The sequence below is a fragment of the Kribbella sp. NPDC003505 genome (genome assembly GCF_040610875.1).
GTDB lineage: Bacteria > Actinomycetota > Actinomycetes > Propionibacteriales > Kribbellaceae > Kribbella.
In genome coordinates, this window is the sequence record NZ_JBEXNA010000014.1 from 159,746 (window position 1) to 272,659 (window position 112,914).

108 protein-coding genes and 1 tRNA gene (2 of these 109 only partly in view) are annotated in these 112,914 nt (G+C 69.4%); 34 read left to right on the forward strand and 75 right to left on the reverse strand.

The features are described from left to right. The 10 genes in view from ABZX12_RS36690 to ABZX12_RS36735 are tightly spaced (at most 28 nt apart) and all read right to left on the reverse strand, a layout consistent with a single transcriptional unit that may run on beyond the window. Window positions 1–224, reverse strand: the 5' portion of a protein-coding gene (locus tag ABZX12_RS36690) for a DUF5605 domain-containing protein (RefSeq protein ID WP_355700057.1). Its footprint begins 946 nt before the window's first position; the window shows 224 of its 1,170 coding nt (coding positions 1–224); its start codon is at window positions 222–224; the stop codon falls past the left edge of the window. Beyond that, the gene (locus tag ABZX12_RS36695) at window positions 221–1,618 is read right to left on the reverse strand and encodes a DUF5060 domain-containing protein (RefSeq protein ID WP_355700058.1); all 1,398 of its coding nucleotides are present in this window, start codon (window positions 1,616–1,618) and stop codon (window positions 221–223) included. Before ABZX12_RS36695 ends, ABZX12_RS36690 begins: the two co-directional genes overlap by 4 nt. After that, on the reverse strand, window positions 1,615–2,682 hold the full coding sequence (locus tag ABZX12_RS36700; RefSeq protein WP_355700059.1) for a sialidase family protein: 1,068 nt from the start codon (window positions 2,680–2,682) through the stop codon (window positions 1,615–1,617). Before ABZX12_RS36700 ends, ABZX12_RS36695 begins: the two co-directional genes overlap by 4 nt. Then, window positions 2,679–4,181 (reverse strand): extracellular solute-binding protein, encoded by a 1,503-nt coding sequence (locus tag ABZX12_RS36705; protein WP_355700060.1) that lies wholly within the window; start codon window positions 4,179–4,181, stop codon window positions 2,679–2,681. Before ABZX12_RS36705 ends, ABZX12_RS36700 begins: the two co-directional genes overlap by 4 nt. A 13-nt stretch (window positions 4,182–4,194) precedes the next feature. After that, window positions 4,195–5,202 carry an oligopeptide/dipeptide ABC transporter ATP-binding protein gene (locus ABZX12_RS36710; RefSeq protein ID WP_355700061.1) on the reverse strand — a complete coding sequence of 336 codons (1,008 nt, stop codon included), beginning with the start codon at window positions 5,200–5,202 and terminating at the stop codon, window positions 4,195–4,197. Further along, the gene (locus ABZX12_RS36715; RefSeq protein ID WP_355700189.1) at window positions 5,199–6,179 is read right to left on the reverse strand and encodes an ABC transporter ATP-binding protein; all 981 of its coding nucleotides are present in this window, start codon (window positions 6,177–6,179) and stop codon (window positions 5,199–5,201) included. Before ABZX12_RS36715 ends, ABZX12_RS36710 begins: the two co-directional genes overlap by 4 nt. A 28-nt stretch (window positions 6,180–6,207) precedes the next feature. Further along, window positions 6,208–7,350 (reverse strand): ABC transporter permease, encoded by a 1,143-nt coding sequence (locus ABZX12_RS36720; protein ID WP_355700062.1) that lies wholly within the window; start codon window positions 7,348–7,350, stop codon window positions 6,208–6,210. Window positions 7,351–7,356: 6 nt separating this feature from the next. Then, complete coding sequence (locus ABZX12_RS36725; protein ID WP_355700063.1) at window positions 7,357–8,355, reverse strand: ABC transporter permease; 999 nt, start codon at window positions 8,353–8,355, stop codon at window positions 7,357–7,359. Continuing rightward, a complete protein-coding gene (locus ABZX12_RS36730) occupies window positions 8,355–10,346 on the reverse strand; it encodes an ABC transporter substrate-binding protein (RefSeq protein ID WP_355700064.1) in 1,992 nt (663 codons plus the stop codon). Before ABZX12_RS36730 ends, ABZX12_RS36725 begins: the two co-directional genes overlap by 1 nt. Before the next feature lie 10 nt (window positions 10,347–10,356). Next, the gene (locus ABZX12_RS36735) at window positions 10,357–12,750 is read right to left on the reverse strand and encodes an Ig-like domain-containing protein (protein WP_355700065.1); all 2,394 of its coding nucleotides are present in this window, start codon (window positions 12,748–12,750) and stop codon (window positions 10,357–10,359) included. Window positions 12,751–12,975: 225 nt separating this feature from the next. Here ABZX12_RS36735 and ABZX12_RS36740 point away from each other — a divergent pair, with 225 nt between their 5' ends. After that, complete coding sequence (locus ABZX12_RS36740) at window positions 12,976–14,754, forward strand: beta-L-arabinofuranosidase domain-containing protein (RefSeq protein ID WP_355700066.1); 1,779 nt, start codon at window positions 12,976–12,978, stop codon at window positions 14,752–14,754. Then, window positions 14,751–17,648 carry a glycoside hydrolase family 2 TIM barrel-domain containing protein gene (locus ABZX12_RS36745; protein ID WP_355700067.1) on the forward strand — a complete coding sequence of 966 codons (2,898 nt, stop codon included), beginning with the start codon at window positions 14,751–14,753 and terminating at the stop codon, window positions 17,646–17,648. The genes ABZX12_RS36740 and ABZX12_RS36745 overlap by 4 nt, the downstream gene beginning before the upstream one ends. Here ABZX12_RS36745 and ABZX12_RS36750 read toward each other — a convergent pair. From ABZX12_RS36750 to ABZX12_RS36770, 5 genes are all read right to left on the reverse strand, one after another. Continuing rightward, a complete protein-coding gene (locus tag ABZX12_RS36750) occupies window positions 17,632–19,737 on the reverse strand; it encodes a DUF6351 family protein (protein WP_355700068.1) in 2,106 nt (701 codons plus the stop codon). The genes ABZX12_RS36745 and ABZX12_RS36750 overlap by 17 nt on opposite strands. Before the next feature lie 94 nt (window positions 19,738–19,831). Beyond that, window positions 19,832–21,391 carry an FAD-dependent oxidoreductase gene (locus tag ABZX12_RS36755; RefSeq protein ID WP_355700069.1) on the reverse strand — a complete coding sequence of 520 codons (1,560 nt, stop codon included), beginning with the start codon at window positions 21,389–21,391 and terminating at the stop codon, window positions 19,832–19,834. A 4-nt stretch (window positions 21,392–21,395) separates the two neighbouring features. Beyond that, a complete protein-coding gene (locus tag ABZX12_RS36760; RefSeq protein ID WP_355700070.1) occupies window positions 21,396–22,430 on the reverse strand; it encodes a LacI family DNA-binding transcriptional regulator in 1,035 nt (344 codons plus the stop codon). Between the two features lie 123 nt (window positions 22,431–22,553). After that, entirely contained in the window at window positions 22,554–23,282 is a 729-nt protein-coding gene (locus ABZX12_RS36765; protein WP_355700071.1) for a Type 1 glutamine amidotransferase-like domain-containing protein, read from the reverse strand. Beyond that, window positions 23,279–24,304 (reverse strand): methyltransferase domain-containing protein, encoded by a 1,026-nt coding sequence (locus ABZX12_RS36770; RefSeq protein WP_355700072.1) that lies wholly within the window; start codon window positions 24,302–24,304, stop codon window positions 23,279–23,281. Before ABZX12_RS36770 ends, ABZX12_RS36765 begins: the two co-directional genes overlap by 4 nt. A gap of 233 nt (window positions 24,305–24,537) precedes the next feature. On the opposite strand from ABZX12_RS36770, the gene ABZX12_RS36775 reads away from it, so the two are divergent. Continuing rightward, window positions 24,538–25,524 (forward strand): alpha/beta hydrolase family protein, encoded by a 987-nt coding sequence (locus ABZX12_RS36775; protein WP_355700073.1) that lies wholly within the window; start codon window positions 24,538–24,540, stop codon window positions 25,522–25,524. Here ABZX12_RS36775 and ABZX12_RS36780 read toward each other — a convergent pair. The 13 genes from ABZX12_RS36780 to ABZX12_RS36840 form a co-directional block, all read right to left on the reverse strand. Continuing rightward, window positions 25,515–25,946 (reverse strand): DUF2550 domain-containing protein, encoded by a 432-nt coding sequence (locus ABZX12_RS36780; protein WP_355700074.1) that lies wholly within the window; start codon window positions 25,944–25,946, stop codon window positions 25,515–25,517. The genes ABZX12_RS36775 and ABZX12_RS36780 overlap by 10 nt on opposite strands. Window positions 25,947–26,035: 89 nt before the next feature. Further along, window positions 26,036–26,443 (reverse strand): F0F1 ATP synthase subunit epsilon, encoded by a 408-nt coding sequence (locus tag ABZX12_RS36785; protein ID WP_355700075.1) that lies wholly within the window; start codon window positions 26,441–26,443, stop codon window positions 26,036–26,038. Window position 26,444: 1 nt separating this feature from the next. Then, window positions 26,445–27,899, reverse strand: coding sequence for a F0F1 ATP synthase subunit beta (atpD, locus tag ABZX12_RS36790; protein ID WP_355700076.1), 1,455 nt, complete (start codon window positions 27,897–27,899; stop codon window positions 26,445–26,447). 5 nt (window positions 27,900–27,904) lie between these two features. After that, complete coding sequence (locus ABZX12_RS36795) at window positions 27,905–28,816, reverse strand: F0F1 ATP synthase subunit gamma (RefSeq protein WP_355700077.1); 912 nt, start codon at window positions 28,814–28,816, stop codon at window positions 27,905–27,907. 3 nt (window positions 28,817–28,819) lie between these two features. Beyond that, on the reverse strand, window positions 28,820–30,457 hold the full coding sequence (gene atpA / locus ABZX12_RS36800) for a F0F1 ATP synthase subunit alpha (RefSeq protein WP_355700078.1): 1,638 nt from the start codon (window positions 30,455–30,457) through the stop codon (window positions 28,820–28,822). A gap of 90 nt (window positions 30,458–30,547) precedes the next feature. Next, window positions 30,548–31,345, reverse strand: coding sequence for a F0F1 ATP synthase subunit delta (locus tag ABZX12_RS36805; protein WP_355700079.1), 798 nt, complete (start codon window positions 31,343–31,345; stop codon window positions 30,548–30,550). After that, entirely contained in the window at window positions 31,345–31,917 is a 573-nt protein-coding gene (locus tag ABZX12_RS36810; protein ID WP_355700080.1) for a F0F1 ATP synthase subunit B, read from the reverse strand. Before ABZX12_RS36810 ends, ABZX12_RS36805 begins: the two co-directional genes overlap by 1 nt. Window positions 31,918–31,951: 34 nt before the next feature. After that, complete coding sequence (gene atpE, locus ABZX12_RS36815; protein ID WP_130448646.1) at window positions 31,952–32,176, reverse strand: ATP synthase F0 subunit C; 225 nt, start codon at window positions 32,174–32,176, stop codon at window positions 31,952–31,954. An 85-nt stretch (window positions 32,177–32,261) separates the two neighbouring features. Beyond that, a complete protein-coding gene (gene atpB / locus ABZX12_RS36820) occupies window positions 32,262–33,044 on the reverse strand; it encodes a F0F1 ATP synthase subunit A (protein WP_355700081.1) in 783 nt (260 codons plus the stop codon). An 82-nt stretch (window positions 33,045–33,126) separates the two neighbouring features. Beyond that, window positions 33,127–33,339, reverse strand: a complete 213-nt coding sequence (locus tag ABZX12_RS36825) for a hypothetical protein (protein WP_355485660.1) — start codon at window positions 33,337–33,339, stop codon at window positions 33,127–33,129. A 90-nt stretch (window positions 33,340–33,429) separates the two neighbouring features. Then, complete coding sequence (locus ABZX12_RS36830; RefSeq protein WP_355485659.1) at window positions 33,430–33,894, reverse strand: hypothetical protein; 465 nt, start codon at window positions 33,892–33,894, stop codon at window positions 33,430–33,432. Between the two features lie 204 nt (window positions 33,895–34,098). Beyond that, window positions 34,099–35,217 carry an MraY family glycosyltransferase gene (locus ABZX12_RS36835; RefSeq protein WP_355700082.1) on the reverse strand — a complete coding sequence of 373 codons (1,119 nt, stop codon included), beginning with the start codon at window positions 35,215–35,217 and terminating at the stop codon, window positions 34,099–34,101. Beyond that, complete coding sequence (locus tag ABZX12_RS36840) at window positions 35,217–36,122, reverse strand: L-threonylcarbamoyladenylate synthase (protein ID WP_355700083.1); 906 nt, start codon at window positions 36,120–36,122, stop codon at window positions 35,217–35,219. The genes ABZX12_RS36835 and ABZX12_RS36840 overlap by 1 nt, the downstream gene beginning before the upstream one ends. Before the next feature lie 108 nt (window positions 36,123–36,230). Here ABZX12_RS36840 and ABZX12_RS36845 point away from each other — a divergent pair, with 108 nt between their 5' ends. The 3 genes from ABZX12_RS36845 to ABZX12_RS36855 all read left to right on the forward strand — a co-directional run bounded on the left by ABZX12_RS36845 (window position 36,231) and on the right by ABZX12_RS36855 (window position 39,141). Further along, window positions 36,231–37,256 carry an adenosine deaminase gene (locus ABZX12_RS36845; RefSeq protein ID WP_355700084.1) on the forward strand — a complete coding sequence of 342 codons (1,026 nt, stop codon included), beginning with the start codon at window positions 36,231–36,233 and terminating at the stop codon, window positions 37,254–37,256. 236 nt (window positions 37,257–37,492) lie between these two features. Then, window positions 37,493–38,260, forward strand: coding sequence for a hypothetical protein (locus ABZX12_RS36850; protein WP_355700085.1), 768 nt, complete (start codon window positions 37,493–37,495; stop codon window positions 38,258–38,260). Beyond that, window positions 38,257–39,141 carry an endonuclease/exonuclease/phosphatase family protein gene (locus tag ABZX12_RS36855; RefSeq protein ID WP_355700086.1) on the forward strand — a complete coding sequence of 295 codons (885 nt, stop codon included), beginning with the start codon at window positions 38,257–38,259 and terminating at the stop codon, window positions 39,139–39,141. Before ABZX12_RS36850 ends, ABZX12_RS36855 begins: the two co-directional genes overlap by 4 nt. Before the next feature lie 108 nt (window positions 39,142–39,249). Here ABZX12_RS36855 and prmC read toward each other — a convergent pair whose 3' ends face one another. From prmC to ABZX12_RS36920, 13 genes are all read right to left on the reverse strand, one after another. Next, window positions 39,250–40,077: a peptide chain release factor N(5)-glutamine methyltransferase gene (gene prmC / locus ABZX12_RS36860; RefSeq protein WP_355700087.1), complete on the reverse strand. Its 828-nt coding sequence runs from the start codon at window positions 40,075–40,077 to the stop codon at window positions 39,250–39,252. After that, window positions 40,074–41,150: a peptide chain release factor 1 gene (prfA, locus tag ABZX12_RS36865; RefSeq protein WP_355700088.1), complete on the reverse strand. Its 1,077-nt coding sequence runs from the start codon at window positions 41,148–41,150 to the stop codon at window positions 40,074–40,076. Before prfA ends, prmC begins: the two co-directional genes overlap by 4 nt. 90 nt (window positions 41,151–41,240) lie before the next feature. Further along, window positions 41,241–41,447 carry a 50S ribosomal protein L31 gene (gene rpmE / locus ABZX12_RS36870; protein ID WP_131291225.1) on the reverse strand — a complete coding sequence of 69 codons (207 nt, stop codon included), beginning with the start codon at window positions 41,445–41,447 and terminating at the stop codon, window positions 41,241–41,243. 271 nt (window positions 41,448–41,718) lie between these two features. Then, window positions 41,719–43,854, reverse strand: a complete 2,136-nt coding sequence (gene rho, locus ABZX12_RS36875) for a transcription termination factor Rho (protein ID WP_355700089.1) — start codon at window positions 43,852–43,854, stop codon at window positions 41,719–41,721. Window positions 43,855–44,176: 322 nt separating this feature from the next. Further along, a complete protein-coding gene (gene thrB, locus ABZX12_RS36880) occupies window positions 44,177–45,136 on the reverse strand; it encodes a homoserine kinase (RefSeq protein WP_355700090.1) in 960 nt (319 codons plus the stop codon). A 16-nt stretch (window positions 45,137–45,152) separates the two neighbouring features. Then, entirely contained in the window at window positions 45,153–46,217 is a 1,065-nt protein-coding gene (thrC, locus tag ABZX12_RS36885; protein ID WP_355700091.1) for a threonine synthase, read from the reverse strand. Between the two features lie 3 nt (window positions 46,218–46,220). Then, entirely contained in the window at window positions 46,221–47,516 is a 1,296-nt protein-coding gene (locus ABZX12_RS36890) for a homoserine dehydrogenase (protein WP_355700092.1), read from the reverse strand. Beyond that, entirely contained in the window at window positions 47,513–48,919 is a 1,407-nt protein-coding gene (gene lysA / locus ABZX12_RS36895; RefSeq protein ID WP_355700093.1) for a diaminopimelate decarboxylase, read from the reverse strand. The genes ABZX12_RS36890 and lysA overlap by 4 nt, the downstream gene beginning before the upstream one ends. Then, complete coding sequence (gene argS, locus ABZX12_RS36900; RefSeq protein WP_355700094.1) at window positions 48,916–50,574, reverse strand: arginine--tRNA ligase; 1,659 nt, start codon at window positions 50,572–50,574, stop codon at window positions 48,916–48,918. Before argS ends, lysA begins: the two co-directional genes overlap by 4 nt. Window positions 50,575–50,637: 63 nt before the next feature. Next, a complete protein-coding gene (locus ABZX12_RS36905; protein ID WP_355700095.1) occupies window positions 50,638–51,051 on the reverse strand; it encodes a type II toxin-antitoxin system VapC family toxin in 414 nt (137 codons plus the stop codon). Next, the gene (locus ABZX12_RS36910) at window positions 51,051–51,293 is read right to left on the reverse strand and encodes a plasmid stabilization protein (protein WP_355700096.1); all 243 of its coding nucleotides are present in this window, start codon (window positions 51,291–51,293) and stop codon (window positions 51,051–51,053) included. The genes ABZX12_RS36905 and ABZX12_RS36910 overlap by 1 nt, the downstream gene beginning before the upstream one ends. A gap of 45 nt (window positions 51,294–51,338) precedes the next feature. Next, window positions 51,339–51,866: a hypothetical protein gene (locus ABZX12_RS36915; protein ID WP_355700097.1), complete on the reverse strand. Its 528-nt coding sequence runs from the start codon at window positions 51,864–51,866 to the stop codon at window positions 51,339–51,341. 46 nt (window positions 51,867–51,912) lie between these two features. Continuing rightward, window positions 51,913–52,098, reverse strand: coding sequence for a PspC domain-containing protein (locus ABZX12_RS36920; protein WP_355700098.1), 186 nt, complete (start codon window positions 52,096–52,098; stop codon window positions 51,913–51,915). A gap of 190 nt (window positions 52,099–52,288) precedes the next feature. On the opposite strand from ABZX12_RS36920, the gene ABZX12_RS36925 reads away from it, so the two are divergent. Next, window positions 52,289–52,360: transfer RNA gene (locus ABZX12_RS36925), tRNA-Arg, on the forward strand. Between the two features lie 182 nt (window positions 52,361–52,542). Beyond that, a complete protein-coding gene (locus ABZX12_RS36930; protein ID WP_355700099.1) occupies window positions 52,543–54,042 on the forward strand; it encodes a serine hydrolase domain-containing protein in 1,500 nt (499 codons plus the stop codon). Between the two features lie 32 nt (window positions 54,043–54,074). Here the strand turns inward: ABZX12_RS36930 and ABZX12_RS36935 are convergent, their stop codons facing one another. The 6 genes from ABZX12_RS36935 to ABZX12_RS36960 all read right to left on the reverse strand — a co-directional run bounded on the left by ABZX12_RS36935 (window position 54,075) and on the right by ABZX12_RS36960 (window position 59,255). Next, entirely contained in the window at window positions 54,075–54,776 is a 702-nt protein-coding gene (locus ABZX12_RS36935) for a winged helix-turn-helix transcriptional regulator (protein ID WP_355700100.1), read from the reverse strand. A gap of 9 nt (window positions 54,777–54,785) precedes the next feature. Continuing rightward, window positions 54,786–55,475: an alpha/beta fold hydrolase gene (locus tag ABZX12_RS36940; RefSeq protein ID WP_355700101.1), complete on the reverse strand. Its 690-nt coding sequence runs from the start codon at window positions 55,473–55,475 to the stop codon at window positions 54,786–54,788. Window positions 55,476–55,547: 72 nt separating this feature from the next. Next, on the reverse strand, window positions 55,548–56,459 hold the full coding sequence (locus tag ABZX12_RS36945) for an SDR family NAD(P)-dependent oxidoreductase (protein WP_355700102.1): 912 nt from the start codon (window positions 56,457–56,459) through the stop codon (window positions 55,548–55,550). An 8-nt stretch (window positions 56,460–56,467) separates the two neighbouring features. Next, window positions 56,468–56,905, reverse strand: coding sequence for an SRPBCC family protein (locus tag ABZX12_RS36950; protein ID WP_355700103.1), 438 nt, complete (start codon window positions 56,903–56,905; stop codon window positions 56,468–56,470). Beyond that, window positions 56,902–58,374 carry an SDR family oxidoreductase gene (locus tag ABZX12_RS36955; protein WP_355700104.1) on the reverse strand — a complete coding sequence of 491 codons (1,473 nt, stop codon included), beginning with the start codon at window positions 58,372–58,374 and terminating at the stop codon, window positions 56,902–56,904. Before ABZX12_RS36955 ends, ABZX12_RS36950 begins: the two co-directional genes overlap by 4 nt. Further along, window positions 58,371–59,255 (reverse strand): B12-binding domain-containing protein, encoded by an 885-nt coding sequence (locus ABZX12_RS36960; protein ID WP_355700105.1) that lies wholly within the window; start codon window positions 59,253–59,255, stop codon window positions 58,371–58,373. The genes ABZX12_RS36955 and ABZX12_RS36960 overlap by 4 nt, the downstream gene beginning before the upstream one ends. Window positions 59,256–59,349: 94 nt before the next feature. Here ABZX12_RS36960 and ABZX12_RS36965 point away from each other — a divergent pair, with 94 nt between their 5' ends. From ABZX12_RS36965 to ABZX12_RS36975, 3 genes are read left to right on the forward strand one after another with little or no spacing between them, the layout of a single operon-like run. Beyond that, complete coding sequence (locus ABZX12_RS36965; protein WP_355700106.1) at window positions 59,350–60,597, forward strand: FAD-dependent oxidoreductase; 1,248 nt, start codon at window positions 59,350–59,352, stop codon at window positions 60,595–60,597. After that, complete coding sequence (locus tag ABZX12_RS36970) at window positions 60,594–61,328, forward strand: DUF1365 domain-containing protein (protein ID WP_355700107.1); 735 nt, start codon at window positions 60,594–60,596, stop codon at window positions 61,326–61,328. The genes ABZX12_RS36965 and ABZX12_RS36970 overlap by 4 nt, the downstream gene beginning before the upstream one ends. Continuing rightward, entirely contained in the window at window positions 61,325–62,632 is a 1,308-nt protein-coding gene (locus ABZX12_RS36975) for a cyclopropane-fatty-acyl-phospholipid synthase family protein (RefSeq protein WP_355700108.1), read from the forward strand. Before ABZX12_RS36970 ends, ABZX12_RS36975 begins: the two co-directional genes overlap by 4 nt. 25 nt (window positions 62,633–62,657) lie before the next feature. On the opposite strand, the gene ABZX12_RS36980 is transcribed toward ABZX12_RS36975, so the two are convergent. The 6 genes from ABZX12_RS36980 to ABZX12_RS37005 are packed head-to-tail and all read right to left on the reverse strand — an operon-like array spanning window position 62,658 to window position 68,120. After that, window positions 62,658–63,041 (reverse strand): VOC family protein, encoded by a 384-nt coding sequence (locus ABZX12_RS36980; RefSeq protein WP_355700109.1) that lies wholly within the window; start codon window positions 63,039–63,041, stop codon window positions 62,658–62,660. Beyond that, window positions 63,038–63,670 (reverse strand): maleylpyruvate isomerase family mycothiol-dependent enzyme, encoded by a 633-nt coding sequence (locus ABZX12_RS36985; RefSeq protein ID WP_355700110.1) that lies wholly within the window; start codon window positions 63,668–63,670, stop codon window positions 63,038–63,040. The genes ABZX12_RS36980 and ABZX12_RS36985 overlap by 4 nt, the downstream gene beginning before the upstream one ends. Window positions 63,671–63,706: 36 nt before the next feature. Beyond that, window positions 63,707–64,435 (reverse strand): hypothetical protein, encoded by a 729-nt coding sequence (locus ABZX12_RS36990; RefSeq protein ID WP_355700111.1) that lies wholly within the window; start codon window positions 64,433–64,435, stop codon window positions 63,707–63,709. Beyond that, complete coding sequence (locus ABZX12_RS36995) at window positions 64,419–66,566, reverse strand: hypothetical protein (RefSeq protein WP_355700112.1); 2,148 nt, start codon at window positions 66,564–66,566, stop codon at window positions 64,419–64,421. Before ABZX12_RS36995 ends, ABZX12_RS36990 begins: the two co-directional genes overlap by 17 nt. Before the next feature lie 46 nt (window positions 66,567–66,612). Then, complete coding sequence (locus ABZX12_RS37000) at window positions 66,613–67,794, reverse strand: RNA polymerase sigma factor (RefSeq protein WP_355700113.1); 1,182 nt, start codon at window positions 67,792–67,794, stop codon at window positions 66,613–66,615. Next, window positions 67,791–68,120, reverse strand: coding sequence for a YciI family protein (locus tag ABZX12_RS37005; protein ID WP_355700114.1), 330 nt, complete (start codon window positions 68,118–68,120; stop codon window positions 67,791–67,793). The genes ABZX12_RS37000 and ABZX12_RS37005 overlap by 4 nt, the downstream gene beginning before the upstream one ends. Window positions 68,121–68,181: 61 nt before the next feature. Between ABZX12_RS37005 and ABZX12_RS37010 the strand changes: the two genes are divergently transcribed. From ABZX12_RS37010 to cobF, 5 genes are all read left to right on the forward strand, one after another. Continuing rightward, the gene (locus ABZX12_RS37010; protein WP_355700115.1) at window positions 68,182–68,559 is read left to right on the forward strand and encodes a VOC family protein; all 378 of its coding nucleotides are present in this window, start codon (window positions 68,182–68,184) and stop codon (window positions 68,557–68,559) included. A gap of 71 nt (window positions 68,560–68,630) precedes the next feature. Beyond that, window positions 68,631–70,127 carry a glucose-6-phosphate dehydrogenase gene (zwf, locus tag ABZX12_RS37015; protein WP_355700116.1) on the forward strand — a complete coding sequence of 499 codons (1,497 nt, stop codon included), beginning with the start codon at window positions 68,631–68,633 and terminating at the stop codon, window positions 70,125–70,127. Between the two features lie 139 nt (window positions 70,128–70,266). Then, complete coding sequence (locus ABZX12_RS37020; RefSeq protein ID WP_355700117.1) at window positions 70,267–70,986, forward strand: PT domain-containing protein; 720 nt, start codon at window positions 70,267–70,269, stop codon at window positions 70,984–70,986. Beyond that, window positions 70,983–71,957 (forward strand): hypothetical protein, encoded by a 975-nt coding sequence (locus ABZX12_RS37025; protein WP_355700118.1) that lies wholly within the window; start codon window positions 70,983–70,985, stop codon window positions 71,955–71,957. Before ABZX12_RS37020 ends, ABZX12_RS37025 begins: the two co-directional genes overlap by 4 nt. Window positions 71,958–71,982: 25 nt before the next feature. Further along, window positions 71,983–72,750 carry a precorrin-6A synthase (deacetylating) gene (gene cobF / locus ABZX12_RS37030; protein ID WP_355700119.1) on the forward strand — a complete coding sequence of 256 codons (768 nt, stop codon included), beginning with the start codon at window positions 71,983–71,985 and terminating at the stop codon, window positions 72,748–72,750. Window positions 72,751–72,772: 22 nt separating this feature from the next. Here cobF and ABZX12_RS37035 read toward each other — a convergent pair whose 3' ends face one another. Further along, a complete protein-coding gene (locus ABZX12_RS37035) occupies window positions 72,773–73,894 on the reverse strand; it encodes an epoxide hydrolase family protein (protein ID WP_355700120.1) in 1,122 nt (373 codons plus the stop codon). Window positions 73,895–74,058: 164 nt separating this feature from the next. Here ABZX12_RS37035 and ABZX12_RS37040 point away from each other — a divergent pair, with 164 nt between their 5' ends. Continuing rightward, the gene (locus ABZX12_RS37040) at window positions 74,059–75,618 is read left to right on the forward strand and encodes a carboxylesterase family protein (protein ID WP_355700121.1); all 1,560 of its coding nucleotides are present in this window, start codon (window positions 74,059–74,061) and stop codon (window positions 75,616–75,618) included. Here the strand turns inward: ABZX12_RS37040 and ABZX12_RS37045 are convergent. The 3 genes from ABZX12_RS37045 to ABZX12_RS37055 all read right to left on the reverse strand — a co-directional run bounded on the left by ABZX12_RS37045 (window position 75,560) and on the right by ABZX12_RS37055 (window position 78,330). Continuing rightward, the gene (locus tag ABZX12_RS37045) at window positions 75,560–76,192 is read right to left on the reverse strand and encodes a TMEM175 family protein (protein WP_355700122.1); all 633 of its coding nucleotides are present in this window, start codon (window positions 76,190–76,192) and stop codon (window positions 75,560–75,562) included. The genes ABZX12_RS37040 and ABZX12_RS37045 overlap by 59 nt on opposite strands. Beyond that, complete coding sequence (locus tag ABZX12_RS37050) at window positions 76,170–77,624, reverse strand: MFS transporter (protein ID WP_355700123.1); 1,455 nt, start codon at window positions 77,622–77,624, stop codon at window positions 76,170–76,172. Before ABZX12_RS37050 ends, ABZX12_RS37045 begins: the two co-directional genes overlap by 23 nt. A 76-nt stretch (window positions 77,625–77,700) precedes the next feature. Continuing rightward, window positions 77,701–78,330, reverse strand: coding sequence for a MarR family winged helix-turn-helix transcriptional regulator (locus ABZX12_RS37055; protein WP_355700124.1), 630 nt, complete (start codon window positions 78,328–78,330; stop codon window positions 77,701–77,703). On the opposite strand from ABZX12_RS37055, the gene ABZX12_RS37060 reads away from it, so the two are divergent. The 7 genes from ABZX12_RS37060 to ABZX12_RS37090 all read left to right on the forward strand — a co-directional run bounded on the left by ABZX12_RS37060 (window position 78,329) and on the right by ABZX12_RS37090 (window position 85,361). Continuing rightward, window positions 78,329–79,495, forward strand: a complete 1,167-nt coding sequence (locus ABZX12_RS37060; RefSeq protein WP_355700125.1) for an MFS transporter — start codon at window positions 78,329–78,331, stop codon at window positions 79,493–79,495. The two genes, ABZX12_RS37055 and ABZX12_RS37060, sit on opposite strands and share 2 nt — an antisense overlap. A gap of 10 nt (window positions 79,496–79,505) precedes the next feature. Further along, window positions 79,506–80,594: a precorrin-3B synthase gene (locus ABZX12_RS37065; protein WP_355700126.1), complete on the forward strand. Its 1,089-nt coding sequence runs from the start codon at window positions 79,506–79,508 to the stop codon at window positions 80,592–80,594. Next, window positions 80,591–81,220, forward strand: a complete 630-nt coding sequence (locus ABZX12_RS37070; protein ID WP_355700127.1) for a precorrin-8X methylmutase — start codon at window positions 80,591–80,593, stop codon at window positions 81,218–81,220. Before ABZX12_RS37065 ends, ABZX12_RS37070 begins: the two co-directional genes overlap by 4 nt. Then, entirely contained in the window at window positions 81,217–82,743 is a 1,527-nt protein-coding gene (gene cobJ / locus ABZX12_RS37075; protein WP_355700128.1) for a precorrin-3B C(17)-methyltransferase, read from the forward strand. Before ABZX12_RS37070 ends, cobJ begins: the two co-directional genes overlap by 4 nt. Before the next feature lie 79 nt (window positions 82,744–82,822). Then, window positions 82,823–83,518 carry a hypothetical protein gene (locus ABZX12_RS37080; RefSeq protein WP_355700129.1) on the forward strand — a complete coding sequence of 232 codons (696 nt, stop codon included), beginning with the start codon at window positions 82,823–82,825 and terminating at the stop codon, window positions 83,516–83,518. 71 nt (window positions 83,519–83,589) lie between these two features. Continuing rightward, on the forward strand, window positions 83,590–84,216 hold the full coding sequence (locus ABZX12_RS37085) for a hypothetical protein (protein WP_355700130.1): 627 nt from the start codon (window positions 83,590–83,592) through the stop codon (window positions 84,214–84,216). A gap of 92 nt (window positions 84,217–84,308) precedes the next feature. Next, entirely contained in the window at window positions 84,309–85,361 is a 1,053-nt protein-coding gene (locus ABZX12_RS37090) for an FAD-dependent oxidoreductase (RefSeq protein ID WP_355700131.1), read from the forward strand. Here ABZX12_RS37090 and ABZX12_RS37095 read toward each other — a convergent pair. The 3 genes from ABZX12_RS37095 to ABZX12_RS37105 all read right to left on the reverse strand — a co-directional run bounded on the left by ABZX12_RS37095 (window position 85,342) and on the right by ABZX12_RS37105 (window position 88,137). Then, on the reverse strand, window positions 85,342–86,544 hold the full coding sequence (locus ABZX12_RS37095) for an MFS transporter (RefSeq protein ID WP_355700132.1): 1,203 nt from the start codon (window positions 86,542–86,544) through the stop codon (window positions 85,342–85,344). The genes ABZX12_RS37090 and ABZX12_RS37095 overlap by 20 nt on opposite strands. A 63-nt stretch (window positions 86,545–86,607) precedes the next feature. Then, window positions 86,608–87,663: a DUF5937 family protein gene (locus tag ABZX12_RS37100; RefSeq protein WP_355700133.1), complete on the reverse strand. Its 1,056-nt coding sequence runs from the start codon at window positions 87,661–87,663 to the stop codon at window positions 86,608–86,610. Next, a complete protein-coding gene (locus ABZX12_RS37105; protein WP_355700134.1) occupies window positions 87,664–88,137 on the reverse strand; it encodes a GyrI-like domain-containing protein in 474 nt (157 codons plus the stop codon). Between the two features lie 99 nt (window positions 88,138–88,236). Between ABZX12_RS37105 and ABZX12_RS37110 the strand changes: the two genes are divergently transcribed. Then, window positions 88,237–89,535 (forward strand): glycoside hydrolase domain-containing protein, encoded by a 1,299-nt coding sequence (locus ABZX12_RS37110; protein ID WP_355700135.1) that lies wholly within the window; start codon window positions 88,237–88,239, stop codon window positions 89,533–89,535. 4 nt (window positions 89,536–89,539) lie between these two features. Here ABZX12_RS37110 and ABZX12_RS37115 read toward each other — a convergent pair whose 3' ends face one another. Further along, window positions 89,540–89,923 carry a cupin domain-containing protein gene (locus tag ABZX12_RS37115; RefSeq protein ID WP_355700136.1) on the reverse strand — a complete coding sequence of 128 codons (384 nt, stop codon included), beginning with the start codon at window positions 89,921–89,923 and terminating at the stop codon, window positions 89,540–89,542. A 50-nt stretch (window positions 89,924–89,973) separates the two neighbouring features. Between ABZX12_RS37115 and ABZX12_RS37120 the strand changes: the two genes are divergently transcribed. Continuing rightward, the gene (locus ABZX12_RS37120; protein WP_355700137.1) at window positions 89,974–90,438 is read left to right on the forward strand and encodes a MarR family transcriptional regulator; all 465 of its coding nucleotides are present in this window, start codon (window positions 89,974–89,976) and stop codon (window positions 90,436–90,438) included. A gap of 19 nt (window positions 90,439–90,457) precedes the next feature. On the opposite strand, the gene ABZX12_RS37125 is transcribed toward ABZX12_RS37120, so the two are convergent. From ABZX12_RS37125 to ABZX12_RS37135, 3 genes are all read right to left on the reverse strand, one after another. Beyond that, on the reverse strand, window positions 90,458–91,726 hold the full coding sequence (locus tag ABZX12_RS37125; RefSeq protein WP_355700138.1) for a serine hydrolase domain-containing protein: 1,269 nt from the start codon (window positions 91,724–91,726) through the stop codon (window positions 90,458–90,460). 99 nt (window positions 91,727–91,825) lie between these two features. Continuing rightward, window positions 91,826–94,645 (reverse strand): DEAD/DEAH box helicase, encoded by a 2,820-nt coding sequence (locus ABZX12_RS37130; protein ID WP_355700139.1) that lies wholly within the window; start codon window positions 94,643–94,645, stop codon window positions 91,826–91,828. A gap of 10 nt (window positions 94,646–94,655) precedes the next feature. Then, window positions 94,656–95,546: an alpha/beta hydrolase gene (locus tag ABZX12_RS37135; protein WP_355700140.1), complete on the reverse strand. Its 891-nt coding sequence runs from the start codon at window positions 95,544–95,546 to the stop codon at window positions 94,656–94,658. Between the two features lie 67 nt (window positions 95,547–95,613). Between ABZX12_RS37135 and ABZX12_RS37140 the strand changes: the two genes are divergently transcribed. Further along, on the forward strand, window positions 95,614–96,084 hold the full coding sequence (locus tag ABZX12_RS37140) for a MarR family transcriptional regulator (protein WP_355700141.1): 471 nt from the start codon (window positions 95,614–95,616) through the stop codon (window positions 96,082–96,084). A 77-nt stretch (window positions 96,085–96,161) separates the two neighbouring features. On the opposite strand, the gene ABZX12_RS37145 is transcribed toward ABZX12_RS37140, so the two are convergent. The 5 genes from ABZX12_RS37145 to ABZX12_RS37165 all read right to left on the reverse strand — a co-directional run bounded on the left by ABZX12_RS37145 (window position 96,162) and on the right by ABZX12_RS37165 (window position 99,391). Next, complete coding sequence (locus ABZX12_RS37145) at window positions 96,162–96,989, reverse strand: chitosanase (protein ID WP_355700142.1); 828 nt, start codon at window positions 96,987–96,989, stop codon at window positions 96,162–96,164. A 134-nt stretch (window positions 96,990–97,123) separates the two neighbouring features. After that, a complete protein-coding gene (locus tag ABZX12_RS37150; RefSeq protein WP_355700143.1) occupies window positions 97,124–97,996 on the reverse strand; it encodes a YegS/Rv2252/BmrU family lipid kinase in 873 nt (290 codons plus the stop codon). After that, window positions 97,996–98,757, reverse strand: a complete 762-nt coding sequence (gene tatC, locus ABZX12_RS37155; protein ID WP_355700144.1) for a twin-arginine translocase subunit TatC — start codon at window positions 98,755–98,757, stop codon at window positions 97,996–97,998. The genes ABZX12_RS37150 and tatC overlap by 1 nt, the downstream gene beginning before the upstream one ends. A gap of 85 nt (window positions 98,758–98,842) precedes the next feature. Then, window positions 98,843–99,142: a twin-arginine translocase TatA/TatE family subunit gene (locus tag ABZX12_RS37160; protein ID WP_355700145.1), complete on the reverse strand. Its 300-nt coding sequence runs from the start codon at window positions 99,140–99,142 to the stop codon at window positions 98,843–98,845. 57 nt (window positions 99,143–99,199) lie between these two features. Further along, window positions 99,200–99,391: a hypothetical protein gene (locus tag ABZX12_RS37165; RefSeq protein ID WP_355700146.1), complete on the reverse strand. Its 192-nt coding sequence runs from the start codon at window positions 99,389–99,391 to the stop codon at window positions 99,200–99,202. Between the two features lie 141 nt (window positions 99,392–99,532). On the opposite strand from ABZX12_RS37165, the gene ABZX12_RS37170 reads away from it, so the two are divergent. Then, window positions 99,533–100,723 carry a winged helix DNA-binding domain-containing protein gene (locus tag ABZX12_RS37170; protein WP_355700147.1) on the forward strand — a complete coding sequence of 397 codons (1,191 nt, stop codon included), beginning with the start codon at window positions 99,533–99,535 and terminating at the stop codon, window positions 100,721–100,723. On the opposite strand, the gene ABZX12_RS37175 is transcribed toward ABZX12_RS37170, so the two are convergent. Continuing rightward, window positions 100,720–101,691, reverse strand: a complete 972-nt coding sequence (locus ABZX12_RS37175; RefSeq protein ID WP_355700148.1) for a WYL domain-containing protein — start codon at window positions 101,689–101,691, stop codon at window positions 100,720–100,722. The genes ABZX12_RS37170 and ABZX12_RS37175 overlap by 4 nt on opposite strands. A gap of 76 nt (window positions 101,692–101,767) precedes the next feature. Continuing rightward, window positions 101,768–102,724 carry a WYL domain-containing protein gene (locus ABZX12_RS37180; RefSeq protein WP_355700149.1) on the reverse strand — a complete coding sequence of 319 codons (957 nt, stop codon included), beginning with the start codon at window positions 102,722–102,724 and terminating at the stop codon, window positions 101,768–101,770. 166 nt (window positions 102,725–102,890) lie between these two features. On the opposite strand from ABZX12_RS37180, the gene ABZX12_RS37185 reads away from it, so the two are divergent. Together ABZX12_RS37185 and ABZX12_RS37190 are read left to right on the forward strand one after the other, a co-directional pair. After that, entirely contained in the window at window positions 102,891–103,991 is a 1,101-nt protein-coding gene (locus ABZX12_RS37185; RefSeq protein ID WP_355700150.1) for a DUF3866 family protein, read from the forward strand. Between the two features lie 32 nt (window positions 103,992–104,023). Next, window positions 104,024–104,521, forward strand: a complete 498-nt coding sequence (locus tag ABZX12_RS37190) for a hypothetical protein (protein ID WP_355700151.1) — start codon at window positions 104,024–104,026, stop codon at window positions 104,519–104,521. Between the two features lie 56 nt (window positions 104,522–104,577). On the opposite strand, the gene ABZX12_RS37195 is transcribed toward ABZX12_RS37190, so the two are convergent. The 3 genes from ABZX12_RS37195 to pafA all read right to left on the reverse strand — a co-directional run bounded on the left by ABZX12_RS37195 (window position 104,578) and on the right by pafA (window position 108,381). Then, the gene (locus tag ABZX12_RS37195) at window positions 104,578–105,543 is read right to left on the reverse strand and encodes an FKBP-type peptidyl-prolyl cis-trans isomerase (protein ID WP_355700152.1); all 966 of its coding nucleotides are present in this window, start codon (window positions 105,541–105,543) and stop codon (window positions 104,578–104,580) included. 156 nt (window positions 105,544–105,699) lie between these two features. Beyond that, window positions 105,700–106,968, reverse strand: coding sequence for a GNAT family N-acetyltransferase (locus tag ABZX12_RS37200; RefSeq protein ID WP_355700153.1), 1,269 nt, complete (start codon window positions 106,966–106,968; stop codon window positions 105,700–105,702). Between the two features lie 51 nt (window positions 106,969–107,019). Further along, the gene (gene pafA, locus ABZX12_RS37205) at window positions 107,020–108,381 is read right to left on the reverse strand and encodes a Pup--protein ligase (RefSeq protein WP_344202029.1); all 1,362 of its coding nucleotides are present in this window, start codon (window positions 108,379–108,381) and stop codon (window positions 107,020–107,022) included. Between the two features lie 132 nt (window positions 108,382–108,513). Here pafA and ABZX12_RS37210 point away from each other — a divergent pair, with 132 nt between their 5' ends. The 4 genes from ABZX12_RS37210 (at window position 108,514) to ABZX12_RS37225 (ending at window position 112,473) form a co-directional block, all read left to right on the forward strand. Further along, complete coding sequence (locus tag ABZX12_RS37210; RefSeq protein ID WP_355700154.1) at window positions 108,514–109,416, forward strand: hypothetical protein; 903 nt, start codon at window positions 108,514–108,516, stop codon at window positions 109,414–109,416. Between the two features lie 92 nt (window positions 109,417–109,508). Continuing rightward, on the forward strand, window positions 109,509–110,633 hold the full coding sequence (locus ABZX12_RS37215; protein WP_355700155.1) for a prolyl oligopeptidase family serine peptidase: 1,125 nt from the start codon (window positions 109,509–109,511) through the stop codon (window positions 110,631–110,633). Window positions 110,634–110,656: 23 nt separating this feature from the next. Further along, window positions 110,657–111,559 (forward strand): hypothetical protein, encoded by a 903-nt coding sequence (locus tag ABZX12_RS37220; RefSeq protein ID WP_355700156.1) that lies wholly within the window; start codon window positions 110,657–110,659, stop codon window positions 111,557–111,559. 2 nt (window positions 111,560–111,561) lie between these two features. Beyond that, window positions 111,562–112,473: a hypothetical protein gene (locus ABZX12_RS37225; RefSeq protein ID WP_355700157.1), complete on the forward strand. Its 912-nt coding sequence runs from the start codon at window positions 111,562–111,564 to the stop codon at window positions 112,471–112,473. Window positions 112,474–112,578: 105 nt separating this feature from the next. Here ABZX12_RS37225 and ABZX12_RS37230 read toward each other — a convergent pair whose 3' ends face one another. Continuing rightward, a protein-coding gene (locus ABZX12_RS37230) for a pseudouridine synthase (RefSeq protein ID WP_355700158.1) crosses the window boundary here: on the reverse strand, window positions 112,579–112,914 show its 3' end. It continues 399 nt past the right edge of the window; only the last 336 of its 735 coding nucleotides appear in the window; the start codon falls outside the window, past its right edge; the stop codon is at window positions 112,579–112,581.

Sequence of the window (112,914 nt, forward strand, 5' to 3'; positions counted from 1 at the left end):
AAGCGCCGGACCGGGCCACGCGAAGTCCCCGGCGTGCAGGTGAACGCACTACCGGAAGGCCCCGACCAGTCGCCTTCCAGATCCGGGCTGAACCGGACCAGCCAGCCGTCTCCCGACCGGAACGATTCGGCGTAGGCGGTCGCACCCGAGGTGTGGCGGAACAACTCGGCGGTCGGGCCGGCAACGGGTAGTTCGAGCACGTCCCAGCGTGCTACTGACGTCATCGGGTGCCTCTCAGGGCGAGGTACGGGGTGGCGGGCAGCGGGATGCGGCTCGGGCCGGTGTAGTCGGCCAGTGGGGTGATGGTCAGCGCGCGGGTGTCGATCAGGTCGAAGTGGAACGGCGATCCGTCCGACAGGTCGAGCTCCACGGCCGACGGCTGCCGGTCGCCGAGGTAGTGCAGCACGCAGCGGTCGGTGTCGACCTCGCCGTCCGACTGCCGTGGCAGTCCGGCGAACACGGCCCGCAGGAAGTCGATTCGCTCCGGGCTGTCGCCGTACAGCCGGCCGCCGATCGAGATCCACGCCCGGGTCTCGCGGTCGACGAACGACTCGCCGTGACCGACGTACCCGCCGAGCGACATGCCCTGCCAGAAGCGGTGCACCATCTCGTCCGCCGTCAGGTTGCCCCAGCGGCGGCCGGCGTTGCCCTCGTAGCCGATCTCGTCGATCACCACCGGCTTCAGGCAGTCCCGCCACGCGGCGACCTCGGCACCGTCCCAGTGCTGCACGCTCTGGTGGGTGATCCATGGCTTGCCGAAGTCGTACGGTGTGAAGACCTCGTACATCTTGGTGCCGTTGTGGATCGACCGCAGCCGCTGGTACGGGTCGTAGCGCTGCACCAGCTGGAGCAGCCGGTCCCAGTCCGCGATCGTCTTCTCGTGGTTGAAGTCGTACTCGTTCGACAGCGACCACCAGACGTTGCGGTACGCCGCCAGCCGCGCGACGACGTATCGCAGGTACGCCGCGTCCTGCGCCGGGGTCATCCGGTCGAAGCCCCACACACCGCGGTCGTACGGGTGGAACAGGATCAGGTCCGCCTGGATCCCCAGCGCCAGCAGGTCGGCGACACGGCTCTCGAAGTGCTGGAAGAACTCCGGGTCGTACCGCTCGACATCGACGGAGCCGGGCATGTTGCCCGCGAACGGGGTGCGCTCGGGGCGCATCCCGTCCGTGGGCAACAGACACATCCGGACCTTGTCGAACGGTGCCTCGCGCAACGACTCGAGCGTGAGCTCCTGGAGCTCCTTCGTCTCGTACGTCCAGTGGTAGCAGGTGGTGCCGATGCAGTCGTAGCGACTGCCGTCGGCGTACGAGAAGTGGTGCCTGCCGAGCACGTCGACCGGTCCGTGGTTGCCCTGGCCCGGTGGGGTGCAGGTGAAGGTGCCCTGGTGGCCGTCCAGTTCGGGGGCGGAGCTGGAGGTGATGTACGACCACTCCCCCTCACGGTCCGGTGAGAACCGCGCGCGATAGTCCCCGTCGCCGTCGTAGAAGCCGTCGACGGTCACCATCCGGTTCCGGAACTGGTAGGTGACCTGGAACTCCACCTCGACGAACGGGTTGCCGCCGGACGGGCCGCTCAGGGTGAGCTCGTGCAGGCCCCACTTCTCGATACTCATGGCAATCGGTCTCCTGCCTGGATCCACTCGGGCGCCAGGATCACGTGCTTGATGGTCTTGCGCAGGTACGAGTACGCGACGTGCAGCCGGCCGTCGCGCGTCTGCAGCAGCGTCGGGTACGAGTAGCCGAACTCGTTGTCGCGGTACTCCTCGTCCTGCACCTGGAGGTTGCGCCAGTACGGCCAGGTGGCGCCGTCGTCCTCGGACAGCGCCAGCGTCAGCGGGGTCCGCAGGGTCTTCCGGCGGACGCCGCCCTTGCCGTCGGCGACCCAGCGGAACTGGTCGCGGTCGGAGCACGAGTCGTTGAACACCATGACGAGCCGTCCGTCGGCGAGCCGGAGCACCTGGATCGCCGAGTTGTTGTTCGGCAGAGTGGTCTTCTCGGGCGCAGTCCAGGTCCGGCCGTTGTCCTTCGACACCGACCGGTGGATGCGGTCGGCGGCGCGGCTGCGGTAGTAGCCGACGAGTTCGCCCGGTGACAGCTCGGCGATGCTCATCTGCACCTGGCCGATCGCGTCCGGCACGTCCACTGTCGTCCAGGTCTCGCCTCGGTCGGTACTCAGTTTCAGCACCGTGCGTTCGGCGGACTTGTCGCAGTCGTACGCCGGGAGCAGCCAGTCGCCGTTGCTCAGCACCACCACCGGGTTACGGATGAAGCTGCCGAGGTGGTCGAACAGGGCCTCGCTCCGCTCCCACGTGATCCCGCCGTCGTGTGAGATGCGCCGGATCACCCGCGAGGTCGACTGATCATGCGGTTCGTTGGACGTGTGCAGCAGCCAAACCTCGCCACCAGACGGGGTGACGAACAGCAGCGGGTTCTGTTCCGAGCGGTGCGGGTCGGAGGACAGCTGGACGGGCTCGGTCCAGGTGTCGGTGCCGGCTGGCAGGCGGGACAGGACGATGTTGGTGTCCGGTTCGCCTTCGCCGGGGCCGTTGAACCAGGCGCAGAGCAGGTCGCCGGCCTCGGTCTCGACGAGCGTGGCGGCGTGGCTGTCGCCGGGGTGGATGGTGGGCAGGAGGGCCGCACCCTCGCGGATGCGGCCGTCGAACCTGGGATCGATCACCACGTGAGCCCGCGGGCGACCTGCGCCTTGATGTAGTCGGGGATATCCTGCGTCTCGGTGACCAGCAGCGACGAGTCGACGTCCATGCCGTCCTTGAGCACGTGCTGCCGGAACACCTTGTAGAGCGGGATGTCCCAGTACTCGGTGTTCTGGTAGTTCTTGATCACCGCGTTGTCGCCCCAGTACACGGCCGACGTGTCGACCGCCGCGAGCTCCGGGATCGCCGTACCGAACGCGTTCACGACCGCATCGGTCTTCAGCACCGCCTTCATGCCGTACGACGAGATGCGGGTCTGCATCTCCTCCGACACCAGGTACTTGATCACGTCCAGCGCCTGGTCCCTGTGCTGCGACTGCGGCGGGATGAACGCCGCGCGGGTGTCCGGCTGGTAGATCGTCTTCGAGCCGCGGGACAGCACCGGCATCGACGTGACGCCGATCTTCACGCTCTTGGCCCACTCGGCGAACTGCGCGGCGTCGTCTTCCTCGACGTAGTACGGGCTGAGCGCGTACGCGTTCAGCTTCGACAGGTTGTTCACCGCCATCGCGAGGTGGCCGGGGAAGCTCATGTCGCCCTTGAAGAAGTCGTCCACCGTGGTGAAGTTGTTCCGCGGGATCATCAGGAACCGGTACATGTTGTTCGCGACGGTCTTCCACTCCGCGCTGGTCAGGTTGACCTTCACGTCCTCCGGCGCCGGCTGCTCGCTCGAACCGGGCACGAACGGGTAGAGGCCGAGCTGGTTCATCGCGAGATAGTTGTCCGGGTGCTGCATGTAGCCCTTGTAGTGGTGGATCCCGTCCTGCCGGGTGAGCTTCTGCGCGAGCTTGTAGACGTCGTCGTACGTCGACCCGGCCGTCGGGTACCGGACGCCGAACTTGTCGAAGATCAGCTTGTTGTAGAACAGCAGGCTCTCGTCGATCCACAGCGGGACGCCGTACAGGCCGCCGTCGGAGCGGGACTTGATCTGCTCGACCGAACCGACGTTCAGCGCGGTCAGATCGATCCCGGCCTGCTGCACGAGGCCGGTGACGTCCTGGGTCCAGCCCAGCGGCTCGAGGTCCCGGTCGATCCGCAGCCGCGGGTCCTCCAGGATCAGGTCCGGCACCCGGCCCGCCTTGGCGATGTCCTCGTAGCGGATCGGGTAGTCCCAGGTGGCGTACTTCAGCTTGATGTTCGGGAACTTGGCCCGGATCGCGTCGCCGAAGACGGTGTCGAAGTACCTGGTCGCCTCCCGGCCCTGGTCGTTGCCGCCGAGCTCGAACGGCTTGAAGTTCGCCGCGAAGACGAACAGCTCGTCGTCGGCGACCGAGAACGGCACGTTGTACTTGTTCGGGATGTCGACCACACCAGCCGCGGACTGGGCGGCGGCGCGGGGTACGGCGGTGGTGGAGCTGGCTGCGGCCGGTGTGGTTTGCAGTGCGCCGCCGAACGCGGCAAGTCCACCGATCAGTGCACCGTTGCGTAACAGGCCACGGCGGGACATGTTTCCTTCGGACATGCGAAGACCTTTCCTACGGGGCGGTGGTGGCCGTGAGGACACCCTTCAGGTCGAGCTGCTCGGCCAGGTGGCACGCGACTTTGCGGCCGCCGATCTCGCGCAGCTGCGGGACTTCGGTCTTGCACCGCGCTTCGGCGTAGCCGCACCGCGGGTGGAACGGGCAGCCGGCCGGCACCTTCGACGGGTCCGCGATCTCGCCGCGCAGCTTGATGCGCTCGCGGAGCCCGCGGGAGGCGGGATCGGGATCCGGTACGGCGCTCAGCAGCGCCTCGGTGTACGGGTGCAGGGGTTTGGTGTAGAGCTCCTCGGTCGTCGCGCTCTCGACGAGCTTGCCGACGTACATCACCGCGACGTCGTCGGCGACGTGCTCGACGATGCCGAGGTCGTGGGAGACGAACAGGTAGGTGAGGCCGGACTCCTCCTGCAGATCCCGCAGCAGGTTGAGGATCTGGGCCCGGACCGACACGTCGAGCGCGCTGACCGCCTCGTCCGCGACCACCAGTCGCGGCTCGGTGGCGAGCGCCCGCGCGATCACGACCCGCTGCCGCTCGCCGCCGCTGAACGCGTGCGGGTAGCGGTGCGCGTACTCGGCCCGCAGCCCGACGCGGCGCAGCAGCGCGGCGACCTTGTCGTCGATCTCGTCGCGGGACCCCGCCCCCTGCACCCGGAGCGGCTCGGCGATGATGTCACGCAGCGTCTTGCGCGGATCGAGCGAGGAGTGCGGGTCCTGGAAGATCAGGCGGACCTGCGCCCGGTACGGCTTCAGCTGCTTCTCGGTCAGCGGCGCCAGGTCGACGCCGTCGAACATGATGCTGCCCGAGGTCGGCTCGTAGGCGCGGACGATGCAGCGGCCGAGGGTGGTCTTGCCGCAGCCGGACTCGCCCACGAGCCCGAGCGTCCGGCCGGCCCGGATCGACAGGTCGACACCGTCGACCGCCTTCACGAAGCCTCGGTTCCGCCCGAGGAACCCGCCGTGCAGCGGGAAGTGCATGGTCAGCCCATGAGTCTCCAGCAACGTCATGACTTCTCCTCGCCGTACAGCAGACAGGCGACGTCGATCTCGTCGCTGCGCACCCGCAGCGGCACGGTCGTGTCGCACTTCCCGGCCATGAACGCGTCGCACCGCGGATGGAACCGGCATCCCGACGGCCGCTCGTACGGCGGCGGCACGGTCCCGCGGACGGCGACCAGCCGCTCCTGCCCGCGCGCACCGAGTCTGGGCACCGAACGCACAAGTGCTTGTGTATAGGGGTGTTTGGGCCGGCTGAGGACGGCGGACGCCGGCCCCTGCTCGACGACTTCGCCGAGGTACATCACCGCGACCTCGTCGGCAACCTGCGCCGCGACGCCGAGGTCGTGCGTGATCAGCATGATCGCCATCCCGAACTCCTGCTGCAGGTCCTGCAGCAGGTCCAGGATCTGCGCCTGGGTGGTGACGTCGAGCGCGGTCGTCGGCTCGTCGGCGATCAGCAATCGCGGCCGGCACGACAGCGCCATCGCGATCATCGCGCGCTGCCGCATGCCGCCGCTGAGCTGGAACGGGTACGAGTCCACGCGGCGCTGCGGGTTCGGGATGCCGACCCGGCCGAGCATCTCGATCGCGCGCTCCCGGGCGGCCTGCTTGCCGACGTGCTCGTGCAGCCGGATCGCCTCGACGATCTGGTCGCCGATCGTGTGTACCAGGCTGAGCGACGCCATCGGCTCCTGGAACACCATCGCGATGTCGGCCCAGCGCACCTGCCGCAGCCGCCTGTCCTTCGCGGCCAGCAGGTCGAGCGGCTCGCTGTCCGGCGCGTCGTCGTACAGCAGGATCTCGCCGCCGACGATCCGGGCCGGCTTCTCCACCAGCCGCAGGATCGACCGGGCGGTGACGCTCTTGCCGCACCCGGACTCGCCGACCACGGCCAGCGTCCGGCCGCGAGGCACCGACAGGCTGACACCGTCGACGGCCTTCACGACCCCGTCGCCGAGCTCGAAGTGAGTCCTCAACGAGCGCACTTCCAGTAGCGGTTGCATCAGAGGGTCCTCACTTGTAGGGATCCGCGGCGTCGCGGAGACCGTCGCCGACGAAGTTCATGGCCAGTACGACCACCACGACCGCGAGGCCCGGGGTCAGCAGCCACGGCGCGGTAGCGACCGCGCGGATGTTCTGCGCGCCCTCGAGCAGGACACCCCAGCTGACCGCGGGCGGCTGCAGGCCGAGGCCGAGGAACGACAGGCTGGTCTCGGCGAGGATCATCCGCGGCACCGCCATCGAGATCGACGCGATGATGTGGCTGGCGAACGACGGCACCATGTGGCCGAAGATGATCCCGGTCCGGCTGACGCCGTCGAGCCGGGCCGCCATCACGAAGTCCTCCTCGCGGAGGCTGAGGAACCGGCCGCGGACGTCGCGGGCCAGTCCGGTCCAGCCGATCAGCGAGAGGATCACGGTGATCGCGAAGTACCTGGTCAGCGGTCCCCAACTGCCGGGCAGGGCCGCCGACAACGCCATCCACAGCGGCAGCGTCGGCACCGACATGATGAACTCGATGATCCGCTGGATGATGTTGTCGACGGTGCCGCCCAGATAGCCGGAGATGCCGCCGATCAGCATGCCGAGCACGAAGCTCGCGAACACGCCGACGAGCCCGATCGACAGCGACACCCGGGCGCCGTGGATCAGCCGGGACAGCAGGTCGCGGCCGGATTGGTCGGCGCCGACCAGGAAGAACGGCTCGCCGGCCGTGGTCGGACCGATCAAGTGGATGTTCGACGTGATCGGGCCGAGGATCGAGTACTCGTCGCCGCGCACGAACCACCCGATGTCGACGATCTTCGACTTGTCGACGGTGAAGGTCTGCTCGAACGTCTCCTGGTTCCGCGTCGACGAGTACCCGTACACGAACATGCCGTGCTCGGCGTCCACGTGGACCCGCTGGGGCGGTGCGTACGGCAGCGCGGTGTGCGCGGTGTCGGCGCTGGACGGGGCGAAGAAGCCCGCGAAGATCGCGACGAAGTAGATCGGCACCAGCACGATCAGCCCGATCAGCGCCAGCCGGTGCCGGCGGAACTGCCGCCACATCAGCCGCCACTGCGGCAGCGCGCCGTGGTCGCGAAGGCTCTTCACCACCTCCGCCGGCGTCTCGTGCCCCGTGTCAGGAGCGATCGCCTCGGTCTGCTGGACCATTCAGATCTATCCCTTCTGGAACCGGGTGCGGATCCGCGGATCCCACCAGGCCAGTGCGAGGTCGCTGAGCATCGTGCCGATCACCGTCAGCGTGCTGAGGATCAGCACGAAGCTGCCGACCAGGTACATGTCCTGGCTCTTCACCGCCCCGAGCAGCAGCGGGCCGCTGGTCGGCAGGCTCATCACGACCGACACGATCGTCTCGCCGCTGATCAGGCCGGGCAGCAGCCAGCCGACCGTGCTGAAGAACGGGCTGAGCGACATCCGGACCGGGTACTTGAGCAGCAACTTCCACTCCGGCAGGCCCTTCGCCCGGGCGGTCGCGACGTACGGCTTGTGCAACTCGTCGAGCAGGTTGGCCCGGGTGATCCGGATCAGGCCCGCCGTCCCGGCGACCCCGACCACCACGATCGGGATCCACAAGTGGGACAACAGGTCGAGCAGCTTGCCGAGGTTCCAGGCCGCGTCGGCGTACTCCGGTGAGAACAGTCCGCCGACGCTCTGGCCGAAGTACCGGAACCCGATGTACATCATCACCAGCGCGAGCATGAACTCCGGGACGGCCATCCCGATGAAGCCGAGGAACGAGGCCAGGTAGTCCCCGCCGGAGTACTGCCGCAGGGCGCTGTAGATGCCGATCGGGAACGCGATCGCCCAGACGAACAACAGGCTGGCGATCGACAGCACCATCGACAGCAGCACCCGGTTGCCGATCAGGCTGGCCACTGACTGGTTCCAGGCGAACGACTGGCCGAGGTCACCGTGCAGTACGACGCCCTTGATCCAGGTGAGGTACTGCACGATGAACGGCTTGTCGAGCCCGTAGTGCCGCTTCAGCTCGGCGATCTGCGAGTCCGGGATGTCCTGGCCACGGGCCTCCGCGTTCGCGATCACCGTGGTGGTGTAGTCGCCCGGCGGCAGCTTGATGACCACGAAGGTGACGAACGAGATCGCCGCCAGCGTGATGCCCATCCAGACCAGCCGCCGGGCCACGAAGCGCAGCATTACTGGCCGATCGCGAACTGCTCGGGGTGGACGATGCCCGGGGCGACCGATTCGCTCATCGTGGCCGGCACGTTGTGGAAGTCGTTCTTCACCACGCCGTACGTGTTCGGGACCGAGCTGATGCCGATGTAGTAGAACTGGTCGGCCGCGATCTGCAGGATCTGCTTGCCCAGGTCGAGCGTCTTCGCCGGGTCCGGCTCCTGCCGTGCCTGGGTGAACAGCTCCATCTGCCTCTTGATCTCGGCCGGCGGCTGCACGCCCTCCTCGCCCTTCGACTGGTACCACTGCGCCCAGCCGATGCCGTACCGCGCGCTGCCGTCGTTGGTCGGCACCCAGTAGTGGTCGCCGCCGGTCCCGGTGGGCAGCACGAACGTGCCGCAGGTCCAGGTGCCGGCGTCGTGGTCGTTGGCCTTGACCCGCTCCTTGTAGAGGTCTTCACTGACCGCCTGCGTGCGCAGCTCGATCCCGACCGCGGCCCAGCGCTTCTTGACGAACTCGATCGCCTCGACGTGGTCCGGGAACGACTCGCTGACCAGCACGGCGACCGACACCGGCTTGCCGTCCGCACCGAGCCGCTTGCCGTCCGCCGACTTCTTGGTCAGCCCGGCCGCGTCCAGGTGCTGGTTCGCCTTGGCGGCGTCGAACTCCAGGAACTGCGTGGCCAGCTGCTCGTTGTAGTACGGCGAGTCCTTCGGCGGCGCGCCCTGCCAGGGCTCGCCCTGACCGGCGTAGACGGCGTCGATGACCTCCTTGCGGTTGATCGCGTGCGACAGGCCGGCCCGGAACTCCTTGTTGGAGAACAGGGCCCGCTTGACCGGGTCCTTGTGGGTCATGTTCAGGCCGAGCACCATCGTGTTGGTGAGCTGGGTCGGCACCTCGAAGATCTTGTAGCCGCCCTTCTCCCGGTTCTGCGCGACGACCGGCTTGTTCTGCGGCGTCCCGAAGTTCCGGTACTGCATGCCGAACTCGCCGTTCATCACCTTGAGCAGCTCGACCTGGGCGTCCTGGACGACCTCGACGCGGCAGTTGTCGATGTACGGCAGCTGCCGGCCCTGGTCGTCGACCTTCCAGTAGTACGGGTTCCGGGTCAGTGTGACCGCGGAGCCCTTGCCAAGCGCGGTGGTCACCTTCCACGGCGCCAGCGTCGGCTGCTCCGGGTTGGTCCACGGGTTCTGCTTCTGCGCGAACAGGTCGGTCCAGCTGCCGACACCGGCCTTCTTCGCCAGCGCGTTCGCGGACTTGTTGTACTTCAGGTGGAACTGCTGGAAGTAGTGCTTCGGCAGCAGCATCCCGTAGGCGCCTTCGCGCTCGAAGATGCCGTCGGCGATCTGCACCAGCAGCGAAGGCTGCGGCGAGCTGTAGGTCATCTTGATCGTGCGCTCGTCGACCTTCTCGACCTTCGCGATCTTCCCGGTGTCCGGCGACGTGAACGCGTCGTACAGACCGTCCGGGTGCAGACCCTCGTCGCACTGCACCTCGAGGATCGTGAAGATCAGGTCGTCCGCCGTACACGGCTTGCCGTCGGACCACTTCATGCCCTCACGCAGGGTGAAGGTGTAGACCTTGCTCTCGGCATCGACCGTGAACTCGCAGGTGTTCGCCTCGATCTCGTCGTAGCCGGGCTTCCCGACCTTGTCGGGCTTCCAGCGCAGCAGCGGCTCGTAGCGCATCGCGTACCACAGCCACTGGGTGTCCTCCTGGGTCAGCATCGCCGAGCGCCAGGTGCCGCCGTACATCGCCTTGCCGTCGAGGGGCTTGATCACCGGCGGATTCTTCGGGAGCCGATCCGCCAGCGGCGGCAGCGAGCCCTTGTCCACCAGCGCTTTCAGCATCGGCGATTCCTTCTCGCCGACCGCGGCGGCTTGCGCGCCGGCACCGGCCGGCTTGGTGTCGAAGAAGCCGCAGCCCGGGACGGTGGCGACGGCCAGCAGGCCGAGACCGCCCTGCAGCAGCCTGCGTCGATCGATCTTGCTCTCAGACCCTCTTGTCATCGTCATGACCTCACTGCTGCTCGAGCGTGATGTTGCTGAACTGCGCGGTCCCGTAGTCGACGAGACCGTTGTCGTCCAGAAGGCCGCCGTCGATGGCGAACCCGATGTACAAGGAGCGGTTCGGCATCACGAGCTTCTCGTAGCCGAAGCGGTCCCACTTGACCTGATCCGTGGAGATGAACGCCTCGAACTCGACGTCCCGGAACTGCGGGCGCTCGCGCCGGAGCAGCCGCAGCCAGTACACCTTCGTGGGATCCAGGTAGCTGCCGTCCCACGGCCACGGGCCGACGCTGGGCACCGAGCCGTGGGTCTGGATCCGGATCGCCTGCGCCTTCATGCCGCCGTCGTCGGTGGCCGTCGGCGCGGCACTCGCGTTGTCGTTGACCGTGCCGTACCCGCCCGCGACGCCGAAGCCGATCCCGCCGTACATGAACGGCGCCGCCGGGTCGAGCGAGTCGCGGATCATCAGCCCCGCGGTCAGCCCGTTGGCGATCTTGCTGATCTTGTCCAGCCGCGCGGTGATCTGCGAGACCGCGCCGGCACCGCCGACCTGAAGCTTGCGGTACACGTAGTGGAAGTTGCTGCTCCGCCCGTAGATCCGGCCGGAGCCCTTGATGGTCAGGACCCCGCCGTCCAGGCTCCCGGATCCCGGCACCGGTGGCTTCCCGACCGAGGCCGACGTCCAGCCCGCCGTACCCACCTGCTTGTTGACGTGCACCTGGACGGCGGTCGACTGGGTCGCCGTACCGTTGCGGTCGGTGGCCCGCGCCGTGACCCAGTAGGAGCCGTCGGCAACGTTCTTCCACTGCACCTGGTACGGCGCGCTCGTCACGGCGCCGATCACCTGGTCGCCGGCGAAGAACTCGACCTTGGCCAGCTGCCCGCCCTTCGCGGCGGAAGCGTCGGCCTTGATCGTCACGGTCGGCGCCGTCCGGCCGGCGAACGTCTGGTTCTGCACCGGGGCGGTGATCCGCACGGCCGGGTTGCCGACCGCGTCCGGGACCAGCGAGTTGAGGTAGTTCTCCAGATAGGTGTAGCCGTTCGGCGCGATCTTCTGCGCGTCCGACGGGTCGTTCGGGTCGAGCCCGTTCGCCTCCTCCCACCAGTCCGGGATTCCGTCGTGGTCGGAGTCGATCGGCGCCTCGGTCTGGGCCAGGTCCGGGTAGCCGCCGACCTGCTTCTGCGAGTTGATCAGCCGCCCGGTGCCGGTGCGGACCTCGTCGACGATCCGGGCGTCGGCGGCGTCGCGCTTCGGGAGGATCGCACCGGCTCCGGCGAGCACCGCCTCGTACGCCTTGCCGGCCGTCTGGAGCTCGCCGCGGCCGGGGATCGGCTGCGGTTCGGCCAGCTCGACGATGCCGCCGATCGGGTACCGGATGCCGCGCCGGTTGTGCGCGGTGACGTCCGGGTGGCCGTCGACCTGGTTGCCGGCGACGTACCACTGGCCGCCGCGGTTCGCGCTCACCACGACCGGCGCGACCTCGTCGAGCGTGGTCGGGCCCGGCTTGTAGAAGTTGTTCATGATGTTGATGCCGTTGGCCCACTCACCGCCGTACACCGAGGTGTACCCGTGGTCGTAGATCACGTTGTTGTAGTGGTCGACCTCGAGGTTGATGCCCTCGGTGTAGCCGAAGCGCGGCTGCCGTCCGCCCTGGTGGGCGACCAGGTTGTGGTGGTACGTGTTCCGCTCGCCGCCCCAGATACCGCCGTACCCGTGCCGGTTCTTCGGGTGCGCCGACAGCGCCAGACCCTCGGAGACGATGCACCACTGGACGGTGACGTCGAAGTTCCCGTACGGCGACAGGCACTCGTCGACCGCCCAGCTGAACGAGCAGTGGTCGATGATCAGGTTGCGGATCTGCGGGCTCACCGAGCCGGGCACGTTGGTGTTGAAGGCGTCGTCGGCGACGGCGTTCTCGTCGCCGAGCCGGAACCGCAGGTAGCGCATCACGATGTCGTGCGCGCCGCCGCTGATGTTGGTGCCGTAGCCCGCCACGCAGATCCCGCCGCCGGGTGCGGTCTGTCCGGCGATCGTCAGGTTGCTCCCGGCGATCTTCAGGCCCGACTGCAGCTGGATCGTGCCGGAGACCCGGAACACGATCGTCCGGTTCGAGCCGGAGACCGCGTCCCGGAAGGAACCGGGTCCGGAATCGGCCAGCGTGGTCACCTCGTACACGGAGCCACCGCGGCCGCCCGTGGCCCACATCCCGGCGCCCTCGGCACCCGGGAAGGCCGGCAGCCGGTCCTCGTTCGCCGCGCCGGCGGCGGTCTTCGCGGTCGCCGCGGCCGTCGCCGTCGGCGTTATGCCGAGCGACGCGACACCGATGGCGGCCGCGGTGGTCCCGACGAATCCACGCCGGGACCAGCCTGGCGCCGGGGGTTCGCCTGGGAGAGTTTCTGTCATCGTCCATGCCTCGCTTTCGGCAGGGGGCGGCTGCTGAGTCGCGCAGTCTGAATATCTAGTCAACTCCGAATGGAACGACGGCCCTCATGGTCACGGAGGTTACGAAGGCGTGTCAAGAGCGTGACGCCGGAAAGTTGCAATCGTTTGCAGGCAGAGATTCTCTCGACCGCAATCGTTTGCACGACCTCTTGCCGGATCGTCCGCGCCAGTGGTTACCTAGCCTCCATGCCTTTGCGCCCACTCCCCCACGGCAGCACCAGGATCAGCGGCGGCTTCTGGTTGGAACGGCAACGCACGAACCGCGACACGACCATCCCGGCCGCCGCACAGCGGCTCGAGGAGGCCGGAACGCTCCGCAACTTCCGCCGGACGGCCGGGCAGGACGCCGACGCCGACGCCGGCGCCGAGGTGGCCTTCGCCGGCAAGTTGTTCGCCGACACTGATGTCTACAAATGGCTGGAAGCCGTTGCCTGGGAACAGGACCGTGAGCCCTCAGCCGAGTTCGCCGCCTGGCAGGTCGGCATCAGTGCCTTGGTCGCCGCCGCGCAGGAACCCGACGGCTATCTCAACACCCACACTCATCTGGTCCTGAACGGTCAGCGGTACGGCGACCTGGAGAAGGGGCACGAGCTGTACTGCGCGGGACATCTGCTGCAGGCAGCGGTGGCCCAGGTGCGGGCGACTGGGGATCGCACCTTGCTCGACGTCGCTTGCCGGTTCGCCGATCATCTGTGCAAGACATTCGGTCCTGGCCGGTTGGAAGGCGTCGACGGTCATCCCCTGATCGAAATGGCCCTCGTCGACCTGTATCGCGAGACCGGTACGGCGACGTACCTCGAGCTCGCGTCGTACTTCGTCGAGGCTCGCGGCCACGGGATGCTCACTCCCCCGGGTCACCACGGCCCGGCGTACTTCCAGGATCACCTGCCGGTGCGCGGGACCCGGACGATCGCCGGGCACGCGGTCCGGGCGCTGTACCTGGCCTCGGGCGCGACCGACGTCGCGGTGGAGACCGCCGACGACGAACTCCTCGCAACGTTGCAGACGATGTGGGCGACGATGGTCGAGAGCCAGACGTACCTGACCGGCGGGCTCGGTTCGCGCTGGTACGGCGAGGCGTTCGGCGATCCGTTCGAGCTGCCGCCAGATGCGGCGTACTGCGAGACGTGTGCGGCGATCGCGAGTGTGCAGTGGAGCTGGCGGCTGTTGCTCGCGACCGGCGAGAGCAAGTACGCCGACCTGATCGAGCGGACGCTCTACAACGCGGTGATCTCCGGGGTGTCGCTCGACGGTGACCGGTTCTTCTACGTGAACACGTTGAAGGTCCGGCACAACGCCTTCGCCGACGATCAGCGCTCCGCGGTCGGTGGCCGGCAGCCGTGGTTCGGAACGGCGTGCTGCCCGCCGAACGTGATGCGCACGCTGTCCGCGCTCGACCAGCTGGTCGCGACCGCGGACGACGACGGGGTGCAGGTGCACCTCTACGCGCCGGCCTCGGTGAGCGCGGGCGAGATCGGCTTCGAGATCGAGACCGAGTATCCGTGGCACGGGACCGTCCGGGTGCGGATCACCGCGACTCCGGACACACCCTGGACGCTCGGGCTGCGGATCCCGGCGTGGGCGGACAGCCGACGGCTGACGGTGAACGGGCACGAAGGACCGCTGCGGCGGGTGTGGTCCGTGGGCGACGAGGTCGTGCTGGAGTTGCCGGTCGCGGCGCGCCGGACGGTGCCGGACGAGCGGATCGACGCGGTCCGCGGCTGCGTCGCGATCGAACGCGGCCCGTTGGTGTACTGCTTCGAGCAGCAGGACGCGGACGTCGTCCTCGATCACACCGCCGTCGTCGCGGGCGAGCTGGTCGAGCGGGAGCGACCTGACCTGCTCGGCGGCGTGACCACCATCGACGTACCGGCTCGTGACGGCACGCTGACCGCGATCCCCTACTACGCCTGGGCGAACCGGACGGTCGGATCGATGACGGTATGGATCCGGGAGGACGCATGAACTACTGGGAGGATCCCGGCCCCGGGTACGGCGTGCTGCCTCCGCGCGCCGCCGTACGCTCGGATGCGCCGCGGTTGAGCCTGAACGGGCGGTGGCGGTTCCGCTGGACGCCGTCGGTGCCTCCGGCCGGTTTCGAAGCGCCGGACTTCGACGACTCCGACTGGGACTGGTTGCCGGTGCCGTCGTCGTGGCCCATGCACGGTCATGGCAGTCCGGCGTACACGAACCAGAAGTACCCGTTCCCGGTCGACCCGCCGTACGTGCCCGACGAGAACCCGACCGGGGACCATCGCTTGGCGTTCGAGCTGCCGTCGTCGTGGAGCGGTCCGACCGTACTGCGGTTCGACGGAGTGGACTCGTGTGCGCGGGTCTGGCTGAACGGGGTCGAGCTCGGGGTGACGCGCGGGTCGCGGCTGCCGGCCGAGTTCGCGGTCGGCGACCTGCTGCGACCGGGGCGGAACGTGCTGGCGGTGCGGGTGCACCAGTGGTCCTCGGGGTCGTACCTCGAGGACCAGGACATGTGGTGGCTGCCCGGCATCTTCCGTGATGTCACGCTGATCTCACGGCCGGTGGACGCGGACGTGTTCGTGCACGCCGACTACGTGGACGGCTCCGGCGTACTGCGGGTCGAGTCGGCGCCGGGTGCGATCGTGCGGATCCCGGAGCTGGACGTCGAGGTGCCGACCGGGAGGACGGTGGCGATCCCGGGCGCCGAGCCGTGGTCGGCCGAGGCGCCGCGGTTGTACGACGCGGTCGTGGAGCTGCCCGGCGAGCGGATCGCGCTGCGGATCGGGTTCCGGACGGTGGAGATCGTCGACGGCGTCCTGCGCGTGAACGGGCGGCGGATCGTGTTCCACGGCGTGAATCGGCACGAGCACGATCCCGTGTTCGGTCGCGCCGTACCGCTCGAGCGGCTGCGCGAAGAGCTGCTGGTGATGAAGCGGCACAACATCAACGCGATCCGGACGAGTCACTACCCGCCCGACACGCGGCTGCTGGAGTTGTGCGACGAGCTCGGGTTCTGGGTGATGGACGAGTGCGACTACGAGTCGCACGGGTTCATGCTGATCGACTGGCGCGGCAACCCGGCCGACGATCCGCGGTTCCTGGACGCGTCGCTGGACCGGATGCGCCGGACGGTCGAGCGGGACAAGAACCATCCGTGCGTGGTGATGTGGTCGCTCGGGAACGAGGCCGGGGTCGGGTCGAACCTCTCGGCGATGGCAGCGTGGACGCGCGAGCGGGATCCGTCCCGACCGGTGCACTACGAGGGTGACCTGACGTGCGCCGACGTGGACGTGTACAGCCGGATGTACGCGTCGCACGCCGAGGTCGAGGCGATCGGGAAGCGCGCCGAGAAGCCGTTGGACGATCCGGTGCTGGACGCGCGGCGGCGGGCGATGCCGTTCGTGCTCTGCGAGTATTCGCATGCCGGCGGCAACGGTCCCGGCGGGTTGCCGGAGTACGAGGAGCTCTTCGACTCCTACGAACGGTGCCAGGGCGGGTTCCTGTGGGAGTGGATGGAGCACGGCATCCTGCGTGCCGACGGGTCGTACGGTTACGGCGGCGACTTCGGCGAGGAGCTCCACGACGGGACGTATGTGCTCGACGGTCTCGTCTTCCCCGATCTGACGCCGCAGCCGGTCCTCGCCGAGGTCCACAAGGTCTACGAGCCGGTCCGCCTGACAATTGCCGACGAGGTGCTCACCGTCACCAACAGGTACGACGTACTCGACACCTCCCACCTCTGTTTCCACTGGGACCTGACTGACGAAGGTGTCGTGGTGCAAAGCGGCACGCTGGACATCCCGGTCATCGCGTCCGGCGAATCGGCCACGATCAAGCTCCCCGCCCTCCCGCCCCAGGACCGGGAGCGCTGGCTGACGGTCCGCGCCGTCCTCACGCAGGACTGCGCCTGGGCCGGGGCCGGCCACGAACTGACCTTCACCCAAGCCTCGCTCACGCCAGGGACGAGCATCGGCAGGTTGGCGCAACCGGAGGTAGCCGCCGTTGGCCCGATGGGCATCGCCCGAGCACACACCGCCTCCGCCGGCGCCTTGTCGACCACCGCCGCGGCGGTCGGTGGTGAGGTGGAGGTCGGGCCGGGGGTTTTCCATCCTGTCACCGGGCGGCTGGTGAGGCTGCAGGGGTGGGATGTGGAGCACGTGCCACTGGAGTTGTGGCGGGCGCCTACTCAGCACGACGCGCGGACGTGGGATGCGACGACGCTGGACCGGAAGACCCGCTGGGTCGACGCCGGACTGGACCGGCTGCGCTACCGGACCGTCGCCGTGGAGCGGACCGGCGACGAGCTGGTCGTCACCACGATGGTCGGTGCGGCCGCCACGGACGCGCGGGTGCTGACGACGTACAGGTGGCGCAGCGACGGTGAGCGGCTGATGGCCGAGGTCGAGGTCGAGCCGTTGGGTGAGTGGACCGTGCCGTGGGCGCGGCTGGGTGTCACCTTCGGGCTGCCGGGCCGCCTGCACACGATGACCTGGTTCGGGTTGGGTCCGGGGCAGGCGTACCCGGATTCGCGGTCAGCCGCGCGGATCGGCCGCTACACCAGCACGATCGACGACCTCCAGGTGCCGTACCTGTATCCGCAGGAGAACGGCGCCCGCGGCGACGTCCGCTGGGCCGAGCTCTCCGGCGCGGCCGGCAAGCTCCGCCTGACCGGCGACCCGCACGTCGCGCTGACGGTCCGCCGCTGGACGACGGCCGAGCTGGCCGCGGCCGAGCACCCAGCGGACCTGCACCCGGGCGACCAGGTCTGGATCACGCTGGACGCCCTGCAGCACGGTCTCGGCAGTCCGACCAGCGGCGCGCCGATCCTGCCGCCGCACGACCTCCAGCCGCGCAAGCACACCTTCAGGTTCAGCTTGGGAAGCTGATCCACGTCCCCGCCAACGGCTGCTGACCGATCCCCGGCTTCGACCAGTCACAGACCCCGTCGGGGAAGAGCGCCCGGAGCTTTCTCCACTGCGCGTCAGTGAACCCGGGGTACTCCGACCGGATGGGCGCCCGCAGCTGGCACTTGATCACGTCGGCCGCGACGCCGGCCCCGGCCACCTCCCGCGGGAACGACGCCGACGGGAACAGCTTCTCGCAGCGCGACGCCGGGTCCCGGTTCAGCGGCTGCGCGACGAACTCCGTCGACGACGGAACCCGGCAGCCTTCGACCAGCCCGGACGGCCGCGCCGCGACGATCTTGTCGATCCGCGGCCGCGCGGTGGTATCGGCCGTCAACTGGGTCAGCCAGCGGTCCATCTCGTCGACGGCGTGCTGCAGCATCGGGCTCGCGGTGCTGAACAACCCGTACGTCGCATCCTCGAGCAGGCTGACCTGGTTGGCCGCCGTACCGTTTGCCTTCTGCAGCCGGGCGCGCATCGAGAACGTGTGGTACCGGACGTGGATGTCGCCGTACGACTGGGTGTCGTAGTACGCCCGGTAGTCGATGATCGGCACGTCCTTCAGCCCGCCGCCGCCGTTCGTCAGCCGCCCGGTCCGGTACGCCGCGCGCACCGCCTGCGGATCGGCCGCGGTCCGGGACGGCACCAGGTTCGCGTCCGCGTCGAAGCCGCCGACGTGCTCGTTCAGGTCGAGGAACTGCGCGGGCGTGATCACCCCGGACTTCAGCACCTTCAGCCCGTACTGCACGCCGACGTTGTCGAGCGGTCGCCGGGCGAACCCGCTCGCCGGGTCCGCCCCGTACGCGTTGATCGTGTGGTCGAAGACGTCGCAGCGCGCGGCCTGCGGGTTCGTCACCGGGTCGTAGCGCTGCTCGGCGGGCAGGTGGGAGCAGTTGCTCCGCGGGTCGATCCGGTTCGCGCTCACCGCCATGCTCGGCAGCGTCGCGTACGTCTGGAAGCCCGCGACCTTACGCTTCTGTTCCTGCGTCCAGGTGAGATCCGACGTGGTGAAGTACGAGTCCAGCAGCCACGAGTCGCTGATGAACGAGACCGTGCCGAACCCGACCTCCGGGAACGAGCAGCCGACGACGATCCCGTCGAAGATGCCCGGGTAGTTGTCGGTGATCTGGTGTGCCTGGTACGAACCGCCCGAGCACCCGAAGCCGATCGTGAAGTCCGGCCGGCCGTAGTGCTCGACGAACAGCTCCTTCGTCGTCATCGCGGACTCGGCCGCGGTCAGGTCGTTGCAGTTCTGGCCGAAGACGTTCAGCGACGACGACAGCAACGCGTACCCGCGACCCAGCAGGAACGCGTCGGTGACGCCGCCGGTCGTCGAGCCGGACCGATACCACCCGCCGGCGCAGCCGCCGCCGAGGGTGAAGATCGCCCGCCCGTTCCAGCTCGACGACCGCCGCGTCGGCGTCGGCGCGGCCTCCCGCAGCGGGTCGTGCAGCATGCTCGTCTGGACCACGGCCCGGTTCGCGCTGCCGGTCTCCATCCGCACGATGAACGGGTCACCGGAGTCCGTCTTCGCGAGATCGGCCGGGTACGTCGTGGCCCCGGCCGGCCACGTCGCGAACCGGCCCGCGGTGGTCCGGTAGAAGTAGTCGACGCGCGGCGCAACCGTGCAGTCCGCGTCCAGCGGGGCGCCCAGGGTGCCGCCGATCACCGGGACGGTGAACTTCGCGGTCTCACACAGGAACGGCTGCTCGTGCGGTCCCGAGAACACCGGCCCTTGCCGCGGGTGGTTCTGCATGTCCAGCGTCGTCCGCTGCCCGTCGGTCTCGGCGCGGAGAACGTTCGGCCCGGGCCGCAGGCCGCTGACCAGTCCCGTGACGCCGGTGCCGTCGGGGGTGAACGCCGACGACACGTCCGCGCCGTTCAGCGTCACCCGCACCGGCTCGTCCGCGTCCGGGAGCGCGACATGGACGAGCGCGTCGCCGCCGGTCACCATGTCCGGGCGGCCGGACAGGATCTCCAGCTTGACGTCGCGGGACGCCACGGCCGGAACCACCGGGACCACGAGCGCGGCCGCGATCAGCGCCGCGATGACGCGAACTGGTCGGTTCACGAGGTCCTCCAAGGTTCAGTGGGCGACAACAACCTCGTAGCCGTGCGTGATGTCAATCATGTGCTTGTCCGTACCCAGTTTCGGTCAACGACTCTCAGTCGCGATAGGTCCGGACCGTTTCCGGCCAGGCGATCCGGGTGCCCAGCTTGTCGGTGAGGAGTCGCTGGAAGTCGGCCAGCTGGGTGGGGTCGTTGCGGACCTTACGTGGTGAGAGGCCTTCGGCCAGGCAGAAACCGACCAGAGCGCCGACCGCCTCGCCGATGCTCCATTCGACCGGGTGGAGGCGGTAACACCCGTTGGTGACATGGGTGGTCCCGATGTTCTTGTTCGCCGGGAGCAGATTCGTGACGCGGACCGGGATCAGCGCGCCGAGCGGGATCTGGAACGGGTACGCCTCGATGTCGACGTAGCTGCGGCCCGCCGTACTCGGATGCAAGTCGATCCGGTACCGGCCGAGCCCGACCGTGTCCGCGAACAGCTCACTGCCCGCCCCGGCCGGCCGCGCCTCGACGCCGACATGCTGCTCCAGCACCGTGAACTCGGCCTGGATCCGGCGTGCCTCCCGGATGTACGGCGTCTTGGCCAGACCGTCCGCCGTACCGGAGACATCGGGGCGCAAGCGCAGTCCGGGGTAGCCGCCCTCGGTCTGCATCCAGTACAGGAAGGACAGCGACAGGTCCTTGCTCGCGGTCAGGGCCTGCGCCGGATCGGGCCCGCCGAGCAGCGGCTGCTCCCAGTAGTCGAGCTGCGGCCAGTTCACCACCGTGACGTCCGGGATCGCCTTGTCGACAAAGTTGCTACTGGCAAGGATCTGCCGGTAGCGCCAGAGTGAGAACGGCGCCCGGTGCTCCGGGTTCGCGTCGAGGAGCTTCCATTCCCGCTGCTCCAGCGTGACCGGGACGACGTCGGTCCAGGACAGCTGCGGTCCCGGCCAGAACGGCGCGACCGTGTCCCGCCAGTGCGCGTACCCGGCCGGGCGATCGATCGTGTGGTCCTCCCCCGGCCGGTGCTCCAGCGCGAAGCACCAGGAGAACGCCTGCTGGTCAAGAGGATCCGCGACGTCGGGCGCGTGCGGCTCGCCGGTCTGGTCGCGACCTTCCGCACCGATCACGTGCTCGACGTTCGCCAGCTCCAGCAGGTCGCCGAGCTCGGTCGCGTCCACGACGTACGCCGCGGACACCGTCAGCTCGTCGCCGGTGCGCCGGTCCCGCAGCGTCACCGCCTCGATCTCGTCGCCGGTCGTGGCGGCCGCGATCGGCTCGTGCTCCAGGAACAACCGCAGACGGTCCGAGGCACGCCACGGCGCGAGCATCTCCTCCAGCACGGCCGCGGCGACGCGGGGTTCGTGGCAGAAGCGGCTGACGACGCCGAGCCCGGGGTCGAGCAGCGGATCCGCGGCGGCCTCGGGTGTCAGCGGGTAGTTGCGGCGGTAGTAGTCCCGGATCCGGCGGTGGAGTTCGGCATACCCGCTCGCGGCGTACTGCTCGATCCACGGGTGCTCGTCCGGTGGCACGAGTTGGCTGGTCAGCTGACCACCCAGCCAGTCGGTCGGCTCGGTCAGGACGACGCGACGGCCCAGCCGGACCGCGGTGAGCGCGGCGGCGACCCCGCCGAGTCCGCCGCCGACCACCAGCACCTCGGTTTCGAGTTCCACCGGTTCACTCCCTCGTACTTGTGTCGGTCGGCGGGTCGGCGACGGTTTCGCCGGCCACCAGGTCACAGGCCACCAGTCGACTTGCGGGTTGCGCGTCCGGGCTCTCGACCCGCGCGACCAGCGCGTCGATCGCGATCCGGCCGATCTCCTTGCGCGGAACCACCAGGCAGTCCCAGCGATGACCGGGCTCGTCGCCGGACCCCTCCAGCACCGCCACCGACACGTCCGCCGGAATGCTCAGCCCGCGTTCGGCCAGCCGGCGCCGCAGGTCCTCGGCCTGGCCGATGGTCTCGGCGACGACCGCGGTCTCGGGCCCCGCCGCCAGCTCGTCGAGCCACTCGTCGGTCACCCCGGGCTCGCCGCGGAACCCGGGCGAGCGGTCGTCCAGACCGAGACGCTCGACGGCGGCGCGATAGCCCGCACGACGATCGGCGTACGCCTCCTGCTCGTTGTCCGAGCGCAGATAGGCGAGATGGCGATGCCCGCGCTCGGCCAGCGACGCCACGATCCGGCCCGCCGCGGACACGTAGTCCGGCACGATGCACGGGATCGCCGCACCCGGCACCTCGCGGCGGCCGATGTGCACGAACAGGTAGCCGTCCCGCCACAGCCGGGCCAGTTCGTCTCGATCGGTCGCGGCGCCGAGCAGGACGGCGCCGTCGGCGAGGTTCAGCCGGTTGGTGCCGTCGCGGTAGATCCGGCGCCGGCCGTCACTCGCCCCGGTCGAGGTGAACAGCACGAGGTCGTAGCCGAGCTCCTCGGCCCGCTCCTCGATCCCGAGCAGGAACTCGAAGTAGAAATCCTCACGGGCATGCGGGAACACGGCCTCGAAGGTATGGACGCCGAGCAGCCGGTTGCGTTTGTTCCGCAGGTTCCGCGCGGCGGCGTTCGGGACGTACCCGAGTTCCCGCACCGCGTCCTGGATCCGGTCCCGGGTCTGCGCCGGGATCCGGTCGACGTCCCCGCTGATCACCCGTGACACCGCGGACTGCGACACCCCGGCCAGCCGGGCGACGTCGGACTGTCTGGGCGCCTTCATCAGGTCTCCTGCGATCAGCGGATGAGTTTCGTCATACGTATGAGCACTCAACTACGATGGTGCTCTTACGTATGAGCAGGAACCTATGAGCGCCGGGCCCGGCCTGTCAACGGCTCTCGACGGCTACGAGGTGAACAGCTTCCAGGCGCCCTCCGACACGACGTCGACGGTGCCGTCGACCACCCGGACGGCGCTGTCGTCGTCGATGGCGTACGTCGGCGCGGGAATCCGCGCCGCCCACTGCTCCGCGTTCGCCAACGACGCGTCCAGGTGGTGCGGATGCTCCAGGTGCGGGATCACCCCGAAGTCGACGAGTCCGGCGCCCCGGGCGGTGACCAGGATCCGGTCGAGGTCGCCCTGCGGGGTGCGGAAGACGAACTTCTCCGACTTCAGTGGCTGGTCGGCTCCGCGCGGCGGCTCGGGGTAGGTCTCGACGAACGTGGTGGTGGCGGCGATGCTCCCGGCGCTCACCCCGACGTACACCGCCTCGTTCGTCTTCAGCAGCTCGGCGAGGCCGGAGCGCCACAACCAGCTCGCGAGGAACAGCGGGTCGCCGCCACCGACCAGGATCGCGTCGGCCTCGCGGACCGCCGGCGCCCAGGCCGCCTCGTCGATGCTCGGCAGTGCCGTCAGCTCCAGGACGCCGAGCGACTTCCAGCCCAGTCCGCACAGCGGCGACGGAGAACTGCCCGTGATCGCACGCCAGGCCATCTCGGGCCCACCGGGGAACGGGTAGAGCGCGGTCGGGACGAAGAGGGCCGTGGCCTCGGCGATCGGCTTGCCCAGGAGCCCGACGAGCGCGTCGTGGATGGTCGCGTTCTTGATGCCGGAGGACGTCAGAAGAAGCTTCATACCCCTGCAACGAACGAGACACGGCGAATCCGACACTCGGCGACAACAATCTGTGGGTGCTGACCGGCGAGGCTGATGGGATGTTGGGCCCGGATCGTCCAGTGCCGGTCGAGTTGGGCCACCTGGTGCGGATGGAGGACCGCGACCAGTAGGCCGTCAGGGGCGAGAGTTCGCTGCCATCGCCGGAGGTACGGCGTGAGGTCGCCGATGGTCAGGCGGTGGTCCCACGGCGGGTTGGTGATGATGCGGTCGGCAGCCGCCGTGAGTTCGCGAGCGTTTCCCCGCCGCCAGGTGATCGAGGGCGTCCGGGTGGCCTGGAGCTGAGTGGTGTTCGCCCGGGCTGCTGCGATGGCCGCAGGGTTCTTGTCCACGCCGTGGTACGTCGCCCGCGGTTCGAGCCGCTGCGCCTCGAGCAGCAACGTCCCGGCCCCGCAGAACGGATCAAGGACGTGGTGCCCGGACGTGAGCCCCGCCAGCCGGGCCATCGCTGCGCCCACGGGCGGGTGCAGGCTGCCGAGCACCGTGTGCTCCCGCCACGGCCGCCTGTGCAGCGGTACGGCGTACGGGCGCCGGGCCACACGCATCGTCTTGCCGTCCAGCACCACACGCCACTCGGCGCGCTCGTCCGGCGGCGCGACGCCGGATCGGCGGGAGTGGTACCGACCGGCCGTCAAGCGCTCGAGCCGCTCCCCCACCAGATCCTCGGCGTCGTACCGGTTGAAGTTCCGCGGGCCCACGAACGACGCCGACACCGCGAACGCCCGGCGATCGATCGGCGCCGACTTCACCGCCGCACGCACAGCCTCGGCCAGGCCGGCCCGTGCGCGTCCCGGATCCGGTGCCGCGCCGTACACCTCGAACAAGTCGTCAGCCACCCGCGGCGGCTGCTCCACAATGCCGGACGACGGCTCGACGATCAGCTGCCGCTTCGTCACCTCGACCACCCGGTGCCCCGCTGCGGCGACCTCCTCGGCCGCCAACCACTCCAGACCACCGACAACTCGCACCAGCACAGAACGCATGAAGAATCTCCCGGCAAGACCCCGGGAGCAACCGACCGGCTACTCCCGCGTCGCCGGCCAAGGGCGGAACGCCACACAACGGACCGACGGGAGTCAGCCCCGTCGGAAGAAGAAACTCTTCATGGGCGCGATCGTGGCACAATGACCGCCGGTCACCCAGCGAATTTCGGTCCCGCCCTTGAGTAACCACCTCGCGTGGTCTTGACTTTCAAGTCCCGCCCCGGAGGTTGCCCGTGCGCGTCACGCTGCTCGCCACCGCCCTGTTCCTCGGACTCTCCCCGCTCGCCCCCGCGCAGGCCGCGCCACCGCCCGCCGTCGAAACCGCGACCGTCCGGACCGCAGCACGCGGCGCGGAAGTCGTCGCGGTCAAGCAGGTCGCAGACCGGCTGACCGACCTGACCGTGCGGTCCCAGGCGCTGGGCGGCCGGACCGTCAACGTCCGGCTGCTGACACCGGACGGCTGGAATCCCGCCGACAGCCGTCAGCACTGGCCGACGTTCTGGCTCCTGCACGGCTGCTGCGGGGACTACACGTCCTGGTCCGGCACCGACATCGCCAAGATCCCGAGCCTGCGCAAGATCCTCGTCGTGATGCCCGAGGCCGGCTGGAACGGCTGGTACAGCGACTGGTGGAACTACGGCGCCGGCGGCGACCCCGCGTGGGAGACGTTCCATACCGTCGAGCTGGCGCACCTGCTGGAGCACGGTTGGGGCGCGAGCTCGAACCGCGTCGTCGCCGGTCTGTCGATGGGCGGCCAGGGCGCACTCCTGTACGCCGCCCGCCACCCCGGCATGTTTCGCGCGGCCGCGGCGTACTCCGGTTCGGCCCATCCGCTGCTCAACGACGAATCGATCAACCGGATCAATTGGTTCTTCGCAGGCCAGGGCAACGACCCGCTCCGAGTCTGGGGAGACCCGGTCGCCCAACGCGGGATCTGGGAGGCGCACGATCCGTACTACCTGGCGCACCGGCTCAAGTCGCTACCGGTCTACCTGTCCTGCGGCGACGGCACAGCCGGGCCGCTCGACCCGCCCGGGAAGACCGACGCGCTGGAGGCGGACTTCAACCGCCAGAACCACGCTCTGGCCGCCGAGCTCGAACGGCTCGGTGCGAAACACCTGACGACCAACTTCTACGGACCGGGCACTCACGCGTGGGCCTACTGGCAGCGCGAGCTGCACGCCTCACTGCCGATGCTGCTGCAGGCCCTTCACAGATAGGTCTGCGTGCTCGGTGGCGCGGACTCCATCCAGGCCAGGACACCGGTGAGAGCTTCCTCGGTCATGGCGAAGTGGACGGTGCGGTCGCGGAGCTCGGCGTCGACGATGACGTGGCCGGCGTAGGTGACCAGCGGCTCGTTGCCCATCGGGCGGCGGGTGGTGACACCTTCGAGCTGGCGCCGGTTGACGACGAGCTTCGGCCACCAGGCAAGGCTGAAGACCCGGAACCACTGCAGGTCGTCGCCGACGTAGCGGGCCAATCCGAGGGCCCAGCCGCGGCCGTGCTCCTTCTCCGCGAGTTGCAGGCTGCAATCAAAAGTTCCGCCGTCCCTGGACAACCAGCGACGGCGGAACGCGACCAGCACGATGAACAGCACGGCGGCAAGCAGACAGACCCCGACGACATCGAGGACTACCCTCATACCTTGCCGACCTCATTTCCGGTGCCCGACCCCGGGCACCCCGGAGAACCGTACTGGTGTGACGCGATATTTGATTATGGCAGGTCGGATCAGGACGTCTGCTCGGCGGCCCGAACCCTGGCCTCGGCGAGTCGCACCTCGTCGGCGTCGGCGTCGGCCAGACCGGCCGCCAGCGCCTGCTCGAGCTCGCGCCGAGCCTCCTCCAGGTCGATGTCGTGACCCATCTCGGCGTTCTCGGCCAGGATCGAGACCCGGTCGTTCGCCACCGAGATGAACCCGTCCGGCGCGGCCGCGACGAAGTACTCGTCGTCGACGGTCCGCACCTGGACGGTGCCGCCCTGCAGCAGGCCCAGCAGTGGCGCGTGGCCGGGCAGGATGCCGACGTCACCGTCCGTGGTTCGGGCGATCACGATCTTGGCCTGGCCCTGCCACACGGTCCGCTCGGCCGCGACCAGCGCGACCTCGAGGTGCTTGGCAGAATCGTCAGACGGGGCCATCTCAGTTTTCCTTCTGCAGCTCGGCCCACTTGCGCTCGACGTCCTCGAGCGAGCCGACGTTGAAGAACGCCTGCTCGGCGATGTGGTCGCACTCGCCTTCGGTGATCTTCTTGAAGGACTCGATGGTGTCCTTCAGCGGCACGGTGGAGCCCGGGATGTTGGTGAACTTCTCCGCCATGTAGGTGTTCTGCGAGAGGAACTGCTCGATCCGGCGCGCCCGCGCGACGGTGATCTTGTCCTCTTCGGAGAGCTCGTCGACACCGAGGATGGCGATGATGTCCTGCAGTTCCTTGTTCTTCTGCAGGATCTGCTTCACCCGGACGGCCACGTCGTAGTGCTCCTGGCCGATGTACTGCGGGTCGAGGATCCGCGACGTCGAGGTCAGCGGGTCGACGGCCGGGTACAGACCACGCGACGCGATGTCACGCGAGAGCTCGGTGGTCGCGTCCAGGTGCGCGAACGTGGTGGCCGGCGCCGGGTCGGTGTAGTCGTCGGCGGGCACGTAGATCGCCTGCATCGAGGTGATCGAGTGACCGCGGGTCGACGTGATCCGCTCCTGCAGCACGCCCATCTCGTCGGCCAGGTTCGGCTGGTAACCGACGGCGCTCGGCATCCGGCCGAGCAGCGTGGAGACCTCGGAACCGGCCTGCGTGAACCGGAAGATGTTGTCGATGAACAGCAGCACGTCCTGCTGCTTGACGTCGCGGAAGTACTCCGCCATCGTCAGCGCCGACAGCGCGACCCGCAGGCGGGTGCCCGGCGGCTCGTCCATCTGGCCGAACACCAGCGCGGTGTCCTTGAAGACGCCGGCCTCTTCCATCTCGTTGATGAGGTCGTTGCCCTCACGGGTCCGCTCACCCACGCCGGCGAACACCGACGTACCACCGAAGTTGTGGGCGATCCGGTAGATCATCTCCTGGATCAGAACGGTCTTGCCGACACCCGCACCGCCGAACAGGCCGATCTTTCCACCCTGCACGTACGGCGTGAGCAGGTCGAGCACCTTGATGCCGGTCTCCAGCATCTCGGTCTTCGACTCGAGCTGGTCGAAGGCCGGCGCCTTGCGGTGGATCGGCCAGCGCTCGGCGATCTCGAACTCGGACTCGTCCTGGTTCAGGCACTTGCCGGTCACGGACCAGACCCGGCCCTTGGTGACGTCACCGACCGGGACGGAGATCGCCGCGCCGGTGTCGCGCACCTCGGCGCCGCGGATCAGGCCGTCGGTCGGCTTCATCGAGATCGCCCGGACGATGTTGTCGCCGACGTGCAGCGCGACCTCGAGGGTGATCGTCTGGGTGGCGTCGCCGAGGGTGATGTCCACCTCGAGCGCGTTGTAGATGTCGGGCATCGCGTCCGCCGCGAACTCGACGTCGACGACCGGGCCGATCACCCGGGCGACGCGACCGACGCCCGCGGCGCCGGCCTCGTTGTTCTTCTCGGTAACCGTGGCAGTCATCTCTCTCACTCGCTCCCGGCGGTCGCGTCGGCCAGCGCGCTGGCGCCACCGACGATCTCGCTGATTTCCTGGGTAATTTGCGCCTGGCGGGCCTGGTTCAGGTCCCGGGTCAGGCTCTCGATCAGGTCCTGCGCGTTGTCCGTCGCGGACTTCATCGCACGCTGCCGGTTGGCCAGCTCGGAGGCGGCCGCCTGCAGCATGCACCAGTGGATCCGGCTGGCGACGTACTTCGGCAGCAGCCCGTCGAGCACGTCCTCGGCGGAGGGCTCGAACTCGTACAGCGGCAGCACGTCGTCCGGGGCCGGCGCCTCCTCGCCCTCGACGACCTCCAGCGGCAGCAGCCGGATGACGTCGGCGCGCTGGGTGAGCATCGACACGAACCGGGTGAAGACGATGTGGATCTCGTCCACGCCGCCCTCCTCGGTCGGGGTCAGGAAGGCCTCGATCAGCGCGTCGGCGATCTCCCGGGCCCGCTCGTAGCTCGGGTTGTCGGAGTCACCGGTCCACGACTGCGCGACCTCACGCTGGCGGAAGGTGTAGTACGCGACGCCCTTGCGGCCGCTGAGGTAAGGAACGATCTCCTTCTCCTCCTCGCGCAGCAGCTGGTGGAGCCGCTCGCCTTCGCGGATCACGTTGGACGAGTAGGCACCGGCCTGACCGCGGTCGGAGGTGATCAGCAGCACGGCGGCGCGGCGCGGGTTCTCCTTCTCGGTGGTCAGCGGGTGGTCGACGTTCGAGAACGTCGCCACCGCCGACACGGCACGGGTGAGCTCACGCGCGTACGGACCGGCCGCCGCGGCGCGCTGCTGCGCCTTGACGATCCGGGACGCCGCGATCAGCTCCATCGCGCGGGTGAGCTTCTTGATCGTCGTGACCGAGGCCTTCCGGTCGCGAAGCTCCCGCAGGTTCGCCGGCATCGGTCAGCCCCGCTTCTGCTTGACGATCTGCTCCTGGTCCACGTCCGCCTCGTCCATCGCCTCGGCCGGGGCCTCGCTGCCGAGCAGCGTGCCCTCGGAGGTCTGGAACGTCGGCTTGAACGCCTTCAGCGCATCCGTGACGGCCTGCGCCTCGTCGTCGCCGAACAGCCCGGACTCGCGGATCGCGTCGAGCACCTTGCTCTCCCGGCGCAGGTAGTCCAGGAAGTCCCGCTCGAAGCGCAGCACGTCGCCGACCGGCACGTCGTCGAACTTGCCCGTCGTACCGGACCAGATGGAGACGATCTGCTCCTCGACCGGGTACGGCGAGTACTGCGGCTGACGGAGCAGCTGCACGAGCCGCTGACCGCGGTCCAGCTGACGGCGCGAGGTGGCGTCCAGGTCGGAGGCGAACATCGCGAACGCCTCCATCGCGCGGAACTGCGCCAGGTCGATCTTCAGCGATCCGGACACGTTCTTCATGCCCTTGACCTGCGCGGCGCCGCCGACCCGGGACACCGAGATACCGACGTCGATGGCCGGCCGGATGTTCGCGTTGAACAGGTCGGACTGCAGGAAGATCTGCCCGTCGGTGATCGAGATGACGTTGGTCGGGATGAACGCCGAGACGTCGTTCGCCTTGGTCTCGATGATCGGCAGACCGGTCATCGAGCCGGCGCCGAGCTCGTCGGACAGCTTCGCGCAACGCTCGAGCAGGCGGCTGTGCAGGTAGAAGACGTCACCCGGGTACGCCTCGCGGCCCGGCGGGCGGCGCAGCAGCAGCGACATCGCGCGGTACGCCTCGGCCTGCTTGGTCAGGTCGTCGAACACGATCAGGACGTGCTTGCCCTGGTACATCCAGTGCTGGCCGATCGCCGAGCCGGTGTACGGCGCGACGTACTTGAAGCCGGCCGGGTCGGACGCCGGGGACGCGACGATGGTGGTGTACTCCATCGCGCCGGCCTCTTCGAGCGCACCGCGCACGGAAGCGATCGTCGAGCCCTTCTGGCCGATCGCGACGTAGATGCAGCGGACCTGCTTCTTCGGGTCGCCGGACTCCCAGTTCGCCTTCTGGTTGATGATCGTGTCGACCGCGATCGCCGTCTTACCGGTCTTGCGGTCGCCGATGATCAGCTCGCGCTGGCCGCGGCCGACCGGGATCATGCCGTCGATGGCCTTGATACCGGTCTGCAGCGGCTCGCGGACCTCCTGGCGGTCCATCACGCCGGCCGCCTGCAGCTCGAGCGCGCGCTCGCCCTCGAGGCCCTGGATCTCGCCGAGGCCGTCGATCGGCTTGCCCAGCGGGTCGACCACGCGGCCGAGGTAGCCCTCGCCGACCGGCACCGACAGGATCCGGCCGGTCCGGCGGACCTGCTGGCCTTCCTCGATACCGTCGTACTCACCGAGGATGACGACACCGATGTCGCGGACGTCCAGGTTCAGCGCGATGCCCTGGGTGCCGTTCTCGAACTCGAGCAGCTCGTTGGTCATCGCCGAGGGCAGCCCCTCGACGTGCGCGATGCCGTCACCGGCGTCGACGACGGTGCCGACCTCTTCGGCCGTGGTGTCGGCCGGTTGGTACTCGGTGACGAACCGATCCAGGGCGTCCCGGATCTCCTCCGGCCTGATCGTGAGCTCAGCCATTGTGTTTCCTGCTTCCTTGACCCTTGCTGGCCTGTTGTGGCTCTAAAGGCTTTCCCGACCCTTAGCGCCGCTTATGTCGTTAAGGGGCGTTCAGCCCGCGATGCGCCGTTGCGCGTCGTCGAGCCTGGCCGCGATGGTTCCGTCGATCACTTCGTCGCCGATGTCCACCCGGACGCCGCCGACCACGTTCGGGTCGACGATGACGTTCAGCTGGATGTCCCGGCCGTACTGCCGTCCGAGCGCCGCCGCGAGCCGGGTGCGCTCCGCCTCGGTCAGGTCGGTGGCCACCCGCACGGTCGCGATGCTCGCGTTCCGCCGGGCCGCCGCGGCGACCTGGTAGGACCGCATCGACGCCGCGAAGCTGCGGCCGCGGCCGTCCACGGCCCGCTCGGCGAGCCGCACCGTGGTGGCGTCGGCCTTGCCCTGCAGCAGTCCGCGGATCAGTCCCTGGCGGTGCTCGACCGGGATCACCCGGTCGCCCAGCTTGTCGGCCAGGCTGCGCTCGGCCGCGACCACCCGGTCCAGGCGGAACAGCTCGTCCTCGAGCTCGTCCAGCTTCCGCCGGGTGTCGGCGTAGGCCACCTCGGCCTCGACGCTGAGCAGGTCCAGGGCGTCACCCAGGTCCCGACCGCTGACCCAGCGACCGGACACCGCGGCGGACAGGATCTCCAGCGCCTGGGCGGAGATCTTGCCGCCGAACAACTGCCCGACGAGCCCGGTCTTGGTCTCGGCCGGCCGGGCCGGGTCGGTCAGGGCGCGCCGGAGCGCGCCGTTGCCGTCCAGCAGCTTGGCGATCGAGAACAGCTCGCTGCCCAGGCCCTCGGCCGGGGCCGCACTCGCCAGGGCCTGCTCGGCCCGGGCGAGTGAGTCGTTCGACGCGCCGCGCATCAGCTGTCCGTTCCGACAGCCTGACGGGCGGACTCCGAGGACTCCAGCTCGGCCAGGAACCGCTCGACGGTCCGGCGCTGCCGGGCCTCGTCCTCGAGCGACTCACCGACGATCCGGCCGGCCAGCGTGGTCGCCATCGTGCCCACCTCGCTGCGCAGCGAGGCAACCGCCTGCGCCCGCTCGGCGTCGATCTGGGCGCGCGCGTGCGTGACGATCCGCTCGGCCTCGGCGTTCGCCTGCTCGCGCATCTCCGCGATGATCACCGCACCCTGCTCACGGGCGTCCTCGCGGATCTTCGCAGCCTCCTGCCGGGCCTCGGCCAGCTGCGCGTTGTACTTCTCCAAAGCCGCCTTCGCCTCGGCCTGGGCCGCCTTGGCCTCGTTCATCCCGCCTTCGATCGCCGCGGTCCGATCGGCATAAGCCTTCTCGAACTTCGGTACGACGACCTTGGCGAAGGCGATGGCCAAGAGGACCAGGAAGACGAAGGCGAAGATGATCTCGGCGGTGTGCGGAAGCAGCGGGTTGACGTCCTCGCCGGCAGCCTCGGTGAGAGGTAGCACCATCGTCATCATGTCTGAGTCCTGTCAGTCAGTCTGGAAACTTGGGTCAGCTGGCCTTGAAGACGAAGGCGAGCGCGATACCGATGATCGCCAGAACCTCGGTGACGCCGAAGCCGATCCACGCGATCGACTGCAGCTTGCTCTGGGCCTCCGGCTGACGCGCGGTGCCGTTGATGACCGCAGCGAAGATCAGACCGACGCCCACGCCCGGGCCGATCGCGGCGAGGCCGTAGCCGAGGACTGCGATGTTGCCGGCAATCTCGAGAGCCATTTCAGGTGTTTCCTTTCGGTACGGATAGGGGCTATCCGGGTTTCCGTTACTACGGGTCTGTGGGGGTACTGCGTCTTCGTGAGGATCAGTGGTCGTCGGCGATCGCGCTGCCGATGTACTGCGCGGTCAGCACCACGAAGATGTAGGCCTGGATGCACTGGACGAACAGTTCCAGGCCGCCGATCGCGAGGCCCATCAGGAACGTGATGACGCCGACGCCGGCCAGGAAGATCTTCCCGGACTCGAACACCATGTACTCGGCGCCGAGTACGAACACCAGCAGCAGGATGTGGCCGGCGAACATGTTCGCGAACAGCCGCAGGCTCAGCGAGATCGGCCGGACCAGGATGTTCGAGATGAACTCGATCGGGATCATCAGCGGCATCAGCCAGGCCGGCACTCCGGCCGGCATCGTCTGGTGCTTGAAGTAGCCCCAGGCGCCGTGCTTGCGGATGCCGACCGCGTTGTAGATGACCCAGCTCATGATCGCGGCCGAGTAAGCCCAGCCGATGTGGCTGAAGGTCGGGAACTGGATCAGCGGGACGGTCGCCGCAACGTTGTTCAGCAGGATGAAGTAGAAGAGGCCGCACAGGTACGGCACGTACTTCATGTACTCCTGGCTGCCGATCGCGTCGCGGGCGATCGAGTTGCGCACGAAGTTGTACCCGAGCTCGCCGGCGAACTGCAGCCTGCTCGGGACGACCGCGGACTTGCGGGACGCACCCCAGTAGAACCACACGATGACGACGACAGTCAGCGCGCTGACCAGGACGGGCTTGGTGAACCAGTCCACGCCGTCGATGATCGGCGGGGTCTCGAAGCTCTGTGGACCGGGTGCGATGAACTCGGTCGGAACGCCGGCGGTCACCGGGTCTCCTCTCGCGTCGTGCTCAAGTCGGACGCCTTGTAGCAAAGGGCAGGGCGGCTCAGGGCATGGCGGTCGGTGAGGATCAGGACCGCGACCCGTACCGGAAGTGCAACATCAAGATGGTGAGCCCGGCACCGAGCACGATGCCCACCGGAAGCAGGAACTGGGTGCCGAAGAGGCGATCCAACCCGAACCCGATGCCCCCGTAGACGAGGACACCGCCGATCAAGTAGGACAGGACCCGCCAGCCGTCGCCCCCTCCGGGTGATGGCTTCGGATCCTGATGCTCGCTCATTGGCACCCGAAACGTACCAGTCGGCGACAGTTGCGGTCACATCGGGGCCCGTAACTTCCACCACAGCAAGGGCGTTGTCACCCACGGTGCTCATGCCGTCACCTCCTTGTCGAGGTCGTAGATCGGCACCCGCAGCCGGGACCAGGCCCAGATCTCGCCGGCCATCCAGCCCATCACGACGACCATCGCGACCAGGCCGAGCACGGTCAGGTTCACGTGCTTGTCCAGGCTGTCCGAGCTCAGCGCGATCGCGAGCAGGCCGCCGAAGACCGCGATCCGGCCGGTGTACGACGCCATCGCGACGGCGAGCTGCATCGTCGGGGAGGTCTTGCGGGACAGGTGCAGCGCGAGCAGGCCGACGCCGGAGAAGACGATCACGATCAGCAGACCCAGCAGCGCGCCCCAGAGACCGCGCAGACCTGCTGCGACCGTGGACACCGCGGCAGCATTCACACCGACGACCAGGGCGGCGACGAGAGCGCCACGCAACATTGCCAGCGCCGGGTGCTTGGTCGCTTGTCCGGCGGGCTTCGGGCTGTGAGCCGTGGGAGCCATCTGGTGGTTCCGTCCTGCAGGCGGGCTGGTCTCGCGGCCAACTCGTCGGGTGGGCGGGGTCAGGGGTGTCGCTGTTCTTTGCTGGTGCTTGTGAAAACTAGCACAAAGTCTGCACGGTCAGCAAAACGAGACCTCTTCCGCTGTACGCGCACCACCCTATCGGTAGGCCACGCAACCGAGTGGTCTGGTCCCTCCCCGCGGGGATCAGACCTTGGCGAGCGGTTTCCGGGAACGCCGCGGCAGACCGGTCGTGAGCAGCACCGCGGTGACCGCGACGGCCAGCACGACGAGCACCGTCCACCAGGTGAGGACCAGGCCGAGGACCACCACGCCGTACGCGATCAGGGCGGTCCAGAGGTACATCAGCAGGACGGCCCGGCGGTGCGAGTGGCCGCGCTGCATCAGGCGGTGGTGCAGGTGCTGCTTGTCGGCGGCGAACGGCGAACGGCCGGCCTTGGTCCGGCGTACGTAGGCCATCGTCAGGTCCAGCGCGGGGATCGCGAGGATCGCGATCGGCAGCACCAGCGGGAGCAGCGCGGGCAGCAGGCTCGAGCCGCCGACCTCGTACGGCACGGCGTTCGGGTCCATCTGACCGGTCAGGCTGATCGTCGACGCGGCCAGCATCAGGCCGATCAGCAGGGCGCCGGAGTCGCCCATGAAAACCCTTGCAGGGAAGAAGTTGTGCGGCAGGAAGCCGAGGCAGGCGCCGGCCAGCGCGACCGTGATCAGCGTCGAGGTCGTCGCACGGTCGAGGTTCTCGTGCACGTTCAGCAGGTACGAGTACGTGAAGAATGCGGTCGCCCCGATCGCGGTGACGCCGGCCGCGAGACCGTCCAGTCCGTCGACGAAGTTCACCGCGTTGCAGGACACCAGCAGGATGCCCGCGGTGAGCACGGCGAGCTGCGCGGGCGACGGCGAGATCACGCCGCCGGGCAGCGGCAGCCAGTACAACTGGATGCCTTGGACAACGAGTACGCCGACCGCGAGCACCTCGCCGGCCAGCTTGGTGATCGCGTCCAGCTCGTACAGGTCGTCGACCACGCCGACCGCGCAGATCACCACGCCGCCGACCAGGATCGCGCGGGCGTCGTGCGCGACCTGCAGACTGTTGCCGAGGAACGGCAGGCTGGACGCGACCGCGAAACCGGCGATCAGGCCGCCGAGGATGGACAGGCCGCCGAAGTACGGGATCGGGACCTTGTGCACGTCGCGGGCCCGGACCTTGGCGACCGCGCCGTAGCGCAACGCGATCTGCCGGGCGACGCCGGTCAGCAGGAAGGTCGTGGCCATCGCCACGAACAGGACCAGCAGGTACTCGCGCACTAGTCGCCAGGCCTCACATCGGGATCGGTCGTCTGCGCCTCATTCTGCTTGGACGCTGCGGCCGGCGCTTCGGTTGGCTCGTCACCGACCGTCTCGTCCGGCTTCTCCTCGTCGACCTTGTCCTCGACCTTGTCCTCGGCTTTGTCCTCGGCTTTGTCCTCGGCCTTGTCCTCGACCTTGTCCTCGGCCTTCTCGTCGGCCTTCTCGTCGAGCTTGTCTTCGGGCTCGGGCGACTGTTCGGGGGTGGGCTCGGCGGAGTCGCCGGACTCGCCGACGACCTCGGGGACGATCGCGCGGAGCTGCTCGAGGGAGATGGCACCGACGCGGACCACGCGCGGGGTGTCGGTGGTGAGGTCGACGATCGTCGACGGCTCGCCCGCGGTCGCCTCGCCGCCGTCGAGGTACACCGCGACCGAGTCGCCCAGCTGTTCCTCGGCGTCGTACACGTCCAGCGCCGCCGGCCGGCCGGACCTGTTGGCGGCGCTGACCGCGAGCGGTCCGGTCCGGGACAGCAGTTCGCGGGTGTTCTCGTGAGCCGGGACGCGGAGCGCGACTGTGCCTTGGGTCTCCCCCAGGTCCCACATCAACGAGGTCTGCGCGTGACAGATCACCGTCAGCGGCCCCGGCCAGAACTCCTCGCAGAGCTTGCGGCCGTTGTCGGGTACGTCGGTGGCGAGCGCGTCCAGCGACTCGACGACCGAGATCAGCACCGGCGGCGGCACGTCCCGGCCACGCCCCTTGGCGTCCAGCAGCCGCTGCACGGCGTCGGCCTTGAAGGCGTCGGCGGCGAGACCGTACACGGTGTCGGTCGGGAAGACGACCAGGTCGCCGGCCTCGATGGCGTCCACCGCAGCGCGGTAGGCCGGTGCCAGTTCGTCCCCGGTGAAGTCGAAGCGCTCACTCACGGAGTGAATCGTGCCACTCGCGCAGGCCCGGACTCCAACCGGGCTCTTCCTTACATTCGATTGTCAGCTTTCCAGCCGGAAACCAGAAGATTCCCTAGGATCCCCGGCATGACTGTGTCGCACGAGTTCCTCGCCGGGTTGCCGAAGGCCGAGCTGCATGTCCACCACGTCGGGTCCGCGTCGCCGCGGATCGTGGCCGAGCTGGCCGCGCGGCATCCCGGGTCGCCGGTGCCGGCCGACCCGGCGCTGCTCACCGAGTACTTCAAGTTCAGCGACTTCGCCCACTTCATCGACATCTACCTGTCCGTCGTCGAGCTGATCAAGACGCCCGAGGACGTCCGGCTGCTCACCTACGAGATCGCCCGCGAGATGGCCGGCCAGCAGAACCTGCGGTACGCCGAGCTGACCGTCACGCCGTACACCTCGGTGATCCGCGGGATCGCCGCGGAGGCGTTCTGCGAGGCGATCGAGGACGCCCGGATCGCGGCCGAGAAGGACTTCGGCCTGGTGCTGCGGTGGATCTTCGACATCTCCGGTGAGGACGGGGTGCCGGGCGCCGACGAGACGCTGCGGATCGCGACGAAGATCCGGCCCGAGGGCCTCGTCGGGTTCGGGCTCGGCGGGCCGGAGATCGGCGTCCCGCGGCCGCAGTTCCAGCCGCACTTCGAGGCGGCGGTCGCGGCCGGGCTGCACAGCGTCCCGCACGCCGGCGAGACGACCGGCCCGCAGACCATCTGGGACGCGGTCCGGGTTCTCAAGGCCGAGCGGATCGGCCACGGGACGTCGACGATGCAGGATCCGGCCCTGGTCGACCACCTCGGTGAGCACCGGATCCCGCTCGAGGTCAGCCCGACGTCGAACATCGCCACCCGCGCGGTCGCGTCGTACGACGTGCACCCGCTGCGCGCGATGGTCGACGCCGGTCTGGTGGTCACGATCAACTCCGACGACCCGCCGATGTTCGGCACCGACCTCACCAACGAGTACGCCGTCGCGGCACGACTGCTCGACCTGGACGAGGCCGGTGTGGGCGAGCTGGCGAAGACGGCCGTGCGGGTGTCGTTCGCCGAGGACTCGGTGAAGTCGGCCCTGCTGTCCGAGATCGACACCTATCTGGCCCAGAACACGCTGTAGCCGACAGACTGCCGCCGAACTGGCCAACCACCCCGCTGTGTGAGGTGTGGTTGGCTGGTCCGGTGCGGAAAGTCTGTGGGGCACTGGCCGTCGCGATGTTAAGCCTGGCGGCCTGCAGTGACGAGCCTGCGCCGACCGGCCAGCCACCCGCCGCTGCCAGGCCCAGCGCGAGTCCCAGTCCCAGCCCCAGTCCTACTCCTCCGCCCGCGCCTGGCGGGCTGCCGCGCGGCGGACGGGTGATCTTCCCGAAGCACCAACTCGTCGGGTACGTCGGCCTGCCGGGCTCACCGGCGCTCGGTCCGCTCGACAAGGACCTCGACGCGAGGGCCGCCAAGTTGGACAAGCTGTCCCGCGCCTACGCGGCCGGGCGGACGCCCCTGCCGGTGATGGAGCTGATCGCGGTCGTCGCCAAAGGCTCACGGGGCAAGGACGGCCTGTACCGCGGGCGCATCGACGACGCGAAGATCGAGGAATACCTGACCGTCGCCCGCAAGCACAAGATGCTCCTGCTGCTGGACATCCAGCCCGGGCGGGCGAAGGTCCTGCCCGAGGTGAAGCGCCTCGAGCGGTGGCTGAAGGAACCGGACATCGGGCTGGCCTTCGACCCCGAGTGGGCGGTCGGTCCGACGCAGGTGCCGGGCCGGGTCTTCGGGCACACCACGGGCGCCGAGCTCGACGCCATCGCGGCGTACCTCTCGGGGCTGGTGCAGTCGAACGGCCTGCCGGAGAAGGTGTTCGTGTTCCACCAACTGTCGACGCGGATCGTCAGCGACGAGAAGGCGCTGAAGGCGCACCCCGGAGTGGTGACGATCAAGTCGGTCGACGGGATCGGCGCCCGGTCCGACAAACTCAAGACCTGGGCGAAGCTGACCACCGGTCTCCCGCCGGCCGTGCACGCCGGGTTCAAGCTCTTCTACACCGAGGACGCCCGGCACGGTCCGCTGATGACGCCCGCGCAGGTGATGGCACTGAAACCCCGTCCGGAGCTGGTGATCTACGAATGATCTCGATCGCGTTCGCCAACATCGCGGGCGGCCGCCTGGTGGGGCCTGACGGGTACGACGACGCCGACCGGACGGCGGACTTCGGGCACGCGCTCGCGGGGCTGCGGCCGGACGTGCTGATCGTCACCGAGCTCGACCCGGACGGCGACCAGCTCGAGCGGCTGGCCGCCGCCGCGATGCCGGGCCGGCAGGCGTACTACGCGCGGCACGGATTCTCGGACTCGCACATCCCCGGCGTGCAGCGGCTGGGCGTGGGGATCGCGTCGGCGTACCCGCTGACCGAGCTGGAGCGGATCGACCTGCCGGATCCGTCGATCGACTTCCTGCACTGGCGGACCGGCGAGCCGATGGACCCGCATCCGAAGGGCTTCCTGGTCGCACGCGGGAATGTCGGCGCGCTCGGCGAGGTCGATCTCGTCGGTGGTCAGGTGTGTCCGATCCACATGTTCCGCAGCGCTGCGGGGGTCGAGTACACCTACCAGGAAGGTGCGGGGCGTGAGTACGGGACGGAGCTCACGGCGTACCTGCGGGACGAGCTGGCGGCGCGAGGCGTCCGCCGGGCGGTCGTCGCGGGCGATCTGAACATGCCGAACCCACGCGACGTCTTCGGCGAGCCCCTCGGCCTGGTCGACGCGTTCGGCGACCCGCCCCCGGTCACCACCCCGGACGGCCGCTCGATCGACCGCCTGTTCTCCACCCCCGACCTGGTCGCCCGCGACGTCGAGGTGGTCCGGGTACCAGGCGCCGACCACTACCCAGTCGTCTGCCGCCTCACCCGCCGCACCCCTCAGCCACCCGCAATCGGCCGGATCCGCGAACAGGACCTCGCTCGCCCACCCGCCCGCCCAGCCGCACCCAGCCGCCGTGGTCTCTCGCGCTGATCGGCCTGCAAGCTCGACAGGACGTATACGCCTACTGTGGCGCGTCCGGGTCAGGTCCGAGCGTGCGGGAAGCGGTCGGAGGCCGACACCTCCTGTCGAGCTGCCGATTCAGACCCGGCGGCCGGTGGTGAAGCGGTGGCGGCCGGCGAGGTCGAGTTGGTCGCGGACCTCGGTGAACAGACCCGTAGCGGTGAAGACGGCTGGGGCTGACTCACCTTGGACGTCGGCGTGCTCGCAGGCGAAGCAGCCGCCCGGCTTCAGGAGTCGGGCCGCTGTCGCCGCTACGACCTTGATCTCGTCGAGGCCGTCGTCGCCGGACCACAAGGCGAGCGCCGGGTCGTGGTCGCGGACCTCGGCGGTCACGGATTCCCAGGCGGTCAGCGGGATGTACGGCGGGTTGGAGATCACCGCGTCGACCTGACCGTCGAGCTCCGGCAGGCAACCGTCGATGTCGCCCTCGTGCAGGATCGCGCCGGTGCCTTCGAGGTTGCGCCGGGCCCAGACGACCGCCTCGGGCGACAGCTCGACCGCGTGCACGGTGCTGTCCGGCCGCTCGGTGGCGACCGCGCCCGCGATCGCGCCGGATCCGCTGCACAGGTCGACGACCAGCGGGTTCTTCACGTCGGCGATCCGGTCCAGGATCCAGCCCACCATCACCTCGGTCTCCGGGCGCGGCACGAACACCCCCGGCCCCACGGCGAGCTCCCGATACCGGAACGCCGCCGTACCCGTCAGGTGCTGCAACGGCTCCCGCGCCGCCCGCCGCGCGATCAGCTCGTCGTACCGCACTCGCTGCTCGGCCGTGGGCTCACGAAGGTTCAGCCGGCTGGAACCGGTGACGAAGGCGAGCAGTTCGGCAGCGTCGAACTCCGGCGAAGCAACCCCGGCCGCTCGCAACCGCGCGGCCGAAGCGGACACAAGTGCCTTGGTGGTCACTGCGACTCGACGGCCTCGAGGCGGGCGGCGAGGTCGGCGTCCGTCAGTGCCTTGATGACCGGCTCCAGTTCGCCGCCCAGGACCTGGTCGAGGTTGTGGGCCTTGTAGCCGACGCGGTGGTCGGAGAAGCGGTTCTCCGGGAAGTTGTACGTGCGGACGCGCTCCGACCGGTCGACAGTGCGGATCTGCGACCGCCGGGCGTCACTCGCCTCTTGGTCGGCCGCCTCCTGCGCCGCGGCCAGCAGCCGCGCCCGCAGCACCCGCATCGCCTGCTCGCGGTTCTGCAGCTGGGACTTCTCGTTCTGCATCGAGACCACGATGCCGGTCGGCAGGTGGGTGATCCGGACGGCGGAGTCGGTCGTGTTGACGCTCTGTCCACCCGGCCCGGACGACCGGAACACGTCGATCCGCAGGTCGTTCGGGTCGATCTCGACGTCCACGTCCTCGGCCTCCGGCAGCACCAACACGCCGGCCGCGGACGTGTGGATCCGCCCCTGCGACTCGGTCACCGGCACCCGCTGGACCCGGTGCACACCGCCCTCGAACTTCAGCTTCGCGTACGGCGCGTCGCCCGGCTCGGGGGTGCCTTTCGCCTTCACCGCGACGGTGATCGACTTGTACCCGCCGAGGTCGGACTCGGCCGAGTCCAGCACCTCGGTCTTCCAGTTCTGCGACTCGGCGTACTTCAGGTACATCTTCAGCAGGTCGCCGGCGAACAGGGCGGACTCGTCGCCGCCCTCCCCCGCCTTGATCTCGAGGATCGCGTCCTTGTCGTCGTTGGGGTCCCGCGGCACGAGCAGCGTCTGCAGCCGCTCGGCGAGCTCCTCGCGGCGCGCGGCCAGCTTGGTCGCCTCCTCGGCGAACGCCGGATCCTCCGCCGCGAGCTCCTTCGCGGCCTCGATGTCGTCGCCGGTCTGCAGCCACTCGTCGTACGTACGGACCACCGGCGCCAGCGCGGCGTACCGCTTGCCGACCCGGCGGGCGTTGGCCTGGTCGGAGTGCAGCTCCGGCTCCGCCATCTGCCGCTCCAGCTCGGCGTACTCCGCCTTCAGCGTCTCAACTGCCTCGAACATGCCGCACTCCTCCTCCCGGACCACCGCCGACAACACAAACCGCGCGCCGGTCCCGCCCAGAACGGGCAGAACCGGCGCGCGGCAGGAAAGCTACTTCTTGGCGTACCGCTTCTCGAAGCGGGCCACCCGGCCACCGGTGTCGAGAATCTTCTGCTTGCCGGTGTAGAAGGGGTGGCACTGCGAGCACACGTCGGCGTGGATGACGCCGTTCTCCGCGGTCGAGCGCGTCTGGAACGTGGCGCCACAGGTGCAGGTCACCGTGGTGTCCACATACGTCGGGTGGATGTCAGCCTTCACAACAAGTCTCCTAGGAAGTATCAAGCGCCCCGGGTCGTCCGCACGGCGCGAACGTGAACCGGAACCAGCAAACAAGTGTGCCACGACCACCCACCGCCCCGGAAATCCGCCCACCACCCCACCCGCCACGGCTGACGTCTCCGGGGTCAACCCCCGCGCTGGAGGGTTGGCCCCTCGGAATCCGAGGGGTCAACCCAGCACCTGAGGGGTTGACCCCTGAGACGGTTCAGTGGCAGGTCGGGGTGGCTGGGTGGGCCGGTGGGGTCTGGCGTCAGTCGCCGTTGGTGGTGCTGTGCGAGCTGCCGGTCGACGGGGTGGTCTTGTTGACCTGGAGCAGGAACTCGATGTTCGACTTGCTCTCCTTGAGCTTGCCGATCAGCAGTTCCAGCGCGGCCTGGCCGTCGAGCGCGGACAGCACCCGGCGGAGCTTCCAGACCACCTGGGTCTCTTCCTTGGACATCAGCAGCTCCTCGCGGCGGGTGCCGGAGGCGACCACGTCGATGGCCGGGAAGATCCGCCGGTCGGCGAACTCGCGGCGCAGCCGCAGCTCCATGTTGCCGGTGCCCTTGAACTCCTCGAAGATCACCTCGTCCATCTTCGAGCCGGTCTCGATCAGCGCCGTCGCGAGGATGGTCAGCGAACCACCGTCCTCGATGTTGCGGGCGGCGCCGAAGAACCGCTTCGGCGGGTACAGCGCGGACGAGTCGACACCGCCGGACAGGATCCGGCCGCTGGCCGGCGCCGCGATGTTGTACGCCCGGCCGAGCCGGGTGATCGAGTCGAGCAGCACCACCACGTCGTGGCCGAGCTCCACCAGCCGCTTGGCGCGCTCGATGGCCAGCTCCGCAACCGTGGTGTGGTCGTCGGCCGGCCGGTCGAACGTCGAGGCGATGACCTCGCCCTTGACCGTGCGCTGCATGTCGGTGACCTCTTCGGGCCGCTCGTCCACCAGCACAACCATCAGGTGCACTTCGGGGTTGTTCGTGGTGATCGCGTTCGCGAGCGCCTGCAGCACCATCGTCTTACCGGCCTTCGGCGGCGAGACGATCAGGCCGCGCTGGCCCTTGCCGATCGGGCTGACGATGTCGACGATCCGGGTCGTCAGGATGCCCGGCTCGGTCTCCAGCCGGAGCCGCTCGGTCGCGTACAGCGGGGTGAGCTTGTTGAAGTCCTGCCGCTGCTTGGCGATCTCCGGGTCCGCACCGTTGACGGTGTCGATCCGGACCAGCGGGTTGAACTTCTCCTTGCGCTCGCCCTCCTGCGGCTGCTTCACCGCACCGGTGATCGCGTCGCCCTTGCGCAGGCCGTACCGCTTCACCATCGAGAGGGCGACATACACGTCGTTCGGGCCGGGCAGGTAGCCGCTGGTCCGGACGAAGGCGTAGTTGTCGAGGACGTCGAGGATGCCGGCCGCGGGGACGAGGATGTCGTCCTCGGTGATCGTCGGCTCGGCGTCGTACCGCTCGCCGCGGCCGCGGCTGCGGCTGCTGTCGCGACCGCTGTCCCGCCCGCTGTCGCGGGTGCCGGTGCCCTGACCGTCGCGGTTGCGCTCCCGGTCGCGGCCCCGGCGGCGCCGGCGACGGCCCTCGCCTTCCTCGCCGCGGTCGCTCTGGTCCTGCCGGTTCCGCTGGTTGTCACCGCGGTTGTCCCGGTTGCCGTCGCGGCCGTCCCGGTTGTCCCGGTTCTGCTCGCGGTTGCCGTCCCGGTTCTGCTCACGGCCGTCGCGGTTCTGCTCACGGTTGCCGTCGCGGTTGCGGTCCCGGTTCTGGTTGCCGTCGCGGCCGTCCCGGTTCTGCTCACGGTTCTGGTTGCCGTCGCGGTTCCGGTCGCGGGTGCGGCCCTGGTTGTCCGCGCGGTCGTCGGCGCGGTCGTCGCCGCGCTCCTCCGCGCGCTCGCCACCTCGGGTCTCGACCCGCTCGGCGGCACCGGTCGCGGCAGCCGGCTCCGGCTGCGCGGTCTTCGCCGCAGGCGCTTCGACGGCGGCCTCGAACACGGCGCCGTCCTGCGGGTCCTTCTGGGCGTCCTTCTCGGCGTCCTTCTGGGCGGCGGCGCGGGTCCGGCGGCTGCCGCCCTCGCGCTTCGCCGGCGTCTCCGCGGTCGTCGCCGCGGGCGCATCGGCGGCCTCGTCGAGCGTCGGCTGCGTCGTCTTCGGCTGCGCCTTCGCCCTGGAGCCGCTCGTCGAGCCGCCCGCGGGAGCACCGGCGGATCCGCCGGCCTGGGCGGCCTTGATCGCCTCGATCAGCTGGCCCTTGCGCAGTGCGCCGGTGCCCTTGATGCCGAGCGTCCCGGCGAGCTGCTTGAGCTCGGGGAGCAGCATGCCCTCGAGGCCGCCGCCAGCTTTCCGGCGACGCGTCGCGGTGGTCGCCGCGGCGTCAGCTCCGCTGGAGGCTTCAACAGTTTCTGTCACGTGAGGTCCTTCCCACACGGATCGTCGACGGCCTGCCCGGCGCGTCGACCAATTTCACCCACGACCGCACAACGGGCACGTGGGATACAAGAGACTCTCGCTCGATCTGAGTCCCCCCGGACATCTCCGACGCAGGCGGCGCAAGGTCACGTCCACAGGAGGGTCGCCACACAACACAGGGTGCCGGGAGCACAGCCCGGATCGTGACGAGAGCACACCGATCACCTGGAGGGGATCGGGTGAGTCGAGACTAGCACCACTACAGGTCCTTCTGCCGACTCCAGGGGTGACAACGCGTGTCAGCAGTCCGGCATTCCCGGCGTCAGCCCGCCTCCATCGACCAGACCTGTACGCCGACTGGATCAATCTCCAGCTCGTACTTCGCCCAGCCGTCCGGAGGCTCCGGCGTACTGCGGAAAAATTGGCTCTGACCTGCGTGTTTGCCGTCATGGCCGCCGAGTACGGCGACCGTCGGACCGGCCCCGCTGATGATCGCCGCGAGCCCGCTGCCGCGCAGTTTGTGGACCAGCGCGAGGCTCTCCGGCATGGCCGGCTCGCGGTACTCCTGGTGCAGCCGGTCCTCGGTCGCGGTCAGCAGCAGCTCCGGCCGGCCGGTCACGGCCGCGACGAGCAGCGCGGCCTTGCCCGCATTGGCCGCGGCGTCGATGTGGGAAACAACGCCCGGTAGCAGTCCGCGCGCCTGTTTGGTCAGCACGCGATTGTCAGGTACGTAAGCGATCGCGGCCAATCCGTCGGCCGGGTCCAGCCGGACCGCCCGGCCCGTTCCGCCTTCTGTCCAAGCGATCGTGAACCCTCCGAGGGCGGCCGCCGCCACGTTGTCGGGGTGGCCTTCGATCTCGTTCGCGAGCACGACGAGGCGCTCGCGGTCGAGCGGCTCGCCGGCCAGCGCGAACGCTGCCGCGAGCCCGCCGACGATCGCCGCGGACGACGACCCCAGCCCGCGCCCGTGCGGGATCCGGTTCTCGCAGCGCAGCGTGAATCCGGGCACCGGCGCGCCCAAGGCCTCGAGCCCTGCCTGGATCGACCGCACCACGAGATGCGTCTCGTCGAGCGGCACTTCGCCTTCGCCGCAGCCGGTCACCTGCACGGTCACGCCGGATCCGCACGGGGTGACGACCAGGTCGTCGTACAGCGTCAGCGCGAGCCCGAAGGCGTCGAAACCGGGCCCCAAATTCGCGCTCGTCGCGGGGACCCGGACCCGCACCTGGTCGCAGGGGCGCCGGTTGCCGGCGTCCTGCTTGCGATCCGGCTCGGCACCCATGTCGGCCCCACCCATCTCAGGCGAGACCGGCGATGCGGGCGACGGCGTCGGTGTCGGCCGGCGTCACCGGCGGCTCCTCGAAGCTGACGTGCCCCAGAGCCGTGTCGATGTCCTTCAGGCCGTGGCCGGTAACCGTGATCACCACGGTCGAACCGCCCGGAAGCCAGCCCTGCGCCTTCGCGTGCAGCAGGCCGGCGACGCCGGCGGCCGACGCGGGCTCGACGAACACGCCTTCGCGCGCCGCGAGCTCACGCTGCGCGGTCAGGATCTGTTCGTCGGTGACCAGCTCGATCCGCCCGCCGGACTCGTCCCGCGCGGCCTCGGCCAGCGTCCAGGACGCCGGGTTGCCGACCCTGATCGCCGTCGCGGCCGTCTCCGGCTTCTCGACGATCGAGCCGCGCACGATCGGCGCCGCCCCCTCGGCCTGGAAGCCCCACATCTTCGGCGTCCGGGTGGCGAGCTTGTCCTCGGCGTACTCCTGATATCCCTTCCAGTAGGCCGCGATGTTGCCCGCGTTGCCCACCGGGAGCAGGTGCAGGTCCGGCGCGTCGCCGAGCGCGTCGCAGACCTCGAACGACGCGGTCTTCTGCCCTTCCAGGCGGACCGGGTTCACCGAGTTCACCAGCGCGACCGGGTAGTTCTTCCCCAGCTCACGGACGATCCGCAGGCAGTCGTCGAACCCGCCGTCGATCTGCACCAGCTTCGCGCCGTGCACGACCGCCTGGGCCAGCTTGCCCTTCGCGATCCGGCCCGCGGGGATCACCACCAGCGGCAGCATCCCGGCGCGGACGGCGTACGCCGCGGCCGACGCCGAGGTGTTGCCGGTGGAGGCGCAGACGACGGCCTTGTCACCGGCCTGCGCGGCCAGCGAGATCGCCACCGTCATGCCGCGGTCCTTGAACGAGCCCGTCGGGTTGTTGCCCTCGACCTTGAGCCAGACCTCGCAGCCGCTCTGCTCGCTCAGCCACTGCGCGGCCACCAGCGGCGTCCCGCCCTCGCCGAGCGTGACCACCGGCGTGTCCGCCGACACGGGAAGCCGGTCTCTGTACTCCTCGATCACGCCACGCCACTGGTGAACCATGAATTACTCGCCTTCTACCCGCATCACACTGCTGACTTCACGGACGATGTCCATGTCGCGCAAGGACTCCACGGTCGCGGACAACGCGGCGTCGGTCGCGGTGTGGGTGACCACGACCAGCTGCGCGTCACTGCCCCGGCCCTCCTGGCGGACGGTCTGGATGGACACGTCGTGCTCAGCGAAGGCCTGGGCCACCGCCGCCAGCACACCAGCCTTGTCGGCCACGTCCAGCGACACGTGGTAGCGGGTCGTCGCGTCGCCCATCGGCCGCACGGACCGCTGGGTGTACGACGACTCGCCGACTCCCGGCACGCCCTTGAGCCGGTTGCGCGCGGCGGACACGAGATCCCCGAGGACTGCACTGGCCGTCGGGGCGCCGCCGGCACCACGACCATAGAACATCAGCTGGCCGGCTGCTTTCGATTCCACGAAAACGGCGTTGTACGCGTCCCGGACGTTCGCCAGCGGGTGGGTGGCCGGGATCATCGCCGGATACACCCGGGCGCTGACCGAGTCGCTCACCTCGTCCAGCTCGCAGATCGCCAGCGACTTCACCACGCAGCCCATCTCCCGGGCCGACGCGATGTCGGTCGCGGTCACCTCGGTGATCCCCTCGCGGTGCACGTCGGCGATCGAGACCCGGGTGTGGAACGCCAGGCTGGCCAGCAGCGCGGCCTTCGCGGCGGCGTCGAAGCCCTCGATGTCCGCGGTCGGATCGGCCTCGGCGTACCCGAGGGCCTGGGCCTCCTCGAGCGCCTCGTCGAAACCGGCGCCGGTGCTGTCCATCTTGTCGAGGATGTAGTTCGTGGTGCCGTTGACGATGCCCATCACCCGGACCACGTCGTCACCGGCGAGCGACTCGCGCAGCGGCCGCAGGATCGGGATCGCGCCGGCCACCGCGGCCTCGAAGTACAGGTCGCGCTGGTACTTCTCCGCGGCGGCGAACAGCGTCGGGCCGTCCTCGGCGAGCAGGGCCTTGTTCGCCGTGACGACCGAGGCGCCCTGCTCGAGCGCGGTCAGGATCAGGCTGCGGGCGGGCTCCAGGCCGCCGATCACCTCTATCACCAGGTCGAGGTCGCCGCGCGACACCAGGGCCTGCGCGTCGGTGGTGATCAGGTCCGGGTCGACGGCGATGTCGCGCGCGCGGCCGGGCCGGCGGACGGCGATACCGGCGATCTCCAGCCGCGCGCCGACGCGGGCCGCCAGATGGTCCGCCTGCTCGGTCAGGATCCGCACCACCTCGGTGCCGACCACTCCGCAACCGAGCAGGCCTACCTTGAGAGGTTTTGCGTCGTTCATTCGGCGGCCCCCATGTCGAGTCCGAGCAGGTCGTCTTCGGTCTCACGGCGTACGACGACGCGCATGTGGCCGTCCTTGACCGCGATCACCGGCGGCCGCGGTACGTGGTTGTAGTTGCTCGCCATCGACCGGCAGTAGGCACCGGTACCTGGCACGGCGACCAGATCGCCGGGCCGCACGTCCGCGGGCAGGAACTCGGCCTTCACGACGATGTCACCGGCCTCGCAATGCTTGCCGACCACGCGCGCGAGCGTCGGGCCGGCGTCGGAGTACCGGTTGGCGAGCGTGCAGGAATAGTCGGCGTCGTACAGCGCGGCGCGGATGTTGTCGCTGATCCCGCCGTCGACCGACACGTACGTCCGGGAGGCGCCGGCGTCCAGCTCGACCTCCTTGACGGTGCCGACCGAGTAGACCGTGCACATCGCCGGGCCGACGATCGCGCGGCCGGGCTCGATCGACACCAACGGGGGCTCGACGCCGAACGCACGGCACTCGTGCTCGACGATCTTGCCCATCTCGGTGGCCAGCTGCGCCGGGTCCGACGGGTCGTCCTGGGTGGTGTACGCGATCCCGAAGCCGCCGCCCAGGTCGAGCTCCGGCATGTCGACGCCGAGCTCGTCGGAAACCCTTGCGTGCAAGGCGATCACGCGCTTCGCGGCGACCTCGAAACCGGACGAGTCGAAGATCTGCGAGCCGATGTGCGAGTGCAGGCCGAGCAGCTCCAGCTCGGGCGCTTCGTTGACCCGGGCAACGGCTTCGTAGGCCGCGCCGGAGGTGATCGAGAAGCCGAACTTCTGGTCCTCGTGCGCGGTCGCGATGTACTCGTGGGTGTGCGCCTCGACGCCCGCGGTGACCCGGATCATCACCGGGGCGATCACGCCGCGCTCGCCGGCGAGCTCGATCAGCCGGGAGATCTCGTGCTGCGAGTCGACGATGATCCGGCCGATCCCGGCGTCCAGCGCGCGGGCCAGCTCGGACTCGGACTTGTTGTTGCCGTGGAACCCGAGCCGCTTCGGGTCGGCGCCGGCCCGGAGCGCGACGGCCAGCTCTCCCCCGCTGCAGATGTCGAGGTTCAGGCCCTCTTCCATCACCCAGCGCACGACCGTCGTACACAGGAAGGCCTTGCCCGCGTAGTAGACGTCGAAGTCCTTGAAGGCGTGCTTGAACGCGCGCGCCCGGGCGCGGAAATCGTCCTCGTCCAGCAGGTACGCCGGGCTGCCGTGCTCGGCGACCAGGTCGCGCACGTCGACACCGCCGACGACCAGCGAGCCCTCGCCGGTCTTCTTCGCGGTGGACGACCACAGCTGCGGGACCAGGTCGTTGACGTCGCGGGGCGCGCGCAGCCAGGACGGGCCGCGATGGCCGATGTCGGCGTGCAGCGCGCCCGCCTCGTGCGCCCTCACATCCGCTCCGGTGCGGAGACGCCGAGCAGGTCGAGCCCGTTGGCGAGGACGGTCCGGGTCGCGGACACCAGGGTCAGGCGAGCCTTGTGCACCGGCTCCACCTCCTCGTCGCCGCGCGGCAGCACGCGGCAGCTGTCGTAGAACTTGTGGAACGCGGACGCGGTGTCCTCGAGGTACCGCGCGATGCGGTGCGGCTCGCGCAGCTCCGCGGCGGTGGCGACGACCCGCGGGAACTCGGCCAGCGCGCGCAGCAGGTCACCCTCGCGCTCATGGCTGAGCAGGCCCGGGTCGAACTCGTCCAGCTTGATGCCGAGCTCGTCGGCGTTGCGCAGGATCGAGGCCAGCCGGGCGTGCGCGTACTGCACGTAGTACACCGGGTTCTCGCTGGCCTGCCGGGTCATCTCCTCGATGTCCAGCGTCAGCGGCGAGTCGGCCGGGTAGCGGCAGAGCGTGTAGCGGAGGCCGTCGACGCCGCCCTCCTCGACCAGCTCGGCGAGCGTGACGATGGTGCCGGCCCGCTTGGACAGCCGCATCTCCTGGCCGCCCTTGAGGATCTTCACCAGCTGGCCGATCAGGATCTCGATGTTGTGCTCGGGGTCGTCGCCGGCGCAGGCCGCGATCGCCTTCAGCCGGTTCACGTAGCCGTGGTGGTCGGCGCCGAGCAGGTAGATGCAGGTCTCGAAGCCGCGCTCGCGCTTGTTCACGTAGTACGCCGCGTCGGAGGCGAAGTACGTCGGCTCGCCGTTCGACCGGATCAGCACGCGGTCCTTGTCGTCGGTGAAGTCCGTGGTCCGCATCCAGAGCGCGTCGTCCGCCTCGTACAGATGGCCCTGGTCGCGGAGCTTCTGGATCGCGTGCGGTACGCCGTCCTGCTCGTGCAGGCTGCGCTCGGAGAACCAGACGTCGAACTTGGTCCGGAAGTGCTCGAGCTGGTCCTGCTGCTCCTTGAGCTGACGCTCGTAGCCCGCCTCGCGGAACGCGACCAGCTGCTCGTCCTCGGGCAGCTCGGTGATCCCCGGCACCTCGTCCACGATCCGCTTGGCCAGGTCGAGGATGTACTCGCCGTGGTACCCGTCCTCCGGGATCGGCTGCCCGTGCGCCGCGGCCTGCAGGCTGGCGCCGAACTTATCCATCTGGTTGCCGCGGTCGTTGATGTAGAACTCGCGGCTGACGCTCGCGCCCGCCGCGGTCAGCACCCGGGCGAGCGCGTCGCCGACGGCCGCCCAGCGGGTGTGACCGAGGTGCAGCGGGCCGGTCGGGTTCGCGGAGATGAACTCGAGGTTGATCGTCCGGCCGTGCAGGCTGTCGCTGGTGCCGTACTTCTCGCCGGCCTCCAGGATGGCCTGCGCGACCTTGCCCTGGGCATCGGCGGCGACCCGGAGGTTGATGAAGCCCGGGCCGGCGATCTCGACGGCGGTGATCGCCTCGTCGTCGCGGAGCCTCTCGGCCAGCAGCTCGGCGAACTGGCGCGGATTCAGCCCGGCGCGCTTGCCCAGCTGCATGGCCACATTCGTCGCGTAGTCCCCGTGCTCGGGGTTCTTGGGTCGCTCGACCTTCAGCTCGCGGGGCAGCCCGCCCTCGACGGTGATGGTGCCGTCGGCGGCGAGCGCGGCCAGGGCCTGCAGGATCTTCTCAGCGAGCTGTTCCGGAGTCACCGGATCAGCCTAATGGGCTGCACCCGAAACCCTTGACTCACCATCCACAGCCCGGTACGCGCGCTATTCCCAGGGGTCGACCAACTCGACACCGGTGTCGAGGAAGTCCTTGGTGTTGCGGGTCACCAGCGTGGCGTCCACCGCCCGGCAGATCGCCGCGATCTGGGCATCCGACTGGCCGATCGGCAAACCTGCGCGACGGCGACCGATCACCACCTCCGGATACAGTGCGGCAGCCGCGGCATCGAACGACAGGATCATGCCGGCGAACTCCGCGAAGACCTCATCGGCGGCCGCCGCCATCAGCGTCCTCCGCCGTCCGGACGGCAGCAGTTCGATCCCGTACCGGATCTCGGCCACGGTCACTGCTGTTGTGCACAGGCCCTTCCCGCGCTGCGCGTCGTACCAGCGCACGACGGATTCGTCCGGTTCGGCCTTCATCAACTCGGACCCGACGTCGGTGTCAAACACGATCATCAGTCGAAGTCCACAACCCTGGGCGCATCGGTACGCGGCGGGATGTCCAGGTCAACGCCGCCGAGCTCGGCGAACCGCTCATGAAGACGCTGCAGAATGTTTGGCTCTTCTTCGTCCTCGCCGACCGCTTCGACGATGATCGCGCGAGCTTCCGCCTCCATCGAACGGCCGTGGCGGGCCGCTCGAACGCGGAGCCGGTGCTTGATCTTGTCATCGAGATTGCGCACTGTGATCGCCGCCATCGTGACCACCTCCTCTGCTGGCAATGATAGCACCGATTTCATTGCTCAATGACGCACCGTGACGGCGATGTCGCGGTTGCGCACTAGCGGGGTGTCCCACGGAGCGGGCTTGCCGTCGACGGTCACTTTCAGGTCCTGACAGGCGTCCGCGAGGCAGTGCGCGTCGTACCGCACACCCCAGAGGGTGAAGAACTGAGCCAGCGTCGGTTTCTCGGCGGCGGTCTTCGCCTCGACCCAGACCTGGCCGTCGGTGGTGTGGGTGTGGACGGCGGCCTGCTCGGCCCGGAGCTTGTCGACGCCGAGACCCGCCGGGACCTGGACCGGCTTGCCGTCGAGCGTGACCGCGATGGTCAGCGTGTACGGCGCCGGCCCGGAGAAGTCGAGCGGGAGCCGTTCGAAGCCGGCCTTGTCGATGTACGAGACCGCGTCCCGGGGCGCGTCCCAGGGCGGCGCGCCGGTCCGGAGCTCCGCGGCCGCCGGCGCGGACGGGCCGACCTGGCAGCCCGCGAGCACCCCGCCGACGAGCAGCACCGCAGCCGTCCCGGCCGCCGGGCGCCACCTGCCTGCTCTCATGAGGAGTCAGGTTGCCAGGTGCACCCCGACGGCCGGCCGCCGGGGGTCAGTCCTCCGACGGCATCAGGATCCACAGCACGATGTAGATCAGGAACTGCGGGCCGGGCAGCAGACAGCTGACCACGAAGATCAGCCGCATGGTGTTCGCGGAGATCCCGAACCGGCGAGCCAGTCCGGCGCAGACACCGCCGATCCAGCGATCACGCGACGGTCGAACCAGAGAGCTAGCCATGAGTACCGATGTCCTTTCCGCTGTTGGGCTTACCTCCACTATGACGCCGCCCACGACGGAACTGATCCCCCGCGGCGGGGGTTCCAGGGTCAGCTCAGGGCTCCCCCGTACGACGATCGGCAGGGGTGCGTGTCGCCGGCCCAATTCGGGGTTTCGGTGAAGTTCCTGCTACTGTTCTGCACGTTCCTGAGCCCCCGTAGCTCAGGGGATAGAGCACCGCCCTCCGGAGGCGGGTGCGCAGGTTCGAATCCTGCCGGGGGCGCGGACGATCTGGGCGATCTGTGCCGGCGATGTGCGCCGGTAGAGGTCGCCCGACGTGTTTCGTGGGCGTGTGACACCGCGGCTCGAGACGGTGCCGAAGGTCACGTCGGTGTGGCGTCACGTGGCTAGGAGGACCGGCATCTGATGGTCGTCCTAGTAACACCGGAGAACGGGAATGACATCATGAGCAGCCCACTGAGGACCCGCGATGCGGCGGAGGCTGCCGGCCCGGGTGCGCCGCTGCCGCGCAACACGCCTGCCGCCGAGGGGGTCGACGCCCGGGGGATCAAGCGTTTCCTCGATGCGGTCGAAGCCTCGCCGGCGCTGCAGCCGCGCAGTCTGGCGATCCTGCGGCACGGGCGGGTGATCGCTTCCGGGTGCTGGGCGCCGTACCGGGCCGACGGGCCGTACATGATCTATTCACTGAGCAAGAGCCTCACCTCGACGGCGCTGGGGCTGGCCGTGGACGAAGGTCTGTTGCGGCTCGACGACCGAGTCGTCGGCTTCTTCCCCGAACTGGACGTCGATGATCCGCGGACCCGGTCGATGCGGGTCCGCGATCTGGCCGCGATGAGTACGGGGCACCGCGCCGAGATGTGGCGGGCGGCGTTCGAGGCGGATCCGGTCGAGCCCGTCCGCGGGTTCCTGCGCCTGCCACCGGACCAGGACCCGGGCACGCTTTTCGCCTACAACCAGCCGGCGACCTACACGCTCGCCACGATCCTGCAGCGGGTGACCGGCAGCACGCTGACCGAGTACTTGCGGCCACGACTGCTGGAGCCGATCGGCGCCGGCGCCGTTTCGTGGCAGCAGTACCCGGCGGGGCGGGACGTCGGGTTCCTCGGCGCCTTCACGACGAGCGACACGATCCTGAGGCTGGGCGCGTTGTACCTACAGCGTGGTCTCTGGGGCGGCCGCCGCGTCCTGCCGGAATCCTGGGTGGCGCAGGCGACCAGCCGGCAGGTCTCCACAGAGAACGAACCACACCCCGACTGGCGCCAGGGATACGGGTTCGGGTTCTGGATGTCACGGCACGGCTTCCGCGGCGACGGCGCGTACGGGCAGTACAGCCTGGTGCTGCCGGAGCAGAACGCCGTCGTGGCCTACACCGGCGCGACCGTCGAGATGCAGAGCGTTCTGAATCTGGCATGGCGACATCTGCTGCCTGCGTTCGACGGCGCCGGGTCGCAGTCCGACGACGACGAACTGATGCGGCGACTGGAGACACTGTCGCTGCCGCCAGTGGCGGCCGAGCCGGGAGCGCCGACCGGCCCGCAGCGCTGGTCGGCCACGTTCGCCGCCGCCGAGGGCCGGTGTGCCGCGCAGCACTCACTGACGGGTATCGAGGTCGTCGGCGGGGACGAGCCCGAAGTCGTTCTGCGTGAGGCCGGCACGTCGCTGCGGCTCCGGCTGGGTCAGGGAAGGTGGATCGTGTCCGATCCGAGCGCGGGATCTGGTGAGCCGGCCGTACCGGTCGCGGTGAGCGGCGGGCCGGCCGACGCGGCGACCCTGCGGTTCGAGGCGTTGTTCCTGGAAACCCCGCACCGGCTCGTGGTCACCTGCAACCGGAATACCGGCACGTTCGACGCGACGTGGTCCACACCGCCCCTGCAACCGCTGGAGCTGCGTGACCTGCACGCCCCTCGCGCATCGAAGGCAACCCCGGTCGAACCGAGGTCGTGACGTTCGTCCTGGCCCTCGGAGGGTGAGTCGCCCTACTCGCCCGGATTCCCGGCGGATTCGTTGCCAACAACCCGGATCCGTGGACTCGGCAACCGGAACAGACCGTTCAGCCTGCGCAGTGCCTCGCGGTCCCCTGCCGCGGACGCGGCGCCGGACCGGATGGCTTCGGACAGCGTGAGGCTTTGGCCGGCGATGCGGAGGAACGCGCTCTCGCCGATGGTGATGGTGGCGTCGGGGGCCTGGGCCGGGCCGTGCAGAACCTCGATCGTGCTGTTGTCGACGCGGGCGTGAAACGCTTCGTCGTCGACGCGGAACTCGTACACCGCGTGCAGCCCCGCGGCGGCCTCCGGGTCGAAGCATGCCTCCAGTCCGAGCACCGCCCAGCCGGGATGGAAGGTCTCGGTCGGCTGCCGCTCGCCCATCGCCCATTTCAGCCCCCACCGGGCCAGCGCCAGGATCGCCGGAGCGAGGTCCTCGCCGGCTTCGGTCAGGGCGTAGGCGGGCGTGCGGGCCGGCGGCGGGAGTGTGACCCGGTGTGCGAGTCCCTCGTGCTCGAGGTGCTTCAGGCGGGCGGCCAGCAGTCCGGTGCCGAGACCACGCAGGCTGCCTTGCAGGTCGCCGAACCGCTTGGGCCCGGTCAGCAGTTCGCGGATCAGCAGCAGCGTCCAGCGCTCGCCGACGAGGTCGAGGGTGTGCGCCGTCGCGCAGTACTGGTTGTACGTCCGCTGCTCCACTTCACAAGCCTAGACGTCGCACTTCTTCGCGCTGAAGCTGTGCGCATCCAGGAGCATCCCGGCCAGGTCCTGCGGATGCGTGAGCATCACGTTGTGCGGCCCGTCCACCGCGAGCGTCCGGTACCCCACCGCCTCGCCGAACCGTTCGAACGGATAGACCTGCGGCCTGCAGTAGATGGCAGTCCCCGCGATGCCGTCGACGGCTCCGCGCAACCGGGTGGGTTCGGTGAACGTGCGGAGCGGCTGTGGGGTCATGCGGATGGCCAGGTCAGCGGCGGCGTCCGGGTCGACGATGCCGAACGCCGCCGGCGGCGGAGCAGGGATCTGGTCGCCGTCCCCGGCAGCCGCACGCAGTGCCGTCACCAGAGCTTCCGGCGCCAGGCTGAAGAGACTCGAGCCGTCGGCGCCTGCCCATCCGTCCACCAGGACGACGTGACCGACCACGTCCGGGCGCGCATCGGCGGCCTCACGAACGACCAGCCCGCCGTAGCTGTGTCCGACCAGCACGACGTCGTCCTGTGCCCCGACGGTGTCGAGCGCGGCGACAACGGTCCGGGCATGGTCATGGAGCCCTGAGCCTGCGTCGATGCCGAGGTCCGGGGTGAGCGTCTGCATCCCGGCGGCGTACAGGAGCGGGACGACGCTGTCCCAGGCCCACGAACCATGCCAGGCGCCGTGCACGAGGACGAAAGTGGTCATGAGGACGACCCTACTCCCGCACTTCTTGTTTTTGAAGTATGAAGTTCAAATTCTGGAAGCTAAGTCACCGAGCTAGATGCCTGCCGCCCGGCGGCAGTAGGTCCAGATGGCGTCCAGTGCTTCCGGGGACTCCTGGGTTCGCTTCAGGTAGTGGGTGGGGCGGGTACGGCGGTCGTGCCAGAACTTGCCGGTGGGGGGTGCGGGCTGGGTGGCGGCGAGCCAGACGGTGGTGTCGGCGCCTTCTTCGGGGGTGCGCAGAAAGGGCTTGGTGAGCTTCGTGAAGCCGGGGAGGGAGTCGGTCAGGCCTGGGGTCTCGGACCAGCCGGGGTGGGTGGTCGCGACGAAGGTCGGGGCCAGGTCGGCGGCGAGGAGCGGAGTCACGGCTACCTGAATGCGCTTGCTGCGCGCGTAAGCGGTGGCGCCGCGGTAGGGCTCGTCGCGATACTCCGGGTCGGCCGGGAGCGGCTGGGTGTACATGCCTCCGGACGTGATCAGGATGACGCGGCCGTCGGTCAGATTGGGGCGGAGGAGTTCGGTCAGCAGGAGCGGGCCGAGGACGTGGGTGGCCAGCGTGAGTTCATGGCCCTGGGGTGATTCGGTACGGCGGGCCGGCATCACACCTGCGTTGTGGACCAGGGCGTGGATGGGGCCGGTCAGACCGGCGGCGTAGCGGCGTACGGCGTCCAGGTCGGAGATGTCGCACTCGTCGACGACGAAGGTCGCGTCGGGGATGTCACGCTGCAGTTCGGCCAGCGTGTCCGCGGCGCGCGATGCATCGCGGACAACCAGGTGGACCGCGGCGCCCAGACGTGCAAGGCCCGCGGCGGTTGCCTTGCCGAGGCCGGAGCGGGCTCCTGTGACCACGGCGGTCTTCCCGGCCAAAGAGCCGGGTGCCGGGTCGTCACTGGGCCAGCTGCGGCTGCGAAGGCCGTAGCCAATACGCGTGTAGCCAGGGATGACCGTGCGGTCCAGGAGCGTATCCACGAGGCCATTCATGCTGCCAGCCGACCCAAAGCGTTGCGGAGGCCTTCTTCGGCTTCCTCCCCCAGACGGTCGAACGACCTGCGCAGGAAGGGTTCGGCGAGGCTGACGAGGCCCTTGAGCCGGAACTCGGCCCGGTAGGTGACGCGGGTCAGATGGGACTCGCTGCTGAACGTCATGGTGTCGCGGGCAACGATCGTCCGGTTCTCGCCGCGCAGGACGATCCGGTCCGGCCGCACGCACTCCTCGACCACGTAGGTGAGCTCGGTCTCGCGGCCGTTGAAGCGAGAGGTGTTGTGGTACGTCGTACCGACCCCGCCGTCACCTGAGACGAGCGTGGTCCGCACTGTGCCGGGATCCCACTCCTGGGTGGTGCGGAAATCCGCTAGATAGTCGAAGACCCGTGCGGTGTCGGCCGCTACCGTGACTTCGCGTTCGATGACGATCATCGGTTCTCCTCCGTTCGTTCGGCGGCGTGGGCGATGTTGCGCTGCATGCCGCCGAAGACAACGTCGTGGAACGGTCGGATGGCCGCCCAGTACAGCTCCCCCGGTAGACCGCGGGGGTGGAACAACGCGCGCTGGCGGAACAGCGTGTGGCCGTCCTCGTCGGTGCCGGCGCGCAACTCGAGCCAGGCCTCGCCGGGCAGCCGCATCTCGGCGCGCAACCGGAGCAGCCGGCCGGGCTGCACGCTCTCCACCCGCCACCAGTCGAGCGGATCGCCGACCGACAGCCGGTCGGGATGCAGTCGGCCGCGACGCAGGCCGGGGCCACCGACGACCCGGTCGAGCAGACCGCGGGTCCACCAGCCGAGCCGCCACGAGTACCAGCCACGGCGGCCGCCGATGCCCTCGATCACCTTCCAGAGGCGCTCGGGCGGCGCATCGACGGTGCAGTCGCGCTCGTCGACGTACAGCGAGCCGCCGGACCAGTCCGGGTCGCTCGGCAGCGGGTCGCTGGGGGCACCCGGCGTCGAGGCGGAGGCCCACGACGTGGTCACGTCCAGGTCGTGCACCTTCTTCAGCGCGAGCTCGACGGCCCGGTCGAAGCCGATGCCGCCGCCGGGGCGCGGAGCGACGTACCGGTCGATGTCGTGGTCCTTGCAGATCACCTCGTGCACCAGGCTGTCGACCAGCGGCCGGGCGATGCCGCTCGGCACCGGCGTGACCAGACCGACCCAGTGGCTCGACAGGCCGGGCGACAGCAGCGGCAGCGTCACGATCCGCCGCGGACGCAGGCCGGCCACGGCCGCGTAGCGCTGCATCATCGCGCGGTAGGTCAGCACGTCCGGCCCGCCGATGTCGAAGCCGCGGTTCACGTCGGGCGGCATCTGCGCGGAGCCGACCAGGTAGCGCAGCACGTCGCGGACCGCGATCGGCTGGATCCGCGTGTCCAGCCAGCGCGGCGTGACCATCACCGGCAGCCGCTCGGTCAGGTAGCGCAGCATCTCGAAGGACGCCGAGCCGGAGCCGATGATCACCGCGGCGCGCAGCACGGTCGTCGGTACGCCGCTGGCCAGCAGGATCTCCCCCACCTCGCGGCGGGAGCCGAGGTGCCGGGACAGGTCCTCGTCGTCCGGGTGCAGCCCGCCGAGGTACACGATCCGGGCGACGCCGGACTCGCGGCAGGCCGTGCCGAAAGCGAGTGCGGTACGCCGGTCGCGCACCTCGAACTGCCGGCCGGAACCCATCGAGTGGATCAGGTAGTACGCGACGTCGACGCAGTCCAGCGCTCTGGTCAGCACGGCCGGGTCGGAGGCGTCGCCCGCCACGACCTCGATCCGGGACCGCCACGGGCGCGTGTCGAGCCGCTCCGGGTGCCGCGCCAGGACGCGTACGTCGTACCCGGCCGCCAGCAGTTCGGGGACCAGCCGTCCGCCGATGTAGCCGGTGGCTCCGGTTACCAGGATCCGTGTCATCGCTCGGCCAATCGTTGTGCGGCGGAGACCGGATCGAACTCGACGTACTGCGCTCCGACCGCGGCTCCGAGTTCCGGGGACGCGCCGGCTCCCGCCAGTGCGATGCTTCGGCCCGACGCCAGCCGGACCAGGTCGGGACGGATCGCGTCGAAGCGCGCCCGGTCGGAGGCGGCCAGCACCACCAGGTCCGGTCCGATCGCGTCGGCGGTCCGCTCGACGTCGGCCATCGGCGAGTCGGCGCCGAGGAAGACCACCCGCCACCCGGTACGCCGAAGCACCAGGCCGAACGACAGCAGAGCGATGTCGTGCAGCTCACCGGACGGGCAGGCGAGCAAAGCCAGCGGACCCTGACCTGCGCCCCAGCCTGCCGTCAACGCGGCGAGCCGGGACCTGATCACATTGCTGGCGAAGTGCTCCTGGCCGACCGTCACCTCCCCGCGCTCCCACCGGTCCCCCAGCTCGTGCAGGTAGGGCATCAGCACGTCACGGATCACCGCCTCGACAGTCAGGGCACCGAACAACTGGTCCAGTACGGCGTGCGCGGCCCGCTCGTCGAGCGCGTCGAGCGCGGCGCGTAGCTGCGCCGTACCACCTGCCTCCGCCAGCCGAACGACCAGCGGACCCGAAGCAGGCTGTGCGCCATCGGGCTCTGCCAGCACGACCCTGGCCGCCTCGGCGGCGGACAGCCCGTCGGCGAGGAGAGCCCGCATCCGCTGCACCCTGCGCACGTCGGCATCCGAATAGAGCCGGAAGCCGCCCGGTGATCGGGTCGGCGACAACAACCCGTAGCGGGTCTCCCAGGCCCGTAGGACGTGCTCGCTCACACCGGCGCGCTTGCTCAGCGCGCCGATCCGCAGACCGCCCGGCACCGAAGTCTCCATGAGGACACTATACAAACTCTAGACAGACCTTTGACAAGAGTCAGATCACCTGCCTAATCTCTAGACAAACCTTAGACAACCAGGAGGCCTGACCATGACTGAGTCCGTCGCTGTGATCGGCGCCGGTGTGTCCGGCCTCACCGCCGCCTATCTGCTCGCCCGCCGCGCCGACGTCACGCTGTTCGAGGCCGACTCGCGACTCGGCGGGCACGCGCACACTCACGACGTCACCGACCCGGCCGGGCGGCAAATCCCGATCGACACCGGGTTCATCGTGCACAACACGCGCACCTACCCCCTGCTCAGGAAGTTGTTCGCGGAACTGGGCGTCCGTACCCGGCCGACCGAGATGAGCATGAGCATCAGCGACCCGGCGACCGGGCTGGAGTTCGCCGGCGGCCGCGGCGCCCCAGGGATCTTCGCCCAGCCTCGCCGGCTGGCCGATCCGCGCTTCCTCCGCTTGCTCACAGAGGTACGCCGCTTCCACCGGCGCGCCGCGGCGTACATCGCCCGGACCGGCGACGACGATCTCGCGACGCTCGGCGAGTTCCTGCAGGCCGAGCGTTTCAGTCCCGCCTTCACCCGGCTGTACGCCGTACCGGTCGTGTCATGTGTGTGGTCGTGCGGAGGCAACTCGGCCCTGTCCTACCCGGCCCGCTACCTGTTCCGGTTCCTCGACCACCACGGCATGCTCTCGGTCGGCGGCTCGCCGCAGTGGCTGACCGTCACGGGCGGTTCCCGGCAGTACGTCGACGCCATCGCCGAGCGGATCGGCACGGTCCTGGCCGGCCGCCCGGTGCGTTCCGTGCAACGACACCCCGACGGCGTGACGCTCACCGTTGCCGACGGCGGCACGACGGACTTCGACCGGGTCGTCCTGGCGACCCACGCGGACCATGCGCTCGATCTGCTCGCGGACGCGTCACCCGAGGAGAAGGCGGTGCTCGGACCGTTCGAGTACAGCCGCAACGCGACGGTGCTGCACACCGACACATCATTGCTGCCGGCAACGAAGAACGCCCGCGCCTCGTGGAACCACGTCATTCGCCCGGGCACGCCGCTGACGACGTACTGGATGAACAAGCTGCAAGGTCTGGAGACCGACGAGACCTACCTGGTCACGCTGAACGGTGCCGACGCGGTCGATCCGGCGCGGGTGATCGCGCGGATGGACTACCGGCACCCCCTGTACACCCCGAAGGCAGTCGCCGCCCAGCCCCTGCTGGCGACTCTCAACACCGGCCGGACCGCGTTCGCAGGGGCGTACCACGGCTGGGGTTTCCACGAGGACGGCTGCCGCGCTGGCGTAGCGGCAGCCGCGGCCTTCGGGGTTCGCTGGTGACGGTCGTCGGGTTGCACCCCACAATCCCGGCGATCGTCACCGGTTCTGTCAAGCACGGGCGATCCATCCCGATCCGCCACGCGTTCCGGTACCGGGTGTACCAGTGGTTGATCGATCTGGACGACGTGCCGCGATTGCCGTGGTACCTGCGACCGCTGGCTCGCTTCGACGCGCGCGACCACCTCGGCGGCCGCGGCCCCACGATCAAGGCGGAGCTGCGCCGCTACCTGCACAGTCAGGGCATCGATTACGACGGGCGCGTCCTGATGCTGGCCAACGCCCGCGTGCTCGGCCACGTGTTCGATCCGCTGACCGTGTACTGGTGCGTTGACAGCCCGTACGTCGTGGCGGAGGTCCACAACACGTACGGCGAACGGCACGTCTACCTGCTCACACCGGACGCGGACGGCACCGCCGAGACCGCCAAGCAGTTCTACGTCTCGCCGTTCAACGACGTCTCGGGCGACTACGAGCTGCAGTTCCGGCTGGACCGCGACCGGGTCCGCGTCCAGGTCAGCTTGTCCCGCGGCGGTCGCACGGTCTTCGGCGCCAGCTTCGACGGCGTACCGCGACCCGCCACCCGTCGGGCGATTCTCGCCACCGCCGTACGGATGCCGCTGATGCCGCAACGGGTGTCCGCGCTCATCCGGCTGCACGGCATCCGGCTGTGGGCCCGCCGCCTGCCCGTCATGCAGCGCCCGAAACACGAACTCCAGGAGGGACTTCGATGAGCACGCTGACCGTCGCGCAACCCTTGTGCCTGCGCCACCCAGCGTTCCGGCCGCTCTGCGTCCGGGCCCGGGTTGCCCGGCTGATCGTCGACCGGATGCTCGACCGCATCGCGGTCCGTGCGATCTACCCGGATGGTACGGTCCGCGGCGGGGGCGGGCCGGACGCTCCGGTGCTGCGGATAGTGCGCCCGGAGTCGATGTTCGAGCGGCTCGCGCACAACCCGAAGATCGGGCTCGGCGAGGCGTACATGGCCGGCGACTGGGTTGCGGCCGACGGCACCGACCTCGGCGATCTGCTGACGCCGTTCGCGGAGCGCGTCGCCCACTTGGTGCCGGCCGCGCTGCTCCGCTTCCGGCGGCTGGTCGACCGGCGCGTACCCCGCTGGCAGCGCAACACGCTGACCGGTGCCCGCAGCAACATCAGCGCGCACTACGACCTGAGCAACACGCTGTTCGGCGCGTTCCTGGACCCTGGCATGACGTACAGCTCCGCGCTGTTCGACCACGACATACCCCTGCCCGGCCAGGATCTCGAGGCGGCACAGACCCGTAAGGTCGAGCGGATCCTCGATCTCGCCGGCGTCGGCCCCGGCACCCGGGTGCTGGAGATCGGGACGGGCTGGGGCACGCTGGCGATCGCCGCCGCCCGCCGCGGCGCCCACGTCACCGGCATCACGCTGTCGACCGAACAGCTGCAGCTGGCCGAGAAGCGGGTCGCCGACGCCGGGCTCGCCGACCGCGTCGACCTGCGGCTCCAGGACTACCGCGCCGTCACCGGTTCGTACGACGCGGTGGTCAGCGTGGAGATGATCGAGGCGGTCGGCGAGGAGTACTGGCCGGACTACTTCCGCACCCTGGACCGGCTGCTCGCACCGGGCGGCAAGGTCGCGCTGCAGGCGATCCTGATGGACCACGACCGGATGCTCGCCACCCGCCACTCGTACGGCTGGATCCAGAAGTACATCTTCCCCGGCGGCCTGATCCCGTCCCGGACCGCGATCGACGAGACTGTCGCGCGGCACACCACCCTGACGGTCGACGACGACTACCGGTTCGGCCAGGACTACGCGGAGACGCTCCGCCGCTGGCGGCAGCAGTTCACCGCCAACTGGCAGACCGTCCGGACCGAGGGCTTCGACGAATCCTTCCGGCGAGCCTGGGAGTACTACCTGGCCTACTGCGAGGCCGGCTTCGCAGCCGGCTACCTCGACGTCGGCCAGCTGCGCCTGACGCGTGATCAGCTGTCCGGCAAGGAGAACGTCGACAGCACGATGCGGTCCTTGCCCGGCGCCTCGGCCAAGTAGGGCTCGACGAGTTCGGCCGCGTGCTCTAGTCCGTACTGACCATCCACAGGTGGCCGTCGGGGTCGGTGAACGTGGTCAGGTAGGCCCACGGCTTGCGGGTCGGTGCTGTCACCTGCACCGCCCCGGCAGCGATCGCCTTGGCCGCAGTCGCGTCGACGGCCTCCTCGCTGTCGACGCGTAGGCCGAGGATGCACTCGCTCTGCCCCGGCGGCGCGGCGGGCTGTTCACCGAGCACCCAGCCGAAGCCGCCGGTCGGGATCAGCATCATGGTGACGTCCGCGGCCAACTGGAACTGCAGCGGTTCGGGGATGCCGTCCTCGTCGGGCTCACCTACGGGCGTCAGACCGAGCGCTTCCTGGTAGAACGCGTACGAACGCGGCCGGTCCTCGATCGGCAGGCTGATGATCATCGGATCACTCCAGCGGTGAAACGGTCGGCGTGGCGACCGGAAAGGTGATTCGGTGGGAGGCTACGGCCGCTGAGGACCAGCAGGAGGTCCTGTGCCGAGCCTGTGAGCGGCGTGCCGCTGCCGTAGGTCCAGTCGAGGTCGGTGGCTTGCAGCTGTACGCCGTCCAGGTCGACGCCGAAGTACTTGACCTGCCGAGGCTTCAGCGCGTCGAAGATGATCCGCATCCGCTCCGCCGGCACCTGACGATCAATGCCCAGCGCAACGGTCAGGTCGAGACCATGCGTCACGTCGTGCGCCAGCGCCCCCGCATACCCACCACCCGGCGGCTTCCACGGGTGGTCGATGTTCCGCTGCAGACACTCGACCAACTCCCCCGACGTCAGGGCCACCGCATCCCGCCGCGCCTGCCGATCGGCGTACCGATCGAAGTTCCCACCGGCCCGCAGCAAACCGCCGACGAACCGCGGCCCCGAGATCCGGAACGGCATAGTGATATGCGCAACCAACTCCCGCACCCGCCACCCCGCACACAAGGTCGCCCGATCCCACTCCTCCTCCCCCAACCCAGCCAACACCCCGACCAACTCACGCCGCTCAGCCGCCACAGCAGCCCTGATATCCGTCGTCATACCCCACCGACGAACGACCTTCGCCGGGACAGACACTCAGCTCGAGAGGAATTCGGACGGCTTCACCAGAGGAATCCCATCGGGCCGTTTGCTGGCGTCGATCAGCCCGGTGAACTCGACGTCGTCGGGCGTCTTGCCTTCGCACACCGTGAAGTATTCGGTCAGGAACCGCACCACCAACTCCGAGTCGAGCCGCCCGCCGTGACAGACCTCTGGGGAGGCGTGGAACGCCATCAGCAACAGATTCCGGACGCGCTTTCCGTCGCGCAGGGCCGGCTGGACGTACGGCAGCGGGAGAATCAGCCCACCCAGCGAGTCGTACAGCCGCATCCGCGCGTCGGCGTCTCCGTGCTTCAGGGCGTTGCTGCCGGCGTGGAACCGTGGGTCCTCGACTTCGGCAACTGCCAGCGCGGGCTCGTACCGGGCGATCCACCTCGGTACGGCGTCAAGTGCGAGTCCGGAGCCGATACCGCGATCACGCAGGCCGGACAGGACCGCCAGGTAGGACAGCAGCAGGACACGGGACGCCGGGTAGAGGTCGGCGACGATCCCTGCCAGTACCCGTCCTGCCGGATCGATCGCGACCCGGCAACAGACGCCGCTGCCTTCCGCGGCCAGCCGCGGCAGCAGCCGGCGCCGCGGCACCAGTTCGTCCACCGGGAAGCTCGGATTGAGCACCTCGTCGTACAGACGCTGGAGCTGCTCCGGCGTCAGCCGCCAGGAGTCGACGTACTCCACGACCGGCCGGTCAGCCACTGCCACCATGACTGTCTCTCCTGCGTCCCATCATCCCGAAGGTCAAGGCGATCGCGGTCGCGGCCAGCACCACGGAGCCGAGCTCCGCGATTGCCCAGACCAGGGGCACCCGGCCGGAGTCCGGCGCCTCGACGAACTGGTTGATCGCCTCGATCAGGCCGACCAGCGACAGCGCCGCCAGGACGCCGAGAATCACCTGGATACTGCGCTGGTACTTGCTGGTCCTGACCTCCTCCTCCCGCACCTTCTGCTCCTCGACGACTCTCAAATGGGCGGCGACCCGGTCGTAGAGCGCCTCGACCTCGCGCACCTCGTCCTCGAGCTCCATCTCGTACCGGAGCAGACCTGCCGCGTCGTACAACCGGTCGACCAGTCGCCGGTGCACCGCCGGGCGGCACAACGCGTTGCTGTGCAACTGGTCGAGCCGGCCGCGAAACTTCGCCAGGTCGGCGGCCAACCGCAACCGGTCCGCCTCGACCTGCCCACGCTTGGTCTCCTCCATGGCCCCAGGGGTCAGCCGCGCGGCCAGTCTCTCCTTCGTCTCCCGCAGCTCATGACGCCACCGCTGCAGCAACGGGGGAAGCGAGGCAACGAACTCGACCTTCTCCTCCTGACCGAGATAGACCCAGCTCGGACTGCCCGGCAACATGAGCAGCGTCGTGTTGTCCGTCCGGGCGATCAGGTCCGTGTCGTACCCGGCGTCGCCGGTCAGGTTGCGCACCTCGGCCGGCATCGGTCGGCGGGTCCATTCCTCGAGCGCCGTCGCGTAACCGGTGACCGGGTTGAGCAACAGCCGCCCGGCCGCGTCGACGACGTTCTGACCGGTCGCCTCGCGCTCGCGACCGTCGGCGCCCCTGGTACGTGCTCTCCTGATCTCCACCACGACGTTGAAGTTCTTGCCGAAGTCCGCGTGCCACTGGCTCGGCGTCGTGGCGCCGGCCTGCCCGGCGAGGTCCTCGAGTACGTCGTCCGCGAACTCATGCAGGCGTTTCCACGATCGGTTCCCGCCACCGTCGAGCCAGGTGACCGTCTCGTCGCCCATCATGTGCGAGGCCCGGCGAAGTCCCTGGTAGATCTCGTGCAGCCCGATCTCGTCGCCGTCGCTGATGTGCTCGATCCGGATGTAGTGATTGCCGAACGAGCTGAGCCGGAGCTGGACGGCGTGGCGCAGATCGTCGCCCGCTGTTGTGTGGACGTTCAGCGGCGGCAGGGTCACGACCTGGCCCTGGTAGATGTCGCCGTTCCAGATGTCGGACAGGTGCAGTTCCTCGACGAGCTGCGGTGCTGCACCGGCCAGGGCACCCACTCGTGCGAGGTCCTTCCAGTCGATGCGTGCGTTGGTTGCGAACGGATAGCAGTAGACGAAGCGCGCCTCACCGATCGTCAGCTCCGGCCCGGGAGCATGCGCTGTCAGGCCCTGGAGCGCATACCGGTGCGCGCGCAGCTCCGACGCGTACACGTCGCCGACGAGCAGGTCACTGGACTCCGCCTTCTCGAGCCGTGCGACGCACGCCTCGACTTCTGCGGCGGCGGTAGGTCGTTCCTGCAGCCAGCCCAGTACAGCGTTGGCGACCGCTGCGATCGCGTCGTACGTCACGACGTGTTTCTCGACGATCTCGGACAGAAACCGGACGAAGCTCTCCGAGCCTGATTGATCGAGGCTCCTGATCCTCGGTAGGACCGAGGCGTTGGCCTCGGCAACGTTGGTGGCGTGAGTCTTCAGCGCGATCGGACAGGAACTGTTGACCGCTCCCTCGGCGTTCATGCAGTCAGGCAAGGATGCGATGTGGTCCAGGAACAAGCCGGTGGCCTGGTCCTCCCAGCCGCCCGATCCGGTACACGCGCCCCATCCGGCGCGGGCGTTGTCGATCGTGTCCTTGATTCGCGTGTAGTTGCCCGTGCGTTCCCACGCCGCCTGACAAGCCGCGTAGAGATATCCAGCGAGGACGAGCGTCGCTCCTGCTTGCCCGGCGGCAGCGGACCAGGCCCGCCGGAAGTCCGCGGAGCCTGCCGGTTTGCCGTCCAAGGCACGATCGACGGTCTCCCTCAGCTCCGGCCTGCTGTCGGCCAAGCTGCTCAGTAACGTCAGCTCGCGGCGGCTGAACTCGCCGCTGATCGCGGCCCAATCGATCTCCCCCACCATTGCGCCCCCTCCCCCTGTTGCCAGGGTACGCGTGAGAGACGTTTCACATGAGTGCCTCAGCCAACCGCTTCTGCAGGTACCGGCGCTCGGCATCGGTGGTGGCCAAGGTCAAGGCCTCGCGGTAGGCCGTGGCTGCCTCGGCGCGACGGCCGAGGCGGCGGAGGAAGTCGGCTCGGGTGGCTGGGAGGAGGTGGTAGGTGGTCAGGGGGTCGGCGGACAGGGCTTCTACGAGGCGTAGGCCTACGGCGGGGCCGTCGGCCATGCCGATGGCTACGGCTCGGTTGAGGGCTACTACGGGAGTTTGCGGGAGTTGGGCGTAGAGGGCGGCGATCTGGGGCCAGTCGGTGTCGGGGGCGGTACGGGCGGTGGCGTGGCAGGCGGCGATGGCTGCCTGGATCTGGTACGGGCCGGGCTCGTTGCGGAGGAGGGCGGCGTCCAGGAGGGCTACGCCTTCGGCGATCTGGGCGTGGTCCCAGCGGGTGCGGTCCTGGTCGTCCAGGGTGACCAGGGCGCCGTCCGGGGACAACCGGGTGTCGCGGCGGGCGTCGTGCATCAGCATGAGAGCAAGGAGGCCGGTGGCCTCAGGCTCGTCCGGCATGAGGTGGACGAGCAGTCTGGCCAGTCTGATCGCTTCACCGGTCAGATTGCTCCGGATGACGTCGGAGTACCCCTCGTTGAACAGCAGGTACAGCACCGCCAGCACGGCGGGTGTCCGCTGGGGCAGCAGATGCGCCGGCGGGACCCGGTACGGGATGCCCGCGTGCTGGATCTTCTGCTTCGCGCGGGTCAGACGCTTCGACATGGTGGTCTCCGGGACCAGGAACGCCCGCGCGATCTCCGCCGTACTCAGACCGGCCAGTGTCCGCAGCGTCAACGCGACACGTGCCTCCATCGCCAGCGCGGGATGGCAGCAGGTGAACATCAACCGCAGCCGGTCGTCCGGTACGTCGTACGGCGGCTCCTGGTCGGACTCGATCGCGGCCGCCTCCCGCAGCTTGGCCGCACCGACCGCCTCGCGCCGCAGCCAGTCGATCGCCCGGTTGCGGGCGGTCGTGGTCAGCCAGGCGCCGGGCCGATCCGGTACGCCGTCCTTCGGCCATCGCTGCAGCGCCGCGGCGAACGCCTCCTGCGCGCATTCCTCGGCCAGCTCCCAGTCGCCCGTCAGCCGGATCAGCGTGGCGACCACCTGGCCCCACTCCTGCCGGTAGATCTCCTCGAAGGTCACACCGGCGGTTCCAGGACGGGCCGGATCTCGATCGTGCCGTAGCCGGCCGCGGGGTGCTTGGCCGCGATCTCGATCGCCTCGTCGAGGTCGGCGCAGTCGATCAGCACGAACCCGCCGATCTGCTCCTTCGTCTCCGCGAACGGCCCGTCGGTCAGCAGCAGCTCGCCCTCCCGCACCCGCACCGTGGTCGCCTCGTCCGGCGGCCGCAGCCCGGCCCCGCCGGCCACCACGCCGCGGGACTCCATCTCCTCGGTCCACCCGCCGCACCCGTCGTTGGCATGCGCGGCGGCGGACTCGTCTCCACAGATCATCAGCAGGTACTTCACCGCCTCATCCTCGCAGGTCTAGCGTCGGCAGCAAGGGAACTCTTTGGGGGAGGTACCAGAGATGACAGGGCGGATCGTGCACTTCGAGGTGCCGTACGACGACGGTGAGCGAGCGCGGGTGTTCTACCGCGAAGCGTTCGGGTGGAACCTGACGGAGATGCCCGAGCTGAGCTACACGATGGCCTCGACCGGACCGGTCGACGAGCAGGGGATGCCGGCCGAACCCGGCTTCATCAACGGCGGGATGTTCCAGCGCACCGCGGACCTCACCCGGCCGATGCTGACGATCGACGTCCCGGACATCGACGCGGCGTGGAAGACGATCGAGAGCCTCGGCGGCGAGCGGGTCGGCGAGAAGTTGCCGGTCGGCGACATGGGCTTCGCGGCCTATTTCAAGGACCCGGAGGGCAACACCCTCGGTCTGTGGCAATCAGCCTGACGCGTGGCCGTCACCGGAGCCACCTAGACTGCGGAGAGTGTTGGCTCCGGTGGCGTCCTCGGGAGGACTGAATGCCTGACCGTACTCAGACCATTGCGTATCCGGCGCCCGGATCGCGACCGTCGCGGCGGGATCCGGAGCCGCTGGCGCCGCACGTGATCGTGCTGTTCGGCGCCACCGGCGACCTCGCCAAGCGCAAGCTGCTGCCGGGTCTGGCCTATCTGCAGCAGTCCCGGTTCGCGCCGGACGTGCGGATCATCGGGACCGCCACCGAGGACCTCAGCTGCGACGAGTTCCGCGAGCGGGCGCGGCAGGCGGTCGAGATGTTCGGCACGCACACGATGAGCGACGCGGAGTGGGCGCAGTTCGCCGAACGGCTCGAGTACGTACCGGTCACCGCCGGCCCGGAGGCGCTGGCGGCCGCCGTCAAGGCCGCCGAGGAACTGCTCGGCCCGGACACCCGGCGGCTGCACTACCTGTCGGTGCCGCCGAAGGCCGCCCAGGCGGTGATCGCGATGCTGCGCGACGCCGGCCTGGTCGAGCGCGCCCGGGTGGTGATGGAGAAGCCGTTCGGCGACGACCTGGCCACCGCGATCGAGCTCAACGACTTCGTCCACGAAACGTTCGACGAGTCGCAGATCTTCCGGATCGACCACTTCCTCGGCAAGGAAGCCGCGCTGAACATCCTGGCCTTCCGGTTCGCGAACGGCCTGTTCGAGCCGATCTGGAACCGCAACTTCATCGATCACGTGCAGATCGACATCCCGGAGGCGCTCGGCCTGGACCAACGGGCCACCTTCTACGAACCGACCGGCGCGTTCAAGGACATGGTCGTCACGCATCTGATGCAGGTGATGTCGTTCGTCGCGATGGAGCCGCCGACCGCCCTGGAGCCGCGGGCGATCTCGGAGGAGAAGAACAAGGTCTTCCGGTCGATGCTGCCGCTCGACCCGGCCTGCGTGGTCCGCGGTCAGTACGGCGGCTACCGCAACGAGGCGGGCGTCGCGCCGGACTCGGACACCGAGACGTTCATCGCACTCAAGGTCGAGATCGACAACTGGCGCTGGGCCGGCGTGCCGTTCTACCTGCGCACCGGCAAGAAGCTGGCCGAGGGCCAGCGGATCATCTCGATCGCCTTCAAGGAGGCGCCGAAGACGATGTTCCCGGCCGGCTCCGGCGTCGGCTCGGAAGGTCCGGACCACCTGACGTTCGACCTGGCCGACTCGTCGCGGGTGTCGCTGTCGTTCTACGGCAAGCGGCCGGGTCCGGGGATGCGGCTGGAGAAGCTGTCGATGCAGTTCTCCACCCAGGAGACCGAGAGCGCGGGCGACGTCCTCGAGGCGTACGAGCGGTTGATCCTGGACGCGATGCGCGGGGACCACACGCTGTTCACGACGGCCGAGGGTATCGAGTCGCTGTGGGACCGTTCCGCGCCGCTGCTCGAGGACCCGCCACCCGTCAAGCCGTACCAGCCCGGCACCTGGGGGCCGAACGCGATCCACCAGCTGATCGCGCCGCGCGCCTGGCGGCTCCCGTTCGAGCGCGAGTGGCGCCAGGCCAAGCCGTAAGCCTTCGGATCGGCGCCGACAGGCCGTTGACCCTGCGCCACGTTGCGCGCACTCTGAGGTTCGAGGGACGGTTTTCCTCGGGCCATGGGGGGTTGCCATGCCGCGTCGACTCATTGCACTCAGCCTGCTACTGATCGCTGTGCCCTTGCCCGCAGGCTGCGGATCCGACAGCACAGCGGGCGATTCGGGTACGTCGGGCTCCGGCCAGAGCGGCGATCCGGGCGGGGACAACGGCGGGGACAACGGTGGTGACAACGGTGGTGACAACGGTGGTGACAACGGCGGCGGGGACAAGGGCGGCGGGTCGTTGTCCTGGGTGCCGTTCGGGCCCAAGGATCCGAAGTCGCCGACGCCCACCTGGTCGGCGTACGACTATCTTGCCGACGGCAAGTGCTCCGACCTGCGGGGTGAGGTCAAGGACCTGTCGGCCGACCAGGGCGGTGACTTCGGGAAGGCGATGGTCGCGCTCTGCCAGGCCGCGGTCAACGGCAAGTCGGCGCAGTGGAGCGTCGTCGAGGCCAACCAGGACGCCGAGACCGGGGCGCTCAACCACGACTGCCTGACGCCACTGGTCAAGGACCTGATGACGCGCGCCCTCGCCTGGCATCGGTCCCATCCCGGCGCGGACCCGGAGGTGCGCTTCCGCCGGGTGACCACCGGTTCCCAGGAGACCGACTGCGGTCACGCCGCGAACCAGGAGAACGGCGAACAGACCGAGCAGCCCACCGAACAGCCCACCGAACAGCCAACAGACCAGCCCACTGAGCAGCCCACGGAGCAGCCGACCAACGAGACTCCGCCGGCCGAAGGCCCGTCCGAGACGTCGTCACCCGACGCAGCCCCCACCCCAGACGAATGACCACGCCCACCGGCAAACCGCCCCTGGAGCCACCCGCCAACGAACCGCAACCGAACGGGCAGCCGTCCCGCGAAACGCCGACCGCGGAACCGCCTGACAGCGAGGCGCCGAGTGGACAGTCGCCCCTGCAGGCGGTGGTGTCGGTGCTCACCACCTTGGGTCCGCCGCTGACGATCGCCACGGCGTTGATGATCTACTTCGGCTGGGCGCGTTCCGATACGCAGGCCCGGGAGATGGGGCTGGACGTCAGCCTGTTCGGCTACACGACGCGCGACTACGTGATGAACAGCATCAGCACGTTGTACCTGCCGCTCCTCGTCCTCGCCGGCCTTGCGCTCGGCGCACTCGCCGTACACCTGCGGGTGGACGCGGCTCTCCGCCGTACCGAGGCTCGTCCGGCGCTGCGGAGGGCGGGCCGGATCGCCTTGCTGTCGGGCCTCGCGGCGGTCGCGGCCGCGGTCGTCGCCGCGACGGTGGCCGGCGACGCGGTCGACCTGGTCGCGCCGCTGATCGTTGCCGCAGGCACCGTTGTCGCGGCGTACGGCGCTCGGCTGCGGACGGCCGCGACCGACAAGTCCGCAACGGCTCAACGTGGGGCACCGCCCGTCTGGTACCGGGCGTTCCGGCTGCTGCTCGTCGGCGGCGTCGTCACGGCCGCGCTGTTCTGGGCGGTGTCGGATTACGCGACCGCGGTCGGCCGTGGGTACGCGCGTCAGGTCCAGGACAACGTCCGGTACCTCCCACGAGCCACTGTGTTCAGCAGCACACCACTCGGCCTCGAGGCGCCCGGAGTCGTCGAGGAACCGATCGTCGAGGGCGGTAAGACCGTGCACTACCGCACCACCGGGCTGCGTCTGCTCGTAGTTTCGGGCGGACGGGCGTTCCTGCTGCCCAACGGGTGGAGGGCAGGGTCCGGCACGGTCGTGGTGCTTCCTGACAACGATGAGATCCGCTGGCAGTTCTCCCGCTGACGGCGGCCTCCTCTACGCTGCGAGCATGCGCGAGATTGTGGTGATCGGGGTCGGTGCGGGTGATCCGGAGCAGGTGACGATGCAGGCCGTGTCGGCGCTGAACCGGGTCGACGTGTTCTTCGTGCTGGACAAGGGCGAGGTCAAGCAGGAACTGGTCGACCTGCGGTCGGAGATCCTCCGCCGGTACGCGACGAGCAAGGAGTACCGCGTCGTCGTCGGCCGGGACCCGGAGCGGGACCGCACGACCTCGGCGTACGTCGAGGCGGTCGACGACTGGCGGCGGCGCCGGGCGGACGTCTGCGCGGACCTGATCGCGACCGAGCTGGGCGAGAACCAGATCGGCGCGTTCCTGGTGTGGGGCGACCCGTCGCTGTACGACAGCACGCTGGCGATCCTGGACGACATCCTGGCGCGCGGTGAGCTCGCGTTCTCGGTCGAGGTGATTCCCGGGATCAGCAGCGTGTCGACACTGGCCGCGCGGCACCGCGTCGGGCTCAACCAGGTCGGCCGGCCGATCCAGATCACCACCGGCCGGCGCCTCGCGAAGGAGTGGCCGGACGGGGTGGACGACGTGGTGGTGATGCTCGACGCGCAGACCGCGTTCGCCGAGCACCTCGATCAGGACGCCGACATCTACTGGGGCGCCTACCTCGGCACGCCCGACGAGCTCCTCGTCTCGGGCCCGCTCCGCGAGGTCGCGCCCGAGATCGAGAAGGTCCGCGCCGAGGCGCGAGACCGCAAGGGCTGGATCATGGACACCTACCTGCTGCGCAGGCGACGCTCGAACGGCTGACCGCGCGGCCACGTCAGCAGGCTCAGTGCCCGAGCAGGCGCTGGAAGAAGGCCTGGATGTCGGTGATCAGCAGATCGGGCGACTGCGTCGCGGCGAAATGGCCCGGCCGGTCGAAGACATTCCAGGAAACCAGGTTCTGGTGGTCACGGTGAACGAACCGGCGGACCGGCTTGGTGTCCTCGCTGAACTGCGCGAGAGCCACCGGTACGGTCGTCGGTGCGGCGGGAGCCTCTTGCCGGGCTTCGTAGTAGATCCGCATCGCCGACGCGACAGTGCCGGTGAGCCAGTGGATCATCACGTTCGTCAGGATGAAGTCGGGGTCCAGGCCGCCGCGATAGATCAGGCAGTGCCACCCCAGCAGCCCGGCCGGTGAGTCCGCCAGCGCATGCGCGAGCGATTGCGGCTGTTGAGTCTGGAGTACGGCGTAGGCGCTCATGGTCTCCTCGAACTGCCGCTCATTGTCCATCGCGGCCTGTTCGTCCTCGGTGAGATCGTCCAGTTCACCCGGATCGCCGGATGGCCCGGTGAAGATCTGGGTCACGTGGACTCCGACAACGCGCTCCGGGGCGAGTCTGCCGAGTTCCAGGGAGACGAAGGTTCCCCAGTCGTTGCCGGCGACGCAGAAGCGGTCGTAGCCGAGCCGGGTCATCAGCTCCGCCCAGGCCGCGGCGATGCGGCGTGGGCCCCAGCCGCGCTCCGTCGTCGGACCGGAGAAGCCGAATCCTGGCAGCGAGGGGATGACCAGATGAAACGCCGTCGCCGGGTCGCCGCCGTGTGCGCGGGGATCGGTCAGCCGCCCGATCACATCGACGAACTCGGCGATCGAACCCGGCCAGCCGTGGGTCAGGATCAGCGGTGTCGCGCCCGGCTCCGGTGAGAGCACCTGGAGGAAATGGATGCGCTGCCCGCCGATCTCGGTCGTGAACTGCGGGTGCTGGTTGAGCTTCGCCTCCCAGACACGCCAGTCGTAGCGGGTGCGCCAGTGGGCGACGAGGTCCCGAACGTAGCCGACCGGGACGCCGTAATCCCAGCCGGTGTCCGGGAGCTCCTCCGTGAACCGGGTCCGGTCCAGCCGTTCCCGAAGGTCGTCGAGCTCCTCCTGCGGAACAGCGATGCGGAACGGCCTGATGGCTTGCGAGTTCATCGCGGGATCTCCTCGTCGTCGTGGTCGATTCACAAACACTGTCGGAGCCGCGCGCGAATACTTGCCGTCCTGGCCCGGCGAACCACGGAAGGTAGACCAAAGTCTGATCGGTTCTGGCCGCTGGACCGAAGTCGGGTGGGCCTCTCCCGGCGGAGGGTGCCGGTATGACGAAGAAGAGACTGTTGGCGATCACGGCGGCCGTGCTCGCCCCGGCTGGGTTGTTGGTAGCGCTCGCCGGGCCAAGTGAGGCCGCACAACCCGACGCTGTGCGGACCGACAAGGGGCTGGTGGCCGGTAAGACCGTCGGGGACGCGCTGGTGTACGACGGGATCCCGTACGCCGCTCCCCCGACAGGCGCGTTGCGGTGGAAGGCGCCGCAGCCGGTGCAGCCGTGGAGCGGGGTGCGGGAGTCGAAGGTGGGCAGCGTCTGCGCGCAGCAGCCGAATTCCGAGGTGCCGGACGGATCGGTGGCCGAGGATTGCCTGTACCTGAACGTGACGACGCCGGCCGCCTCCTCCCCGAAGCCTCGCGCGGTCGTGATGTGGATCCCCGGTGGCGGGTTCTTCTCCGGCGCCGGCAGTAGCTACGAGGCGTCGAAGGTCGCCGCGCGGGGCGACGTCGTCGTTGTCACGGTCAACTACCGCCTCGGCATCTTCGGCTTCTTCGGCTACCCGGGCCTGCCCGGCTCCGGGACCTTCGGTCTGCAGGACCAGCAGGCAGCCCTGCGCTGGGTGCAGCGCAACGTCCGCGCGTTCGGCGGCGACCCGCGCAACGTCACGGTCGCGGGCGAGTCCGCCGGCGGGATGAGCGTGTGCGCGCAGCTGACCTCTCCGACCGCGTCCGGCCTGTTCGCCAAGGCGATCATGCAGAGCGGATCCTGCGCGTTCAACTGGGCCGACAACAGCCAGTACCCGGGCCAGACCGCGGACTCGCCGTGGGTCCCGGTCAGCCGGACGCAGGCGAACGGCAAGGAGTGGGCCGCGGGCAAGAACTGCACCACGATCGAGTGCCTGCGCGGCTTGAAGGCCGACGTCCTGGTCGACGACCTGCTCCAGTTCACGCAGATCGGGTACGGCGGGAGCCCCGTCGTACCGCTCAGCCCGGCGAAGGCCCTGCGCGCGGGACTGTTCCACCGGGTGCCGATCATCTCCGGGAACAATCACGACGAGGCGAACGGCTGGCTGGCCGCGTTCGGGGACATCAAGGACTACCCGGCGCTGGTGCGGAACATGGTCGGCACGCAGAAGGCACCAGAGGTACTGCGGCACTACCCGCAGACCAGCTACGAGTCGCCGGCCGCGGCGTGGGGGGCTGTGACGACCGACCGGATCTGGTCGTGCACGCAGGTCGCGGCGGACCAGCAGGCGGCGCGCAAGGTACCGGTGTACGCGTACGAGTTCGCCGACAAACACTCTCCGATCGCAGCGCCCGGGCTGGGAGCCGCGCACGCCATGGAGTTGCCGTACCTGTTCCGGCTCGGCGGATACGACTTCCCGATGTCGGAGACGCAGCAGCGGCTGTCGAACCAGATGATCGACTACTGGACAGCGTTCGCGCGCACCGGCAACCCGAACGGCCCTGACCGCCCGCAGTGGTCACCGACCGGCGTACGAACCGTCAGCGGGCTCTCGCTCGCGCCGACAGACCAGGGCGGCATCAAGCGCGTCAATCTGACGACTGAGCACCAGTGCGGATTCTGGAGCGGCCTCTCCACACCCGCATGAGGATCGGCGACAGCAGGAGCAGGAACATCGCGTAGAAGTGCACGCCTGGCACCAACGACGCCAGCAGGAAGGCGACCACGGTCGACCCGGTCAGCAGCAGTGAGCTGGTGAGCTCCCGCTGCCCGACCGGGTTGTCCGGCTTCTCCAGCTCGGGGTGGCTGTGAACCAGCCATGTGAGTGCGGTTTGGCAGATGCTGAGCGCGAGGATGGTCCCGGTGTACAGACCGGCCGTGAACCGGTCGCTGTCGAAGGCGCCGACGATCTCGGTAGGGAACGGCAGGACGACGATGGTGAGCAGCCAGAGCAGGTTCAGCCGCATCATGGCCGGCGTGTACGCGCGGACGTGCTCGAACACGCGGTGGTGCCCCAGCCAGAAGCTCGCGATCACCACGAAGCTCAGCAGGAACGTGAAGATCTCCTGGCGGTGTTCACTGATCACGCTGACCGCGTCGCCGCCGTCCGCCTTGACCTCGGGCACCAGGTCGACCAGCGGCAGCACTAGCAACGTGATGGCGATGGCAACGACCGCATCGGTGAACAGAACGAGCCGGTCAGGGTCTCTCGACGTACTCACGGCCGCCAAGGGTAGCCGTGCCGCGGAGCAGGCTGACGGCCAGCAGCGCCGCTGCCAGCACGAATCCGGCGGCCGCGAGCCACGCCGCGCCGTAGCCGTCGCGTAGCGCCAGGAGCTGGTCGGCGCCGTCGCTGAGGCGGTTGGAGGTCGTGGACGCGGCCAGTGTGGCCAGTACGGCGGTGCCTACGGCCGCACCGGCTTGCTGTGCGGTGTTGTTGAGGCCTGAGGCCAGCCCTGCGTCGCCGGCATCTGCGCCGGACATCGCCAGCATGATCGACGCCGGGATCGCCACACCGATACCGGCGCCCATCACCGCCAGCACCGGGCCGACGTCGACGACGTACGAGCCGTCGACCGGCGCACGGCTGATCCAGAGCAGCGCCAGCAGGAAGACGACCAGCCCGGCGATCAGCATCCTGCGCGGACCGAAGCGGACAGTCAGGCGCGGCGCCAGTGACAGCGACATCAGTGCGTTCATGATCGGCGCCGGCAGGAAGGCGAGGCCGGTGGTGAGCGAGTCGTAGCCCAGGACGCGCTGCACGTAGAGCGCGGTGGTGAACTGGAAGCCGAAACCGGCCGCGAAGAGGAGGACGACCACGACGTTCGCCACGCTGAGCTGACGGCGACGGAAGATGCGCAGGGCGAGCAACGGGTGCTTGATGCGCGCTTGCCGGACGACGAACGCAGCCAGCAGGACGAGTGCGGCCCCTGCCTGCAGAAGTGTGCGGGCAAGAGTCGCCTGCGGCTCTGCGGTCTGGACGATCGTGTAGACGGCCAGCGACAGCCCGGAAGTCACCAGTACGGCGCCCACGATGTCCGCACCGTTGGCGAGGCCAAGACCAGGTCGGTGAGCCAGCAGCCGGACGGCGAACACCAGCGAGACCACACCGATCGGCACGTTGATCAGAAACGCCCAGTGCCAGCCGATGGTCTGGGTGATGACCCCACCGAAGATGAGCCCGATCGACGCGCCGCTGGCGGCCGTGAAGCTGTAGACGCCCATCGCCCGCGCCTGCTCACCGGGAGCCGGGTACAGGCTCACGATCATGCCGAGGATCACCGCCGAGGCCAGTGCCCCGCCGACCCCCTGCAGGAAGCGTCCGGCGATCAGGACCTCCGCGCTCCCCGCCACCCCGCACAGCAGCGAGGCCGCGGTGAACAACGCGAGCCCCGCGACGAACACCCGCTTGCTCCCGACCAGATCACCGATCCGCCCGGCCAGCAGGAGCAGACCGGCGAACGCGATCAGGTACGAGTTCATCACCCAGGCCAGCCCGGCCTGCGAGAACCCCAGATCGCCCTGGATCGTGGGCAGCGCCACGGTCACCACGGTCCCGTCGAGGATGATCATCAACTGCATCACGCACAGCACGACCAGGGCCTGGGTCCGTCCCCGCACCCGCCCGGCCAACTCCACAGAGTCCACAGCCACAACGCTCTCCCGTCTGATAGCCGACAGGAGAGACCTTAACAGATAGTCCCGTAATAGACGATCTTTTAGTGGATGATCATGCGATGCGCTGGCGGGAGCGGCGGACGGGCTGGGCGGTCACCGGGGTGGCCAGCGGGCCGGCCACCAAGGTGGTGACCGACTCGACGAAGGTCTTGCGCTGCGCCGCGGTCAGCGCGTCCAGCGCCTCGGCATGGACGCGGTCGACGATCTGCTGTCCCTCGGCGGCGATCGCGGCGCCGGCCTCGGTGACGGCGATGATGCGGGCGCGGCGGTCGGTCGCGGACGGTTTGCGTTCGGCGTACCCGGCCTTCTCGAGGGCGTCGACGGTGACGACCATCGTGGTCTTGTCCAGGTACGCGAGCTCGGCGATCTGGATCTGCGTGCGTTCGGCTTCCAGCGCGTGCCGCAGGACGCACTGCATCCGCAGCGTCAGGCCGATCTCCGCCAGCGCCGCGGACAACTGGGTCTCCAGGACGTGACCCGCGTGCGTGAGGTATCCGGTGAGGTCGGGAACGGTCCGTGCCGGGAGTTGCGCCATACCGTCGAGATTAGCTCGGATCATCTGGCCGGAGATGATCCCGAGCCGGATCATTCCTCGCGGGAAAGCGACGGCTTGCCCGCCCGCGACCGCGCTGTCGCGAAACCGCGAGCCGTCCGGCCCGACGACCGGTTGCCTGGATCGCATGACTGTTCTGACAACCCGGTCGTCGCCGCGGGCGCTCGAGTGGTTCGGCGTCGGCGCGCTGACACTCGGGATCTTCGCGATCGTCACCACCGAGATCCTCCCGATCGGCCTGCTCACCCCGATCGGCGCCGACTTCGCGCTGACCCCCGGCCGCACGGGCCTGCTGATGACGATGCCCGGCCTGGTCGCCGCGGTCGCCGCACCGGTGGTGACGCTCGCAACGGCCCGGCTGGACCGGCGCCTGATGCTCTGCGTGCTGATGGCCTTGTTGGCCGTCTCCGGCCTGGTCGCCGCCACGGCACCGGTCTTCTGGCTGGAACTGGTCGCCAGATTCCTCGTCGGCCTGACCATCGGCGGCTTCTGGTCCATCGGCGCCGGTCTCGCCGGACGGCTCGTCCCGGAGCGCTGGGCGGCGCGGGCGACCGCTGTGATCTTCTCCGCGGTCCCCCTCGGCTCGGTGCTCGGCGTGCCGGCAGGAACGTTCCTCGGCGAGCTCGCAGGCTGGCGTGCGTCGTTCGCTGCGCTCGGCGCACTCGCACTGCTGGCTCTGGTCGCACTGCGCACCACGGTGCCGCAACTCCCGCCTCTGCAAGTCACCAAGCCCGCCGTGCTCGCTGCCGCGCTGCGCAGGAGCCGGACCCCGCTGATCGTCACCTCTCTGATCGTCACGGCACATTTCGCGACCTACACCTACGTCACGCCGTTCCTGCGCGATGTCGCGCGTCCGGAGCTCATCGGCCTGTTTCTGCTCGTGTACGGCGCCGCCGGTCTGGTCGGCAACCTCCTCGCCGGGCCGCACGCTCATCGCCGCAGCACCTTCGTCACCTGCGCCGCACTCATCGCCACGGCGACGCTCCTGATGCCGGTGATGGGCCGCAGTACGGCGGGGGCGCTCGTGCTGCTCGTGGTGTGGGGACTCGGGTACGGCGGCGTACCGGTCTGCTCGATGAGCATGTTCGCGCAGGCCGCTCCCGGATCGCGGGAGGCGGCGACTGTGTGGTTCACCTCGTCGTTCCAGGCGGTGTTGTCGATCGGCGCGCTGCTCGGCGGGTTGGTGGTGGACGCGTGGTCGGTCCCGGTGGCGATGACGGCCGGAGGCGTGTGCGCGCTCGCGGCGGCCGGGTTCCTGCTGTGGGCCAGAACACACGAGGTTTCGGGGACGTAGCATCACCGCTGTGGCGAGGACAGAAAGCGATCGGTGCCCTGGTGTGCTGGCAGTGCACCAGGCGGCTGACGGCGGCCTCGCACGAGTGCGGGTCCCCGGCGGCCGGCTGACGTCCGAGCAGGTCGACGTACTGCGCCTTGCCGCTGCCGAGCTCGGTGACGGCCGGCTGGAGCTGACGTCGCGCGGCAACGTCCAGATCCGCGCACTCCGTGCCGACGGGCCACAGCAGCTGTCAGACCGGCTGTTTGCTGCAGGGCTGCTGCCGTCGATCGCACATGAGCGCGTGCGGAACATCCTGGCATCGCCGCTGTCCGGTCTGGACCAGCAGTCGAAGTACGACGTAATTCCCGTGGCCGCTGCCTTGGACCGAGCGTTGTGCGACCGCCCTGCGCTGGCTGACCTGCCAGGACGCTTCTTGTTCGCCCTGGATGACGGACGTGGCGACTTGGCCGAGCTGCAGGCGGACGTTGCGGTGCGAGCGCTCGACGAGCGGAGTGCGTTGCTGAGTCTCGGGGCTCGCGGTGTGCGCGTGGAGTGGGGCCAGGTGCCGGAGCTGATGCTGGCCGCGGCCGGGGCCTTCCTCGAGGTGCGTGACCAGGAATGGCGGATCGCTGAGGTCGTCGGTGGTGCTGAGCGCGTGCTCGAGCGGCTTGGCGTGCAAGCGGACGAGGCTCTGCCGACAGAGTCGACGCGTGTGACAGCGGGTCGGCATGGTGACGCACTGGTAGTCACCGTGCCCTTGGGAAGCCTGACGCAGGAACAGGCCGCGGCGCTGGTCCGGTCGGGCGATGAGGTCCGCATCACGCCCTGGCGCTCTGTCGTTGTACCCGCTGCCGCTGCAGGGTTGGAGGACGTCGGCCTCATCACCACACCGGGCTCGGTCTGGGAAGGTGTCACAGCCTGCGCCGGCCGGCCCGGGTGCGCGAAGTCCCTGGCCGATGTCCGAGCGGACGCGGCCCGGCTGGTCCCGGGCATGCGAACGGACGGTCGGCGGGTGCACTGGTCGGGCTGCGAGCGGCGGTGCGGGAAGCCGAGCGGTGCGTTCGTGGATGTTCAAGCTGTCGGTGACGGTTATCTGGTGGACGGGAAACGGGTGTGAGTTACGAGTACGAGCGGGACGGCGCGGAGATCTACCGGCGGTCGTTCGCGACGATCCGGGCCGAGGCTGCGCTGGACGGGCTGCCGGCCGATGTGGCGCAGGTCGCCGTACGGATGATTCACGCGTGCGGCATGACGGACCTGGTCGCCGACATCGCCTGGTCGGCGAACGTGGTGAAGAACGCCCGGGCCGCGCTGCAGAACGGTGCGCCGATCCTGTGCGACGCGCAGATGGTCGCGGCCGGCGTCACCCGGCGGCGGCTCCCGGCGGACAGCGAGGTGATCTGCACGCTGCAGGATGCGCGGACCGTGGACCTCGCGCAACAGCTCGGCACGACGCGCAGCGCCGCCGCCGTCGATCTGTGGCTGGACCGGCTCGACGGCGCAGTTGTTGCGATCGGCAACGCACCGACGACGCTCTTCCGGCTGCTGGAGGTGATCGCGGCCGGCGGTCCGCGGCCGGCCGCGGTGCTGGGGATTCCGGTCGGCTTCATCGGTGCGGCCGAGTCCAAGGACGCGCTGGCCGCGAACGAGCTCGGGCTCGAGTACCTCGTGGTGCGCGGCCGCCGGGGCGGCAGCGCGATCACCGCGGCGGCCGTCAACGCGATCGCGAGTGAGGTCGAATGAGCGGGCGACTGTGGGGGGTCGGGCTGGGACCCGGCGACTCCGAGCTGGTGACCGTGAAGGCGGCCCGGTTGATCGGGGCCGCGGACGTGATCGCGTTCCACAGCGCGCGGCACGGACGGAGCATCGCGCGGGCGGTCGCCGCGCCGTACCTGACGCCGGGGCAGATCGAGGAGCATCTCGTTTACCCGCTCACTACGGAGACGACCGACCACCCGGGTGGCTACCAGGGCGCGATGGACGACTTCTACGCCGACTGCGCCGCCCGGCTCGCCGCACACCTGGACGCGGGGCGGGACGTCGTGGTCCTCGCGGAAGGCGACCCGCTGTTCTACGGCTCCTACATGCACATGCACAAACGGCTCGCGGACCGCTACCCGTGTGAGGTGGTCCCCGGCGTGACCTCGGTCAGCGCAGCGGCCGCCGTCCTCGGACGCCCGCTCTGCGAGCGCGACGAGATCCTCACCGTGCTGCCCGGCACACTGCCGCCGGACGTCCTGGCGGACCGCCTGCGTTCCACCGACGCGGCGGCCGTGATGAAGCTCGGGCGCACGTTCGCAGGAGTCCGGGAGGCGTTCGAGCTCGCCGGACGCGCCGACGAGGCCTGGTACGTCGAACGCGCGACCACCGATGCGCAGCGCACAGCGCCGCTCAACGAGGTCGACCCCGACGAGGTGCCGTACTTCTCCCTCGCGCTTCTCCCGAGCCCGATCAACAACACCTTCGCTCCCCCGGTCACGAAGACCGCGGCCGAAGGCTCCGTCACGGTCGTCGGCCTGGGACCGGCCGGACCGGACTGGATGACACCAGAGGTCAGGGCCGCGATCGCGGGCGCGGACGACGTGATCGGCTACACGACGTACGTCGACCGGCTGCCGGACCGGGCGCGGCAGCGCAAGCACGGCTCGGACAACCGTGTCGAGTCCGAGCGGGCCGCGTTCGCGCTCGACCTGGCCCGCAAGGGTTCCACTGTCGTCGTGGTCTCGTCCGGCGACCCCGGCGTCTTCGCCATGGCCAGCGCGGTCACCGAAGTCGCCGCGGAGCCGGAGTACGCCGACATCGCCGTACGGGTGCTGCCCGGCATGACCGCCGCGCAAGCGGTCGCCAGCCGGGTCGGAGCGCCGCTGGGACACGACTACTGCGTGCTGTCGCTGTCGGACCGGCTCAAGCCGTGGGACGTGATCGCCCAGCGCCTCAGCGCCGCGGCCCAGGCCGACCTGGCGATCGCGATCTACAACCCCGCCTCCAAGACCCGCACATGGCAGGTGGCGGCGACCCGCGACCTGCTGCTCGAGCACCGTTCTCCCGGTACGCCGGTGGTGGTCGGCCGCGATGTCGGCGGTCCGGAGGAGACGATCACCGTCACGACGCTGGCGGAACTCGACCCCGAAACGGTTGACATGCGGTGCCTGCTCCTGGTCGGCTCGTCACAGACGCGTACCGTTCCCCGCCCGGCCGGCTCACTGGTCTTCACTCCGCGCCGATACCCCGCGACAGCGAGTGACAGCACACCAGGAGTCGGTTAAATCCGCACTTCGGCCGTGTCAGGCGCGGTGCGGGCGGGTAGGGACCGCCCCGAAGCCGACCTGTGAGGAGCCCGCGGAGATGAGTCAGCAGTACCCCGGCGACACCGCCACGATCGCCACGCCCGCCGGCGACGCCAGCACCCAGAAGTACGAGGAGGCCCGTGCGGCCGCGAGCCGGGCGATGAGCACGATCTCGGTCACCCCGGACCCGCCGTTGCGGACGCCGCCGGCGCTGCCCGGGGAGGATGAGGTCGATGCGGACCTGCTGTCGTACCGCGGGTTCAAGTTCGGTGCGGCGTTCTTCGGCTGGCTGATCGCCGTCTCGATGTCGGTGCTGCTGATGGCCGCCGTGGCGGGCGCCGCGCTCGGTACCGCCGAGGTCCTGGACTACACCACGAGCGACGCGAAGGCCCAGCCCGGCGCGGCCTCGATCACGGCGGCCGGGGTGACGCTGTTCATGCTGACACTGGCGTTCTACATCGGCGGCTACGTCGCCGGCCGGCTGGCCCGCTTCGACGGCGGACGGCAGGGCTTCGGTGTCTGGATGATCGCCGTGGTCGTGGGAGCGCTCGCGGGCGGCGCAGGCTGGCTGCTGGACAACCAGTACGGCCTGGTCGACGAGATCAACCGGCCGGACGTCGCCATCGCCGACAACACGCTCCTGCTCGGCAGCATCGCCGCCACGGCCGCGGTCCTGGTGCTCACGCTGCTGGCCGCCATCCTCGGCGGCAAGTCCGGGCGTCGTTACCACGACCGCATCGACCAACTACTCTGAGCTGTCGCTGCTGGTTTCACCCCGGGGTACCGGGGTGACACACGGGGCTTGTCCGGTGAGGAGAAGCTGACATGACTCAGCAGCATGACGAAGACACCCGCGTCGATCGCCTCGGACCGTCCGAGGCGTACGTCGACGACCGGCCCACAGTGGCCGATCCCGAGCGCGACGAGCGGGACGACGGTTTGGTGGTGGAACCGAGGCGCCGCGGTTCGGCCGGCGGCTCGGCGTTCTACGGCTGGCTGGTCGCGATCGGCATGATCGCGCTGCTGACCGGGATCGTCGGCGCGGTCGCGGCCGCCGTCGACTACGCGCTCACGATCGACTGGAATGCCGCCCAGGGCAGCGCCGGCACGGCCGGCACCATCGGGATTGCGTCCGTCGTGGTCCTGCTGGTCGTCCTGGCGATCGCCTACTACGCCGGCGGGTCCGTCGCCGGCCGGCTCGCCCGCGCCCACGGCGCCCTGCACGGCTTCGGCGTCTGGCTGATCGGCATCGTGGTGACCGCGATCGTCGCCGGGCTCGCCGCGCTGGCCGGTTCGGAGTACGACGTCCTGAACCGGATGGACCTGCCGTCGCTGCCGATCGCCGACACGACGCTGACGACCGGCGGCCTGGTCGCGGTCGCGGCCGCCGTCCTGATCACGCTCGTCGCGGCGATCGCCGGCGGCCGGGCCGGGACGCGGCGGACCGTCTGACGATCCACCCGGGCGGCGGATAGCAGCTATCCGCCGTCCGGGTCACGTCTGTCGCCGGGAAGACGTGGGCCGCGCCGGGCGTTGGTGCTGATGTGCTCGAGGTAGCGGTGATCGGTGCGGGACAGGCCGGGCTGTCGGCTGCGTACCACCTGGTCCGGATGGGATTCACGCCGTACGACGAGGTGCTCGTGCTGGACCGCAACCCCGAACCCGGCGGCGCCTGGCAGCACCGGTGGGACTCGCTGACCATGCACGACGTGCACGGGATCGCGAACCTGCCCGGCGTACCGGTGCCGTCGAGCGCGGGCGCGGAGCGGGCCAACGAGTTCGTCCCGGCCTACTTCGCGGACTACGAGCAGCAGTTCGACTTGCCGGTGCTGCGGCCTGTTGCCGTCGAGAGCGTCCGGCCGGTCGCGGACGGGTTCGAGCTCGACACGTCGAACGGCAGCTACCGGGCGGCCTCGATCGTGAACGCGACCGGGACGTGGGACCGGCCCTTCATCCCCTGGTATCCGGGCATCGAGACGTTCAGAGGTCGGCAGCTGCACACGGCCGACTACCGTGGCGCGGCCGAGCTGGCCGGTCAGCATGTCCTGGTCGTCGGCGGCGGGGCGTCTGCCGTCCAGTTGCTTGCGGAGATCTCCGAGGTAGCCACGACCACCTGGGTGACGCGTCGGCCGCCGGAGTGGCGCACAGGCGAGGACTTCACGCCGGAGTACGGGCGTCAGGTCGTGGCACGCGTCGAGGAGCGGGTCAGGGCCGGACTGCCGCCGCGCAGCGTCGTCAGTGTGACAGGGCTGCATCTGAGGCCCCAGGAGCAAGCGGCCGCAGGGCGTGGCGTCTACACCCGCCTGCCGATGTTCTCGCGGATCACGAAGGACGGCGTGGAGTGGGCGTCCGGCGATCAGCTGCAGGTCGACACGATCCTGTGGGCGACCGGCTTCCGGGCCGACCTCGCGCACCTGGCGCCGCTGCACCTGCGTGAGCCGTCCGGCGGCATCCGCATGAACGGCACCGCCACGGTCATCGACCCGCGGATCCACCTGGTCGGCTACGGCCCGTCGGCCAGCACCATCGGCGCCAACCGTGCCGGCTTCACGGCTGCCCGCGCGCTGCGCGATCTCCTCAAACCTGTGGCTGCATAACGGGTTCCGGCTCCTGCACCACGACCGGTACGAACAACCCGGCCACCAGGAACACAGCTGCCGTCAGCAACCACCCCGGCCAGCCCCAGGACACCGCGACGGTCGTGATGAGCAGCGGCGCTACCAGATCGCCGATCTGGTGACCCATGGCGTAGGCGCCTTGGTACTGCCCTTGGGCGCCGGGCGGGGCCAGCTCGAAGCTGATGCCCCAGCCGCCCGCCGACTGCAGCATCTCCCCCAGGACATGCGCGAGCGCCGCAGCGACCAGCAGACCGATCGTCACCGCACCGGAAGTCGCATCGCTCAGTGCCAGGACCAGACAGGTGACCGCCAGCAGCAGACCGGCGCGCCGACCGGCCCGGGCCGCGCCGCTGAGACGCTCGGTGCCGCGGGAGATCCGGACCTGCAACAGGATCACGGCCACCGAGTTGAGCACCAGCAGCACCGAAATGATCCACCGCGGCGCATCCGTCGCGGTCGCCACCCACAGCGGGATACCGACCTGCGCGAGCGCACCATGCATGCTCAGCACGCCGTCGAGCCCGACGAACACCAGGAACCGCCGGTCCCGTACCGCTGTCAGCCCGGACGGCCCCGACGCGGACCGCACCGGCGGAACGGCCGGCATCCCGAAGCGCACCAGCCCGGCCGTCACCAGGTACGTCACCGCGTTCGCCAGCAGCGCCACGACGTACACCTCACGCCGGTCGACCGCGAGCACCAACCCGGCAGCCGCCATACCGACGGCCATGCCGATGTTCGTGACGACCCGGAGGATCGCCCGTGTGCGCACCCGCTGATCGGCCGGTGCGACTCCGGCGATCAACGCGCCCTTCGCGCCACGCTGCCCCGAGTCCGCGATCGCGGTCACCGCTGCCACGGCGACGTACCAGCCGAACGACCGCACCTGGGTCAGTGCGGTCATCGTGATCGCCTGGAGCAGCAGGAACCCGACATACGCACGGTTGGGTCCGAGCCGGTCCGCGACGACGCCGAGCGGCGTGCTCGCGACCAGACCGACCAGCGCGGCCACAGTCAGTCCAACACCGACGTGAGCGACCGACAAACCGACAGCGCGGGTCAGGTAGAGCGCCCCGACCGCTGCGTAGACACCGTTCCCGAGGGTGTTGACCAGAGTGGCAGCGATCAGCCGTCGGACCGCGGGCGAAAAGGATGAGGTCACAGCAGCTAATCCAACAAGCGGTTGCCCAGCGCCGGCGGTGGACTGCCGACTTCCGTCAGTCGATCAGCGCATGATCAGCGTCAGCAGGTCGGTGCCGAGGGTGGTCAGCGCGTCGTTGTTCAGGCGGTACGCAACGAAGCGGCCCTGCCGTTCGGCAGTGACCAGCCCGGCGCGGGTGAGTGCCCGGAGGTGGCGGGTGACCTGCGTGGGGTGGAGACCCCAGAGCGCGGCGATCTCGCCCGCCGTCCGCGCCTCGCTGGCCACGGCGCGGCAGACCTGGAGGCGATCCGGCGACGCCAGCGCGTCCAAGCGGGCACGGATCTGCTGTGCGCTGGGTACGACGGCCGCGCGACCGCCGGCGGGATAGATGATCGTCACCGGCTCACCGGGGATCTCGCCGACGAACAGGTGCGGTGCGATGTAGTTGCTCGGCACAAGCAACAGCGAGCGCGTGCTGATGTCGATGCGCTTGCTCTGCACCTTCTGCACGACGACGCTGTCCGCGTCCCGTACGTCGATCGCGCTGTCCAGCGAACGCAGCATGGTCCCAAGACCGTCCCGGACGGCCAGGTCGCGGTCTTGCCTCCCACGAGCAGCCAGCGTGTCATGTGACGCCTCCCAGAGCTCTCCGAACCACTCGCGCCAGCAGGCGTCCAGTACGTCGAGAAACCGGCGGACCGGCTCAGCAGGTGACGTCAGCAAGGACTCGACCAGTGCGGCGACAGAGCGTCCGCGGCTACGAGCCCAGTGCTGTACGGCGTCCGTGTCGATCGACCGGCTATTCAGTGGGCGACCGCGCAACGGCCTGACCAGTTCTGCGGCCACCTCTTCCGGCGGGCGAGAACGCAGTGCCGCCAGCTCGTCGGTCCAGGTGGGGACGCCGGTGTGAGCGCTGGTGGCGAAGAACCGGGCCCGCACGGCGCGCACGGTCCAGGTCCATTGCGCCAGCTCCGCCCGCAGCTCGGCGGACAACGGGAGTGACGCAGCCCAGTCGACTCGGTCGTGATGGGCAGGCTCAGCCAGCACATGCAGTGCGCAGCCGAGCTCGATCAGCGGCGAGGCGACGTGACGAATCCGCTCCGGTTCGAGCCGGGTCACGCCTGCGAGAACGGTCGGCACTCAGTCCTTCAGCTTGAACTGGAGGTCGGTGTCCCAGTCGTTCATGTCGGGGACCTCACGCGGGTCGGAGCGGTACACCTCCAGGCGGGCGGTCCAATGGTCGCCGTCGGCGTCCCACTCGAGGCCCTCCTCATCAGCCCAGGCGAGCAGGCCGCGCGTCGCTCCGAGCAGTCCGTCCGGATGGCCGTGATGCCTGACGGTCGCGTAGCGCCCGGCCGGGAGCACGCCGGTGACGATCTCGCCCTCGCCGGAGTGCAGGTCGTCGACCGGGAACCCGATCTCCAGCACCAGCCCGGTCTCCATGTCGACCACGTCGTACTTGAAGAACGGCGCGTCGTTCGGCGCGATCTCCTTGGCGGCGAGCCAGGCGACCACCTCGCCCATCCGGTCCGCGAACGCCGCGATCCCGTCCATCGCGACCTTGCCCCGCAGCGCGACGTACGGCCGTTCCCCGATCTCCACGATCTCCGGCATGACGTGTTCCCTCCAAGGACGTCGTTGCCCCAACTTAACCCCAACCGGGCTTGCGGCAGCGTATTACCCAGCGTCTACTGAGAGCTGGGGGTGGCCACTATGTTCAAGGTCAAGCTTCTCGTCGCGGCTCTCGCACTCGCTGTCGCCGGTATCGGCGCAACCGTCCCCGCCGGCGCCGAGCCCACGACTCCGCTGCCTTACCCGGCCGGTGCGACGGCGACCCGGTATGCCGGGCTCGCGTTCGACACCTGTACGGCGCCGAGCGTCGCGCAGATGTCAGCGTGGCTGGCCTCGCCGTACCGGGCGGTCGGCATCTACATCGGCGGCGTCAATCGGAGCTGTGCGCAGCCGCAGCTGACTCCCAGCTGGGTCAGCAGCGTGACCAGGATGGGCTTCCGGCTGGTCCCGATCTACATGGGCTACCAGGCGCCGTGTACGACCCGCACCAACGCCGTGAAGATGACCGTGCCATCAGCGACCCTCCAGGGCGGCCTGCTCGCGCGCGACGCCGTACGGGCGGCAAGAGCGCTCAATCTGCTCGGCGGCAGCGCGATCTACGCCGACATGGAGCACTACAACATCGCCGACAGCACCTGCCGGGCGACCGTTCTGCGGTACCTGTCCGCGTGGACCAAGCAGCTCCACGCGCTCGGCTTCTTGTCCGGCGTCTACGCACACCAGAACTCCGGCGCGGTCGACCTGGCCGCCGCCTACAACTCCAGCACCTATGCGCGCCCTGACGCGCTCTGGATCGCACGCTGGGACAACAACAGCTCGCTGACGAACTGGCCGACCGTCCCCAACACGTTCTGGCTCGTCGGCCAGCGCGGCAAGCAGTACCGCGGCGACCACACCGAGACGTACGGCGGTGTGACGCTGAACATCGACAACGACCGCTTCGACGCGCCGATGGCGACCGTCTGGTACACGTACACGGTCCGCGCCACCATCTACTCCTACAGCGGCCCGTCGACCGCCTACGCCATCCGCTCCACCATTCCGGCGAACACCGGGGTCCGCATCGTCTGCCAGACCTTCGGCCCGAAGATCGGCACCAGTGCAGTCTGGGACCGGCTGACCGACGGCACCTACGTCATCGACTACTACGTCCGGACGCCGAACAAGACCGGCTACAGCGCACCGATCCCCGGCTGCACCTTCCCGTACCAGACCACGGTCAACAACCTCACGCGCCGGCACGGGCCGGGGACGGCGTACGCCGCGTACCCGAACCCGCTGCCGATCGGCTCGCTGGCCTGGATCAGCTGCCAGCGAGCCGGCTCGAAGGTCGGCACGACCGCAGTCTGGGACCGCCTCACCGACGGCTCGTGGGTCACCGACTACTACGTCGCCACGCCCAGCAAGACGACGTACAGCCCACCGAACCGGCGGTGCTGAGCCGCTACTTCGACCAGGGCGGCTGGACCGCCGTACCGTCGGCCATGTAGCCGGTGAAGCCGGCCGTGATCGCGACGATGAGCTCTGCCTCGCCCTCGCCGAGGTTGGTCAGCGCGATCGGCTCACCGGCCGGCACGACGGCGGCGTCGCCCGGGCCCAGTTTGTCCCCGTCCGCGGCGAGCTGCACGGTGCCGCTCAGCACCATGAACACCTCGTCCCGGTCGAGCGTGTGCGGCGCGTCGCCGCCGTGCCCCGGAGGCACCGTGAGCCGCCAGGTGCACAGCCCCGGCGAACCGAGGCTCGGCGCGGCGTGCACGGTGAACTGCGCACCACCCAGCTCGAAGCGCGGCGCGTCGGCCGCGTGCGTGACCTGCATGTCGTCCCCCATCCATTTAGTCAAGCTGACTTGACCAAGCCAGCTTGACTATCATGGAGCACATGACGCGATCGGGCAAGGTGGATATCGGGATTCTTCTGCTGCTGGCGGACCAGGAGTTCGTCCGCGAGCTGCACGAGTACACCGCCACGCAGGGATACACCGACCACGGCCGCTCGGACGGCTTCGTGCTCCGGACACTGTCCGACGGCCCGAAGACGATCAGCGGCCTGGCCGAGCGGCTCGAGGTCACGAAACAGGGCGCGAGCCAGATCGTCGACGACATGGAACGCCGCGGGTACGTCGAACGCCGCCCGGACCCGACCGACGCCCGCGCCCGCCTGCTGCACCTCACCGACCACGGCCGCGCCACGCTGGCGGCGGCCCGCCGGTTCCATCAGCTGTACGAACGCAGGCTCCGCAACCGCCTCGGCGACGAGGCCGTCGACACGCTGCGCGAAGTCCTGACCGCCATCGCAGGCGAAGCCACCATCAGCCCACCCCACTTCCGGGCGGCCGTTTACTGACCGCAGCAGCTGCTGGTGTTCAGCTGAAGTACTGGGGGAAGAGGTCGTTGGTGGGCCAGGACTTTACGCCGTTGGCGGCGGTCCACATGGCAGCGTCGATGTCGCCGTACGACTTGCCGCTGGCGTCGTCGCGGCGGTTGAACAGGGCGGCCCAGCTCAGCCCGCCCGACGTACGGACGAGCAGCGTGTACGTGCCGGGCATGCTGCCGGTGTGCCACGTGTTGCGGCCGGTGCCGCTGCTGACCGGGCGGATCTGCCAGCCGAGGCCGTAGTACCAGCCGTCGGCGTTGACGCCGGTGGACGGCTTCGCCCAGACGCGGCCGAGTGACGTGCTGTTCAGGACGCTCGACGGCGCGTCGAACATCTTCGCCCAGCGCACCAGGTCGGGCGCGCTGGCGATCCAGCCGCCGTTCGCGTCCTGGATCCGCATGCTGAACGAGCCGTACGGCGCGGCGACGGTCTTGGCGGAGCCGTCCAGCACGGTCGGGCCGGAGTACTGCGACTCGTACGACGTCTCGCCGCTGTGCTTGGCGATCGACCAGCCGAGCGACATCCGCGTGATCTTCAACGGGGCGAGCAGCTTCTGCTTCACGTAGTTCTCGTAGCTCAGGCCGCTGACCTTCTCGATCACCCGGCCGGCCAGCAGGTACCCGAAGTTCGAGTACGCGTACTTCGAGCCCGGCGTGAAGTCGAGCTTCTGCCCGGCCATGTACTTGATGACGTCCGCGTGCTGCAGCTCCAGCGGTACGCCGAGCGTCCGCGAGATGGTCGCGTCCTTGAAGTTCGGGTCTCCGGACACGTCCCGGTCCCAGCCGCCGAGGTGCTGCAGCACCTTCCACAGCGTGATCGACGACCAGCGCGAGTCCCTTGTCAGGCCGCTCGCCGGCGTGATGTCGAGGATGTTCGCGACCGGCGTCGAGAGGCTCACCTTCCCGTCCTGCACGAGCTTCACGATCGCCGCCGCGGTGAACGACTTCGACACGCTGGCGATCCGGAACAACGACGTCGGCTGCACGGTCAACGCGGTCGACGTACTGTAGCCGCGGGCAAGCACCAGACGGCCCTTGTACGTCACCGCGAGCTGCCCGGCCGTCACGCCACGGGCCTGCATGAACGCCTTCATCTGACTGTCGAACCCGGCCAGCGCCGACACCGCGGTCCCGGTGGTCTGCCAGGTGGCAGCCGCATCAGCAGGCCGCCCGATCACATAACCAGCACCGGTGCCGACCGCAGCGGTGGCACCAGTCGCGACAGCGAGCTTCCCCAGATTCCGACGCGACAGCTCCACGAACGTCTACTCCTTCGAACCGAGACTCCCGGACCCCGAAAGTCTTTCACCTCCAGAGGTCCACTCGGGCCAGTTGGCGACGCCTGAAGCAGACACCACCTACTCGACCATGGAGGCGTAGGAGATGACGCCTCGGCGGATCTGGTCGACGACGGCGCGGGCCGTGCTGCGGAGCGGGGTGTTTCCGGCGGCGTCGGCGATCTGTTCGGTGAGGTCGATGAGTTGCTTGACCCAGCGGACGAAGTCGCCGGCGGCCAGGTCGGACTCGTACAGCACCTCGGCCAGCGACGCACCCGACGCCCAGCGGAACGCGGGCCAGCAGAAGTTCAGGTCCATCGAGCGCAGGAAGTCGACCCGCATGTCCCGCTCCAGCGCGGACAGGTCCCGCCAGATCGAACCCATCCGCTCCAGCGCGATCCGTACGTCGCCGCGCGGCAGCCGCGGTGAGGTCGGCTCGTCCTTGGACCGCGACTCGTACACCAGCGCCGCGAGGCACGAGGCCAACTCCGGCACGGTCAGGTCGTCGAACACCCCTTGCCGCAGGCATTCCGCCGCGACCAGGTCGAGCTCGGTGTAGATCCGGGCGAGCCGGTCACCGGCCTCGGTCGTCTTGTCGCCGTCGAGGTAGTGCAGCGCGTCCAGCACCTGACAGACCCGGTCGAACTGGCGGGCGATCGTGTTCGTCCGCTGCTCGATCTTCCGTTGCACGTCACGGTTCTCGCGGTCGAGCCGGAAGTACCGCTCGGCCCACCGGGCGTGGTCCTCGCGGTCCGAGCAGCCGTGGCACGGGTGCGCGCGCAGCTGCGCCCGCATCTCCTGCAGCTCCGGGTCGTCGGCGTGGGAGACGATGTCGCGGCCGCGCGACGGCGGTCCGTCCTCGCCGAGCAGATCGGTCCGGTTCCGCAGCACCTGGGCGAGCTCGCGGCGCTGCTGCGGGTTGCGCGGGTTGAACTTGCGCGGGATCCGCAGCGTCCCGATCGCCTCCACCGGTGTCGGGAAGTCGACCATCGACAGCTTCCGCACCTGCCGGTCCAGCGTCAGCACGGTCGGCCGCGGCCCTTCCCGCTCCGACCGCATCCCCGGGTCGAGCACCAGCGCCCAGCCCGCGCTGCGGCCGGCCGGGATCCGGACGATGTCACCGGTCTTCAGCTTCTCGATCGACTCCTGCGCCTCGATCCGGCGGTCGAGCTTGCGCCGCTTCGACCCGGACGCCTCGCGATCGCCGATCCGCCGGCGCAGCGCGGCGTACTCGAGGAAGTCGCCGAGGTGGCAATCGATCGACTCCTTGTACCCCTCGAGCGCCTCGGTGTTGCGCTGCACCTGCCGCGCCAGCCCGACCACGGCCTGGTCGGACTGGAACTGCGCGAACGACAGCTCGAGCATGTCCCGCGCCCGCGTCCGCCCGACCTGGCGCACCAGGTTGACGGCCATGTTGTACGACGGGGAGAACGAGGACCGCAGCGGATACGTCCGCGTCGACGCCAGGCCGGCGACCTCGCGCGGGTCGAACCCGGGCTGCCAGAGCACGACCGCGTGCCCCTCGACGTCGATGCCGCGCCGCCCGGCCCGTCCGGTCAGCTGCGTGTACTCCCCCGGCGTGATGTCGACGTGCGCCTCGCCGTTCCACTTCGAGAGCTTCTCGAGGACGACGGTGCGCGCCGGCATGTTGATGCCCAGGGCAAGCGTCTCGGTGGCGAACACGACCTTGATCAGGCCGCGCGCGAACAGCTCCTCGACGACCTCCTTGAAGGCCGCCAGCATGCCCGCGTGATGCGCGGCGATCCCGCGCGACAGGGCTTCGGCGAAGTCGTGGTACCCGAGCACGCCGAGGTCCTCGTCCGGGAGGTCCGCCGTCCGCTCGGCGACGACACGCTTGATCTCGTCGCGCTCCGACGGCTTGGTCAGCCGCAGCCCGGACCGCAGGCACTGCACGACCGCGTCCTCACAGCCCTTGCGGGAGAAGATGAAGAAGATCGCCGGCAGCAGCGCGCCGGCGTCCAGCTCCTCCACCACGTCCGAGCGGTACGGCGTGAAGTGCGTCTTGGCCGGCCGGCCCTTCGGCAGGTCGCGGCGGCGCCGCGGCTTGCGCGAGTCGTCGCGGAAGATCCGGTTGTCGTCACGGGCGATCCGGACCAGCTGCGGGTTCACCAGGTCCTTCAGATCGGCCTTCGCCGGGGCGCCGGCCTTCGCCGGATTGCCCGACTTCGAGGGCTTCGCAGGAGCGCCGACCCGAGCGGTCGGCGCTTCCCCGGCGAACAGGTCGTGCAGCCGCTTCCCCACCATCACGTGCTGGAACAGCGGCACCGGCCGCTTCTCCTCCAGGACGACGACGGTGTTGCCGCGGACCGTCTCCAGCCAGTCGCCGAACTCCTCGGCGTTGCTCACCGTCGCCGACAGCGAGACGACCGACACCGAGTCCGGCAGGTGGATCAGCACCTCTTCCCAGACCGCGCCGCGGGAGCGGTCGGCCAGGTAGTGCACCTCGTCCATCACGACATACGACAGGCCGAGCAGCGTCTGCGACCCGGCGTACAGCATGTTCCGGAGCACCTCGGTCGTCATCACGACGATCGGGGCCTCGGAGTTCACCGAGTTGTCGCCGGTGAGCAGGCCGACCTTGTCCGCGCCGTACCTGCTCACCAGGTCGCCGTACTTCTGGTTGCTCAGCGCCTTGATCGGAGTGGTGTAGAAGCACTTCTGCCCGCGCTCCAGGGCGAGGTGGACGGCGAACTCACCGACGAGCGTCTTGCCGGAGCCGGTGGGCGCCGCGACCAGCACCTGGTGACCGTCCTCGAGGGCGGCGCAGGCGCGCAGCTGGAACTCGTCCAGCTCGAAGTCGTAGAGCGCCCGGAACTCCTTCACGGCAGGATGCTCCTGGTCCGAGCGGAACGAGGCGTACTTCTCGGACGGGGTGCTCATGGACTCCAATCTATGCGACCCCACCCCCAAAGCCACGCTGGGCCAGCCACTGGGCGGCTCGGGTCAGCGCGGCATCAGCCTCGTCCATCACGCCGACGTTGAACTGATACACGTGCGGGGCTCCCGCGACCACGTCCAGGCTCACATCCACCTCCTGCTCCGCGGCGCGGGCCGCGAGCCGCAGCGAGTCGTCGAGCAGCACCTCGGCGGACCCGACCTGGATCAGCAGCGGCGGCAGCCCGGTGAGGTCGGCGAGGAGCGGGCTGGCCAGCTCGTCCTTCGGCTCGTGACCGGCCAGGTAGGCGTCCACGTAGGCGTCGAAGTGCTCCCGGCTGAACAACGGGTCCTGGTCGCCGCGCGCGTCCATGCTGGCGCCGGACAGCGTCAGGTCGGTCCACGGCGAGAACACGACGGCCGCCGGCGGCAGCCGCAGACCTTGCCGGCGTGCGGCCAGGATCGTGGCGAGCGCCAGTCCGCCGCCCGCGGAATCGCCGGCGATCAGGACGTCCCGACCGCCTTCCTGCAAGGCGACGTACGCCGCCAGCGCGTCGTCGACCGCGGCCGGGAACGGGTTCTCCGGCGCGAGCCGGTAGTCCAGCGAGACCGCGGGCAGGCCGGTACGGCGGGACAGTGGCGCCGCGAGGTTCGCGCCGGTCCGGGCCGAGCCGATCATGTACCCGCCGCCGTGCAAGTAGAGGATCACTCCGTCGCCGTCGGCTCCTTCGACCTGGACGTCCAGCGCCGGCACCCCGCCCACAGTGGTTCGGACCAGGGCGACGTCGTCGCCCAGCGGCCGCTCGGCGAACACCGCGTCGAAATCGGCCCGCTGTTGCTCGGGCGTCCGCAGGGGATCGCCCTTGGTGATGAAGCTGCGCGCCACCGCACGTTGGTCCCGGCTCATAGCTGCCTCCTGATAGATTCCGAGGAATATAGTTCTCCGCAACTACATTCCAAGGAATCTAATTCCCGTGACCGATCTCACAGCATTGTTCACGGACCTGGTCCGGCTGGAAACGCGGCTCTACAACGTGCTCGACGCCCGCCTGAAGGCCGAGCACGCACTGCCGCTCGGCCAGTTCGAGTTCCTGCGGTTCATCGCGGCGCACGGGACGGCACGGGTCTACGACCTGGCACGGGAGATGGCGATCACCGTCGGCGCCACCAGCAAGGCCGTCGACCGTCTGGAGGCCGCGGGGCGCGTCCGGCGCACGGCGAACCCGTCGGACCGGCGCTCGTCGCTGGTCGAGCTGACCCCCGCGGGCGCCGAGATCCTCGCCACCGCGACCCCCACGGTCGAGGCTGAACTCCAGACCTGGGCCGGCTCGGTTCTGCCGGCGCCGGTCCTCGACCAGCTCGCCACCAGCCTGTCGATGCTCCGCCAGCGCGCGGAGCTCGATCCGCGCACGGACCGCCACCACTCATCAGCCGCCGACAGCTGAGCGACCCGACGCTCAGCCGCGGTCGTCGACAGGCCCGCAGCGAGGGTTGGTGGGTGATGGAGGTCCGCAGTGGCTAGCTAGCCGATGTGATACGGGTCGCCGTACACCTTCCAGTCCAGCGGAGTGTTCAGGTTGACGTTGCCGTTGCGGAGGAACACCCGCTGCGCGGTGTCCACGCGGCTGGTGTCGCTGTGCGCCTCCTCCTGCTTCATCGCCCAGACCCGGGCGTCCAGGAACGCGTTCAGGTAGGTCGTCTCGTTGCCGCCCTGCGCCGGCGGCTTCGCCTTCGCGAGCGCGCGCTTGCGGATCCCGCCGAAGCTGGTCGCGTCGTCGCCGTCGCCGTGCATGACGATCGCGTCGTAGTAGCAGAACTGCCCGAGCGTGCGCAGCCCGTCGGACTTGCCGCGGCTGACCGCCGGGTTGAAGTACACCCGGTCGCGCTCGTCGTTCTGGCACTGCTGGAAGACCGTATCCTTGGCCGCGGTCTTCCAGTCCTTGGTGTAGTTCGGGTCGAGCCCGGCGTGCGAGTCGCTGCCGTCCACGCGGCGCAGCGCCGGCAGGTACTTCTGCAGGAGGTTGTTCGGCTTGCGATCGGCGTACAGCTCGACCAGCTCGAGCATGTCGTGGGTCCCCGAGCAGAAGCCGATGATGCCCGCGGTGTACCCGCGGCCGTCGTCGATGTCCTCGATGTACTTGTACTGCGCCTTCCAGTCCAGCGACGAGTTCTCCGCGCTGCAGACGATCTGCATCGCGATCTCCTTCTTCGCCGGGTCGTCGAGGCCGGTCGCCTGGACCGCGGCGTCGGCGTGCGGCGCGTAGCGGGAGACGGCGAGCCCGGTGGCCGGCACGGCGGCGAGCGACAGGCCGAGCAGCAGCGTGGTCCGGCGCGAGGGGCGGTACTCCATGTGGTCCTCCGAGGGGCGTCCGAGGATGAACTGTTAGGAAGCTTTCCTATCAGACGGACGCCAGCCGTGAGAACAGCTCAGTTCATGTCAGTTGTGTCTCAGGCGAACACTCAGGCGAACACTCAGGCGAACACTCAGGCGAACACAGTGAGCGCGCCCGGGGCGACCCCGATGTCGACCGGCAGCGGGCCGAGCACCTCGCCGTCGGCGTACGCCGTGATGCCCGGCGAGTCGATCCGGACCGAGCGGCCGCGGACGGCGCGCACCGCCGGGTGGCCGACGTGAGTGCCCTTGGACAGCTTCGGGAACAGCTGCAACAGCGTCATCCGGGACACCGGCTCGATGATCGTCACGTCCAGCAGCCCGTCGTCGATCTGGGCGCCGGCACAGATCTGCAGGCCGCCGCCGTACGTCGGCCCGGTGCCGACCGCGACCAGCATGGCCTTGGTCTCGATCACCTCGTCGTCGACCGTCACGACGTACTCGAGGGGCTTGAACGTGCGGAGCTCGGCGAGCGTCGCGACGGTGTAGCGGGAACTGCCCTTGGGCCAGCTCATCGCGTTGGCGCGCTTGTTGACGAGCGAGTCGAAGCCGCCGGCCACGACGGTGGTGATGAACCTGTCCTTTGCCACCGCGAGGTCGATCGTCCGGGTCCGGCCGGCGATCACGAGGTCGGCCGCCGCGGCCGGATCCCCCAGCGGTACGCCGATCCCGCGGGCGAAGTCGTTGCCGGTGCCGGCCGGGATGACGCCGAACGGCATCCCGGAGTTGGCCAGCACCTGCGCGCCGAGGTGGACGGTGCCGTCGCCGCCGATCAGCGCGACCGCGTCCGCGCCCGAGGCGACCACCTCGGCGGCGATCCGGCCGACGTCCTCGGCACACGTGGTGGTGTGGACGTCGACGGTCGGCCCGGCGGCGGCGATCCGCTCACGGACCGCCGGCGCGATCCGCGCACCACGTCCCCGGCCGCTGGTGGGGTTGACCGCCAGCGCGATCCGCCGACTCATCAGTCCGCCAGCAGCTCTTCGGACCGGCGGGCGCGGCGTTTGTCGTTGAAGCGCGAGATGATCTCGGCGACGAAGAACAGCAGGCACATCGGGATCGCCAGCAGGCACATCGTGAACGGGTCGCCGGACGGCGTCGCGACGGCGGCGAACACGAAGATCACCAGGATGATGTACGGCCGGAACTTGCCGAGCGCGGCGGCCGGCACCACGCCGACCATGTTCAGCAGCACGACCACCAGCGGGATCAGGAACGCGACGCCGAAGACCAGCATCGTGCGGAGCACGAAGTCCAGGTAGTCGGGCAGTTCGACCAGGTTCTGGATGTCCAGCGGCGTGAAGCCGAGCAGGATCTCGATGCCCTTCGGCAGCGTCCAGTACGAGACCGCGATCCCGGTGGCGAACAGCGGGGTCGCGATCGCCGAGAAGATGTAGGCCCACTTGCGCTCGCTGCGATGCAGTCCGGGCGCGACGAAGGCCCACAGCTGGTACAGCCAGACGGGCGCGGCCAGGATCAGGCCGAACAGCGCCGAGATCTTGATCCGGAACGTCAGCGCGTTGCCGACGCCCGGGAACGTCAGCTGCGGCGTCTTGGTCTGTCCGGCGTCCTTGGCCATCTCGGCCACGCTCGTCACGAACGGCTTGGTCAGGAACTCGAAGGCGTGGTTGTAGAAGATCCAGCCGACGACCGTCCCGACCACGATCGCGAGCACACTGATGAGCAGCCGGTTCCGGAGCTCGACAATGTGCTCGCGCAGGGTCATCCGACCCTCTGGGTCCTTCGGGTGGCGTTCTTTCTTCTCCTTACGCCGCCCGAACTTCACCATCGACACAGGTGGGGCGTTCGGCTCAGTTGGCCGTGTGCGGCGGCAGGCCGTCGCCCGGCCCCTGGCCGTTCACCTGGTTCGGCTGCTGGGCCGGCTGCGCCTGGGTCTGCTGCACGGTCTGCTGCGCCGGCGGCTGCGAGGCTTCCTCGGTCAGCTCCGGGTCCTTCTTCTTCGGGCCGACCTCTTCCTCCCAGATCTTCTTCGACTTGCCGAGCTGCTTCACCAGCGCCGGCAGCTTGGCCGAACCGAACAGCAGCACGACGATCGCGAGAATGATCAGCCATTCTGCGCCTTGGGGCATACCGATGAGCGGTGCTGCCATGTCGATCTCCCTTTCCAACATCAACTCGGGACTCGAGCCTGAGTTCGTGGCCGAATACTACGCCGGAGCGCCGGCGTCCTCACGGGTCTGTCCAGACCCGGCCGCGGACTGCGCTGCCTCCAGCTTGGACTGGGCGGCGACCAACTCACGCGTCAGTGCCTTGCCCTGGCCCCACAACCTCCACGCGAGCAGGGCGAGGACGAGCAGCCACACCGCCACCACCGCGAGGAACAACAGGAACCAGTACATACCCAGGAGCCTAACCGCTTCCTGGCCGGGACCCACGCCCCGCGGTGCGTCTCGGGGGACAACGGTGTCGGAACGTGATGGTAAAACCGAGTGTCCCGCAGTGGCGGTGCGGCGTGATCGAGGCGAGCAAGGGGGCCGCGGATGGAGCGGATCGGGGTCGAGGAGCGGCGGACGCGGCTCGGGCGGCGGCACCGGCTCGGAGCGGGCTGCCAGGCGGCCGATCCGGTCGAGGCGGCCGCGTCGATGGTGGCGTTGCACGCGTCCGATCCGGCCACGGTGCACCTGAGCGTGGCCGCCCGGGTGCCGGGCAGTGACGTCGCGGACACGGAGCGTGCTCTGTACGACGACCGGTCGCTGATCCGGATGCTGGGCATGCGGCGGACTGTGTTCGTCGTACCGACGCCGTTCGCGCCCATCGTCCAGGCGGCGTGCACGAACGACATCGCCGTCAAGCAGCGCAAGTTGCTGGTCAAGCATCTGCTCGAGGCGGAGGTCGCGGAGGACGCCGACGCCTGCGGGCAGTGGCTGGCCGCGGTCGAAGAGGCGACCGCGACGGCGCTGGCACTGCGTGGTTCGGCCACGGCGCAGGAGCTGTCCGCCGACGAGCCGCGGTTGCGGACCCGGCTGAGCATGGCTCCCGGGAAGTCGTACGGCGCGCAGCCGTACGTGACGAGCCGCGTGCTGTTCCAGCTGGCCGCCGACGGGCGGATCGTGCGAGGGCGTCCGCTGGGGACCTGGCTGAGCGGACAGCATCAGTGGTCGCCGGCCGCGGACTGGCTGCCTGCCGGGCTCGGCGACAAGCTGTCCGCGGAGGAGGCGCGCGTGACGCTCGCCCGGGCCTGGCTGGCGTCGTTCGGCCCTGGCACGGCGGCTGATCTGCAGTGGTGGGCCGGGTGGACGCTCGGTCAGACGCGGAAGGCGCTGGCCGCCGTCGAGGCGGTCGAGGTGGACCTGGACGGCCAGGTCGGGTTTGTGCTTCCCGGTGACGAGGCGCCGGAGGTCCCGGTCGAGCCGTGGGTGGCGTTCCTGCCCGGTCTGGACCCGACGCCGATGGGCTGGAAGGAGCGTGACTGGTTCCTGGGTCCGCACAAACCGAAGCTCTTCGACACCACCGGCAACATCGGCCCGAGCATCTGGTCGGACGGCCGGATCATCGGCGCCTGGGGGCAGCCTGAGTCCGGCGAGGTCCGCTACCAGCTCCTGGAAGATGTCGGTGCGGACACGACGGCAATGGTGGCGGCCGAGGCGGCTCGGTGGACCAAGTGGCTGGCCGGTGTGCGGGTCACGCCACGCTTTCGCTCCCCACTCGAGAAGCAGCTCAGTCAGGGCTAGACGTCGTACGCCGAGAGCGCGTCGCGGGCGGTAGCGGCGATCTGTGCCGTGAGGTCCTCGGGGTCCAGGACCGTGGCGGCGCCGCCGAGGCGGAGGACCAGGCGCTGCAGCCAGGCGGTGTCGGCGACGCGCAGCTTGACGATGAGGGAGTTCTCGGGACCCTCTTCGACGGACTCGTTGGGGTAGTACTCGGCGACCCAGCGGGCCGGAGGCGCGAGCTTCACGGTGGCCAGCAGGTCGCGCTCGGACGGCTGGAACATACCGTTGGACAGGTCCCGCGGTGTCGCCTCGGGCGGCGGTTCGCTCGGGAGGTCGAGGAGCTTGACGGCGGCGATCCGGTCCAGGCGGAACAGCCGCACGTCCTCGGCCAGCCGGCACCAGGCTTCCAGGTAGGTGCGCCCCTCGGACACGACCAGCCGCATCGGGTCCACGTCGCGCTCGGTCGTCTCGTCCCGTGACGGTACGTCGTACGTCAGGTGCAGGCGCCGCTTCGTGGCCAGGCCGCGGTTCACGATCTCGGCGATCTCCGGGGCGGCCGGCTCGACGTGAACATGCGCGGCCGCGCCCTCGTTCGCCGCCGCGGCCTCGCCGGCCGCCCGCTCGAGCTTGGCGATCGCGCGGTCGACGGCGTCCCGGTCGGCGCCGGCGGTTACCTCACGCAGCGTCCGCAACGCGGTCAGCAGCGCGAGCGCTTCCGCCGCGGCCAGCCGCAGCGGCCGCGCCAGGTAGTCGGCGTTGTTGATGTGGATGACGCCGTCGCCCTCGGCGGCCTCGATGTCGATCTCGATCAGGTCGCCCATCTGGGCGCCCGGCAGCCCGCAGAACCACAGCACCTTCAGGTCCGCGATGATCTGCTTCGGGCGGACGCCGAACTCCTTGGCGACGTCGTCGACACGAGCGCCGTCGTTCTCCCGCAGGTACGGCACAAGCGCCAGCAGCCGTTGCACCTGGTCACGCGCATTACTCATTCGCGTCCTCGCTTCGCTCCGGGCGCGAATGAGGCACAAGTTACGCTGCACCTGATGGTGAGCTCGCTCCGCTCGCTCACGCGCCGGCCACCGTCCGCAGCCGCCAGAGCACGCCGTCCAGCACTTCGCCCGGGCCTTCCACCACGGCGTCCGGTCCGTACGACGCGATCTCCTCGGCCAGGACCGACGAGTCGGCGTACGGGACGTGCAGCAGGTCCCAGCCGTCCTCGTACGGCTCGATGGCGTTCGCGCGGCGCCGTAGGCTCACACACGAGCCGGTCCGCGCCCGTACCTTCGCCTCCGAAGTCGGCCGCGGCGGGGCCAGCTCGGTCACCAGCGACCGCAGGTCCGTCCCCTCCGGCACCGTGAACGCGCCGGGCTCCCCCACCGTCTTCACGTCCCCGCCGATCCGCGACAGCCGGAACATCCGGGTCGCCTCGCGGTCCCGGTCGCGGCCGACGACGTACCAGCGGCCGTGCCAGGACACGATGCCCCACGGCTCGAGGGTGCGCGTGGTCGGCTCCGATGCCCCGCTGCGCAGGTGCTGGAACCGCACCGCCTGCCGCGCCACCACAGCGGTCCACAGCGGGTCGAACGCCGGCTCCGACGCGCCGACGTGCGGCTCGATCGCGCTGAGCGCGGACTGGTCGGTCTGGATCCCGGCCGCCTTCAGCTTGAGCACCGCCGACGTCGTCGCCTCGGAGAGGCCGGCGTGCTGCCACACCCTGGCCGCGACGCCCAGGACAGCGGCCTCGTCCGGCTCCAGGTGCACCTCGGGCAGCTCGAAGACGTCCCGGCGGATCCGGTAGCCGACGTCGTCGGAGAAGAACTTGTCGATGGTGCCCATCTCGATCGGGATGCCGAGATCGCGCAGCTCGTCCTTGTCGCGCTCGAACATCTTCTCGAAGGCGTCGTCGGTCTGCCCCGCGTACCCCTCGACGGCCTCGCGGATCCGCTCCTTGGTCACATACGTGCGCGCGACCAGGAGGCAGATGACCACGTTGAGCAGCCGCTCACTCTTCCGCGCCGACACCCGACCACCTTACGGCCTCCGGGCGGCCAAAACCCGCCATTTCGCACCGAAACTTCGAACACCGGTTCGACCCGTGGGCATGGCCCCCAACCCCACGCCGTCGCGAGCAGGTGCCGAGTGCCGCGCAGTAGGCGTGGGGTTGGGGGGCATGCCCTAATGTCGGGCTGTGATTCGGTGGCGGGACGGTGTGGTGGCGCAGGCCGGGCGGAGCTGGGCGGGCGCACTGGAACTGACAGTGATGGTCGGCGAACAGCCTGTGCGCGCGCTGGCCTATCCGGACCTGGTCGGCAGGCCGGTGGCCGGTGACCGTGTGCTGCTCAACGTGAGCGCGCTCGACCGCGGCCTCGGCACCGGTGGCTATGCCCTGGTGGTGGCGATCCCGGACCGCCTGCCGGAGGATCCTCCGGAGCGCGGGCATCTGGTGAAGGCGCGGTACACGCCGCTGCAGGCGATGGTGCTGGGCGCCGACGAGCAGGACTCCCCCGACCACGACGTGCTGCGGGACGCGGACGACCTCTTCGGTACGCCGGTGGTCGTCGCAGACCTCCACTCCGCGCTGCCGGCCGTGCTCGCGGGTGTGTACGAGGCACGGCCGACCACACGGGTGGTTTACGTGATGACAGACGGCGGGGCGCTGCCGCTCGCGTTCTCGCGGAGCGTCGCGACGCTGCGGGACGCCGGCTGGCTCAGTGGGACTGTCACGGTCGGCCAGGCGTACGGCGGGGACCGTGAAGCGGTGACCGTCCACACCGGGCTGTTGACGGCTGTGCAGGTCCTGGCGGCCGAGTTGGTGGTCATCACGCAAGGCCCGGGCAACCTGGGCACCGGGACGCGCTGGGGGTTCTCCGGCGTGCAGTCGGGCGAGGCGGTCAACGCGATCGGCACACTGGGCGGCCGGGCCGTCGCGTCGTTGCGGATCTCCGAAGCGGACCCGCGTCCCCGTCACCGTGGTATCTCGCACCACAGCCTCACCGCATACGGCCGCGTGGCACTCCAGCCGGCCGATGTCGTCGTACCTGATCTCCCCGGTGACTTCGGGGATGCCGTACGGGACGCGGCCGAGCCGTTGAAGGCACGGCACCGGGTGGTGCGCGTGGGAGTCGACGGCCTGTACGACGCGCTCCGGGCCGCGCCGGCGAAGCTGTCGACGATGGGCCGGTCGCTGGACCAGGACCGCGCGTACTTCGAGGCTGCCGCGGCAGCCGGCCGCCACGCAGCCGGTCTGGTGGACGTACCACCACCTGGAGTGGGGTCGCAGTACTCCTGATCTGAGAGGCTCGGGCCGCGACAGTGGTTGGCATGAACAGCACCAAGCACCGCGCTCCTGCGCTTCGACCCGTCGCCCGGCCGGAGCCGCCGCTGGCGGTTCGCGGGGCGACTGCCCTGTGGTTCACGGCCGTCGGCGCCGGTGTCGCCGAGTCGGTCCTCGGTGTCCTCGGCGCGATCGCCGACGGCTCGCCGGTCCTCGGCCTGTTCGTCCAGATCGCCTTCCGCGCGCTCGTGTACGGCGGTCTGTTCGTGGCCATCGACCGCTACTTCCGCCCCGGCGTCCGCTGGTCCCGCTGGTTGCTCACCGGCCTGCTGGGCACCGTCGGGGTCGCCTCGCTGATCGTCGGTCCGATCGGCTGGTTCCTCCGCGACGGCGACTTCGGCGCGCTCGAGTGGTCCGCGTCCTTCGTCGCGTTCGCCGCGATCCGATGCGTTCACCTGACCGCCGTGATCAGCGCGATCGTGCTCAGCTTCCAGGCCGACGCGAACCGCTGGTTCAGCGGGCGCCCGGTCCGCCGTACCCGCTGAAACGCCGAAGAACCGGCCTCCCGTGGCGGGAGGCCGGTCCTTCGGTGCCGATGCTGCTACTGCCCGGTCTGCTTGGGAGCCGGGAAGGCATTCAGGACGTCGATGACCGCGAACGCGTTGACGACCTTGCCGGCCTGGTCCTTGGACGCCGGGAGCTCGACCAGGACGCGGCTGCCGACCGGGATCCCGACGAAGCCGTCGAGCGGTCCGGCCTGGGCGCCGCCGACGGTCGGGAGCTGGTCGGTCGGAGCGGCGGGCTGGGCCGGGCTCTGCGCGGTGGCCGGCTGGGCGTCCCACGTGCTGGCCTGCTTCTTGCCGGCGTAGTCGTAGATGACGAACCGGCCGATCAGCTGGTCGCCCTTCTCGATCGGCTTGCCCTTGCCCTGCGCGAACACGACCGGCTTGCCCGGCTTCGCCGGCGGCTTGGTGCCGGCCGGGACCGTCACCGTCGGGGCGGCGTCCAGCGCGCCGGAGACCTTGATCTTGGTCGACGCCGACGGCGTGACCGGATCCGCGTTCAGCGGGGTGTCGTTGGCGGCCGCGCCGACCAGGTCGACGACGAAGATCAGCGTGTCGTCGCCCTTGATCCCCGCCTGCTCGTTGCCCTGCGACTTGTAGCCCTTGTCGGACGGGATCGACAGCAGCACCCGGCTGCCGATCTTCTTGCCGACCAGTCCCTCGTCCCAGCCGGTGATGACACCGCCGACGCCGATCGGGAACGACGACGGAGCGCCGCGGTCGTAGGAGTTGTCGAAGACCTTGCCGTCGCGCCAGATCTGGCCGATGTAGTTCGCGGTGAGCAGCTCGCCCTTCTTGACCTCGGGACCGTCGCCCTCCTTGAGGACCTCGGTCACCAGGGTCTTGTCCGGTTCGCCGTCGCGGTGGGTGATGGTCGGCTTCTGCCCGAAGTCCGCGGTCACCTTGATACCGGCAGCCCCGAACTCGTCCTTCTTGTCGGAACCACAGGCCGCCAGGGACGCCCCCAGCGCCGCGACCACGACGAGACTCAACAACTTGCGCACGAAACCAGCACCTCGAACCATCCCGGCGCTCGTAGTGCGCCGCTTGCCTCCGGTCAACGACGCGGACCACCCTAGCCTGCGCACTCAACCACGTAGCCGGCTGCCCGCGTCACCGTTACGTCACACCACACACAGTGACAGCGACAGTGACAGGCCTCAGAAACCGACCGCGTTGTGCGGGGCGCGATCTTGTCGTAGCAGTGCGTCCAGTCGCGAGACCGCGCCGGCTGTGCGCTCGACAACGCGACCGGCGTACATGAGCTCGCTGGCACGCACCCCGCCGAGGTACAGCGAGCCCAGCTCGTTCACGGTCAGACTGACGTCTGCGTCGGCGTCTGTCGCAGTGCATGCCGCTCCGTCGGGTGCTGCCTCCAGTCGCCAGCGTCCGTGACCGTCGACCTCCAGCACGAGTGCGTCGGTCGCTGCGTAGGTACGGGCTTCGAGAGCACGCCGTACGTCGAGGATGCGGAGCCAGAGATTGTCGCGTGTCCGGGTCAGCTTCAGTGCGCGTGGATTGGTCAGCATCCACCGCAGGGGCTCGTCGACCGGTCGCCGCGCGGCCACGATGCGCTTGATAAGGTCGAAGTCCAGCAGCAACGCCCAGAGCGCCCGGTACGCGTCGGGTGTCAGGGCCTCGAAGGCCTCCACCTGCAGTACGCCGGCCAGCGCCGGATCCGGCGACCAGGGCAGCCGGAAGATCGCGGCACCGTCGACAGCACCTGTCGCATCGCGGTGCACCAGGTGATGCGCCGGTCCGGATCCGTCGGCCGGCAGGCGATTTAGGTTCTGCCATTTACCCGGCAGCGGGCTGATCTCCCCCACCCGCACCGCCCGGACCTGTTCGTGCAGCACCGGCCACACCACGGCTGCCTCGGCGCAGTCGACCAGGTCGAGCGACCCCGGGTCCGTGAAGTCGTCGCGGAACGCCACGTCGGTACGCCGTACCTCCCAGCGGTGCTGGAACGTCGCGGGCGAGAACCCGTACCGCCCGTAGATGGTCCCCTCGCTCGCACTCAGCCCGGCCAGGAACTCACCGCGCTCCCGGCAGTCGTCGAGCATCGCCGACATGATCTGCCGCAGGAGCCCACGCCTACGGTACGTCGGAAGCACGGCAGTCGACGTGACGCCGCCGAGGGCCACCTGCCGCCCGCCGGGCACGGTGACCTCGACCGACACGATGGCCGAACCGCCCGCGATCTTGCCGTCGACGAACGCCGCCTGCGGCCGGAACCAGTCCGTCAGCAGCTCGCCGGCCTCTTGCTCCAACTGCTGCTCGGTCCGCGGGACCTGCGGAGGCCAGGCCGCGCTCCCGGCGTACCAGGCCGAGGGCTCGGGCTCCTCCTGCGGAAAGCCGTTCACGTACGGCAGGACGCGCAGGTACTCCTTGGTCTCAGCCGCTGTGACCGGCCGGATCTCGATCGCCATGCGCTCTTTCTAAGCAGCGCACAGCGACCGGGCACTCGATTTAGCGAGCCGCTACATGCTCGCGATGAGCTTCTCGACCCTCTCGTCGTGCGACTTGAAGGGATCCTTGCAGAGCACCGTGCGCTGAGCCTGGTCGTTGAGCTTCAGGTGCACCCAGTCGACGGTGAAGTCCCGGCGGCGCTCCTGGGCGCGCTTGATGAACTCACCGCGCAGCCGCGCGCGCGTGGTCTGCGGCGGCACCGACTTCGCCTCGAAGACCCGCAGGTCGTCGACGACCCGGGTGACCGCGCCCTTGCGCTCGAGCAGGTAGTACAGCCCGCGGGGGCGGTGGATGTCGTGGTACGCCAGGTCGAGCTGCGCGACGCGCGGGCTGGCCAGGCCGAGGTTGTTCTGCGAGCGGTAGCGCTCGATCAGCCGGTACTTGATCACCCAATCGATCTCACGCTCGATGCCGCTCAGGTCGCCGGACTCGATCGCCTTCAGCGTCCGCTCCCACAGCGACAGCGCCCGCTCGACGGCCGGCGTCCCCAGCTCGCGCCGGTCGACGAAGTCGCGCGCCTTCGTCAGGTACTCCGTCTGGATGTCGAGGGCGCTCGCCTCGCGGCCGTTCGCCAGCCGCACCTCGCGGCGGCCGGTCATGTCGTGGCTGATCTCGCGGATCGCCCGGATCGGGTTGTCCAGGGTCAGGTCGCGCATCACGATGCCGGCCTCGATCATCCGCAGCACCAGGTCGGTGCTGGCCACCTTCAGCAGCATCGTGGTCTCGGACATGTTCGAGTCGCCGACGATCACGTGCAGCCTGCGGAACCGCTCGGCGTCCGCGTGCGGCTCGTCGCGGGTGTTGATGATCGGCCGGGACCGGGTGGTCGCGCTCGACACGCCCTCCCAGATGTGCTCGGCGCGCTGGCTGACGCTGTAGACCGCGCCGCGCGGCGTCTGCAGCACCTTGCCCGCGCCGCAGATCAGCTGCCGGGTGACCAGGAACGGGATCAGCACGTCGGCCAGCTTGGCGAAGTCGCCGTGTCTGCTGACCAGGTAGTTCTCGTGGCAGCCGTAGCTGTTGCCGGCCGAGTCGGTGTTGTTCTTGAACAGGTAGACGTCGCCGAAGATGCCCTCGTCGTGCAGTCGCTTCTGGGCGTCCACCAGCAGTCCCTCGAGGATCCGCTCACCGGCCTTGTCGTGCGCGATCAGGTCGGTGACCGAGTCGCACTCACCGGTCGCATACTCCGGGTGCGAGCCCACGTCGAGGTAGAGCCGGGCCCCGTTGCGGAGGAAGACGTTGCTGCTCCGCCCCCAGGACACGACCCGCCGAAACAGATACCGCGCCACCTCGTCCGGGGTCAGTCGCCGCTGCCCGCGGAACGTACAGGTGACGCCGTACTCGTTCTCCAGACCGAAGATTCGCCGGTTCACATCACCCACACTACGGCTCACCTCCGACAACCGGGGGGTGTCGCAGGCGCGCCGTGGTCCGGCGTTATCCCTTTGATGCCCGCAACAATGAGGCGTCCGCCCGCATCGTGACCACTGACGAAAGGGTTTCAGATGATCAAATACGGGCGAATGCTCGCCGCAGGAGCGTTGCTGGCCGCAGGGTTCGCGGCTACCCCTGCCGATGCGGCACCGGCCGGCGCCGCCGCAGCCTGTTCGCTGCGGCTCGGCTCGGTCACCCCCGGTGGCGACCACACCTCCCAGACCATTACCGCGGCACCCTCCGCCGGTGTCCGCCAACTCGGCCCCATGAACCTCTATCCGGACGGCCAGGCGCACCTGCCGACCGCGGTGCGCACCGAACTCGTCGTACCGGCCGGTGAGGAGCGCACCGGCCTGGTAGCGCTCGGTCCGCGGATGTACGGCACCAGCTACATCACGGACGGCACGGGCGTCTCGATCGTCCCGGGCACCCTCCACAACACCCTGATCGGCGGCGGCTGGGACGAACTGCACAAGTACGTCGAAGCCAGCCAGTACCCCGGCCGCTCGAACGTCTACTCGCTGATCCAGCAGTTCACCGACGGCCTCATCGCCCGCTGGACGGTGACACCGGGCGGCTGGAAGTACTACACGACCTTCGGCGGTTTCAAGTCGGTCAAGACGATGGTGCTGATCGGGCAGGGGCGGACGTACGACACGTTCCTGGCCACCACGAACGGCGGCGCGCTCTACACCGTGCAGGTGCCCACGGGCTCCGCCAAGCCGGTCGTGACCAAGGTCCGTACCTCGACCTGGCAGGGCTTCGAGACGTTGATCGCCGAGAAGTGCGGCAACTACGGGACGCTGCTGCTCGGCATCGACAAGGAGACCGGCGCCGGCTACCTCTACGCCGTCGGCCACGCCAACGGCACCGCCACCGTCATCAAGGGCCTGGGCAAGGTGCCGACCACCTTCCCGGCCACCGACTCGTACTTCCGCTTCTACACCACAGGCACGATCCTCGCCGGCGCATGACCTCGACGGATCTCCACCCGGAGCTGTAACTCCGGGTGGAGATCCGTTCTCATCAGCTGACCGCGGCCGGTGCCTCTGACAGCGTCGTCGACATGAGACGACGAACCTTCCTCACCGCTTCCGCGGCCTCCGCCGCCTCCGCGCTCGTTCCGCTGCAGACGGCGAACGCCGTGACCGACCTGACACTGCGCCTGCCGGCTCCCACCGGCCCCTGGCCTGTCGGTACGACGACGCGCGCACTGACCGACCCGCACCGCTTCGACCCGTGGAACGGCGCGCCGACCCGAGAGCTCGTGCTGACGGTCTTCTATCCCGCACGCGCCGTACAGGGGTACCAACGCGCACCACAGCTCGCCCCGGCTGCCGCAGAGGTCTTCAAGACCTTGGACGCCGGCGTCCTGCATCCGGAGCTGCCGACGAGCGGCGTGAGCTGGGGCGCCACACTGACCCACTCGTACGTCGACGCGCCCGCTCTGCACGGCCGACGCCCCACATTGGTCTACAGCCCGGGCGGTGCGGACCCGCGGACCATCGGCACCTCTCTCGCCGAAGACCTGGCCAGCCACGGGTACGTCGTCCTGACCCTCGACCACCCTGGCGAGACGAGCGAGGTGGTGTTCCCGGACGAGCGGCTGCGGGTCATCGAGATCAGTCCGGACGTGCAGACCGACCCGGTGCAGTCGCGTCTCATGATGGACACGCGGTTCGCCGACCTGAGATTTGTGCTCGAACACCTGACCGAGCTGCACCCGTCCATCGACCCGCGCCGCGTCGGCGTCTACGGCCACTCCGCCGGCGGTGCGACCGCCGCTGTGTCGCTCGAGCAGCAACAGGTGCGAGCCGCTGCCAACTTGGAGGGCTACCTGGACACGCTGGACGGCGAGCTCTACCCGATCGCAGCGCACGGCACTCGGAAGCCGTTGCTGCTCGCCGGGACCGACGGCTTCCGGGACGAGCGATTCGACCGCACGTGGTCAGCCGTCCTCTCCCATGGCGGTCCAGTACGCCGGGTGCAGCTGTCCGACGCGAACCACTGGATCTGGACCGACTACGCCGCCTTCGCCCCGCAGCTGCAATCGGCCGGACTGATGACGGCCGCCGCGCGAGCCAAGCTGGTCGGTGCGTCCCGCTGCGCTGTTCCCGCCGTACGACGGCTCGTCCGCGAGTTCTTCGACCGATCTCTAACCTTTCCGGCATCCTCGGCATCGAGTGAGTGACACGACTCCTCGAAGGAGGCTGGATGACCAGAACTCGGATCGCCGCGGGTGCGCTGGGCGCGGCGATGACGGCGGCGGCGCTGGTGCCGGGACCGGCACAGGCTGCTGCTGAGCAGGTAAGCGCAGCCTGCTCGATGACGCTCGGCACGGCGACCGTGCAGGGTGACCTCAAGTTTCAGCGGATCACCGCGACCGCACCGGTCACGGCGGCGCCGCCGAGCGTCGGGCCGAAGGCGTTGTTCCCCGTGGACCGGGTGCGCCTCGCGACCACGTCAGGCTGGGAGCCGGATCCGCCGTCGGGCATGGCGCGGAGCGGGTACATCGTGATGGGCACCGAGCTCTACCGGTACCGGTACGTCACCGACGTGACCACGGGTGAGCTGGACCCGGAGTCGTACCGGACGACGAGGGTCGGCGGCGGCTGGATCCACCAGAGCTACGTGGAGAAGTCGACGTCCCATGCCTACGCGCTGGAGGGAGGCGTCATCACACGCTGGTCCGTGGAGGGGTCCGCCTGGCGCGCCAAGACGACGTACGGCGGGTACTCCGCGGTCAAGACGATGACGCTGATCAGCCAGACCGCGACGTACGACACGTTCCTGGCCAACACGCGCGCCGGCGCGCTGTACACGATCCGGATCCCGTTCAGCGGCGCCCCGGTGGTGAAGAAGGTGCGGACGTCGACCTGGCAGACGTTCGAGACGCTGATCGCCGAGAAGTGCGGCAACCAGAGCACGCTGCTGCTGGGCATCGACAAGGACACCCGGCGCGGCTACCTGTACGCCGTCAGCCACGCCAACGGGGCCGCCACCGTCATCAACGGCCTGGGCAGAGTGGGCGACCAACTCGCCGCGCCGGAAGACAAGGCGTACTTCCGCTCCTATCCCAGTGCGCCTGAAGCCGGCGTCCTACTCTACGGAGAGTGAACATGGTGAAACGCGCAGCAGGGGTTCTCGGCCTCGTCATGGCGGCCGGTGCCCTGGTCCAGGCGGCACCTGCCTCGGCGGTCGCTCGTGAGGTGCCGTTCTGCCAGATGTCGCTCGCCTCGACGACGAGCGGCGGCGACCTGATCCTGCGCGGCCTGTACGGCGTAGTGCCGCCTGGTGCCAGCCCCAGCAGTTGGGGCGGCAAGGACCTGCTGCCGGACGGCCAGGTCCGTCTGACCAGTGGGCTCGGCACACAGATGAACGCCGAGCAGCACGGCGAGTCCCGCCGGCAGTACGTCGTACTCGGCACCAGCCTCTACCTGCTGACGTACAAGGTGAACGACTTCTACGGCGACGTCGAGCCCGGCTCGGTTCAGCGGACCCTGGTCGGCGGCGGCTGGGGTGACGTCCGCTACCTGGAGAGCTCACGATTCAACCGCGGCACCACACTGGTCCGGCACAACGCGTACGCGGTCCTCGGCGACACCATCGTGCGCTGGAACGTCGACGGGACGGCGTTCAGCCGGAAGACGACGTACACCGGCTTCAGCGCGGTCAAGACGATGGCGCTGATCAGCCAGACGGCGACGTACGACACGTTCCTCGCCAACACGCGGAACGGGGCGCTCTACACCATCCGGATCCCGGTCTCGGGTCAGCCGGTGGTGAAGGTGGTCCGGCGTTCGACCTGGCAGGGGTTCGAGTCGCTGGTCGCGAACGCCTGCGGTCTCAAGACGATCGTGCTGGGTGTGGACAAGGAGACCGGGGCGCCCTACCTGTACGAGTTCGGGCACGCCAACGGGGAGTCGACGGTGATCAAGGCGCTCGGGAAGGTGCCGCGGACGTTCACCGAGGTGGCGCACGCGCGGCGCTTCGAGGACGACCAGGAGTACGAGCAGGTGTCCGGCGAGTAGGCCCCGGCGCCGCCGCCAAAACGAGGGGTTATCCCTCCCAGCGGGGCGTTCTCCCCTGGTATATCAAAGGAGAACCCCTCCTGGGGTGGATAACCCCTCGTTTGTTCAGAGGTCGACGAGGTCGAGGAGCTGGCCGAGTTCCTTCGAGTCCAGCTCGCGGAGCTCGCCGGTGTGCAGGTTGCCGCGGCGGACCGGGCCGATCGCGGTCCGGGTCAGCCGCTTGACCGGGTGACCGACCGCGTCGAACATCCGCCGGACGATCCGGTTGCGGCCCTCGTGGAGCGACATCTCCACGAGGGTCCGGCCGGGCACCGTCGAGACGATCTTCACCGTGTCCGCGCGGGCCGGTCCGTCCTCGAGTTCGACGCCGTCCAGGAGCTTGCGTAGTGCTCCTGGCTTGACGTTGCCCTCGACCTCGGCGACGTACGTCTTGGAGACCTC

What these genes read in the sequence shown, in the direction of transcription:
- ABZX12_RS36695 (WP_355700058.1), bottom strand. Translation starts at nt 1,618, where the DNA reads ATGAGTATCGAGAAGTGGGGCCTGCACGAGCTCACCCTGAGCGGCCCG.
- ABZX12_RS36705 (WP_355700060.1), bottom strand. Translation starts at nt 4,181, where the DNA reads ATGTCCGAAGGAAACATGTCCCGCCGTGGCCTGTTACGCAACGGTGCA.
- ABZX12_RS36710 (WP_355700061.1), bottom strand. Translation starts at nt 5,202, where the DNA reads ATGACGTTGCTGGAGACTCATGGGCTGACCATGCACTTCCCGCTGCAC.
- ABZX12_RS36720 (WP_355700062.1), bottom strand. Translation starts at nt 7,350, where the DNA reads ATGGTCCAGCAGACCGAGGCGATCGCTCCTGACACGGGGCACGAGACG.
- ABZX12_RS36725 (WP_355700063.1), bottom strand. Translation starts at nt 8,355, where the DNA reads ATGCTGCGCTTCGTGGCCCGGCGGCTGGTCTGGATGGGCATCACGCTG.
- ABZX12_RS36730 (WP_355700064.1), bottom strand. Translation starts at nt 10,346, where the DNA reads ATGACAAGAGGGTCTGAGAGCAAGATCGATCGACGCAGGCTGCTGCAG.
- ABZX12_RS36735 (WP_355700065.1), bottom strand. Translation starts at nt 12,750, where the DNA reads ATGACAGAAACTCTCCCAGGCGAACCCCCGGCGCCAGGCTGGTCCCGG.
- ABZX12_RS36740 (WP_355700066.1), top strand. Translation starts at nt 12,976, where the DNA reads ATGCCTTTGCGCCCACTCCCCCACGGCAGCACCAGGATCAGCGGCGGC.
- ABZX12_RS36745 (WP_355700067.1), top strand. Translation starts at nt 14,751, where the DNA reads ATGAACTACTGGGAGGATCCCGGCCCCGGGTACGGCGTGCTGCCTCCG.
- ABZX12_RS36760 (WP_355700070.1), bottom strand. Translation starts at nt 22,430, where the DNA reads ATGAAGGCGCCCAGACAGTCCGACGTCGCCCGGCTGGCCGGGGTGTCG.
- ABZX12_RS36765 (WP_355700071.1), bottom strand. Translation starts at nt 23,282, where the DNA reads ATGAAGCTTCTTCTGACGTCCTCCGGCATCAAGAACGCGACCATCCAC.
- ABZX12_RS36770 (WP_355700072.1), bottom strand. Translation starts at nt 24,304, where the DNA reads ATGCGTTCTGTGCTGGTGCGAGTTGTCGGTGGTCTGGAGTGGTTGGCG.
- ABZX12_RS36780 (WP_355700074.1), bottom strand. Translation starts at nt 25,946, where the DNA reads ATGAGGGTAGTCCTCGATGTCGTCGGGGTCTGTCTGCTTGCCGCCGTG.
- ABZX12_RS36785 (WP_355700075.1), bottom strand. Translation starts at nt 26,443, where the DNA reads ATGGCCCCGTCTGACGATTCTGCCAAGCACCTCGAGGTCGCGCTGGTC.
- atpD (WP_355700076.1), bottom strand. Translation starts at nt 27,899, where the DNA reads ATGACTGCCACGGTTACCGAGAAGAACAACGAGGCCGGCGCCGCGGGC.
- ABZX12_RS36795 (WP_355700077.1), bottom strand. Translation starts at nt 28,816, where the DNA reads ATGCCGGCGAACCTGCGGGAGCTTCGCGACCGGAAGGCCTCGGTCACG.
- atpA (WP_355700078.1), bottom strand. Translation starts at nt 30,457, where the DNA reads ATGGCTGAGCTCACGATCAGGCCGGAGGAGATCCGGGACGCCCTGGAT.
- ABZX12_RS36805 (WP_355700079.1), bottom strand. Translation starts at nt 31,345, where the DNA reads ATGCGCGGCGCGTCGAACGACTCACTCGCCCGGGCCGAGCAGGCCCTG.
- ABZX12_RS36810 (WP_355700080.1), bottom strand. Translation starts at nt 31,917, where the DNA reads ATGATGACGATGGTGCTACCTCTCACCGAGGCTGCCGGCGAGGACGTC.
- atpE (WP_130448646.1), bottom strand. Translation starts at nt 32,176, where the DNA reads ATGGCTCTCGAGATTGCCGGCAACATCGCAGTCCTCGGCTACGGCCTC.
- ABZX12_RS36825 (WP_355485660.1), bottom strand. Translation starts at nt 33,339, where the DNA reads ATGAGCGAGCATCAGGATCCGAAGCCATCACCCGGAGGGGGCGACGGC.
- ABZX12_RS36830 (WP_355485659.1), bottom strand. Translation starts at nt 33,894, where the DNA reads ATGGCTCCCACGGCTCACAGCCCGAAGCCCGCCGGACAAGCGACCAAG.
- ABZX12_RS36845 (WP_355700084.1), top strand. Translation starts at nt 36,231, where the DNA reads ATGACTGTGTCGCACGAGTTCCTCGCCGGGTTGCCGAAGGCCGAGCTG.
- ABZX12_RS36855 (WP_355700086.1), top strand. Translation starts at nt 38,257, where the DNA reads ATGATCTCGATCGCGTTCGCCAACATCGCGGGCGGCCGCCTGGTGGGG.
- prfA (WP_355700088.1), bottom strand. Translation starts at nt 41,150, where the DNA reads ATGTTCGAGGCAGTTGAGACGCTGAAGGCGGAGTACGCCGAGCTGGAG.
- thrB (WP_355700090.1), bottom strand. Translation starts at nt 45,136, where the DNA reads ATGGGTGCCGAGCCGGATCGCAAGCAGGACGCCGGCAACCGGCGCCCC.
- thrC (WP_355700091.1), bottom strand. Translation starts at nt 46,217, where the DNA reads ATGGTTCACCAGTGGCGTGGCGTGATCGAGGAGTACAGAGACCGGCTT.
- ABZX12_RS36890 (WP_355700092.1), bottom strand. Translation starts at nt 47,516, where the DNA reads ATGAACGACGCAAAACCTCTCAAGGTAGGCCTGCTCGGTTGCGGAGTG.
- ABZX12_RS36905 (WP_355700095.1), bottom strand. Translation starts at nt 51,051, where the DNA reads ATGATCGTGTTTGACACCGACGTCGGGTCCGAGTTGATGAAGGCCGAA.
- ABZX12_RS36910 (WP_355700096.1), bottom strand. Translation starts at nt 51,293, where the DNA reads ATGGCGGCGATCACAGTGCGCAATCTCGATGACAAGATCAAGCACCGG.
- ABZX12_RS36915 (WP_355700097.1), bottom strand. Translation starts at nt 51,866, where the DNA reads ATGAGAGCAGGCAGGTGGCGCCCGGCGGCCGGGACGGCTGCGGTGCTG.
- ABZX12_RS36920 (WP_355700098.1), bottom strand. Translation starts at nt 52,098, where the DNA reads ATGGCTAGCTCTCTGGTTCGACCGTCGCGTGATCGCTGGATCGGCGGT.
- ABZX12_RS36930 (WP_355700099.1), top strand. Translation starts at nt 52,543, where the DNA reads ATGAGCAGCCCACTGAGGACCCGCGATGCGGCGGAGGCTGCCGGCCCG.
- ABZX12_RS36940 (WP_355700101.1), bottom strand. Translation starts at nt 55,475, where the DNA reads ATGACCACTTTCGTCCTCGTGCACGGCGCCTGGCATGGTTCGTGGGCC.
- ABZX12_RS36950 (WP_355700103.1), bottom strand. Translation starts at nt 56,905, where the DNA reads ATGATCGTCATCGAACGCGAAGTCACGGTAGCGGCCGACACCGCACGG.
- ABZX12_RS36955 (WP_355700104.1), bottom strand. Translation starts at nt 58,374, where the DNA reads ATGACACGGATCCTGGTAACCGGAGCCACCGGCTACATCGGCGGACGG.
- ABZX12_RS36960 (WP_355700105.1), bottom strand. Translation starts at nt 59,255, where the DNA reads ATGGAGACTTCGGTGCCGGGCGGTCTGCGGATCGGCGCGCTGAGCAAG.
- ABZX12_RS36965 (WP_355700106.1), top strand. Translation starts at nt 59,350, where the DNA reads ATGACTGAGTCCGTCGCTGTGATCGGCGCCGGTGTGTCCGGCCTCACC.
- ABZX12_RS36975 (WP_355700108.1), top strand. Translation starts at nt 61,325, where the DNA reads ATGAGCACGCTGACCGTCGCGCAACCCTTGTGCCTGCGCCACCCAGCG.
- ABZX12_RS36980 (WP_355700109.1), bottom strand. Translation starts at nt 63,041, where the DNA reads ATGATCATCAGCCTGCCGATCGAGGACCGGCCGCGTTCGTACGCGTTC.
- ABZX12_RS36985 (WP_355700110.1), bottom strand. Translation starts at nt 63,670, where the DNA reads ATGACGACGGATATCAGGGCTGCTGTGGCGGCTGAGCGGCGTGAGTTG.
- ABZX12_RS36990 (WP_355700111.1), bottom strand. Translation starts at nt 64,435, where the DNA reads ATGGTGGCAGTGGCTGACCGGCCGGTCGTGGAGTACGTCGACTCCTGG.
- ABZX12_RS37010 (WP_355700115.1), top strand. Translation starts at nt 68,182, where the DNA reads ATGACAGGGCGGATCGTGCACTTCGAGGTGCCGTACGACGACGGTGAG.
- zwf (WP_355700116.1), top strand. Translation starts at nt 68,631, where the DNA reads ATGCCTGACCGTACTCAGACCATTGCGTATCCGGCGCCCGGATCGCGA.
- ABZX12_RS37025 (WP_355700118.1), top strand. Translation starts at nt 70,983, where the DNA reads ATGACCACGCCCACCGGCAAACCGCCCCTGGAGCCACCCGCCAACGAA.
- cobF (WP_355700119.1), top strand. Translation starts at nt 71,983, where the DNA reads ATGCGCGAGATTGTGGTGATCGGGGTCGGTGCGGGTGATCCGGAGCAG.
- ABZX12_RS37035 (WP_355700120.1), bottom strand. Translation starts at nt 73,894, where the DNA reads ATGAACTCGCAAGCCATCAGGCCGTTCCGCATCGCTGTTCCGCAGGAG.
- ABZX12_RS37040 (WP_355700121.1), top strand. Translation starts at nt 74,059, where the DNA reads ATGACGAAGAAGAGACTGTTGGCGATCACGGCGGCCGTGCTCGCCCCG.
- ABZX12_RS37060 (WP_355700125.1), top strand. Translation starts at nt 78,329, where the DNA reads ATGACTGTTCTGACAACCCGGTCGTCGCCGCGGGCGCTCGAGTGGTTC.
- ABZX12_RS37055 (WP_355700124.1), bottom strand. Translation starts at nt 78,330, where the DNA reads ATGCGATCCAGGCAACCGGTCGTCGGGCCGGACGGCTCGCGGTTTCGC.
- cobJ (WP_355700128.1), top strand. Translation starts at nt 81,217, where the DNA reads ATGAGCGGGCGACTGTGGGGGGTCGGGCTGGGACCCGGCGACTCCGAG.
- ABZX12_RS37080 (WP_355700129.1), top strand. Translation starts at nt 82,823, where the DNA reads ATGAGTCAGCAGTACCCCGGCGACACCGCCACGATCGCCACGCCCGCC.
- ABZX12_RS37085 (WP_355700130.1), top strand. Translation starts at nt 83,590, where the DNA reads ATGACTCAGCAGCATGACGAAGACACCCGCGTCGATCGCCTCGGACCG.
- ABZX12_RS37105 (WP_355700134.1), bottom strand. Translation starts at nt 88,137, where the DNA reads ATGCCGGAGATCGTGGAGATCGGGGAACGGCCGTACGTCGCGCTGCGG.
- ABZX12_RS37110 (WP_355700135.1), top strand. Translation starts at nt 88,237, where the DNA reads ATGTTCAAGGTCAAGCTTCTCGTCGCGGCTCTCGCACTCGCTGTCGCC.
- ABZX12_RS37115 (WP_355700136.1), bottom strand. Translation starts at nt 89,923, where the DNA reads ATGGGGGACGACATGCAGGTCACGCACGCGGCCGACGCGCCGCGCTTC.
- ABZX12_RS37120 (WP_355700137.1), top strand. Translation starts at nt 89,974, where the DNA reads ATGACGCGATCGGGCAAGGTGGATATCGGGATTCTTCTGCTGCTGGCG.
- ABZX12_RS37130 (WP_355700139.1), bottom strand. Translation starts at nt 94,645, where the DNA reads ATGAGCACCCCGTCCGAGAAGTACGCCTCGTTCCGCTCGGACCAGGAG.
- ABZX12_RS37135 (WP_355700140.1), bottom strand. Translation starts at nt 95,546, where the DNA reads ATGAGCCGGGACCAACGTGCGGTGGCGCGCAGCTTCATCACCAAGGGC.
- ABZX12_RS37145 (WP_355700142.1), bottom strand. Translation starts at nt 96,989, where the DNA reads ATGGAGTACCGCCCCTCGCGCCGGACCACGCTGCTGCTCGGCCTGTCG.
- ABZX12_RS37150 (WP_355700143.1), bottom strand. Translation starts at nt 97,996, where the DNA reads ATGAGTCGGCGGATCGCGCTGGCGGTCAACCCCACCAGCGGCCGGGGA.
- tatC (WP_355700144.1), bottom strand. Translation starts at nt 98,757, where the DNA reads ATGACCCTGCGCGAGCACATTGTCGAGCTCCGGAACCGGCTGCTCATC.
- ABZX12_RS37160 (WP_355700145.1), bottom strand. Translation starts at nt 99,142, where the DNA reads ATGGCAGCACCGCTCATCGGTATGCCCCAAGGCGCAGAATGGCTGATC.
- ABZX12_RS37165 (WP_355700146.1), bottom strand. Translation starts at nt 99,391, where the DNA reads ATGTACTGGTTCCTGTTGTTCCTCGCGGTGGTGGCGGTGTGGCTGCTC.
- ABZX12_RS37170 (WP_355700147.1), top strand. Translation starts at nt 99,533, where the DNA reads ATGGAGCGGATCGGGGTCGAGGAGCGGCGGACGCGGCTCGGGCGGCGG.
- ABZX12_RS37175 (WP_355700148.1), bottom strand. Translation starts at nt 101,691, where the DNA reads ATGAGTAATGCGCGTGACCAGGTGCAACGGCTGCTGGCGCTTGTGCCG.
- ABZX12_RS37190 (WP_355700151.1), top strand. Translation starts at nt 104,024, where the DNA reads ATGAACAGCACCAAGCACCGCGCTCCTGCGCTTCGACCCGTCGCCCGG.
- ABZX12_RS37200 (WP_355700153.1), bottom strand. Translation starts at nt 106,968, where the DNA reads ATGGCGATCGAGATCCGGCCGGTCACAGCGGCTGAGACCAAGGAGTAC.
- ABZX12_RS37210 (WP_355700154.1), top strand. Translation starts at nt 108,514, where the DNA reads ATGATCAAATACGGGCGAATGCTCGCCGCAGGAGCGTTGCTGGCCGCA.
- ABZX12_RS37215 (WP_355700155.1), top strand. Translation starts at nt 109,509, where the DNA reads ATGAGACGACGAACCTTCCTCACCGCTTCCGCGGCCTCCGCCGCCTCC.
- ABZX12_RS37220 (WP_355700156.1), top strand. Translation starts at nt 110,657, where the DNA reads ATGACCAGAACTCGGATCGCCGCGGGTGCGCTGGGCGCGGCGATGACG.
- ABZX12_RS37225 (WP_355700157.1), top strand. Translation starts at nt 111,562, where the DNA reads ATGGTGAAACGCGCAGCAGGGGTTCTCGGCCTCGTCATGGCGGCCGGT.